Source organism: Veronia pacifica (assembly GCF_001707825.1).
In the GTDB taxonomy this organism is placed as follows: domain Bacteria; phylum Pseudomonadota; class Gammaproteobacteria; order Enterobacterales; family Vibrionaceae; genus Veronia; species Veronia pacifica.
Genome location: NZ_LYBM01000017.1, coordinates 1 through 96,503, shown reverse-complemented (window position 1 = coordinate 96,503; position 96,503 = coordinate 1). Strand labels below are relative to the sequence as shown.

Annotated in this window: 98 protein-coding genes; 37 read left to right on the top strand and 61 right to left on the bottom strand. The window is 47.0% G+C overall.

The window, feature by feature from the left end; genetic code table 11:
• Together rpmB and radC are read right to left on the bottom strand one after the other, a co-directional pair.
• Positions 1 to 170: 50S ribosomal protein L28 (gene rpmB, locus A8L45_RS23820; protein WP_083228303.1), on the bottom strand; the 170-nt coding region annotated here is incomplete at its 3' end.
• A 187-nt stretch (positions 171 to 357) separates the two neighbouring features.
• Positions 358 to 1,032 carry a RadC family protein gene (radC, locus tag A8L45_RS11000; protein WP_068902167.1) on the bottom strand — a complete coding sequence of 225 codons (675 nt, stop codon included), beginning with the start codon at positions 1,030 to 1,032 and terminating at the stop codon, positions 358 to 360.
• 286 nt (positions 1,033 to 1,318) lie between these two features.
• On the opposite strand from radC, the gene coaBC reads away from it, so the two are divergent.
• The 3 genes from coaBC to slmA all read left to right on the top strand — a co-directional run bounded on the left by coaBC (position 1,319) and on the right by slmA (position 3,789).
• Positions 1,319 to 2,545 carry a bifunctional phosphopantothenoylcysteine decarboxylase/phosphopantothenate--cysteine ligase CoaBC gene (gene coaBC / locus A8L45_RS10995; protein ID WP_068902164.1) on the top strand — a complete coding sequence of 409 codons (1,227 nt, stop codon included), beginning with the start codon at positions 1,319 to 1,321 and terminating at the stop codon, positions 2,543 to 2,545.
• Complete coding sequence (gene dut, locus A8L45_RS10990) at positions 2,545 to 3,000, top strand: dUTP diphosphatase (RefSeq protein WP_083228301.1); 456 nt, start codon at positions 2,545 to 2,547, stop codon at positions 2,998 to 3,000. Before coaBC ends, dut begins: the two co-directional genes overlap by 1 nt.
• 198 nt (positions 3,001 to 3,198) lie before the next feature.
• Positions 3,199 to 3,789 (top strand): nucleoid occlusion factor SlmA, encoded by a 591-nt coding sequence (gene slmA, locus A8L45_RS10985; RefSeq protein ID WP_068902160.1) that lies wholly within the window; start codon positions 3,199 to 3,201, stop codon positions 3,787 to 3,789.
• Positions 3,790 to 3,859: 70 nt separating this feature from the next.
• On the opposite strand, the gene pyrE is transcribed toward slmA, so the two are convergent.
• Positions 3,860 to 4,504 (bottom strand): orotate phosphoribosyltransferase, encoded by a 645-nt coding sequence (gene pyrE / locus A8L45_RS10980; protein WP_068902158.1) that lies wholly within the window; start codon positions 4,502 to 4,504, stop codon positions 3,860 to 3,862.
• A 105-nt stretch (positions 4,505 to 4,609) separates the two neighbouring features.
• Positions 4,610 to 5,326 (bottom strand): ribonuclease PH, encoded by a 717-nt coding sequence (gene rph / locus A8L45_RS10975; protein WP_068902156.1) that lies wholly within the window; start codon positions 5,324 to 5,326, stop codon positions 4,610 to 4,612.
• Positions 5,327 to 5,610: 284 nt separating this feature from the next.
• On the opposite strand from rph, the gene A8L45_RS10970 reads away from it, so the two are divergent.
• Together A8L45_RS10970 and A8L45_RS10965 are read left to right on the top strand one after the other, a co-directional pair.
• Positions 5,611 to 6,474, top strand: coding sequence for a YicC/YloC family endoribonuclease (locus A8L45_RS10970; RefSeq protein WP_068902154.1), 864 nt, complete (start codon positions 5,611 to 5,613; stop codon positions 6,472 to 6,474).
• A gap of 196 nt (positions 6,475 to 6,670) precedes the next feature.
• A complete protein-coding gene (locus A8L45_RS10965; protein ID WP_068902152.1) occupies positions 6,671 to 7,648 on the top strand; it encodes a tyrosine-type recombinase/integrase in 978 nt (325 codons plus the stop codon).
• Positions 7,649 to 7,723: 75 nt separating this feature from the next.
• Here the strand turns inward: A8L45_RS10965 and A8L45_RS10960 are convergent, their stop codons facing one another.
• From A8L45_RS10960 to A8L45_RS10925, 8 genes are all read right to left on the bottom strand, one after another.
• Positions 7,724 to 8,119, bottom strand: coding sequence for a hypothetical protein (locus tag A8L45_RS10960; RefSeq protein WP_068902150.1), 396 nt, complete (start codon positions 8,117 to 8,119; stop codon positions 7,724 to 7,726).
• 99 nt (positions 8,120 to 8,218) lie between these two features.
• Entirely contained in the window at positions 8,219 to 8,524 is a 306-nt protein-coding gene (locus A8L45_RS10955; RefSeq protein WP_068902148.1) for a hypothetical protein, read from the bottom strand.
• Between the two features lie 878 nt (positions 8,525 to 9,402).
• Positions 9,403 to 9,792, bottom strand: a complete 390-nt coding sequence (locus tag A8L45_RS10950) for a hypothetical protein (protein ID WP_068902193.1) — start codon at positions 9,790 to 9,792, stop codon at positions 9,403 to 9,405.
• A 124-nt stretch (positions 9,793 to 9,916) separates the two neighbouring features.
• Positions 9,917 to 10,255: a zinc ribbon domain-containing protein gene (locus tag A8L45_RS10945; RefSeq protein ID WP_083228299.1), complete on the bottom strand. Its 339-nt coding sequence runs from the start codon at positions 10,253 to 10,255 to the stop codon at positions 9,917 to 9,919.
• An 84-nt stretch (positions 10,256 to 10,339) separates the two neighbouring features.
• Positions 10,340 to 10,795: a hypothetical protein gene (locus A8L45_RS10940; protein ID WP_068902146.1), complete on the bottom strand. Its 456-nt coding sequence runs from the start codon at positions 10,793 to 10,795 to the stop codon at positions 10,340 to 10,342.
• A gap of 41 nt (positions 10,796 to 10,836) precedes the next feature.
• Positions 10,837 to 11,367: a GNAT family N-acetyltransferase gene (locus A8L45_RS10935; RefSeq protein WP_068902144.1), complete on the bottom strand. Its 531-nt coding sequence runs from the start codon at positions 11,365 to 11,367 to the stop codon at positions 10,837 to 10,839.
• A gap of 397 nt (positions 11,368 to 11,764) precedes the next feature.
• Complete coding sequence (gene pyrF / locus A8L45_RS10930) at positions 11,765 to 12,580, bottom strand: orotidine-5'-phosphate decarboxylase (protein ID WP_068902141.1); 816 nt, start codon at positions 12,578 to 12,580, stop codon at positions 11,765 to 11,767.
• 132 nt (positions 12,581 to 12,712) lie between these two features.
• Positions 12,713 to 13,183 carry a P-loop nucleotide/nucleoside kinase family protein gene (locus tag A8L45_RS10925; RefSeq protein WP_068902138.1) on the bottom strand — a complete coding sequence of 157 codons (471 nt, stop codon included), beginning with the start codon at positions 13,181 to 13,183 and terminating at the stop codon, positions 12,713 to 12,715.
• Positions 13,184 to 13,642: 459 nt separating this feature from the next.
• Here A8L45_RS10925 and A8L45_RS10920 point away from each other — a divergent pair, with 459 nt between their 5' ends.
• Entirely contained in the window at positions 13,643 to 14,095 is a 453-nt protein-coding gene (locus tag A8L45_RS10920) for a hypothetical protein (protein WP_068902136.1), read from the top strand.
• Positions 14,096 to 14,295: 200 nt separating this feature from the next.
• Here A8L45_RS10920 and A8L45_RS10915 read toward each other — a convergent pair whose 3' ends face one another.
• Positions 14,296 to 14,736 carry a hypothetical protein gene (locus A8L45_RS10915; RefSeq protein ID WP_175401972.1) on the bottom strand — a complete coding sequence of 147 codons (441 nt, stop codon included), beginning with the start codon at positions 14,734 to 14,736 and terminating at the stop codon, positions 14,296 to 14,298.
• A gap of 293 nt (positions 14,737 to 15,029) precedes the next feature.
• On the opposite strand from A8L45_RS10915, the gene A8L45_RS10910 reads away from it, so the two are divergent.
• Positions 15,030 to 16,253, top strand: coding sequence for a flagellin N-terminal helical domain-containing protein (locus A8L45_RS10910; protein WP_068902133.1), 1,224 nt, complete (start codon positions 15,030 to 15,032; stop codon positions 16,251 to 16,253).
• A 380-nt stretch (positions 16,254 to 16,633) separates the two neighbouring features.
• On the opposite strand, the gene A8L45_RS10905 is transcribed toward A8L45_RS10910, so the two are convergent.
• On the bottom strand, positions 16,634 to 17,977 hold the full coding sequence (locus tag A8L45_RS10905; RefSeq protein ID WP_068902130.1) for a ligand-binding sensor domain-containing protein: 1,344 nt from the start codon (positions 17,975 to 17,977) through the stop codon (positions 16,634 to 16,636).
• A 519-nt stretch (positions 17,978 to 18,496) separates the two neighbouring features.
• Here A8L45_RS10905 and A8L45_RS10900 point away from each other — a divergent pair.
• The 3 genes from A8L45_RS10900 (at position 18,497) to A8L45_RS23815 (ending at position 21,483) form a co-directional block, all read left to right on the top strand.
• The gene (locus tag A8L45_RS10900; protein ID WP_068902128.1) at positions 18,497 to 20,266 is read left to right on the top strand and encodes a hypothetical protein; all 1,770 of its coding nucleotides are present in this window, start codon (positions 18,497 to 18,499) and stop codon (positions 20,264 to 20,266) included.
• Positions 20,267 to 20,837: 571 nt separating this feature from the next.
• Positions 20,838 to 21,275 (top strand): hypothetical protein, encoded by a 438-nt coding sequence (locus A8L45_RS10895; RefSeq protein WP_068902126.1) that lies wholly within the window; start codon positions 20,838 to 20,840, stop codon positions 21,273 to 21,275.
• Positions 21,276 to 21,297: 22 nt separating this feature from the next.
• On the top strand, positions 21,298 to 21,483 hold the full coding sequence (locus A8L45_RS23815) for a DUF1289 domain-containing protein (RefSeq protein WP_083228302.1): 186 nt from the start codon (positions 21,298 to 21,300) through the stop codon (positions 21,481 to 21,483).
• A gap of 190 nt (positions 21,484 to 21,673) precedes the next feature.
• On the opposite strand, the gene A8L45_RS10890 is transcribed toward A8L45_RS23815, so the two are convergent.
• Both A8L45_RS10890 and A8L45_RS10885 read right to left on the bottom strand, forming a co-directional pair.
• Positions 21,674 to 22,135: a GNAT family N-acetyltransferase gene (locus tag A8L45_RS10890; protein WP_068902124.1), complete on the bottom strand. Its 462-nt coding sequence runs from the start codon at positions 22,133 to 22,135 to the stop codon at positions 21,674 to 21,676.
• Positions 22,136 to 22,554: 419 nt separating this feature from the next.
• Positions 22,555 to 23,967 (bottom strand): alpha/beta fold hydrolase, encoded by a 1,413-nt coding sequence (locus tag A8L45_RS10885; protein ID WP_068902122.1) that lies wholly within the window; start codon positions 23,965 to 23,967, stop codon positions 22,555 to 22,557.
• A gap of 542 nt (positions 23,968 to 24,509) precedes the next feature.
• On the opposite strand from A8L45_RS10885, the gene cspE reads away from it, so the two are divergent.
• Positions 24,510 to 24,722: a transcription antiterminator/RNA stability regulator CspE gene (cspE, locus tag A8L45_RS10880; protein WP_068902120.1), complete on the top strand. Its 213-nt coding sequence runs from the start codon at positions 24,510 to 24,512 to the stop codon at positions 24,720 to 24,722.
• A gap of 104 nt (positions 24,723 to 24,826) precedes the next feature.
• Here the strand turns inward: cspE and A8L45_RS10875 are convergent, their stop codons facing one another.
• Positions 24,827 to 25,318, bottom strand: a complete 492-nt coding sequence (locus tag A8L45_RS10875) for a hypothetical protein (protein WP_068902118.1) — start codon at positions 25,316 to 25,318, stop codon at positions 24,827 to 24,829.
• 301 nt (positions 25,319 to 25,619) lie between these two features.
• Here A8L45_RS10875 and A8L45_RS10870 point away from each other — a divergent pair, with 301 nt between their 5' ends.
• Positions 25,620 to 27,248 carry a patatin-like phospholipase family protein gene (locus A8L45_RS10870; RefSeq protein WP_068902116.1) on the top strand — a complete coding sequence of 543 codons (1,629 nt, stop codon included), beginning with the start codon at positions 25,620 to 25,622 and terminating at the stop codon, positions 27,246 to 27,248.
• Between the two features lie 55 nt (positions 27,249 to 27,303).
• On the opposite strand, the gene A8L45_RS10865 is transcribed toward A8L45_RS10870, so the two are convergent.
• A complete protein-coding gene (locus A8L45_RS10865) occupies positions 27,304 to 27,615 on the bottom strand; it encodes a putative quinol monooxygenase (protein WP_245680701.1) in 312 nt (103 codons plus the stop codon).
• 95 nt (positions 27,616 to 27,710) lie between these two features.
• Between A8L45_RS10865 and A8L45_RS10860 the strand changes: the two genes are divergently transcribed.
• Positions 27,711 to 28,121: a VOC family protein gene (locus tag A8L45_RS10860; RefSeq protein ID WP_068902112.1), complete on the top strand. Its 411-nt coding sequence runs from the start codon at positions 27,711 to 27,713 to the stop codon at positions 28,119 to 28,121.
• A gap of 40 nt (positions 28,122 to 28,161) precedes the next feature.
• Here the strand turns inward: A8L45_RS10860 and A8L45_RS10855 are convergent, their stop codons facing one another.
• From A8L45_RS10855 to A8L45_RS24585, 4 genes are all read right to left on the bottom strand, one after another.
• Complete coding sequence (locus A8L45_RS10855; RefSeq protein ID WP_068902110.1) at positions 28,162 to 29,055, bottom strand: hypothetical protein; 894 nt, start codon at positions 29,053 to 29,055, stop codon at positions 28,162 to 28,164.
• Positions 29,055 to 29,924: an ABC transporter ATP-binding protein gene (locus A8L45_RS10850; RefSeq protein WP_068902190.1), complete on the bottom strand. Its 870-nt coding sequence runs from the start codon at positions 29,922 to 29,924 to the stop codon at positions 29,055 to 29,057. Before A8L45_RS10850 ends, A8L45_RS10855 begins: the two co-directional genes overlap by 1 nt.
• On the bottom strand, positions 29,924 to 30,292 hold the full coding sequence (locus A8L45_RS10845) for a GntR family transcriptional regulator (RefSeq protein WP_068902108.1): 369 nt from the start codon (positions 30,290 to 30,292) through the stop codon (positions 29,924 to 29,926). Before A8L45_RS10845 ends, A8L45_RS10850 begins: the two co-directional genes overlap by 1 nt.
• 89 nt (positions 30,293 to 30,381) lie before the next feature.
• Positions 30,382 to 30,531, bottom strand: a complete 150-nt coding sequence (locus tag A8L45_RS24585; RefSeq protein WP_175401971.1) for a hypothetical protein — start codon at positions 30,529 to 30,531, stop codon at positions 30,382 to 30,384.
• 384 nt (positions 30,532 to 30,915) lie between these two features.
• On the opposite strand from A8L45_RS24585, the gene gmk reads away from it, so the two are divergent.
• The 5 genes from gmk (at position 30,916) to recG (ending at position 36,929) form a co-directional block, all read left to right on the top strand.
• Positions 30,916 to 31,539, top strand: a complete 624-nt coding sequence (gene gmk / locus A8L45_RS10840; RefSeq protein WP_068902187.1) for a guanylate kinase — start codon at positions 30,916 to 30,918, stop codon at positions 31,537 to 31,539.
• 57 nt (positions 31,540 to 31,596) lie between these two features.
• The gene (gene rpoZ / locus A8L45_RS10835; RefSeq protein ID WP_068902106.1) at positions 31,597 to 31,872 is read left to right on the top strand and encodes a DNA-directed RNA polymerase subunit omega; all 276 of its coding nucleotides are present in this window, start codon (positions 31,597 to 31,599) and stop codon (positions 31,870 to 31,872) included.
• 54 nt (positions 31,873 to 31,926) lie between these two features.
• Entirely contained in the window at positions 31,927 to 34,032 is a 2,106-nt protein-coding gene (gene spoT, locus A8L45_RS10830; RefSeq protein ID WP_068902104.1) for a bifunctional GTP diphosphokinase/guanosine-3',5'-bis pyrophosphate 3'-pyrophosphohydrolase, read from the top strand.
• Between the two features lie 97 nt (positions 34,033 to 34,129).
• A complete protein-coding gene (gene trmH / locus A8L45_RS10825; protein WP_068902102.1) occupies positions 34,130 to 34,822 on the top strand; it encodes a tRNA (guanosine(18)-2'-O)-methyltransferase TrmH in 693 nt (230 codons plus the stop codon).
• A 25-nt stretch (positions 34,823 to 34,847) separates the two neighbouring features.
• Complete coding sequence (gene recG, locus A8L45_RS10820; RefSeq protein ID WP_068902100.1) at positions 34,848 to 36,929, top strand: ATP-dependent DNA helicase RecG; 2,082 nt, start codon at positions 34,848 to 34,850, stop codon at positions 36,927 to 36,929.
• A 32-nt stretch (positions 36,930 to 36,961) separates the two neighbouring features.
• On the opposite strand, the gene A8L45_RS10815 is transcribed toward recG, so the two are convergent.
• From A8L45_RS10815 to ompR, 3 genes are all read right to left on the bottom strand, one after another.
• Positions 36,962 to 37,339 carry a GntR family transcriptional regulator gene (locus A8L45_RS10815; protein ID WP_068902099.1) on the bottom strand — a complete coding sequence of 126 codons (378 nt, stop codon included), beginning with the start codon at positions 37,337 to 37,339 and terminating at the stop codon, positions 36,962 to 36,964.
• 146 nt (positions 37,340 to 37,485) lie between these two features.
• Positions 37,486 to 38,811, bottom strand: coding sequence for a two-component system sensor histidine kinase EnvZ (gene envZ / locus A8L45_RS10810; protein WP_068902097.1), 1,326 nt, complete (start codon positions 38,809 to 38,811; stop codon positions 37,486 to 37,488).
• Entirely contained in the window at positions 38,811 to 39,527 is a 717-nt protein-coding gene (gene ompR / locus A8L45_RS10805; protein ID WP_068902095.1) for an osmolarity response regulator transcription factor OmpR, read from the bottom strand. Before ompR ends, envZ begins: the two co-directional genes overlap by 1 nt.
• Before the next feature lie 150 nt (positions 39,528 to 39,677).
• Between ompR and A8L45_RS25505 the strand changes: the two genes are divergently transcribed.
• From A8L45_RS25505 to A8L45_RS10795, 3 genes are all read left to right on the top strand, one after another.
• Positions 39,678 to 39,803 (top strand): hypothetical protein, encoded by a 126-nt coding sequence (locus A8L45_RS25505; protein ID WP_281181511.1) that lies wholly within the window; start codon positions 39,678 to 39,680, stop codon positions 39,801 to 39,803.
• Positions 39,804 to 39,864: 61 nt separating this feature from the next.
• Positions 39,865 to 40,350 (top strand): transcription elongation factor GreB, encoded by a 486-nt coding sequence (gene greB, locus A8L45_RS10800; RefSeq protein ID WP_068902094.1) that lies wholly within the window; start codon positions 39,865 to 39,867, stop codon positions 40,348 to 40,350.
• Between the two features lie 44 nt (positions 40,351 to 40,394).
• Positions 40,395 to 42,746 (top strand): Tex family protein, encoded by a 2,352-nt coding sequence (locus A8L45_RS10795; RefSeq protein ID WP_068902092.1) that lies wholly within the window; start codon positions 40,395 to 40,397, stop codon positions 42,744 to 42,746.
• Positions 42,747 to 42,797: 51 nt separating this feature from the next.
• On the opposite strand, the gene A8L45_RS10790 is transcribed toward A8L45_RS10795, so the two are convergent.
• The 3 genes from A8L45_RS10790 to bioH form a co-directional block, all read right to left on the bottom strand.
• Complete coding sequence (locus A8L45_RS10790; RefSeq protein WP_068902090.1) at positions 42,798 to 43,262, bottom strand: hypothetical protein; 465 nt, start codon at positions 43,260 to 43,262, stop codon at positions 42,798 to 42,800.
• Between the two features lie 64 nt (positions 43,263 to 43,326).
• On the bottom strand, positions 43,327 to 43,656 hold the full coding sequence (locus tag A8L45_RS10785) for a hypothetical protein (protein ID WP_068902088.1): 330 nt from the start codon (positions 43,654 to 43,656) through the stop codon (positions 43,327 to 43,329).
• A 98-nt stretch (positions 43,657 to 43,754) separates the two neighbouring features.
• The gene (gene bioH / locus A8L45_RS10780) at positions 43,755 to 44,537 is read right to left on the bottom strand and encodes a pimeloyl-ACP methyl ester esterase BioH (protein ID WP_068902086.1); all 783 of its coding nucleotides are present in this window, start codon (positions 44,535 to 44,537) and stop codon (positions 43,755 to 43,757) included.
• A 53-nt stretch (positions 44,538 to 44,590) separates the two neighbouring features.
• Here bioH and A8L45_RS23810 point away from each other — a divergent pair, with 53 nt between their 5' ends.
• Together A8L45_RS23810 and nfuA are read left to right on the top strand one after the other, a co-directional pair.
• On the top strand, positions 44,591 to 45,280 hold the full coding sequence (locus tag A8L45_RS23810) for a ComF family protein (RefSeq protein WP_083228298.1): 690 nt from the start codon (positions 44,591 to 44,593) through the stop codon (positions 45,278 to 45,280).
• A 106-nt stretch (positions 45,281 to 45,386) separates the two neighbouring features.
• A complete protein-coding gene (gene nfuA, locus A8L45_RS10775) occupies positions 45,387 to 45,971 on the top strand; it encodes a Fe-S biogenesis protein NfuA (RefSeq protein ID WP_068902084.1) in 585 nt (194 codons plus the stop codon).
• A gap of 118 nt (positions 45,972 to 46,089) precedes the next feature.
• Here nfuA and A8L45_RS10770 read toward each other — a convergent pair whose 3' ends face one another.
• From A8L45_RS10770 to A8L45_RS10725, 10 genes are all read right to left on the bottom strand, one after another.
• On the bottom strand, positions 46,090 to 46,788 hold the full coding sequence (locus A8L45_RS10770) for an ABC transporter ATP-binding protein (protein ID WP_068902185.1): 699 nt from the start codon (positions 46,786 to 46,788) through the stop codon (positions 46,090 to 46,092).
• 31 nt (positions 46,789 to 46,819) lie between these two features.
• Complete coding sequence (locus tag A8L45_RS10765) at positions 46,820 to 48,103, bottom strand: ABC transporter permease (RefSeq protein ID WP_068902082.1); 1,284 nt, start codon at positions 48,101 to 48,103, stop codon at positions 46,820 to 46,822.
• The gene (locus tag A8L45_RS10760; protein WP_068902080.1) at positions 48,103 to 49,314 is read right to left on the bottom strand and encodes an ABC transporter permease; all 1,212 of its coding nucleotides are present in this window, start codon (positions 49,312 to 49,314) and stop codon (positions 48,103 to 48,105) included. The genes A8L45_RS10765 and A8L45_RS10760 overlap by 1 nt, the downstream gene beginning before the upstream one ends.
• The gene (locus tag A8L45_RS10755) at positions 49,314 to 50,576 is read right to left on the bottom strand and encodes a TolC family protein (RefSeq protein WP_068902078.1); all 1,263 of its coding nucleotides are present in this window, start codon (positions 50,574 to 50,576) and stop codon (positions 49,314 to 49,316) included. The genes A8L45_RS10760 and A8L45_RS10755 overlap by 1 nt, the downstream gene beginning before the upstream one ends.
• Complete coding sequence (locus A8L45_RS10750) at positions 50,569 to 51,690, bottom strand: efflux RND transporter periplasmic adaptor subunit (RefSeq protein WP_068902076.1); 1,122 nt, start codon at positions 51,688 to 51,690, stop codon at positions 50,569 to 50,571. Before A8L45_RS10750 ends, A8L45_RS10755 begins: the two co-directional genes overlap by 8 nt.
• Positions 51,691 to 51,825: 135 nt before the next feature.
• Complete coding sequence (dinF, locus tag A8L45_RS10745) at positions 51,826 to 53,163, bottom strand: MATE family efflux transporter DinF (protein ID WP_068902075.1); 1,338 nt, start codon at positions 53,161 to 53,163, stop codon at positions 51,826 to 51,828.
• 144 nt (positions 53,164 to 53,307) lie between these two features.
• Positions 53,308 to 54,234, bottom strand: coding sequence for a heme o synthase (cyoE, locus tag A8L45_RS10740; protein ID WP_068902073.1), 927 nt, complete (start codon positions 54,232 to 54,234; stop codon positions 53,308 to 53,310).
• The gene (locus A8L45_RS10735) at positions 54,227 to 55,291 is read right to left on the bottom strand and encodes a COX15/CtaA family protein (RefSeq protein ID WP_068902071.1); all 1,065 of its coding nucleotides are present in this window, start codon (positions 55,289 to 55,291) and stop codon (positions 54,227 to 54,229) included. Before A8L45_RS10735 ends, cyoE begins: the two co-directional genes overlap by 8 nt.
• A 2-nt stretch (positions 55,292 to 55,293) precedes the next feature.
• Entirely contained in the window at positions 55,294 to 55,842 is a 549-nt protein-coding gene (locus tag A8L45_RS10730; RefSeq protein ID WP_068902069.1) for a hypothetical protein, read from the bottom strand.
• Positions 55,839 to 56,612, bottom strand: coding sequence for an SURF1 family protein (locus A8L45_RS10725; RefSeq protein WP_068902182.1), 774 nt, complete (start codon positions 56,610 to 56,612; stop codon positions 55,839 to 55,841). Before A8L45_RS10725 ends, A8L45_RS10730 begins: the two co-directional genes overlap by 4 nt.
• On the opposite strand from A8L45_RS10725, the gene A8L45_RS23805 reads away from it, so the two are divergent.
• Positions 56,602 to 56,808 (top strand): DUF2909 domain-containing protein, encoded by a 207-nt coding sequence (locus A8L45_RS23805; protein ID WP_083228295.1) that lies wholly within the window; start codon positions 56,602 to 56,604, stop codon positions 56,806 to 56,808. The genes A8L45_RS10725 and A8L45_RS23805 overlap by 11 nt on opposite strands.
• Positions 56,809 to 56,826: 18 nt before the next feature.
• On the opposite strand, the gene A8L45_RS10720 is transcribed toward A8L45_RS23805, so the two are convergent.
• The 5 genes from A8L45_RS10720 to lexA all read right to left on the bottom strand — a co-directional run bounded on the left by A8L45_RS10720 (position 56,827) and on the right by lexA (position 62,114).
• Positions 56,827 to 57,723: a cytochrome c oxidase subunit 3 gene (locus A8L45_RS10720; RefSeq protein ID WP_068902067.1), complete on the bottom strand. Its 897-nt coding sequence runs from the start codon at positions 57,721 to 57,723 to the stop codon at positions 56,827 to 56,829.
• Between the two features lie 16 nt (positions 57,724 to 57,739).
• Complete coding sequence (locus A8L45_RS10715; protein WP_068902066.1) at positions 57,740 to 58,288, bottom strand: cytochrome c oxidase assembly protein; 549 nt, start codon at positions 58,286 to 58,288, stop codon at positions 57,740 to 57,742.
• A 12-nt stretch (positions 58,289 to 58,300) separates the two neighbouring features.
• A complete protein-coding gene (gene ctaD / locus A8L45_RS10710) occupies positions 58,301 to 59,893 on the bottom strand; it encodes a cytochrome c oxidase subunit I (RefSeq protein ID WP_068902064.1) in 1,593 nt (530 codons plus the stop codon).
• A gap of 12 nt (positions 59,894 to 59,905) precedes the next feature.
• Positions 59,906 to 61,021, bottom strand: coding sequence for a cytochrome c oxidase subunit II (coxB, locus tag A8L45_RS10705; protein ID WP_068902180.1), 1,116 nt, complete (start codon positions 61,019 to 61,021; stop codon positions 59,906 to 59,908).
• A 469-nt stretch (positions 61,022 to 61,490) separates the two neighbouring features.
• Positions 61,491 to 62,114, bottom strand: a complete 624-nt coding sequence (gene lexA / locus A8L45_RS10700; protein WP_068902063.1) for a transcriptional repressor LexA — start codon at positions 62,112 to 62,114, stop codon at positions 61,491 to 61,493.
• 256 nt (positions 62,115 to 62,370) lie between these two features.
• On the opposite strand from lexA, the gene plsB reads away from it, so the two are divergent.
• A complete protein-coding gene (gene plsB, locus A8L45_RS10695) occupies positions 62,371 to 64,806 on the top strand; it encodes a glycerol-3-phosphate 1-O-acyltransferase PlsB (RefSeq protein WP_068902062.1) in 2,436 nt (811 codons plus the stop codon).
• 42 nt (positions 64,807 to 64,848) lie between these two features.
• Here the strand turns inward: plsB and ubiA are convergent, their stop codons facing one another.
• Positions 64,849 to 65,709: a 4-hydroxybenzoate octaprenyltransferase gene (ubiA, locus tag A8L45_RS10690; RefSeq protein ID WP_068902061.1), complete on the bottom strand. Its 861-nt coding sequence runs from the start codon at positions 65,707 to 65,709 to the stop codon at positions 64,849 to 64,851.
• Positions 65,696 to 66,250 (bottom strand): chorismate--pyruvate lyase family protein, encoded by a 555-nt coding sequence (locus tag A8L45_RS10685; RefSeq protein ID WP_068902060.1) that lies wholly within the window; start codon positions 66,248 to 66,250, stop codon positions 65,696 to 65,698. Before A8L45_RS10685 ends, ubiA begins: the two co-directional genes overlap by 14 nt.
• Positions 66,251 to 66,395: 145 nt before the next feature.
• On the opposite strand from A8L45_RS10685, the gene A8L45_RS10680 reads away from it, so the two are divergent.
• Entirely contained in the window at positions 66,396 to 66,812 is a 417-nt protein-coding gene (locus A8L45_RS10680) for a flagellar basal body-associated FliL family protein (RefSeq protein ID WP_245680700.1), read from the top strand.
• Between the two features lie 104 nt (positions 66,813 to 66,916).
• A complete protein-coding gene (locus tag A8L45_RS10675) occupies positions 66,917 to 67,570 on the top strand; it encodes a hypothetical protein (RefSeq protein ID WP_068902058.1) in 654 nt (217 codons plus the stop codon).
• A gap of 55 nt (positions 67,571 to 67,625) precedes the next feature.
• Here the strand turns inward: A8L45_RS10675 and glpG are convergent, their stop codons facing one another.
• The 6 genes from glpG to ftsY all read right to left on the bottom strand — a co-directional run bounded on the left by glpG (position 67,626) and on the right by ftsY (position 73,254).
• The gene (glpG, locus tag A8L45_RS10670; protein ID WP_068902057.1) at positions 67,626 to 68,450 is read right to left on the bottom strand and encodes a rhomboid family intramembrane serine protease GlpG; all 825 of its coding nucleotides are present in this window, start codon (positions 68,448 to 68,450) and stop codon (positions 67,626 to 67,628) included.
• Positions 68,451 to 68,464: 14 nt separating this feature from the next.
• Positions 68,465 to 68,794, bottom strand: a complete 330-nt coding sequence (glpE, locus tag A8L45_RS10665) for a thiosulfate sulfurtransferase GlpE (protein ID WP_068902055.1) — start codon at positions 68,792 to 68,794, stop codon at positions 68,465 to 68,467.
• A 319-nt stretch (positions 68,795 to 69,113) separates the two neighbouring features.
• Positions 69,114 to 69,974 carry an RNA polymerase sigma factor RpoH gene (gene rpoH, locus A8L45_RS10660; protein WP_068902053.1) on the bottom strand — a complete coding sequence of 287 codons (861 nt, stop codon included), beginning with the start codon at positions 69,972 to 69,974 and terminating at the stop codon, positions 69,114 to 69,116.
• Between the two features lie 130 nt (positions 69,975 to 70,104).
• Positions 70,105 to 71,016, bottom strand: coding sequence for a permease-like cell division protein FtsX (ftsX, locus tag A8L45_RS10655; protein ID WP_068902051.1), 912 nt, complete (start codon positions 71,014 to 71,016; stop codon positions 70,105 to 70,107).
• Positions 71,009 to 71,665, bottom strand: coding sequence for a cell division ATP-binding protein FtsE (ftsE, locus tag A8L45_RS10650; RefSeq protein WP_068902049.1), 657 nt, complete (start codon positions 71,663 to 71,665; stop codon positions 71,009 to 71,011). Before ftsE ends, ftsX begins: the two co-directional genes overlap by 8 nt.
• Positions 71,666 to 71,670: 5 nt before the next feature.
• On the bottom strand, positions 71,671 to 73,254 hold the full coding sequence (gene ftsY, locus A8L45_RS10645; RefSeq protein WP_068902047.1) for a signal recognition particle-docking protein FtsY: 1,584 nt from the start codon (positions 73,252 to 73,254) through the stop codon (positions 71,671 to 71,673).
• Positions 73,255 to 73,487: 233 nt separating this feature from the next.
• On the opposite strand from ftsY, the gene rsmD reads away from it, so the two are divergent.
• The 3 genes from rsmD to A8L45_RS10630 all read left to right on the top strand — a co-directional run bounded on the left by rsmD (position 73,488) and on the right by A8L45_RS10630 (position 75,124).
• Positions 73,488 to 74,120 carry a 16S rRNA (guanine(966)-N(2))-methyltransferase RsmD gene (rsmD, locus tag A8L45_RS10640; RefSeq protein ID WP_068902045.1) on the top strand — a complete coding sequence of 211 codons (633 nt, stop codon included), beginning with the start codon at positions 73,488 to 73,490 and terminating at the stop codon, positions 74,118 to 74,120.
• A complete protein-coding gene (locus A8L45_RS10635; RefSeq protein ID WP_068902044.1) occupies positions 74,121 to 74,387 on the top strand; it encodes a DUF1145 domain-containing protein in 267 nt (88 codons plus the stop codon).
• Between the two features lie 143 nt (positions 74,388 to 74,530).
• Positions 74,531 to 75,124: a YhgN family NAAT transporter gene (locus A8L45_RS10630; protein WP_068902042.1), complete on the top strand. Its 594-nt coding sequence runs from the start codon at positions 74,531 to 74,533 to the stop codon at positions 75,122 to 75,124.
• A 45-nt stretch (positions 75,125 to 75,169) separates the two neighbouring features.
• On the opposite strand, the gene A8L45_RS10625 is transcribed toward A8L45_RS10630, so the two are convergent.
• From A8L45_RS10625 to A8L45_RS10615, 3 genes are all read right to left on the bottom strand, one after another.
• The gene (locus tag A8L45_RS10625; protein ID WP_068902040.1) at positions 75,170 to 75,475 is read right to left on the bottom strand and encodes a putative signal transducing protein; all 306 of its coding nucleotides are present in this window, start codon (positions 75,473 to 75,475) and stop codon (positions 75,170 to 75,172) included.
• A 19-nt stretch (positions 75,476 to 75,494) separates the two neighbouring features.
• Positions 75,495 to 76,118 (bottom strand): lysoplasmalogenase, encoded by a 624-nt coding sequence (locus A8L45_RS10620; RefSeq protein ID WP_068902037.1) that lies wholly within the window; start codon positions 76,116 to 76,118, stop codon positions 75,495 to 75,497.
• An 813-nt stretch (positions 76,119 to 76,931) separates the two neighbouring features.
• Positions 76,932 to 77,294 (bottom strand): DUF4145 domain-containing protein, encoded by a 363-nt coding sequence (locus tag A8L45_RS10615; RefSeq protein ID WP_068902174.1) that lies wholly within the window; start codon positions 77,292 to 77,294, stop codon positions 76,932 to 76,934.
• A 185-nt stretch (positions 77,295 to 77,479) separates the two neighbouring features.
• On the opposite strand from A8L45_RS10615, the gene A8L45_RS10610 reads away from it, so the two are divergent.
• Positions 77,480 to 77,815, top strand: coding sequence for a DUF2500 domain-containing protein (locus tag A8L45_RS10610; protein WP_068902035.1), 336 nt, complete (start codon positions 77,480 to 77,482; stop codon positions 77,813 to 77,815).
• Here the strand turns inward: A8L45_RS10610 and A8L45_RS10605 are convergent.
• Positions 77,812 to 78,825 (bottom strand): acyltransferase, encoded by a 1,014-nt coding sequence (locus tag A8L45_RS10605; RefSeq protein WP_068902033.1) that lies wholly within the window; start codon positions 78,823 to 78,825, stop codon positions 77,812 to 77,814. The genes A8L45_RS10610 and A8L45_RS10605 overlap by 4 nt on opposite strands.
• Positions 78,826 to 79,046: 221 nt before the next feature.
• Here A8L45_RS10605 and A8L45_RS10600 point away from each other — a divergent pair, with 221 nt between their 5' ends.
• The 3 genes from A8L45_RS10600 to A8L45_RS10590 all read left to right on the top strand — a co-directional run bounded on the left by A8L45_RS10600 (position 79,047) and on the right by A8L45_RS10590 (position 82,750).
• The gene (locus tag A8L45_RS10600) at positions 79,047 to 80,648 is read left to right on the top strand and encodes an AbgT family transporter (protein ID WP_068902031.1); all 1,602 of its coding nucleotides are present in this window, start codon (positions 79,047 to 79,049) and stop codon (positions 80,646 to 80,648) included.
• A gap of 145 nt (positions 80,649 to 80,793) precedes the next feature.
• Positions 80,794 to 81,840, top strand: a complete 1,047-nt coding sequence (locus A8L45_RS10595) for an alpha/beta fold hydrolase (RefSeq protein WP_245680702.1) — start codon at positions 80,794 to 80,796, stop codon at positions 81,838 to 81,840.
• A 112-nt stretch (positions 81,841 to 81,952) separates the two neighbouring features.
• Positions 81,953 to 82,750, top strand: coding sequence for a Cof-type HAD-IIB family hydrolase (locus tag A8L45_RS10590; protein ID WP_068902029.1), 798 nt, complete (start codon positions 81,953 to 81,955; stop codon positions 82,748 to 82,750).
• 115 nt (positions 82,751 to 82,865) lie between these two features.
• Here A8L45_RS10590 and A8L45_RS10585 read toward each other — a convergent pair whose 3' ends face one another.
• Positions 82,866 to 83,339 (bottom strand): EVE domain-containing protein, encoded by a 474-nt coding sequence (locus A8L45_RS10585; protein ID WP_068902027.1) that lies wholly within the window; start codon positions 83,337 to 83,339, stop codon positions 82,866 to 82,868.
• A 128-nt stretch (positions 83,340 to 83,467) separates the two neighbouring features.
• Between A8L45_RS10585 and A8L45_RS10580 the strand changes: the two genes are divergently transcribed.
• The 3 genes from A8L45_RS10580 (at position 83,468) to A8L45_RS10570 (ending at position 86,634) form a co-directional block, all read left to right on the top strand.
• The gene (locus tag A8L45_RS10580) at positions 83,468 to 84,508 is read left to right on the top strand and encodes a hypothetical protein (RefSeq protein WP_068902025.1); all 1,041 of its coding nucleotides are present in this window, start codon (positions 83,468 to 83,470) and stop codon (positions 84,506 to 84,508) included.
• 58 nt (positions 84,509 to 84,566) lie between these two features.
• Positions 84,567 to 85,124: a tRNA-uridine aminocarboxypropyltransferase gene (locus tag A8L45_RS10575; RefSeq protein WP_139122357.1), complete on the top strand. Its 558-nt coding sequence runs from the start codon at positions 84,567 to 84,569 to the stop codon at positions 85,122 to 85,124.
• Between the two features lie 73 nt (positions 85,125 to 85,197).
• On the top strand, positions 85,198 to 86,634 hold the full coding sequence (locus A8L45_RS10570; protein ID WP_068902021.1) for an aldehyde dehydrogenase family protein: 1,437 nt from the start codon (positions 85,198 to 85,200) through the stop codon (positions 86,632 to 86,634).
• A gap of 31 nt (positions 86,635 to 86,665) precedes the next feature.
• On the opposite strand, the gene A8L45_RS10565 is transcribed toward A8L45_RS10570, so the two are convergent.
• From A8L45_RS10565 to A8L45_RS24580, 5 genes are all read right to left on the bottom strand, one after another.
• Entirely contained in the window at positions 86,666 to 88,165 is a 1,500-nt protein-coding gene (locus tag A8L45_RS10565; RefSeq protein WP_083228293.1) for a GGDEF domain-containing protein, read from the bottom strand.
• A 21-nt stretch (positions 88,166 to 88,186) separates the two neighbouring features.
• Positions 88,187 to 88,717, bottom strand: coding sequence for a hypothetical protein (locus tag A8L45_RS10560; RefSeq protein ID WP_068902019.1), 531 nt, complete (start codon positions 88,715 to 88,717; stop codon positions 88,187 to 88,189).
• A gap of 229 nt (positions 88,718 to 88,946) precedes the next feature.
• Entirely contained in the window at positions 88,947 to 89,768 is an 822-nt protein-coding gene (locus tag A8L45_RS10555; RefSeq protein ID WP_068902017.1) for an arylamine N-acetyltransferase family protein, read from the bottom strand.
• Positions 89,769 to 90,258: 490 nt separating this feature from the next.
• Entirely contained in the window at positions 90,259 to 95,631 is a 5,373-nt protein-coding gene (locus tag A8L45_RS10550) for an NACHT domain-containing protein (RefSeq protein WP_068902014.1), read from the bottom strand.
• A 424-nt stretch (positions 95,632 to 96,055) separates the two neighbouring features.
• A partial coding sequence (locus A8L45_RS24580) for a hypothetical protein (protein WP_175401970.1) occupies positions 96,056 to 96,503 on the bottom strand: 448 nt, incomplete at its 5' end.

The window sequence follows — 96,503 nt, the reverse complement described above, 5'->3', positions numbered from 1 at the left end:
CGCATGCCTTTAGGGGTCAGGCGCAGTTTTACGAAGCGGTTTTCGCTTTCTACCCAGAAACGATGAGTTTGCAGGTTTGGCAGAAAACGACGCTTGGTGGCATTTCTCGCGTGTGAACGGTTGTTACCCGTTACAGGACGCTTGCCAGTTACTTGGCATACTCGTGACATGAATGTCTCTCCAAATCGTTTCAGCTCGATATCAACCTTGTCCAGTAGTCCTGCAAAATCAAGGTCAGGCTCAAGTCAAGGCTATCAAAGGTGGCGCATTATACTAACTGAGAATGCGTTGCTCAAGTCCCGAGCAGATCCTTTTGTCGTTTTTTAAGCGTTTTTTCGTTTTATTAGTAAAAAACTCTTATATCCACCCTCTTTCAGCGAATGATACTACGCATCCATCGCCAATGACCATGTGATCGAGCAATCTTATGTCGACCAAACTCAGGGCATCACCAATTCTATCGGTGATCACTCTGTCGGCATGACTGGGTTCAGCCACACCCGAGGGATGATTATGGGCCAGGATCACCGCATTCGCATGTAATTCCAGTGCCCTGCGTACCACTTCCCTGGGATAAACATTCGCTGCATTAATGGTGCCTTCAAACATGACCTCATCTTTAATAGGACGGTTCTGATTATCAAGAAAGAGCACCAGAAAGGCTTCCCGCACCCTGTCTCTCAATTTCGCCCTTAAAAAACGGGCGGTATGAGTTGGACTGGTAAGCGCATCTTCTTTTGCCATTATTTCTTCCAAATGGCGACGACTCAGCTCCAGCACCGCCTGCAACTGTGCATATTTTGCACTGCCCAGTCCCTTTCGCTTACTGAATGCCTGTAAATCGGCATTCATCAGTCCACGCAGTGAGCCGAAATCCTCCAGTAGATAGGCAGCAAGCTCAATAGCATTCATGCCTTTAATGCCAGTGCGAAGAAAAATGGCTAACAGCTCAGCATCAGATAAAGATTCAGAACCTTTCGCGAGCAGTTTCTCTCTGGGTCGGCAATCCGCGGGTAAATCCTTGAGTGACATAAGTAAGCCAGGGTGATCATTTCATCGCAATAGGATTCATCGCTTTTTCGAAGCAATCAACCAACATCCTTTTGCCTGCGAGTGGTTTACCGGAGGCAGCTATTGAGAAGCACCATGTTTACAGCCATGCTATTTCGCTTTCACACAGAGAGGGACAATAGTCATCCTTCTATCCCGATAAGAAATTAGCAATATGAGACAGTAAGCAGTTCTGAATCGGCGCAGATCGTCATTTGTCGATTTGTGGTATCTTTCCACTTAACTGATATCTCAATGAAAGCAGAGTATGACAACAACGTTAGCGCCCACACTTGCAGGAAAACGCATTGTGTTGGGAATGGGCGGCGGTATCGCAGCCTATAAATGTGCAGATCTGACCCGCCGCCTAACTGAGCGTGGCGCAGAAGTTCGGGTAGTAATGACCCATGCCGCGAAAGAGTTTATCACTCCACTGACCATGCAGGCTGTGTCTGGCAACCCTGTTTCAGATAGCTTACTGGATCCTGCAGCAGAAGCATCTATGGGCCATATCGAGCTAGCGAAATGGGCGGACTTGGTGCTGATTGCACCTGCCACTGCTGACCTCATTGCACGAATTGCCCACGGCATGGGCAACGACCTGCTGACTACTGTCTGCCTTGCAACGTCTTCTCCTGTCGCCATTGCACCTGCGATGAATCAACAAATGTATCGCGCCGTCGCCACACAGGAAAATCTCGATACACTGATTCGTCGCCGTCACCCAATCTGGGGCCCTGCCAGTGGCTCTCAGGCCTGTGGGGATGTTGGCCCGGGGCGGATGCTGGAGCCGATGGAACTGGTTGAGGCTGTCGAAAACCACTTTGCTCCCGGCGAGCTAGCAGGGTTATCACTGTTAATCACTGCAGGTCCCACACGCGAAGCCATTGATCCAGTGCGTTATCTAACTAATCACAGCTCAGGTAAAATGGGCTATGCTATTGCCGAAGCTGCCGCCCGTCGTGGTGCGAGTGTCACGCTCATTAGTGGTCCGGTCAGCCTTGCCACACCGTCTGGTGTCAACCGTATTGATGTCGACAGCGCCCAGCAAATGTTTGACGCAGTACAAGATAAAGCGAAAGACAACCATATTTTCGTTGCCTGTGCAGCAGTCGCTGATTTTCGCCCTGATTCGGTTTGTGATCAGAAAATGAAAAAGCAGGACGGTAAGGACGACATGCAGATTGCCTTGGTAAAGAATCCCGATATTGTTGCCTCGGTTGCCAACATGAAATCCAAGCGCCCTTTTACGGTTGGCTTTGCAGCTGAGACCCAGGATGTGGAACAATACGCCCGCCGAAAACTGGCGAAAAAGAACCTTGATCTGATTTGTGCCAACGATGTGTCCGTCAACGGACAGGGCTTTAACAGCGACCAGAATGCACTACACCTTTTCTGGCCTGACGGTGACAAGGCTATCCCGCTGGCAAGTAAGCGCCAGATTGGCGATCAGCTTGTCAGTGAAATCCATACGCTCTACTGCGGAAAGAAATAATGAAGAAAATTGACCTGAAAATTCTCGATCCACGTGTTGGTAATGAATTCCCACTTCCTGCTTATGCTACAGAAGGATCTGCCGGTCTGGATTTACGTGCTTGCCTGGATGAAGCTCTGACCGTAGAGCCGGGTCAGACACATCTGGTCCCAACAGGCCTTGCCATTCATATTGCTGATCCGTCACTCGCTGCGACTATCCTGCCGCGTTCAGGCCTTGGCCATAAACACGGCATCGTATTGGGTAACCTTGTTGGTCTTATTGATTCAGACTACCAAGGCCAGCTGATGGTATCAGTGTGGAACCGTGGTCACGACACCTTTGTTATTGAGCCGGGCGAACGCATCGCGCAGTTGGTTTTCGTTCCTGTGGTTCAGGCAGCATTCAACATTGTTGAGGACTTTGACGCCTCTGACCGTGGTGAAGGCGGTTTTGGGCATTCAGGGACCAAATAAGCAAGCACTTGCATACCAAGTTCAAAAAACGCCACAATCTGCTGGCGTTTTTTTGTGGGCGAATCGCGTTTTCCTTGTTCAGGCTGGCAGTTAACAGCCTGACTTGGCGCATTATCCTTTTAATACAGCGGCCGGATGGCTAAGATAGCCAATCCAAAGCCGACAACTTAATCAGAAACGCAAAGGAACCATCTATTCATGGCCGGTCAAAAGAAGCATAACCGCCGCGAAGAAATCCTTCAGGCACTGGCACAGATGCTGGAGTCTAATCAGGGAAGTCAGCGCATCACCACTGCAAAACTGGCCGCTCAGGTCGGCGTCTCAGAAGCTGCGTTGTACCGACATTTCCCAAGCAAAGCACGGATGTTTGAAGGTCTGATTGAATTCATTGAAGAGTCACTGATCTCACGAATCAACCGCATCCTTGCCGATGAAAAAGACACGCTGGTCCGCCTGCGCCTTATTCTCCAGCTTTTACTGGTATTCGGTGAACGTAACCCGGGTTTAACTCGCATTATGACGGGCCACGCCCTGATGTTTGAACAGGACAGACTACAAGGCCGGATTAATCAGCTGTTCGAGAAAATCGAGAGTCAGCTGCGTCAGGTACTTAAAGAACGTCGGATCCGTGAAGGTAAAGGGTTTCCCATCGACGAATCTGTATTGGCCGCACAGCTTTTGGGTCAGGTAGAAGGCAATCTCAACCGCTATGTTCGATCCAGTTTTAAATATGCCCCAACAGCAGACTTCGACCATTACTGGCAGATGCTGGATGCACAAATCGCCTAACAGACAAGAATCATTAAAAAAGCGGCCTAAGTGCCGCTTTTTATTAAATTACATTTATATAAATCGACAATTAGATACCGTATTCAGCACGGTAGGCCTTTACCGCATCTAAATGCACGGCACTGTCTCCACCTTGCTCTTCAAGGTAGGTCACTACATCACCAAGGCTGACAATCGAAACGACGCTACACCCAAAATCGCGCTCCACTTCCTGAATCGCTGACAACTCTCCCTTGCCGCGCTCCTGACGATCAATGGCCACCAGCACACCAGCCAGATCAGCGCCGTTAGCTTGAATAATCTCCATTGACTCACGGATTGCCGTCCCAGCGGTGATCACATCGTCCACCAACATAATACGACCGTCGAGTGCGCTACCTACCAGATTACCGCCCTCGCCATGGTTTTTGGCTTCTTTCCGGTTAAAGCAGTAAGGCGTATCAACATTATGGTGATCAGCCAGTGCGACGGCGGTTGTCGTTGCGATAGGAATACCTTTGTATGCAGGGCCAAACAACACATCAAACTCAATGTCTGCGTCAACCAGTGCTTCAGCATAAAAACGGCCAAGACGGGCAAGATCACGGCCCGTGTTGAATAAACCGGCATTGAAAAAATAAGGGCTCTTACGTCCTGATTTCAGGGTGAACTCACCGAATCTCAACACACCTTTCTCCAATGCAAATTCGATGAACTGACGCTGATAAGCTTTCATTTTCTCTCCTGTCGATATCGCGGCGTTTGCCGATGTTTCCTGTCAGGCAATTGCCTGTGGGTAAAAAATTGTTAAAAAAAAGCGGCTCATTGAGAGCCGCTTCAATCAATCTGCTAACGATGCCTTCTGAGCAACAACAATATCGTCAATGCCCTGTTTTGCCAGAGCCAGCATCGCGGTCAATTCTTCCTGAGTGAAGGGTTCGCCTTCTGCCGTTCCCTGCACCTCAATCATGCGACCATCTTCCAGCATCACCACGTTCATGTCGGTTTCTGCTGCTGAATCTTCCAGATATTCAAGGTCGCATACAGGCGTACCTTCAAAAATACCCACAGATACAGCGGCTACATGGCCTTTCATCGGATTCTTGTCCAATTTGCCGTCTGCCACCATGGTGTTGAGAGCGTCAGCCAACGCGACACTGGCACCTGTAATGGATGCAGTACGTGTGCCGCCATCCGCTTGAATCACATCGCAATCAACCGTGATGGTATGATCACCAAGTGCCGTCAAATCAATCGCTGCACGCAAGCTTCGGGCGATCAGACGCTGAATTTCCATGGTGCGGCCACCTTGCTTACCGCTTGCCGCTTCACGACGATTGCGGGTATGGGTCGCACGAGGCAGCATACCGTATTCAGCAGTTACCCAGCCTTGGCCCTTACCTTTGAGAAAACGTGGAACGCCCTCTTCAACGGTCGCGGTACAGATTACTTTCGTATTGCCAAATTCAACCAACACCGAGCCTTCGGCATGGGCTGTAAAATGTCGGGTAAAGGTTACCGGACGAATCTGGCCAACTTCTCTTCCGCTTGGACGCATGGGTACTCACCTGTCTATGCTGCTAAATTTCGTTAACCGGCGATTATACCCAAGTCCTATCAAGATGCGAGTTTCATTGATAATTAATTCTCTGACAAAACAAACACCAAGCGTACACACAATATAATGAGTCCCATACCCTATTCTTCCTTTCCTCGCACGAAGAACACACTGGAAACGTCAGGGAGAATGAAATTTATTTCCCCCCGAAATAGCGCGTTTACTGACGAGGTCACAGCAACCACGTATACTCACAGCTAATTCCAGTGACAGAGCTTATATTTATGATCCACAGTATGACAGCCTATGCCCGTCGCGAAATTAAAGGCACCTGGGGCACCGCCGTTTGGGAAATTCGTTCGGTAAATCAACGTTATCTTGAAACTTATATCAGAATGCCAGAGCAATTCCGGGGACTCGAGCCCATTATTCGTGAGCGTTTCCGTAAACGTCTGGCTCGCGGTAAGGTGGAATGCAATCTGAGATTTGAAGCTAATCCTGCGTCGCAAACCGAGCTGAAAATCAACGAAGATCTGGCGAAACAAGTCATTCATGCCGCTAAGTGGATCAAAGATCTTTCCGGTGAAGGCAATATTGGTCCGTTTCAGGTACTGCAATGGCCGGGCGTAATGGAAGCTCCCGAGCAGGATATGGATCAGATCAACAAAGCATTACTTGAAGGTTTCGATAGCACGGTTGACGATTTTATCGCTGCACGCGCCAGTGAAGGCGATAACATGAAAGCCCTTATTGAGCAGCGTCTAGATGCCATCACTGCTGAAACCGAAAAAGTGCGCGAAAAAATGCCAGAGATCCTCAAGTGGCAACGTGAACGCTTAATCGGCAAGCTGGAAGAAGCCAAGATTGAGCTTGATCCAAGCCGTATCGAGCAAGAAATTATCATGCTGGCACAAAAATCAGATGTAGCTGAAGAGTTAGATCGTCTTGGCTCGCATGTATCAGAAACGCATAAGATCCTTAAAAAGGGCGGTGCCTGTGGCCGACGTCTGGACTTTATGATGCAAGAATTTAACCGCGAGTCGAATACACTGGCCTCCAAGTCCATCAGCACCGATATCACTGCATCCGGCGTTGAACTCAAAGTGTTAATTGAGCAAATGCGCGAGCAGATCCAGAATATTGAGTAACATTTTTAACCCGTTTTCTTTCATTGGGTTACGTCAAGTTGAGATGACTTAAAACAGGCAGTTACAGATAAATCGTGTTTGTAACTGTCCTCATCTGTTTTTCCAAGTTTTCTCGAAATGGTGACCAAATTGGTGACCAAATGGTGACCAAAATGGTGACCAAGGCGTGACCAAACTGGTGACCAAGGAGAAAACGATGGGGAAACTAAACGTCAAAACAATCCAATCACTTGTTAAGGGCGACAACAAAAAACATAGTGATGGAGGCGGACTTTACCTTTGGGTCCGAAATCCCTACAAGACCACATGGCGATTTCGCTATAGCATCGGCAATAAGCGTCGAGAAATGACGCTAGGCTGTTATCCAGAACTCAGCCTTGCAGCAGCCAGAACGCAGGCACAAGCCATGCGCGATAAACTGGTTGAAGATGAAGACCCCATCGTTACCCGCAAACAGAAAAAACGCATTACGATCCGCTCTGTTGATGATTTGTTTGATGATTGGTATCGGAACGATTTACTTAATCACCTCAAACATCCAGAAATCCCCTTTCGCATTTATACCAAGGAGATCAAACCTGACCTTGGTGGTTATCGACTTAACTCCGTTGCTCCCAGCCAAATAAGAGATATCCTTTCTGCCATTCGCTACAGTGGCCGCCCCTCTATTTCTAACGATGCCCTTCTTATTCTTAAACGGCTTTTTAACCATGGCATCAAACTGGGTGTAGTGAATACCAACCCGGCTCTCGCATTTTCAGCCAAAGATGCAGGTGGCGTGGAGCGAGCCAGAGACAGGGCTTTGAGTATTGATGAGCTGAAGTTTGTCTTCGATGTGTTCAGACAACACCAAATAAGCTTTAGCCGGGAGAACTATTTAGCCTGCTGCCTGTTTCTCTCGCTGGGGATCAGAAAGTCAGAACTACTTGGCGCCAAATGGAATGAATTCGACCTAGAGAACAAGCTGTGGTCTCTACCCGCAGACAGGACCAAAACCTCAGTGGGTATTGATATTCCCCTTACCTATCAGGTCATGGAAATGCTGGATGAACTCCGGCTTCGGGCCAGAGACTCTCAATATCTTTTCCCCGCGAGGCGCTCCAGTAAGTACCCCCATGTAAGTCCTGATACCGTTAACCGAGCGATTGCCAAACTCTTTGGCAAAGAACCCTGACCTGCACCCCAGAAAACGATTAAGCTTTAAAAACCGAACATAAATCAGGTTAAGTGTCGCACTTCAAACTTGAAGCTAGGTGTTTCTACTTGCACGCCACTTATTAGCCCAGGAAATAATTGAAGAGACTAGCCAAACAACAAGAAAATAAATGGCTGCAAAGATAGCTCCAATAAAAGGAGCAAATGTTCTACCTGTGTCTGCTGTTACCCGAGACATAGCTTTTTCTTGTTCCGGCGTAACTTCACTATCCGAAAAAAAACCATCCCCGTCGAGATCGAATGCTGCGAGGTCAGAGTTAAGCTTGTGTTCAATATACGCGACGCTTACCAATATGAATACATACAATAAAACAGCTGATATCCCTGACATTGATACATTCTTTAACTTACTAGATAGAAGCTTCTGATTTGCAGCCCATACCATTACTGGAATAACTAGCAACACGGCAATGGTTGTGGATAGAGTCATAATGCCTCAGTTGTTCGTGACATATAACGCCTGCCAGCACAGGCAAAAAATAGCGGAGCGGTTTTTTGTCCTGTGACTGCATTTGTTAGCACTCGAGAGTTAAATTATTGACCAAGGGTTATAGCCCATAGATTCAATTGCTGGAGCAATGACATCAGCCAAAAACTCTTTCTCCTCTGTATCAAAGTCACTCCAAGGTAGTAGATCTACAAGTTCCTGAACCTTTGTTAATTTTGAGGGCTTGTCTAGTTCTGTGTTTTCGTCGATTTCTTTCAAATTTTTAAGAAAGGTAACTGTGACCACCTCCAGATGTTTGATTACATGTGCTGGAGACGGCATCAGTCCACGTTCTTCCCAAAGAGATAATGCATAGTTATCTTTTCGAATTAGTTCTTCAATTTTCATGTTACTTCCTTTGGCGAACCAACTGATGCCTAGCAATGATATTAAGATAAATTTCATCAAGTTTTTCATGGGCAACCTACAGGCCAGTAAACCCCAGAATCACTAAAGATAGTCGTGACTGAGATTCATGGAAATCGACCTTCACAAGTACTGCGCACCGTCTCTAAGAAATATGCCTTCCCCAGAGATTTCGGCAATTCAGCCCTCTGGTACACCCAAAAACCCCATGTGTACCAATAATTCAGTCCATTTCCACCATCAAGGTGTACCATGATAAAAATCAGTAATTTAGCTATGATTTAGCCCTAATCTTGGCGCCACGACCTCCCTTGGTACACCCCTAACTCATTGAAAAAACTCATGGTACACCTGCTACACATAGGTGTACCAAGGTGTAGCATCGTAACCTGTTGAATTTAAAGGTTGGTACACGTGGTACACATGGTACACCTCAAAAACATCGTATAGGACTAGGATTCAGGAAGAAGGAAAATAGAGGGGGGATGAAACGTCCCCCCTGTAGGATGACGTGACGGGTAGTAGCACCATAGATGCTGGCAAAGATTTGGGCAAAAATGAGTTAGCTAGGGTAACTACCAGATAGCAGAAAAGTTATTAAAGCAACGATACCAATAATAAATACGGATGAAATATAGGTTATTACCTTTGGGTAATAATACGACACAACAAGAACAATAAATGAAATTGTGGCTATACCTGTAGCGCCAACAAACCTATTTCCATACGAATCATCCACCGCATACCTTATGGCCGATTGCCCCCACAAAATTAAGGCGATGAAGTATAAAACCTGCTGAATTCTGACTAGATACATCATGATTTATAACGCGATAGCGCGTCCTTACTTGAACGCCTTGTTAAATGGCATAGCCGCCAAGCCTAGTGATAGTAAATGCAACATATTCACCAATAACCTTGGAGTCATGGGTATGTATAACCTCTTCCTCGATGAGCACCCCGCAGTCTATCTTGACAGGATTTATTGATATAACTTCACCAAATGCTCTGTATTTCCAGCCTCTAATTTGCTCAAGACATTTTTTCTTTTCTGGATTCCCTTGAAATATAGATTCCCAAGACTCACCTTCGTCAATCATGTTTAAGAATTCAAACTCAAAGGCTTCACCAACTTTGGGCGAGCTTTCAACATCAAGGGTTAATTCATCCATAACACAGTATTTACATCCATCTATTTCAATGGATGCCTCAAGGTATGTGCCTTCTGTAGAAACTAGCTTTGCTATCATGTGTCCCATTTAACGCTCAAATAATAAGCGTCTACCAGACCAAACTGATTGAAACACCTGAATCTCAGAGTTTCTGTTAAGAATTGCGCCACTAGTAAATGGCCCTCATTCACTAGTAGTAGCTTTACCCTGTGAGTAAATCGAAGAGCTTTTGACCTTTACCAAGTTGACGATTGTAGAATTCGGTATGTCCACACTCGCTGCATGAGAGGAAGTAAAACCTGTTTTTGTTGTAATTAAAGAATGTACTCCAAAATCCACCACTAGCTCTTAGCTCACCAATTTCGTACGATTCTGAATTACACTTTACACAAGAAAACTGGTAAGAGGTTTTGGAGCCCAGTACATGATTCGCCATCTGCTTATTTGCTAAATCTTTACCTGGTGAACCACAACGACTACATCTTTCATTGTGAGGTTCGTTTAAGTTTCCGCAACCTATACATTCCCAATTTTCACTCATTGCTCTTTCCTTTTGTATAACGCGCGCATATGCGGCTAGCTTGTATAGCAGTAGAAGGCCTGCCAGTCCGAAAACATGCGCTTGTTAAGTTAAATTTTTCTTATTTTGGTACATGCCAATACCAAGCCTTAGGCAATCATCAAGATTGTCGGGTGCTGAACCACAGTAAACTGATTGCACAAGCATACTTATTGTATGTAAGCCCTTAAAATTAAACTCGAAACCATGACCATTCCATGCAGTGCCAATTTGACGGACTTTAACAATTTCATGGCCTTCAAATTGTTGGAATGGGGGATATGTTGATATGGCATAACCATCTTCGTTGGTAAGTTTTGGCACTTCAATCAAATTGCGAATACCTAAATATTCGCCGCCGCTCTCACCATGTAAACAAAAATTACCTTTGCTTGTTTTAAGGTAAACGACGTTGAATTCGTCTTGTACAGTATTAATCAGCACTTGCTCAAGAAGCGCTCCTTCTAGATCGCCTAAAAGTTTGCATGCATCTTCAATGTATCGCTCGTAGTTTTTATCCATGTTAATCCAGCGCCTGTAGGGGGCGCTTTTGGATGGCCTTGTTATAAGCCCGACTTCATATACACGGCTGTATTACCCAACTCTCCGCTGGGGAGTCGCCTCTCATTGACCAACATGGCCTCCAATTTGTAACCCACTCTTTCCGCAACGGCTCGACTACTTTTATTGCCTTCAGCAGCACGAATTTCAATTCTCTTAGCGTTTAACTCCATGAAAGCATACTTCTCTAAAGCCTTTACTGCCTCAGCCATATAACCTTTACCGACGCTAGAACTTCGCAACCAATACCCAATTTCAAAAAATGGTACCGATTTATCCCGAATGATAAGACCAATTGCTCCTATAAACCGATTTGAAGCCTTTTCTACGATTGAATATCGTAACTCTTCCTCAAAATTCTCGAAGTTCAAAATGGCGGTTTGTGTATTTCTAACAGAGTCTTGCTGAGTCAAAGCATAAGGAACCCACAGAAGAAAAACTGACAATTCAGCTTTGCTTTCAATGATTGCTTCCAGCATATCAGGTTGGAGTTCCATCGAAGGTGGAAGAAGTCTTAGCCTCTCTGTTTCCATTCGTTGTATTTACCTTTTAGGCTTATAACGCCTGCCAGCACAGGCAAAAATAGTGGAGCGGCTTTTTGCCCTGTGGCTGCATTTGTTAGCCCTTGCTCCATGTCTTTTGCGGCTTGCCGCCAGCGCCTTTTAAAAAGGCTACCGCATTTCGCTTTGCCACAAACCGTGTTTTAGCCACCAAGAGACAACAACCTGATTTTGAATTCAAATGTGTGATTGGAATTTCAGACACGTAACTCAAACAAAGATTGTTCGCGTGATTCGACACAAACCTGCGGCTATGAAAAGAGGAGTTTGGTGGCTAAACCTTGGGACTCAAAATCTAAAATTAATGGGGGATAACGTCAAGCTAAGCGGCGCAGCTTTGCTGCGTCCATGCTTGAGAGCCTTGTTATACCTATTTTCGATGTGAGTTGATTTGTGAGCGTAGTTTTAAAACCACTTCTCTAGCTTTGCGGTCAAAATCATCTTCGCTGCTCGCATAAATCACACCTCTAGATGAGCTAATAATTAAGCCTGTCCCATTTGTAGTTTTACCTGCTTTTACTAGGGCCTCGATATCACCACCTTGCGCACCAACTCCAGGTACTAAAAATGGCATATCACCCACTAAAGAACGAACTTTTGCCATCTGAGATGGCCACGTAGCTCCAACCACAAGCAAGCAATTGTTGTTGTAGTTCCATTTATCACTAATTAGGGTAGCAACCTTTTGATACAAAGGAACTCCATCGACAACCAAATCTTGGATGTCACTAGCCCCAGAATTTGATGTTCGGCAAAGTAAAACTGTCCCCTTGTCCTGATATGACAAAAAGGGTTCCGCTGAGTCATATCCCATGTAAGGATTGATAGTTACCGCATCAACTTTAAAGCGTTCGAAAGCTTCTACTGCATATTTTTTTGCCGTACTACCAATGTCACCACGTTTTGAATCCAAAATTATAGGAATAGAGGGGTATTCACTTTGAATGTATTGAATTGTTTTCGTCAACTGGTTTTCCGCTGACTCAGCGGAAAAGTAAGCAATTTGAGGTTTGTATGCGCAAACTAAATCATGTGTAGCATCGATTATTCTTTTATTAAACTGAAAAATTGCGTCAGGAACATCACGAATACTCTTAGGAAAACGTTCCAGATCTGGGTCTAGTCCAATACAAACTAATGAATCATTCTCTTCCCAGATGCTATTTAACTTTTCAATAAAACTCACTCAATTCTCCTTTTGATTTAGTGCTTGTTTTGATGGGTGCGATTTAGGCATAACGCCTGCCAGCACAGGCAAAAAATTGCGGAGCGGTTTTTTGTCCTGTGGCTGCATTTGTTAGTTACCTCGGCAATTCTCTCACCTAACGCGGAAAACACTTTCGTTTGGCGTTGGAGGCTCAAACCAAGACCAGAACATATCTAACATTGCGGGTGTCATTTTATATGACTTGCCATTTGGATCTGAATTTCGCGCAAACGCTCTTTCCTTACATGTATTGAAAGACACATCTAGATAATGAACCTCACTCTCGACACCCGCTTTTGAGGCCCAATCACTAAAAGTATCTCGATCAGATTTGGACCAAAAACCAAAGTCAAAAATAACCGGAACGCCAAGCGAAGTAAGTTGTAGCGCAGAATCTTTGAATAACTCTTGAAGAGTAGCCAAACGACTGTCGAAGACTTCACGCTCCATATGTTCACCATATAAAGGGATCATCCACTCATCTATGGAGAAACGAAAGGCTCCGTGTCTATCAGCAAGTACTTTGGAGTAGGTAGTTTTCCCTGAGCCTATAAAGCCACACACGAAGTAAACTTTAGCCATAATTCCTTTCAAGCTTAATGGGCATCAACGTGTTCAATATAAACCGAGCCTGCAGAGCATTAAATCAGTTGTCATCGAGACTGCGTACCTGCCCCAGAAATCACTTACCTGCCCTGCCATTTAGGTAGGTCAGCTCTCTGGTACACCCAAAACATCCATGTTTACCAAGATTTCAGCCCATTTTCGCCATTAAGGTGTACCATGATAAATATCAGTAACTTACGTCATGAATTGTACCTATCCTGACTTCAAGACCTCTCTTGGTACACTCCTAACTCATTGAAAATCCTCATGGTACACCTGCTACACAGAGGTGTACCAGAGGGCTGAACTACCGAAATGGGAGAGCAGGCTTATTTCTTCGAGACGGTGTGAATTACATAATACGGCCAATTTGATTGCGAACTCTTCAGAACTATATTGGTGCTTTACAATTTATTGGTTAGCCATGCATTTTCGATGGATTATTTACAACTTATAGGAACGAGACTAAAAAGCGATTTCTTAATCGACTTGTTTGAAACTTATGATGTGGATGTCACCTATGAATATGATCGACTGCATGAGAGTGAAGACGATTCCTATACCGCATTCATCCCAGAGCTTGGATTAGAGTTTTCATTTGACTCTGAACAGCGATTGGTAACGTTATTTATGACACTTTCACAAGCTGATGGATATAACCCCTTCGAGGGTATTGATCCGAGAACTGCTCCATTTGGAACTGCAGCAGAGGCTCTGGTTTGGGCAAATGATAAATCGCTTGATGCAAGTGTCATAGAAGCCAGTAGTCACCCAATATTTGGTGAAACTCCTGAAAGTATTCGTATTGAACTAGAGACTTTGTATATTCACTACTCATTTGAAAAAGGGACTATTTCAAAGGTCACTTTGGGTAGCAAGAATTCGTAACAAAGGTTATGACGTCATAGTTGGTTCAAGTGCTAATGGCTCATAAAAACTGATGGTTTATCGGCAGATGAAAGTAAGAGCTAGTTTTGGAGAATAGGTCGCTTAATCCCTAAACACGTCACAAACGGTTGCGATTACTCTTACGTAAACAACAATACATCTTCGCTTAGAAGCTTCTTCAAGAATTTTGTGTTAACTCTTTACTGGTGCCATATTGAACGGAGCCACTCCGCGATTGCGACATTCTGCTCGAAAAGAGAATAGCGCGTACCACCACCATAGTCAGGCATATCAATCATATCTGTTGTTATCCACCGCAGAGGACTGGCGTCGGTTCGTTGATGATAGTGGAATACCTTCCTGACAACCTCTTTACTCGGTTCAATTTTGTACGCATGCCAAAAATTTTCCCATTCACCTTTTGCTGGCTTTTTAAATGGATACTGACAGGCTCTGCCCCAACGGCCATCAGAACCGATTTGTGCATTATTTTTGGGTCCATTAGGCGCGACGGGACGCACTTGTAACCACACCACCATGTTCTGAGCGATCCAATCATCAATGATGTTGTTGTCTTCGAACGGATCAAGAATCAGTTTTCCGTTGTTTACGTCCTCACGAATACCGCTGACATCTGGCACACTGGTAATAATACCGTATAGTATTTTAATTAGATTAGCCTATTGCTAATAGAACTCCATCTTATTAACCAAGAACAACGGATTTACTCAATCTAATTAAAATAAATAAACCATCATATTTTTATCAAAAATAAATTATTCAATCACTTGCGATTAATTATTCCTATATATAGATACCTATACTATATATAAAAGTAAAGAAAATCTCTACGCTGTCGATTACCAGTACAACACCAGTAAAAATTAAAAAGTCTTCTATTCGAAAAAATATTGGCTTATTTTTAGGTGATTGAATGTCTGGCATAATATTTAACAGCTTTCAACAATCCGTTTTCAGTAACCAAATTAAGGTACAACAAAACTTGGTTGCTGAATCATCCACTAAAATTGCATCCGGCCAACGGATACATTCTGCGGGTGACGATGCCGCTGGCCTGCAGCTCTCTAATAGACTCAACTCCCAGGCCTCCGGCATGGACGTCAGTTTTAGAAATATCAATGAAGGGCTCTCAATACTTGAAGTAGCAGACGCCGCTATCGAAGAATCCACATCCATATTTCAACGTGTCAGGGAGCTCGCTGTAAGAGCATCTAACGGCTCTCTGGGCCAGAGCGAACGTGATTCGATTCAAGTGGAAATAACAGCACTTAAAGATGAGTTAGACCGGATATCTGAAACAACATCATTCGGCGGTGAAAAGCTTCTCAATGGCTCATTTGGGAGCAAAACACTTCAAGTGGGCACTGACGCAGGCGAAGGACTGTCGATAACAATGCCAGACCTGACGCTGGATAAAATGACAATCAACTCTAATCCTGAGCTGTTCAAGAACTCTAACGGCTATTTCAGTATTAGAGACGCCGCTGCAGCAGAGGGAGATTATCTTACATGGGAAGTGGAAAGAGGCCCCCTTACTGATAATTGGATTGCATTGAACATTCCAAGCGACACCGCGACATACGGCAGTGATTATGGAAATTGGGATGCATCCTACGATGGAGGGAATACATGGGGCGCAACAAAGTACTATGGGAACTATCTCATTCCCTCCGAAGGCGGTGGTGATTCATTCTTGGTCCGGGTCTACGCTTATGACAACAGCACTTACGAGGGTAATGAATCATTTGCCCTAAGCATTCAGACAAATGGCGGCGAACTTAGGGCTCAAGGCCATATTATTGATGATGCTGATTATTACATGAAAGATTTCAACGTAAATACTATCGGCGATGCACAAAATACCATTAATGCGGCTGACGGAGCGATACGTCATTTAGATGAAGAACGTTCTAAAATCGCAGCGATCCAGAATAAACTGGACCACAGTTTACATAACCTTGCTGAGAATCAAATAAATATCGAAACAGCAAAAAGTAAAATTATCAATACAGACTTGGCAAAAGAAACAACAAAATATGCTAAACATTCCATATTACAGAATGCTTCATCAGCTATTTTGTCTCAGGCTAAAAACTTACCTACTAATCGTCTTCAAATTATGGCACAACTTAGCTGACAATTTTCACTGATCATAATTAAGAAAATGGATACGATAATTGAGAAACCAACATTTTGGTTTAGATTAAGAAACACATTAAATCTTAAATAAAAAATGCTTCTTTAAGTTTTTCATTGCAAGCGCCCCAATAATACTAATAACTTTTTTAGCCGTGAATAAAAACTTATCCTTCCTCTAGGAAATTTTATTTTTAATATATCTTGAAACACCTAATGGATGAGGTTTTCTATTATTTTTCAACGCTTAAAATACTTGTAAAAAGTTAATCATTGATAGTGGACCATACCCACCATTTTAAAAGAGCTGACGCAGGTTCGAATCGAAATAGTAGCAATAAGGCAGGAACACCCTGCCTTATTCAGTCAATTTACAATTTATCAGTAGAGCTCGTAAATGCCTTTACCTATCGCAGCGAACACACGACCCTCAGCATCGGTAACCATTCTTTCCACCACAATCACTTGCTTACACATTACTGAGTTTGGATCAAACTCGCATGCATCCGTACTAATGGTTAACATCGCCGAGTTCGTGTTATCACTCACCTGCCATTGCGATAAGTTTTGAGACTTGGCAACCCCGAAATCATGGGAGCCGATTAGTACGCCATTGCGGTAAGCAACAGAGACGAGGTTATGGTCAAGGACATCAGAATTGGCGGGTGTAAAGTGATTCCAGACTTGAGTGCCGGGATTGTACTTTACCAAGCCATTAATATTTCCAGCCATAAGAATGTCGCCCGATGGCGTTTGGCTAAAGTCCATAAAGCCACCAGCTGGTAAACCACTATTTTGCTCAGTGAAGGCTTGCCACTGTCCATTGTCTTTGACCGCAACACCTCCCTTAGCCATAGAGCCAATCCAAAGCCTGCCTTGTTGGTCAACAAACTGAGTCTTGATGTCTGACTCGCTGTCTAAACCTGTATCAGTGACTTTTGAATACTTTTCACCATGTTTTACATAGAGGCCATTGGAAGTACCAATGTATAGAGCATCGTCTTTCGGCTGCAGGCTGAAAACCGCTGAGCATTCGTCATCGGTTGTTGTTTTACATGCCAGATCACTTTCAAGAACAGTGAGGCTTTGATCGACCAAAGAGTAACTGGTGAGCAGGTTTCCACCCATCCATTGGCTTTTACGACCAGCCAAGAAAAGCGAATTACCATGGACTTTCATATCATAAATAGGCTTTGGCAGCTGGTTTGGGTCAATGTTAAGTGTTGATATCTGGCCATCACGAGTATCAACTTTATGGACTTCCACAAGGCGCATATAGTCACCCGTAGCCACATACAACTGACCATTTGAAACGGAAATGTCAGAGACTTTGTTATCAAATTGCTTGATTAAACGAATGCCCTTGGTGAACTCACCATGTCGTGTTTCAGATTGTCCGTTGCGAGATATCGTCAGACTATAGTGGTATGTGCCATGGTCCAAAAGTGTGCCCACGGACTCTCTTCCGATATTAAGTGTGTATTCAGATGTTGGTTCGGCACTGGCGTATTGAAAAATCGAATTGTCGTCTTTGTCATAGACATCAAGTTCAATATCGACGCTTTTACTGAAGTTAAACTCAAGCTGGTCGGTTTTGCTGCTAGTTAAACTGTTGAGCTTAAACTGAGGTTTGGTGGTGAATGCAGCAACAGTCACAGCAGGCTCCGGCACCTCTATCTCTGTTTTTTCTCCATTTTTATCAAAATTACAAGCAGTTAATGCCATCAATACACATATAGATAGACTTATATTTTTCACTTTCGCTCTTTCTTGTATCAATAAACTTTTCGAGCATGATAATGATAACGGTTATCAATATCAATTTGGAGAATAGATAAAATTTAAGAGATTTATGGTTCATTTAATGGACAGCAGCACTAACATTCTGATTTAAAGAGGTATCGTGCAAAAAACCGGATTAAAGATGAACCTGACTACTCGCGTTGGCTCGCGATGAAAACTGTTCTGCAAGCATCATCCGCTAACCCTTTCGTTACCGAAGGGGAATCCTTATCAACCGCCTATTACATCGAGAAGTACCGATACTTCGAAAGAATAGAAATACAGAGGTGGGAAAGTAATCACAACTCACTGATAATCATTTGGTTACATTGTTAACCATGAAAACTAACAATTTAATATATTATTGAAGACTAGCATCGCAGACATTATAAATATTATATTGCATTAAATATTAGACATATAGAATGACGGGGGAATATACATACAAGGACTGTTTTTACTATGAAAAAGACGTTATCTACACTTCTCACGCTTTCTGCATCACTGATCAGTGTTGGCGTTCATGCCTCTCCTCACAACCAAAATGCAAGTCTCTTAGCACCAATGGCATTGCATTCATCAGACTTTTCAGTGACGGTGGCAGATACAGATATTCACGATATTTCTCGTTACTACTTTAACGGATATGATCTTGATGATGTTGATATTGTTCTTCGTTCATCGGCTGGGATCTCACTGGTCAATCACTCACCGAGATACCTGAACCGACCGCTAATACAGGTCAACGACAAGATCATTAGAGTTAACAATGTCGTTGCTCCGTTTACCCGTCTTGATCTTGATGTCTCCGGTGTTACCCAAGACCCTATCTCTAACGCGCATTTCGTAGAAGAGCAGCCTTTCTTCAAAGCAAACGTCCGCGAATATGTCGACATCAAGCCACATAAAGATAAGTTTGCGATGCCAACTGCACATAACGTCTATCAATACGAAAAAGAGATGCGCGGTCTAAAGCAGGTGTTCAATAACTACACTTATAATTACGAATTTGTCGATTTTATTGAGCAGTACATGTCTCGTTTTTCTCTTTACAGCCGTCAATACCACGAGGAAGAGTGGTGTGAGGCCCACAACACCAGACACAAGCGTGCTCTAGCCCTGTCTCCGTCTGATGACTATATCTCATATATCGCACGTGATAACGCCAGCAATACGGTAAAACACATCAGCATGCTCGCCAATAAACCTTTAGCGAAATACACCATGCTCACAAGAGCCGCAAATGGCCTCGCGACGACCAATAATGGCTGGCTGAGTGTTCGTGATTTCAGGCTATTCAGAGAAGGGGCAACGAGTCCTAAAACCACGTATATGCATGAAAAAATGCACAACCATGGCTTTGGCCATAAAGGTGGCATGACCTATGGCTATCCTGCGAAAACCGGTGAGTTTGTTAACCAGTACTGGGATAACTTTTATGTTGATGGCATTGTTGAACAAACGACACCAACTCTGGCAGTAATGCACAACACCAAGGATCTGGGTAATGAAGTTGAAGTCGTATTGCAGCTTCTGGATAAAGAGGGCACCGAGGCATCCAGCCGGAGTATTGATAAGTTTATGCTGCTTACCACAGACAGCATGACACTGAACCGGGCCACCTTTAATGATATCGACGGCCAAACTGTTGAGCTGCAGGCAAGCCGTGTTGTTGCAGACGGCAACACCTATGTCTTCGACAACATCCCTGCCCTGCACGCTCAGACGCTGGAGAAGGTCAATACTCAGCCAAATGCTGCCAGCACGGTGAGCCTATTCTTTGACAAACCGAGCAGCGCCATTTCATCGAAAGAAAAAGCGCCGACCTCCTTGGTGTTTATCGGTGGTAGCAGTGAAGACTTCTATCAACAGTCAAACCTAATACTGAATTACTCCAATGCCCTGGGATACCGCCACGACAATGATCAGTTTGTTTACTCTTTCAAAGAGTACACACTGGATGAGAATAATACGTTTGTTGAACAGAACGCACTGTTCACGCCGCAGCAAGCTGAAAATATTTGTCAGGAAAAAGGCATGACGCTGGGGATGCTGCAACCGTTCAAAAGCTCAGCGATGATTTCCTTTCAAAATAAGTTTTTGAAGTACGGTTCTCAGGTTGGCCTTTCCCATGAAACGGGTGAACCTGTCGCGGTCAATATACCGACAAGCTACAAAAAGAACCTGGTAAAGGTGGTGGACAAGGGCTCACTGATCGTCTGTCAGGGCTAGTGACACGTATTGCTAACGCAGTGATAACCCATCACCATGTAACAGAGAGAGGCGGTAAAACCGCCTCTATATTCACCTTTAGGAGCTTTTGACCACCCATAACCCCAAAGGTCAAATCGATCAACGAAACCTGATAATCCCCATTATTTTCTGTATGTTAACTATCACACGTACATCTCTGATAGCTTTTGACCACCAGCAACCCAAAAGGTCGATAAGGTGTTCATAGGGAGCGGGCAGACCATCCCTGAATTGAATCATATGGTTCCTTTTGAAAGGGATTATCTTTCTCCGCATCCCTTTGAAACGTATCACCCTTGAAACAAAACACCAGAAAAAGACATTGAGTCTATTTTAACGTGCTGATTTAACACTAAAGTATCAATCATTTTCCGCATTGTTTTTATAAATGGCTTAGCATTGCCAAGGACGGAATCAGGCGTTTAATGTGAGAGTGATAAAGACATCGCTGCCCTATTTATCAGATGAAGTTGCGGTTTCACTCAAACGTATTTGCACGTTGACTCGTCTAAACCATCTGATTTTCTAATGATCCAAGCGAGCAGGGTTTATGAAAGATATAAAAGCAATTTTCCGCAATCTCGAAAAAATGCTGACACAGGCGAGTTGGTTTGAAGATGGCTGGGAGATCTATAATCGTGGTCCTTATCTGCAACTCTACAAGGAAAACTGGCACAACCAGAATCAAGGTGGCATTCACTTTGAGACCTATATCGAAGCACCTCAGATAAAGCAGAAAGCCTTTCCGGTATGCATGCACGCAGAAGAAGACTGCCCTGAACAGTCAGCGTTTATTGAGGCGTTTTTAGCATACGAGAGACGTCGCATAGAGAGTTGGAAAGGTTATAAGATCTCTGGCAAAGGCTACGATATTTGCCAACGCTCAATGCCACTTAACACCAAGGGCCTTGAACAGAGAATCTTTGAGGAGTTAAACAGGCTCAGACAACTTGAACACAGTGTCGATAAGGTGTTATCTGAGCTGTAAAAGAAAAAAGCGAGGAATGCCAGTGAAAAAGCAAAAGAGCCCCTGTGTTGATTTGTGCGATTTCTCTGGCCCTAAGGGCTGGTGTCATGGCTGTGGCCGCACCCGTCAGGAATGCCAGAAATGGAAGTCAATGAAGCCATATGCAAAACTCAACTTGCAAAAAGAGCTGGGCAGAAGGCTGTCGCAAATAAACACTCAGTCGCGGTAAAAGGACGCAAACACAGCCACAAAACAAGTCGCTGTCAGTACCAGTAATAATTTTCTGTACTGAGCTTAAATAGCTTTTGACCACCAGTAACCCAAAAGGTCGATAAGGTGTCAGCCAGTATCACTTCTCTTCACGAAATAGCTCGGTAAGCATGCTCGCCGGGAGCACCATTAGCTGTCTGACAGGCACTTTATCGCTCTATGCTCAGCTCCATATAAATACTCAATGGATCGTGAACATAGCTGCCAAACTCTCGTCTTTTTTTAAAGCCCAGACTTTCATACAAATAGATAGCTTCCATTTGCTTGATGCCCGTCTCCAGCCTTATAAAAGGAAGGACTTCTTGTCTGGCATAGTGTATCAGCGCGCTGACTATCGACCTTGATATCCCCTGTCCCCGACACTCCGGCTTGACGTAAATTCGCTTCAATTCGCCATAGACACCATCATTGTTTTTACGTACTAATGCTCCACACCCCAGCACATCATTATCTTTCTTGATACCAATAAAATGGACATCTTTGCCCTTTAATTCTTCAATCGATAATAGCTGGTTACTCTCGGCGGGATAAAGCGAATGCATTAACGCATCGATATCCTCAATCAATGCCAGCACATCCTCTGATTCTGGGTCTAACTCAATAATTTGCATACAATAACTGCCCCCTGCTCGGTAGAGATAAAAATAATGAGAACACTATAGGTACAGAAGAAGAGCTGGGATATCGGGTATTGAGACGGTTGAGTCGTGGGTCGAAGAATCATCTATTGCTCCCCCTAAAAAGCATCTGACCACCTGTAACCCAAAAGGTCAAAACGCTGAAGCTGATAAAACAAACACATGAATCTATTGATAAATATTTTTTTGCGCAGCTAAATGAGCTTTTGACCACCCATAACTCAAAAGCTCAACACACTGTATCTTTTAGGTAGCTAACACAGGTGCTAACGTCCTGTATTAACAGACAGATTTTACGTAAAAAAGGGCCAACCCAGTGGATCGGCCCTAATTTATGAACAGCGAAATAGCCGCTTGGTGCTATGTCGAGATAATTAATTTATCCGTCATGCTCAACGAAGCAAAAATTCGATCGCTGCTTTGTCCAACTCTGGATTAGGGTTGAAAGAAAAAATCAGACCATGCTCCACTTTTTGATCAATTTCGTGGAATACTGCGCTATCACCAAAGATGCTTCGCATTGCCTGACTCCAGTAAAAAGGCGTCTCCGGGTCATTCTTCGCTCCTACGACCATCACATTGTCAGCGTTAAGCTTTGAGCCCAAATCCGCAGGGATAACAACCGGATCCGTGATTGCTGACCATCCGTGACACATATTGGCCTCGTGATTGAACACATATGAGCCGAAGATACCCGATTTATTCCTGAACTGTTTTTCTGTCATCGGTTTACCAGAATGCTCATCGGTACAGGTAACAGCGCGACGAACAGCATTGTAATGTTTCTTCCATTCCTCAAGCTCTTCGTGTTTCCTTTCAATCAAGGATTCAGTAACAACAACAAAGGCAGCACCCAGATCCTGATCAAGGAGGCTAAACAAGGGTTGCTTAACCGCTTCCCATGTTTCATCAATGTCTACAGAACGTACTGCACCCAGAAGACTATAGAAGTGGTGAGGTCGTATTCTTTCGCCGTCGGTTGTCACAAACCATTCAATATGGTCAAAATCTGCAATCAATGCCTTCAGTTTCTGCATGTCTGCATTCACGTTGCGCCCAGCTTCAGCCAGACGAAAACGCATTACCTGCTCAAACGCCTCTAAACTTGAGAAATAAAGATCGTCAGCCTGTGTTTTTTCAGGATGCATTGCCGAATCAAGGATCAATTTCTCTACATGCTCAGGGTACATATCGGCATAAACAGTACCAATACGGGTGCCGTACGAGTAACCAATGAAACTTATTTTGTCCTCACCCAATACCTGTCTCAGCGCATCCATATCTTTGGCGGCGGTGTTAGTCCCCATATAGGGGGCCAGTGACTCAAAGGTCGACAGACATCCCTGCTCTGAATATGCGCACTCTCCGAATGCTTCTGCAAAAGCACTGCCTCCCGTTCCTCTTGGATCTAAACCGATGATGTCAAAATGTTCATTGAGCTCGTCATATCCAATCTCCGGTCTTCTTTCATGACTTTCTTTCAGATCCTGGACCATGACCGCGGCTTCAGAAGAAGCAGGCATACCCGGACCACCGAAGTTCATCAGCAGTGCACCAGACCGTTCGTTTGGATTTTTTACCGGGCTTACACTATAGAAAAGATCAACAACGTCAGGCACAACAGGGTCGATGTGGTCATAGTCCGCCGGCACCGTAAGATTGAAACATTGAGCGTTTTCAAACTCTTCCATATCAGGGCAGTCTACTGGGGTGGAATAGGGCCTAAACGTCGATGCGACACCGACCTGACTTGCAAGCATGAGACCTAAAAAGATGGGGGAAAGTGCGAAGGCCGACTTTTTCATGGGTATTCCTTAATTATTATTTTGACTTCTTGAACAATAAAAACAGGCCGTTGTGGAGATAGAGAACGCAGGCTGAGGTTTCATCATTTTGATGGCGCTGCAAGGTATCAATGCCTTCAATAAAGATCAATGTGAGATATTCTCTTTGTGAGACTAATGTGATTACTCTCTCTGTTTCTCCATAGAGAATTAAGCGGGTGGGAGGATACAAACCAATACTGGAGTGCTTTCAAAAAAAGGTAAGCAAGAGAGAAAAGGCGCGGATAACCAAAAGAATAAAAGAAGCGTTATATGTTTCTGCCACTAAGCCCCGTAAATCCCAGAAGTAACACAAAAGACTGGCACGATGCCTGATATTCTTTTACTGCTCTGTCGTTCAGAGAATTATTAAATGCCACATGAATTTTGAGCTAAACCTTTTGCTGCACCCAGTTGTTGTGTACCTCAATGTTTCCCCCTCTTTTCAACGTTACATTTCGATAATTCAATTGATTAGCATCTCGCCTTTCGGCGCACTTATGTATTTGAAAAAGGGACAACATATGTCTAATGCAACAACCGGTATAGTGAAATGGTTCAATGAAGATAAAGGCTTTGGTTTCATCACACAGGACAATGGAGGTTCAGATGTTTTCGTTCATTTCCGTGCCATTGTCTCTGAAGGGTTCAAAACCCTGAGTGAAGGGCAAAAAGTGTCATTCTCTGTCGAGAGTGGCCAGAAAGGTCTGCAAGCATCAAATGTGATGGCTATTTAACCGGCCCATACCGATGAAAACGAAAGCCAGCGTCGCTGGCTTTTTTTATTTAAATCAGAATGTAACCATCTAAACCTCAGAAGACTATTTTTGTCATCCAGTGTCTATTGAGCCTCCGAGATCGTCACTACCGCTTTGCCGTAATTATTTATCCAGGCAAGCGGAAATACGACGTCATTAATTTTAAAGTAGAGTTTTTTGCCAACAAAATTCGGCCTCTGGCTTGTATCCAGTGCTTCAAACTGCACTCTGGCAAGACATTCCGAGTTATTATTGTCGGGACACACCATGACAGAGCCCAACCGTATTGTTTTATTGATCGCCAGAAAACGCGAAAAGAACTCCTGAATATCATGTGCCCAAGAACGCGTCCAACCATCAACCGTATTTGGCCAGAAAAAATCACGCCAATTCTGTTCGTCAATCGGATTTACATGAATTCGATAGCGGCGGTTGCTGTCTAAAGTGGTACTTGCTATGACATATTGTTGAGAGCCGTCAAATTCAAACTTGTCCAACACGACGTCAGCATTTGCTGATGTGCATAAAACTGCCAAACCGATTAATATCGAGCGATAAAAAGACAATATATTCATGAATGTTCTCTCCTCCCAGGCGTTATTTTTTACTGAAGAGCTGACGGAAATGTCATGCTCGCGACTAATACCCAGTAACCCTAGAAAGAAAACCCATCAGACAGTGCGCTGTATTTGCGAAAACCCATCAATCTATTGATACGCATAATGTCTCATATTAACTAATTATAATTTCATCAATTACATGCGATAAATACTCAAGTCATTCTTTGCCCAATTTTCATCAATTCGTTTTCTTTCTGACGCATAAATACTGTACAGATAACAAGACACTTTTAACTTGTTGCCCAAGGAACGAAAAATGACTATCGAGATAAATGGAAAGAAAAGAAAGGTTTGTCTGGTATTACAAGGTGGCGGTGCACTCGGCGCATACCAAATTGGCGTCTACAAAGCATTAGAAGAAGAAATAAAAAAAAATAAAGACTTTGACGATATTGATTGGTTTGCGGGTATCTCAATCGGTGCGATTAACGCCACGCTTCTCGCAGCAAACGAGCAATCTGAACGCCTAAATACACTCGAAAACTTCTGGGACCGTATTTCTTATCCAATGACGGATCCAACAGAAGGCTTTTCTGTTCAGGAAAACAATTCATGGATGAACTGGGGGCAGAGTGTCAATGCCAGCTCTGTGAATAAAGAAACAGAGAGTTTTCTCAGTGCCGTGGAATCGTTTTGGCAATGTAATCCTTTTATGAAGCAATTTGTTGAAGCAACGATAAAAAGCTCGCCCATTTACAGCCAAACCGTCTTGCCTACCCCCTTCGCATTCAATGACAATTTCAGTAATTTAGGTTATCTCTTCAACTGGATGAATGTCAGCACGTCACTACTCTTAGGACAGCCTGATTTCTTCACTCCCCGCCTGCCATGGGTCGTAGGGCCGTTGACATCTGCGCCGGGGACAGACGCCGCAACGAGCTTTTACGATACAACGCCACTGAAACATACCTTGAAAGACATGTGTACCTTTGAACTACTTAACGATAAAGCTGAGGGTAATAGTTCACCTCGACTGACTGTTGGCGCAACGCGCGTGACCGACGGTGAACTGGTGTTTTTCGACAGTGAAAACAAAGACTACGACATGGGACCCGAGCATGCTGTTGCCAGCGGCTCACTGCCACCAGCCTTCCCTGCAACAAAAATTGAAGAAGACTATTACTGGGATGGTGGCGTCGTCTCCAATACACCGCTCAATGGTATTTTAGATCTTGCCGGACAAGACGAAGAGTTATTGATCTTTATGGTGGATTTGTGGAATCCAAATGGCGAGCGACCAAGCAACCTGTCTGATGTTGCATGGCGACAAAAAGAAATACAGTACGCCAGCCGTGCAGCAGCACAAATTGATTCTGTCGTTGCAAAGCATAACCTCAAACACTTGCAAGCTGCTGTTGCAGACAGCAACGACCCATCTGAGTATGCCAAGGTACATGGCAGAAATATTGATATCGTCCACATTACATTTAATCCGTTCTCAGACCACACCTGGCTCAGTGACACTGAGTTTTCACGACGCTCAATCAGAAGAAGAAGCGAAGCAGGCTACGAAGATATGAAGCTGGCGCTCGCCGCATCACCGTGGACCCAAGAGGCGAACAAGTACGAACCTGTTCGCCTCTTTACCCGAAAAAATAAAGAATCGTGGGAATGTAAGAGCCAAGAAAGTGTCGTGTTATCTAACTCTGCTATCTCTGACAAGCCTGTTTGGCAGCCGGAGACAACCGCCGAGAAAACCGTAAAAACACCAGCCACAAAGACAGCCAGTACGCCAAAAGCATCGGGCACCAGAAAAACTGCTGCCGCATCAAGAAAACCTGCAGCAGATAAACCGAAAGCCGCCTCTACGGCAAAACCTGCACCGAAAGCCACATCGACCACCGCACGTCGAACGACAGCGAAAAAGTCGACCAAAGCAAACTAATGGCAACAAAAAAACCGCCTGCAATTGGGCGGTTTTCTTATTGATCACATTTGTATCAGGCGCTGTTAAGCGCTACAACGTCAGCCCGTAAAACCGACTGTTCAACCACCAGCCCAATGATCTGCTCACGACTTTTTAAATAGTGAGGTGTTAGCTTGTGGTCTGCCAGTGCCTGCTCATCGCGATATACTTCATACAGGTAAAAACAGTTTTCTTCTTCTCTCGCCTCTATCACATCAAACGTCAGACACCCTTCCTCATCACGCACCGAGGCAGCGGCATTCTCGCGCATTGCCTCTAAGTACGTTTCTCTGCCTTCTGGAGCAATGTTGTTTTTCACTATGATGCAATACATTCCCTTATTCACGGCCAGTTCCTCATTTCCGTTACACACATAAATATCCACAATGATTATATTGTATACAATATATAATATTTTATGTTCACAAATATGAGGTAACTATGAGCAATCCGGTGACATTACTCGGTCTCAGGCATCTGGCGCTCAAAGTGCATAATCTGGAAGAATGTGAGGCGTTTTACACTGACGTTCTGGGGATGACGCTACTGAGGAGAGCCAATGACAATCTGGTGTATCTGACATGTGGTAACGATAATCTCTCGCTGAGCCGAGCCCGAAACCAAACTGACAACAAGGGGTCAGCACTCGATCATTTTGGCTTTATCGTGCAATCGGTATCAGAGCTGGAAGCCTTATATCATTATCTCGCAGAACAGGGCGCTCCCTTGATGGATCAAATACATCAACATACAGATGGCGCATGGTCATTTCATTGCAAAGATCCGGCAGGTAACGTGATTCAACCGATTTACCACCCCGATGTCGGTGAACAGGTGTTAATGAAAGAATGAAAAAAGGAGGCGAATGCCTCCCATCTGGTATGTTCTGAACTTAGGTTCGAGCTTTACGATAAAAGACTTCAACATCTACCGTTCTGTTGAAATGTAGACTGATCAGGAAGGCAACAGCCCCCATCAGGAAGTAGAAGATTATATCCATCACATTGATATTACTGATGAAGGCATCACTCTCGGAGAAGCTTATTGTGAACGGTAAAAATATTGCCGTCACAAGGCTTTGCATAAAGCTACCAACCAGTTCTACGTTCAGGAATTTGACAAAAATCAGCTCAAGAATTGCCACTTTTATCAGTAAGAAAATAAAAGGGTGCCGGAATACTTGAGACAGCGCCATCATAATGGCAGCCAGCGGCAGAAGCATGACACCAGACAGCATCATTTTCAGCCAGAAAGCTGGAACACTGAATAGTAAGCCGGTGATACTGAGAGCGTTGCCCCCCCAGAAACCCGTTGGTAACTCGACAAACAACCCAACCAGCCAGACACTGACGTTAGCTATCAGTACCAACAGTGAGCAAACAACCGGGATAACCATCAAACCGAAGGCGAATTTCACCAGATGATCCTTGAGCGAGCTAATTGGCATACTGGACCAAAACACGGCACTGCCGTCGTCCTTTGGCTTGCGATAGGTCAAACTGAAAAAATAAATAGAAAGCAGAGCTGAAAACATAGCGACAAAAGGATCAATGACTAACGTCAAACACTGATCCAGCGGTCTTTCTTCATTATCAATGACGCATAGCTGAAAATCGTCGCCTGCCCGATTATCTAATATCGTAGAGATCATGATATCTGCAGTACCGAGTTTAAATATCAGGTAACCGCTCAGTACAGTGGCCAATATCGAAAAAAACAGCGCAATGTTGATCACTATTTTCTTTTCCAGCCACTCTTTTTTCAGCATTTGAACGATGGTTTGCATCAGGCATCCTCCCCCTGCAATGCAAGAAAGACATTGGCCAACTGAACGGGCTTCTTCTCTCCCAGCTCCTTGACCGCATCAATATGTTTGGCATCCAACATCCACTCACAGGTGCCCAGTCCTTTACGGCTGAATATGGGGGCGAGAGGAGCAATTTTATCACCGGCACTCTGGCTGGCTTCCAGCATAAAGTAACGAGAGGACATATCTTCCATGGAGCCGTAAAATACGGGTTTGCCCTGCTTCAGGATGAGGACGTCTGTCAGCAAGTGTTCAATTTCAGCCACTTCATGACTGGCGATGATCAATGTTCGCCCACCCTCCTCAAACCATTCGATCAAATGGCGATAAAAGATATCGCGATACATAAGATCCAGACCCAGTGTTGGCTCATCAAGGATCAACACTTTAGTATCTGTTGCCACGACGATGGCCAGATGCAATTGCACCTTCATGCCTTTCGACAGGGTTTTAATTTTTTTATCTTCCCTTACGTCGGTGCGCTGGAGAATTTCGCGGGCTTTGTCGATATTAAAACTTGGATGCACGCCATTCACATAGGCCAATAAATCAGCCACTTTCATCCAACCGGGCAGTACATTGACATCAGAAATATAAGACAGCGATCTCATCACCGCCTCCCGTTCAGTCAATGGATCCATACCGTTTATGCGTATGGTTCCGCTTGCCTGGTGATTTCCGAGCATGGCTTTTATCAGGGTCGATTTGCCCGCACCATTGTGCCCAAGAAGTCCCAATACCTGACCGGGATGCAAGGTGAAGCTGACATCAGACAGTGCTTCCCCGGTATTTTTACGCCAACCACCGTAATGTTTGGAGACGTTCTTCACCTCAACAAGTGGTCCCATCATTGTTTCTCCATGCAAGCTCTGAGTATGGAAACGAACTCATCCAACGACATGTCTGTCTGAGTTAACACCGCAGCAATCGCTGGTATTTGTTGTTCGATGAATTGTCGTTGCTGCTCTTCACGCAGCGCACCAACAGCACCCTTTGCAACGAACATACCCTGACCACGCTTTTTCTCTATCAATCCTTCGTCCACCATAAGCTGATATCCTTTCATCACCGTTAAATGGTTGATTTTCATGTCTGCAGCCACCACCCTCACCGATGGAAGAGCTTCTCCTTCCTGCCATACACCCTGCAATATTTGTTGCCTGATAGTATCTGCCAGTTGGCGGTAAATAGGCTGGTTTTCATTCCACTCCGACATAAGTATGCCCTTTCTTCACTAACGAATTTCTGTGTCGCACCCCACTGTTTTACTCACATAGCCCACACCACATTGCCAGAGCACAAAGGTTAATCTGACTTCATTAACTGAATGTCGATGTTGATAATTTTCAGAATGCTAATACGCAACGAAAAACGAATTGAAGAGAGCGCACGCTCTGCGCATTTCAAGACCACGTCGCGATTTACCTTCTCATTTACCTCAATGGGTGAAGCCATAACATCTCCTCTGAGCCGTTTTAATGTGCTGCTATGGTGCAAAACAGTGTATTTGTTGCTGGTTACCACACTCTCACAAATCAGTGCTTTGAGATGTGGTGATATATATGCGTATAACACTATATCAATGGAACACACCTGACGACGTATACCGCGATAAATTGCGAGTTTTATCGTTATTCACATGAAATTGATAATTAACACTTTTTCTTATAGTTCGTCTGAAATCAGAGCAGAAAAATGAAATTAGCGTGACCGACGAACAGTAATCGGACAGGATCTCAGCATAGACAGCAAAAACCGTTATCCTGTATAAAGGAGAATTCAAATTTTTTGGTGTTCGTGCTACTCTGCGCGCCCTTTAACCTCACAGTGATTGAAACCATGAGCCAAGGTACGCTTTATATCGTTTCTGCACCAAGCGGTGCGGGTAAGTCGAGTCTTATTAATGCTCTGCTGAAAGATAACCCACGATATGACATGAAAGTGTCAGTCTCTCACACCACCCGCAGTATGCGTCCCGGGGAAGAAGACGGCGTCCATTATCACTTTGTTACTGTCGATGAGTTTAAAGCGCTGATTGAGCAGAACGCATTTCTTGAGCACGCAGAAGTATTCGGTAACTTTTACGGCACCTCTCGCCTGTGGATTGAAGAAATGCTGGCAAAAGGCATCGATATTTTTCTCGATATCGACTGGCAGGGTGCACAGCAAATCAGAAAAATGATGCCTGAGGCAAAAAGCATCTTTATTCTTCCGCCGAGTCGCGAAGAACTGGAACGCCGCCTCAACGCCCGAGGTCAGGATTCTGAAGAGGTGATCGCCAAACGAATGGACGAAGCACGCTCAGAGATCTCACATTACAATGAGTATGATTATTTGATTGTTAACGACGATTTTGACGTCGCGTTGATAGATCTTAAAGCTATAATCCGCGCAGAGCGGATGGGAGAAGAAAAGCAAGCTGCCAAATATCACGATATGCTTGATAGATTACTGGCACAATAACCCTTGCTTTTGTATAATTTTCGGTCATTTTGATTTATTTACTTACTGGAGTTCTTCATGGCACGCGTAACCGTTCAAGACGCCGTTGAAAAAATTGGCAACCGTTTCGATCTCGTACTGGTCGCCGCTCGACGCGCACGTCAAATGCAAACAGGTGGTAAAGACGCACTGGTTCAGGAAGAAAACGATAAGCCAACCGTTATCGCTCTTCGTGAAATCGAAGAAAGCCTGATCACCAAAGAAGTGCTAGACGCACGTGAGCGTCAGGAGCAGCAAGAGCAGGAAGCAGCAGAGATGGCTGCCGTTAGCACCATTTCCGGTCAACTTCGCTAAGTATTGAGCAACTGTTATCAGTTGCTCTGTCTGTAACTATAGGAAGCAGGCCATTTGTTTCTTTTTGATAGCCTGAAAGAAGTCGCAGCTCAGTACCTGCCGGATGATCAGCTCGAAGCGCTCCGGCAGGCTTATCTGGTCGCTCGCGATGCCCATGAAGGGCAAAGTCGCAACTCTGGCGAGCCTTACATCATCCACCCCATTGCGGTTGCCCGTATCCTCGGGGAAATGCGGCTCGATCACGAAACACTGATGGCAGCTCTGCTGCACGATGTGATTGAAGATACCGAGATCACCAAAGAAGATCTTCAACAACGTTTCGGTGATACCGTGGCCGATCTGGTCGATGGTGTATCCAAGCTGGACAAGCTTAAATTCCGCGATCGCGAAGAAGCCCAAGCGGAAAACTTCCGCAAGATGATCATGGCCATGGCCAAAGATATCCGGGTGATCCTGATCAAGCTGGCTGACCGCACACACAACATGCGGACGCTTGCCCCTTTAAGGCCGGAAAAAAAACGCCGGATTGCCAGAGAAACGCTGGAGATCTTCTCTCCGCTGGCTCACCGACTGGGTATCCACAACATCAAAACCGAGCTGGAAGAACTCGGCTTTGAAGCCGTTTATCCGCTCCGTCATCGCGTTCTGCGAGAAGTCTCCACGCATGCGCTGGGTAATCGCAAAGCGATGATTGACAAGATTCACAGTGAAATTGAGGGCCGCCTGAAAGAAGGTGGCGTCAATGCACGGGTGTTTGGTCGTCAGAAAAACCTCTTTTCTATCTACAACAAGATGAAGAGCAAGGAATACAGATTCCATACCATCATGGACCTGTGTGCGTTCCGAGTCGTTGTTGACGATTTGGATACCTGTTATCGGGTTCTCGGTCAGGTACATAACCTTTATAAACCTCGTCCGGGCAGAGTAAAAGATTACATTGCCGTTCCTAAAGCCAATGGTTATCAGTCACTGCATACCTCACTGATTGGTCCTCATGGTGTAGCCGTCGAAATTCAGATCCGTACTGAAGATATGGATCAGATGGCTGATAAAGGGGTCGCGGCTCACTGGGCATACAAAGATAAACCTGATAGCAATGTTGGCACCACAGCACAGATTCGCGCCCAGCAGTGGATGCAAAATTTGTTGGAGTTACAACAAAGCGCAGGGAGCTCTTTTGAGTTTATCGAAAACGTAAAATCTGACTTTTTCCCTGACGAACTATTTGTTTTCACCCCTAAAGGGCGAATTGTCGAATTGCCCGTTGGCGCAACTGCTGTCGATTTTGCCTACGCCGTTCATACCGATGTTGGTAATGCCTGTGTCGGAGCACGAGTGGATCGCCAGTCTTATCCGCTCAGCCAGCCACTGACTAATGGTCAGACCGTAGAGATCATTACCTCTCCCGGTGCGCGACCTAATGCCGCATGGCTCAACTACGTGGTGACCGCAAGGGCAAGAGCCAAGATCCGTCAGGTGCTGAAAACCATGCGCCGTGAAGAATCTATCTTGCTGGGACGTCGTCTGTTGAACCACGCGCTCGGTGAGCATGTTGGTATCGCTGACGTTGACGAAGGGAACCTGAAACATGTGCTCTCAGACCTCAAGTTAGAGAGCCTCGATGATATGCTGGCAGGTATCGGACTCGGTGAGTTGATGAGTGTTGTCGTGGCTAAACGACTACTCGGTGATGCTGATACCCTGTATGAGCATGACAGCCATATGCCAATTCGTGGTGCTGACGGTATTCTTCTGACCTATGCCAACTGTTGTCTTCCGATACCGGGAGATCCTGTGGTTGCTCACCTGAGCCCGGGCAAAGGGTTGGTTCTTCACCGGGAAGAGTGCTCAAACATCCGTGGCTACCGACAAGAGCCGGACAAGTATATGCCAGTTCAGTGGGGCGAGGACTTCAATCAGGAGTTCACCACAGCACTGCGTATCGATATGCAGAATCATCAGGGGGCACTGGCCGATCTGACCAATATCATCGCTTCCACCGGGTCAAATATCCAAAAACTGACCACGGAAGAGAAAGATGGCCGCCTGTATACGATTCATGTCAAACTGACGACACGCGACAGGATTCACCTGGCCAACATCATGCGCCGGATCCGAGTCATGAAAAACGTGGTCAAAGTCAGCAGACAAAAAAACTGATTCTGACAACAACGAAATCGCCCGCCATCCGCGGGCGTTTTTTTAACTGCGCCATAATCAAAGAACATTCAGAACACCAGAGCAAGAGAAACCCAGCATGACACCAGAACGTTTTGAACGGATCCATGAAGTGCTTGCCACACGCCAGCCCGATCTGACCGTTTGTATGGAAGAAGTCCATAAACCGAATAACATCTCAGCCATTATCCGTACCGCAGATGCCGTTGGTATTCACCAAATTCATGCTGTCTGGCCTGAGAACAGTAAAATGCGCATGCTGGGTGGAACATCAGCCGGAGCCCGCAACTGGGTCGATGTCGTCACTCATGACAATACACAGCAAGCGTTTGCTGCCATGAAAGACCAAGGGATGCAGATTCTGGTGACCAACCTGTCTGAAAGAGCCGTCGATTTTCGTGAAATTGACTACACCAAGCCAACGGCGGTGGTGTTGGGACAAGAAAAATATGGCATTAGTCAGCAAGCACTTGATATGGCAGATAAAGATATCATCATCCCCATGGTGGGTATGGTACAGTCACTCAATGTCTCTGTTGCCAGTGCACTGATCCTCTACGAAGCACAGCGTCAGCGCCAGAATGCAGGCATGTATGATCGCGCCAGAACACTGCTTGCTGATGAGGAAGTCAGTCGCATTCTTTTCGAACGGGGTCATCCAGTGCTGGCCAAAGTCGCCCGACGTAAAGGCCTTCCTTATCCTGAAATTGACCAGCAGGGACAGGTTATTGCAGACGAACAATGGTGGGCAGCCATGCAGGCTGCGCGCTAAATAACATAGGAGAAAATGAACAGCTATGCGTTCCTCAATGTTAGATGCCGTACCTCTGAGTTCCCTCAAAGGTGTCGGTGCAAAAATGGCCGAAAAAATAGAAAAAATTGGCCTGTTTACCGTTCAGGACCTGCTGTTCCACCTTCCCTACCGCTATGAGGACAGAACCCGAGTCTGGCCCATCGCCAGCCTGATGCCCGGTCAACACGGCACCATAGAGGGTGAAATCGTCAGCAACGACACAGTATTTGGTCGCCGAAAAATGCTGACGGTGAAAGTCACTGACGGTAATGGCTCACTGACTCTGCGTTTTTTCAACTTCAATGCTGCGATGAAAAACAGCCTCGAAAGCGGTAAACGGGTTAAGGCATTTGGCGAAATCAAACGCGGTAAAGCAGGACTGGAGATCATTCATCCCGAGTATTCGGTGTTTTCAGAGCAGACGGATATCAAAGTAGAAGAAACCCTGACGCCGGTCTACCACACCACCGAAGGCCTGAGACAAATCACACTGCGAAATCTGACTGATCAGGCACTGGCTCTTCTTGATGATGCTGCGGTGAAAGAGCTACTGCCACCGGGTTTGCTTGATACCCCGATGACGTTGAGCGATGCGTTAAAAACTCTACACCGCCCGACCCCGGACATTTCCATCGAGGCACTGGAAAACGGCGACCATCCTGCCCAGAGCCGACTGATCATGGAAGAACTGCTGGCTCACAATCTATCGATGCTGGCAGTTCGCACCAAACTGCAACAGGACCCGACGTATACCCTGCCACCTTCCGTCACCTTGAAGGAAAAACTGCTGGCAGCCTTGCCATTCACCCCAACAGGTGCCCAGCAACGAGTTGTCGCAGACATCGAAAGGGATATGTCACAGGACAAACCTATGATGCGTCTGGTACAGGGTGATGTTGGGTCGGGGAAAACCCTCGTCGCTGCCCTTGCTGCCTTGCAGGCTATTGAACAGGGCTATCAGGTTGCCATGATGGCCCCGACTGAGCTGCTGGCGGAGCAACACGCGGTTAACTTTGCTGGCTGGCTTGAACCTTTAGGGATCAAAGTGGGCTGGCTTGCCGGTAAACTGACAGGCAAGGCCCGCGAGAGAGAACTGGCAGATATTGCCAGTGGCGATGCCAAAATGGTCGTCGGCACCCACGCCCTGTTTCAGAAACAGGTCGAGTTCCACCAACTGGCACTGGTTATCATTGATGAACAGCACAGGTTCGGTGTCCACCAGCGCCTTGAACTGCGTGAAAAAGGGCTGAAAGCGGGCATTCACCCTCATCAACTGATCATGACAGCCACGCCAATACCGCGCACATTGGCAATGACAGCGTACGCTGACCTCGATACCTCTGTTATCGACGAGTTACCGCCGGGCAGAACCCCTATTCAGACCGTTGCCGTGCCAGATACCCGACGAGCAGATATTGTCAATCGTGTCCGGGCTGCCTGCCTTGAAGAAGGTCGTCAGGCATACTGGGTTTGTACCTTGATTGATGAATCAGAAGTACTGGAAGCGCAGGCAGCAGCAGATACCGCTGACGACTTATCGCGGGCGTTACCGGACCTGAATATTGGTCTGGTTCATGGCCGGATGAAAGCGGCTGAAAAACAGGATGTCATGAAGGCGTTCAAAGATGGTGACCTGCACCTTTTGGTCGCCACTACGGTGATAGAAGTCGGGGTAGACGTACCGAATTCAAGCCTGATGATCATCGAAAACCCGGAGCGACTGGGCCTTGCTCAGCTTCACCAGTTAAGAGGCAGGGTCGGCCGGGGTTCCGTTGCCAGTCATTGTGTGTTGCTCTATCACGCCCCGCTGTCCAAAACAGCGACTAAACGTCTTGGCGTGTTACGGGAAAGCAGTGATGGTTTTGTAATTGCACAACGGGATTTGGAGATACGTGGTCCCGGTGAATTGCTCGGTACCAAACAGACCGGGATGGTGGATTTTAAAATTGCCGATTTGGTTCGCGACCAGCGCCTGATACCGGATGTGCAGCGATTGGCTCACCAACTACATCATGACTATCCAGACAACGCTAAAGCTATTATTGCACGCTGGCTGGGTAATAAAGACAAATACACGAATGCCTGAGGTTACAACAAAAGAGGGGGGCCTTTGGTGGTTTAGTCCTCGTCGCCCCAGTTCTGCATCACCAGCATCATCAGTTCTGAGCGACTGTATCCCACTTCGCGAGCATCAAGGATCAGTGCGCGAAGCGGGTTTTCAATCAGGCTGAACCTGTCCTGCATCTTTTCCTTCAGTCCTGAAGCGGCCACGACCATACCGACTCCGCGCTGGCGCTCAAGCCAGCCTTCCTGCTCAAGTTGCTGGTAACAGCGGGAGATCGTCATTGGGTTTATCTTGAGCTCAGCCGCGAGTTTGCGCACCGAGATCAGCTTTTGCCCCGGACGCAGATGCCCCCCAACAATCAGTCGCCTAACCTGTTCAATCAGCTGGCGAAATTTAGGGGTCGGATCATTCTGGTCGAGCTCGATTTTCATGGTCAGCGATTCTCCGCTGTACTGTCGTATTATTACAGTAATAGCAGATGAATCACTTTTAAGACGAGTGTATTGTTAATATTTGAAATCGATCTGGTTAGAAACGAGACAGATACCAGCAACAAAAAAAGGCAGTGAAATATTCACTACACCTCCCTCACAGGTAACTTTATTTCGGCCCTGAGACCGCCGTCAGTACCCGGCAATAATTGCAGATCACCGCCGTGTTGAGTGACGATACGCTTCACAATCGCAAGTCCAAGCCCGGTTCCCTCACTACCGCGTGCTGTGTCACCGCGGGTAAACGGTTCAAGTAATATTGGAACCTGCTCCGGCGCAATACCCGGACCATTGTCTTCAACAGCCACGATAAATGCCCGATTATCTGCCGATAGCGCACTGGATATACAGATTTCGCCATCACCATAACGAATTGCATTCATTACCAGATTACTCACGGCCCGGCGCACTGACACTTCATTGGCGACCATATCAATCTGAATATCTTCCAGTTGGGTCTCTATGTGAGTGCCTGCACTTCGGTTAGCTTCCACCAAGCCAAGAATCATCTTATTGACTGAAAATGGCATCATATCCTGTTCCTGCATGGAACGGAGGTAATCCATGAACTGGTTAATGATCTCGTTACACTCTTCAGTATCCTTATTAATACTGTCAGCGAGATAGCTGTTGTCTGGCGACATCATTTCTGTGGCAAGTCTAATTCGGGTCAGTGGGGTGCGAATGTCATGGCTGACGCCTGCCATCAGTAAAGCTCTGTCTTCTTCGAGTTTGCGAATTCCTTCACTCATCCGATTAAACGAGCGGGTAACAGCACGAATATCTGACGAGCCTGTTTCCCTGATGGGTACCGGGTGCCCGCCCTTACCCACTTCAATAGCTGCTTTTTCAAGTGCCGCAAGTGGTCGGTTGTTGAGCTTGATAAATAGCCACCCACCGCCCATCACCGCCAGTGCAATCAACATGCTGAAGTAGAACAGAGGCAAAAAGTCTTCAACCTGCAGCTCAGTCAGCGGGATACGCATGTAATAGCCTTTGAAAGCGTCGCTTCTTAGCCACATGACATAGCTTTCACTGCCCAGACGGATCCTGACCTCTGTCCACACACCCAGTTGCTCTGTCATATTATCACTGAGTAAATCGATCGATGTGGCAGAAGCAAAATCACGCCGGACTCTGGCATCACTGCCGTCGTAAAGTGTTACGCCAAGCTTTTCCAGTAATCTGACTCTGAGTTTTTCATTGAGCTTGTAGACCTTGCCATCCACTTCTTCCTCGTCCTCATCGAGCATAAAGCGGATTTCATAAGCCAGAATTTTATTAAACTGCTGGATACTCGGCATCAGCGCGTAATTCATTACGGTGACATAAGAGAAGATTTGGCTGGCAATCAACAGGCCAGCCAGAACAACAAAAGTGCGGGTAAGATGGCTACGCGGTGCGAAGCGCATCATGCTTCGCCGTCAGGAATGAAGACATAACCCAGTCCCCATACCGTCTGAATGTAGCGCGGTTTACTCGGATCAATCTCAACCATCCGGCGCAGACGGGAAACCTGTACATCAATCGCGCGCTCCATCGCAGAGTACTCACGACCACGTGCCATATTCATCAACTTATCACGCGATAAAGGCTCACGGGCATGGGTCACCAGTGCTTTCAGCACAGCGAATTCGCCTGATGTCAAAGTCAGTAACTCATCGCCTTTGTACATTTCACGAGTGCCGAGGTTGAGCTTAAACTCGCCAAACGTCACCACGGTATCCTCTGCACTCGGCGCACCGGGCAGCTCTTTAGTTTGACGTCGAAGTACCGCCCGCAGACGAGCAAGCAGCTCACGCGGGTTAAATGGCTTGGGCAGATAATCATCAGCACCCATTTCAAGGCCAATAATTCGGTCAATCTCATCGCCTTTCGCCGTAAGCATTAGGATTGGCATTGTGTTATTCGCCTGACGGAGACGACGGCAAATAGACAGGCCATCCTCGCCCGGTAGCATGAGATCTAACACCATAAGGTGAAACCCTTCGCGAGCCAGCATTCTGTCCATCTGTTCAGCATTGGCAACACTTCTGACCTGAAAGCCCTGCTCAGATAAATACCTATCCAGCAGTGCGCGCAAACGCATGTCGTCATCGACCACCAAGATCTTATATGTCTCTTGCATCACTCACCTACTTAAACTGACAAATGAAAAACTCCACTACCCGAGCAGTGTACACCTTCTCTCTACTAGGCAATAGAAACACTCGATACAGCCAGCAGAATTTGTGTTACCAATTATTACCTGCCACATAGGTATTGTGACTGGCACCTCATGATGTCAAATGTGAGCCATGTTGCCATTCCTTCATGGATTTGTGTGGTTGGCAGAACGCTAGACTTCTCTATGGTGAATAAAGGCGTTATAAAGACATCCGGACAACGGCTGCCAGCCCAGTGAACACTGTCAAGAACTGAGGGCAGACAGGCAACAGGAAAACGGCCAGCCACAAAGGAATACAATGAAAAAAACCGATCTGGTGACCCGTGAGGGTTACAACAAACTCAAGCAGGAGCTCGACTTTCTTTGGAAAGAGAGACGCCCTGAGATCACCAAGATTGTCTCCTGGGCAGCCAGCCTGGGCGACCGCTCGGAGAACGCAGACTATAAGTACAACAAACAATTACTGCGTGAGATAGATCGCCGGGTGCGGTACCTGAGAAAGCGACTTGAAATCCTGAGGGTGATTGATTACCACCCCCAGCAGGACGGAAAAGTCTTTTTTGGTGCCTGGGTCGAGGTAGAAAACGAGCAGGGTGAGACCAAATCTTTCCGTATCGTTGGGCCGGATGAAATCTATGGCGAAAAGCAGTATATCTCTATCGACAGCCCCATGGCCCGCGCGCTGATTAAAAAGGAAGTGGATGAGGAAGCCGTCGTCCAGACGCCTGAGGGCCCCAAAACCTGGTATGTAAACGCTATCCGCTACCAGCAAGATACCGAATAACTCTCTTCCGGCGCTTGCCGGAATGATTCTTCGCAAGGACTATCATGACGCAATTGATTAACCGACAAATCGCCAGTGAACTTAACGTCAGTGAGAAACAAATCACTGCTGCTGTGACACTGCTGGATGACGGTAATACCGTTCCCTTTATTGCCCGCTACCGAAAAGAGGTGACTCAGGGACTCGACGATACTCAGCTTCGTAATCTCGAATCCCGGCTTGGTTACCTGAGAGAGCTTGAAGATCGCCGTCAGGTCATTCTCAACGCTATTGATGAGCAGGGAAAACTGGACGATTCACTGAAAAAATCTATTTTAACGGCCGACAGCAAGACCAGTCTTGAAGACCTGTATTTACCCTACAAACCCAAGCGCCGGACAAAGGGACAAATCGCTATTGAGGCGGGTTTAGAGCCATTAGCCGATAGATTATGGAATGAGCCGGACAAGGATCCGGATACTGAGGCGTCTGGCTTCGTCCACGGGGAAAAAGGCGTTGCCGATAGCAAAGCAGCACTTGATGGAGCGCGTGCTATTTTGATGGAGCGTTTTGCAGAAGATGCCACCCTTTTAGCGAAAATACGCCGCCATTTGCAGCAAAATGCCGAATTTTCTTCTCGTGTGGTGGAAGGCAAAGAACAGGAGGGTGCTAAGTTCAAAGATTACTTTGAACACGATGAAGCACTGACCCGGGTGCCCTCGCACCGTGCACTGGCAATGTTCCGTGGCCGAAACGAAGGGATACTGCAACTGAACCTCAATGCTGATCCCGGTCAGGACACCAAATCAACAGGCTCATACTGTGAAACCATTATTGCAGACCACTATGACATCAACCTCGGAAGCAAGCCCGCCGATCGCTGGCGCAAACAGGTGATCAGTTTTGCATGGCGGATAAAGATCTCCATGCACATGGAAACCGAGATGATGGGCGGCCTGCGCGACATGGCAGAAACTGGCGCGATTCAGGTGTTTGCCGATAACCTGAAAGATCTGCTGATGGCCGCGCCAGCAGGTCCTCGCTGTACGCTGGGCATTGATCCCGGCCTTCGTACTGGTTGTAAAGTGGCCGTTATCGACAGCACGGGCAAACTGCTGGATACCGCGACAATTTACCCGACACCGCCACAAAACCGAATTGCAGAGTCTGCGAAAGTCGTGATGGCGCTGATCAAAAAACATCAGGTCGACCTGATTGCCATCGGTAACGGTACTGCGTCCCGTGAAACTGATGCCTTTGTAAACGGCATGCTCAAAGACGCCGGACTAAAGATTCAAAGCGTGATGGTCAGTGAAGCAGGCGCTTCAGTATATTCTGCCAGTGAACTGGCAGCTGCTGAATTTCCGGGTCTGGATGTTTCACTGCGCGGCGCGGTGTCGATTGCACGCCGGCTGCAAGATCCGTTGGCAGAACTGGTGAAAATTGACCCTAAATCTATTGGTGTGGGTCAGTATCAGCATGATGTCAGCCAAAGCCAGCTTGCCAAACGTCTGGATGCCGTGGTCGAAGACTGTGTTAACGCAGTAGGTGTGGACGTCAACAGCGCTTCTCCAGCCCTGTTAAACCGGGTTGCCGGTCTGAGTACCACCATTGCGCAGAATATCGTTGCTTTCCGCGACGAAAATGGCCGTTTTGATGACAGAAAAACGCTGCTCAAAGTGCCTCGCCTCGGCCCAAAAGCATATGAGCAATGTGCGGGATTCCTGAGAGTCATGAAAGGAAAGAACCCTCTGGACAGCTCAGCAGTTCACCCAGAGGCTTATCCTGTGGTGAAACGTATCGCCAAACAAACCGGAAAGGCCGTCGATGCCATGATAGGCAATCATGACTTTCTGCGCAGCGTCAAAGCATCCGACTATGTCGATGACACTTTTGGTCTGCCTACCGTAAACGACATCTTATCTGAGCTGACGAAACCCGGACGCGACCCAAGACCGGAGTTCAAAACGGCTACTTTTGCCGAGGGTGTCAATGAGGTGAAAGACTTGATACCGGGTATGGTTCTGGAAGGCGTGATCACCAATGTCACTAATTTTGGTGCCTTTGTTGATGTTGGTGTTCATCAGGACGGTCTGGTCCACATCTCTGCGCTGTCAGATAAATTTGTGTCTGACCCACGTGAAGTGGTTAAAGCGGGCGATGTGGTAAAAGTGAAAGTGATGGAGGTCGACCTCGGCCGTAAGCGAATCGCTTTGTCAATGCGCCTGAACGACCAACCAGGAGAGACCAATAAGCCATCTCGTCGCGATGAGGCAGGTAAACGCCCTCAACAACACTCGTCTGGTCACAAATCAGATGGTCGTGGTGAACGTCGCAACAAGGGCAATAACTCCAGCACCGGAAGTGCAATGGGCGGGGCTTTTGCCGACGCCTTTGCGAAGGCAAAACGAAAATAATCGCTGTTACCAGCCGATATCAATTAAAAACAGCGCCAAATGGCGCTGTTTTTATATCACAATCAGGATCTCGGACGGTCGGTTGGGTACTGCTGTCTGTTGATAGCGAACTGCAACTACGGCACGGGTGCGCTCAAATTTTTCCATTTCCTTGAGCTGCTCGGTCAATGGCTCTGGCAAGCTAAACCGCATGGTGTAACCGTGACTAGACGTGAAAGCATCGCCAGACACTAAATTGCCGCTCAGCAAATATTCAGCAAAAGGGAATGCATGGCTGTAAGGGTTTTCATTCTCGGTATCCGGCAGGCCGTAGTCCTGATGTTCAGCAGGATCCCAAGCGGGTTTTTTACGCTGCTTCTCTGCCAAATTGGCTGGCTTTTCAGCCATAGATTCGGTGAGCTGGCGGGTTGGAATGATTTTTTCACGCAGCAAGTTGTCCCGCGCCACCTGTTCTGTAGGCGGGTTAACTGACGGGACGACAGCGGGAATGCTGACGTTTGCCGGTGAAATGTTCATGCCAATGCTGTCTCCTCAACATTGGCCAAAGGCGTAGCGCCGTCTCAGTAGTGGTTGTCTCTCTCTAAATGAGAATCGACAACACCGCTCCTATTGTTCCCAGCGCGGACAATGCCTGCCCTGCAGAATATGCCGAGTCATCATTGCTTTTCACTTCATCAGGATGGTCCATCCCTAGTGCGCCATAAGCAAATGACTCAACAGAACCAGCATCTTTATCCTTGCCCTTGGCATCTGCTGTCGCTTTCGCTCCATTGCCTTGCTCTACGCCAGCGACTTTTTGCTCTGGCGTTAACGGGGGCTTCTCTGATTGCTGAGCCTTATTGTGTTCACAACAAGTATGTTTCACTGGTTGTTGATAAACCGGAGAATATCCACCGTTGCTAATATTCATTATGGTCGCTCCTTTTCCCTTAGCAAGTAACCTGCTAGTTTTATCGGCGCATGTGGGGCAAAATTTAGCCACCCTGTCTGACAGATTTCACATTTCTGTTAGTTACTGGGCAAAAATTGTCCGCCAAATGCTCTCAGCGACTCGGCAAAGGCTTCCGGCTCCGAAATGAACGGAGCATGCGAGGCAGCAGCAAAAACGACTTTTTCCGATTCAGGGGCAAGCAGATCAACACTGTCTGCGACCCTGACAGGAACTAACCCGTCAAGCCGGCCATAGATTCGAAGCATAGGCTGGGTTAACGACGACAGCTGCTCCCTCAAATCTACCTCAGCCAGTGCGGTCAACCCTTCCTCAAGGGCCGCTTTATCCGGTGAAGGACGCGATAAAACGGCATCTTTTAGCCACCGGGTATCCTGTCTGGCTGTTGGGCTTCCCATTGCCTGCAATGCCATGAAGCGTTCAATAGTGGCATTGAAGTCTGTATCCAGTTGCGTTGCAAATGCGTCCAGTACTTCTGGATTAATGCCACGCCAACCTTTGGTCGCTGCAAATCGTGGGCTACTGGCGACAGTCACCAAACCACTTACTTTTTCCGGCGCCATCAATGCAGCTTTTGTTGCAACGAGTCCGCCAAGCGACCAACCAAGCCAAATTGCCTTGTCTGGAGAATGTTTAAGCAAAAGGTGCGCCATTTCTTCAATGGTATGAGCCGACAACGCATGACTGTGGCCGTATCCTGGCAAATCCAGCGTATGTACTCGAAAGCGGTCAGTCAGGAGCGGGATCACTTGTTGCCATACCGCGGCATTCATACCCCAACCATGAATGAGAATCAGATCTAAGCCTTCTCCCTGTGTCTGCCAATGGAGCTTGTTGTTCATTGCCACTTCCTGTTTATTAATTATCAACTCATGCCTGAATACTTATCAGACTTATGATCACTGCTATCCTACGCAACTTGCCATCACGTTGTCAGCTCTGCCACCAGCGGCTGAATGACGTTTTGGGACCATGGTGTGAAGTTTGCCGTAACAGCTTTCCGGACAGCGCAAGATGCAAACAGTGTGGATTAAAACTGGTCACTGATTTGAGCCAATGTGGAGAATGTCTTAACCGCCCCCCGGACTGGGACCAGTTGTATTGCGCGGCCGATTATGATTTTCCCATTGATGATCTGCTTCATAAGTTCAAGTATCGCGGGCAATTTTGGCTTGCCAATCCCTTATCTACCCTACTTGCTGACAAGGTCGCCTCACCTGCCCCACTGTTACTCCCGGTTCCAATGCACTGGCTGCGTAGGTGTCGCAGAGGATATAACCAAAGTGCAGTGTTAACGCATTATCTGGCGATAAAACTGGATACAAACTGGCGACACGATGTGCTTAAAAGAGTAAGAGCGACACCTGCTCAACGTGGATTGAAGCGGTCTCAGCGCCTGTCAAATCTATCGTCAGCGTTCGCCGTTAATACTAATATTGCGTTACCCTCGCACGTAGCATTAGTGGATGATGTGGTGACAACAGGCAGTACGGTGAATACGCTAAGCAGGCTGTTGAAGCAATATGGGGTTAAGCGCGTTGATGTCTATTGCTTGTGCAGAACCGCAAAAAACCGGGATTTATAAACCGAGTTCAGCGACAAGGTTAAAACCTTTCAGCTTATGGGGTGATACCAGACGAAAACAGGAGTAAACTGGTCGAAGGATAGGCAAAAAAATCAGGTAAATTGCAGTGTCGAATATTACTATATCAGAGAATGCGCAGAGCCATTTCGTAAAGTTGCTTGAGCAGCAACCGGACGGCACCAACATCCGTGTATTCGTTGTTAACCCGGGTACACAAAACGCGGAATGTGGCGTGTCATACTGCCCTCAAGACGCTATTGAGGCCAGCGATACCAAACTCGAGTTCACTGGCTTTCTTGCCTACGTTGATGAGCTGAGCCTGCCGTTTCTGGAAGACGCTGAGATTGACTTTGTCACTGACAAAATGGGCTCTCAGCTGACCCTGAAGGCACCCAACGCTAAAATGCGCAAGGTCTCAGGTGATGCTCCGCTGATGGAGCGCGTTGAATATATGATTCAAACGCAAATCAACCCTCAGTTGGCAGGTCATGGCGGTCATATCAGCCTGGTCGAGATCACGGATGAGGGTGCAGCGGTTATCCAGTTTGGTGGTGGCTGTAACGGTTGTTCTATGGTTGATGTGACGCTGAAGGACGGCATCGAAAAACAGCTGCTGGCAGAATTCAGTGATGAGCTGACGGCAGTACGTGACGTGACAGAACACGCACACGGCGATCACTCTTACTACTGATCCCATCGCGCTGAATTGCGCTCAAAAATCGCATAGCGTCCAATATTGTCAGGGCAATGTCTTTGACAAAGAAAATAAAAAGCCCCTTTAGGGGCTTTTTTGTGCCTGAACACCGCCATTACGACTGTGGTCTGCGGTCAGCGATAATTTTTCCGTCTTTAATGGTTATCACCCGCCGAGTCCGTTCGGCCAGCGCGTTATCATGGGTCACCATGATCAGAGTCTTGCCTTCCTGATGCAGATCGTTAAACAAGGCTTCAATTTCTGCGCCAGATTTGGAATCCAATGCGCCCGTCGGCTCATCAGCAAAAATGATCTGCGGCCTGTTGACCAACGCACGAGCAATGGCAACACGTTGCTTCTGGCCGCCAGACAGTTGGTTTGGCTTGTGATGAATCCGCTCACCAAGCCCAACTTTTGTCAGCATCTCCGCCGCCCTTGTCCGACGCTCGCGGGCACTGACACCACTGTAAACCAAAGGAAGAGCAACATTGTCCAGTGCAGATGCGTATTCCAGCAGGTTGAAACTTTGAAAAACGAAACCTATTTTCCTGCTTCGTAATCCGGCCAACTGATCCGGCGACAAGCTCGCCACGTCTTCACCATCCAACCAATAATCTCCACCCGTGGGTTTATCGAGGCAACCCAGTACATTCATCAGGGTCGACTTCCCCGAGCCTGAGGGGCCGAGGATCGCAAGATACTCACCTTTGTTGATCGTTAAGTCCACCCCATCAAGCGCACGTACTTCTGTTTCTCCGCCCGCATAGAATTTCTGGATATCAGTTAACTTCACTAAGGGATTATCCAGCGACATATTGGCCTCTTGTTTGATTGTTTTGGAAGACTCACTCACTTTGCAATGCCTCGAGTGGAGTCACACTGGCAGCCCGGTTTGCGGGGAACCATGCGGCGGCAACACCAATTAGGGCCAGAGTGATGATAACGATAAATACCACTAAAAAAGACAATTCGGGCACAGGTTGACCCAGCGCGTCGAACATCGGGTTGCCACTCAGATCGATGGCGGAAATACCAGTCACCAGCGCATAGGACACCAAGATTCCTACGCCACCTCCCAGCGACATGGTCATCAATGACTGAACCAAGTAATGCGCTCTGATTGCACCCGGTGTTGCGCCAACGGCCATCCTTACCCCAATATCCCGGGTAGAGCGCTTGACCGTCGCATACATGACGTTGGCAATGCCAACACCAGCCACGGCGAGGGTGACGAAACCAATAATACCGAGAAATGACTGAAGCCCGACCAGAAAGGACTGCATCTCTTTTTGCTCACTAAGCCTGTCTGTCACGTCGATTGCTGAGAGATCGTCAATGCTGGCACCATGTTTTCTGGCCAAGGTTGTCCGAATAGTGGCGGTAAGCTGAGTTCGTGAAATGCCCTTTTGAGGCAGGACATTAATGGTATCAATACTGACATTGGGATAATAACGCTGCCAAGTCCCGTAGGGTACGAAGCTGGCATAGTTCACTGCGCCACTTTCAATGTCGGCACTGGTCTTTTTCATCACCCCGATGACAGTAAACACCTCTTCACCCAATTTCACCGTTTTACCGACTGGGTTAGAACGAAGTGTCGCCTCGCCAAAAATATCATCGCTGTCGCTTTGCGCATCAAACAACTCGGCCGCAGTGGAATAACCCAACACAATGACCTTTCTGGCATCTTTCCTGTCGTAAGGGTTAAACCAGCGACCACCGGGCATTAATTGCAAATGTGTCATATCAAGATAAGACTGAGTCACTGCCAATGGCTTCTTCCAGGAAACATTGTCTCCTACTGTGGGCCTTTCGGGCCAGCTCGCCGAGGGTATTGCCATGTCCACCCCCGGTAACGCCGTCATTAGAGGAAGATCATCAGCTTTTAAGCGTAGCGCTTTGCCAGCATGGAAAGCCCCGAACGTTTTCGATGCCACACCACCGTTTACTAAAATTAAATTGCCGCTGCCACTTTGAGTCATTTTGATCACGCCATGACGAAGCCCCTCGCCGACCGATAACATGACGGCAATGCACATTGTCGCCCAGGCAACAGCCAGAACCGTAAGACTGAGCCGAAGCTTTTCAGCGACCATTTCCTGAAAAATTTGTCTGATTGGCAACATAATTACCCCCGGGTAGTCAGCGCGATCACTGGCGTAAGACGTGCTGCGCGCCTTGCCGGAAAATAGGAGGCCAACAACGCAAGTACCGAAGTTGCTATTAGCGCGATCAGTATGGCGTTAACAGTGATAACTGGTTGCCCCATCCACTCTGGCAATGAACTGAGCGTCATGATGCGAACCACAACGGCTGCAACGGATAAGCCTGCAAACATCCCTAGGATAACAAGCGCCGTTCCCTCAATAATAAATTGCGTCATGATAGTATGCTGTCTGGCACCAACGGCGAGTCTGACACCGATTTCGCGCGTTCTCTCTGTCACCGAAAGGAACATGATATTGGCAACCCCGAGCGCACCCACCGCCAGTGTCATCACACCGCTGGTTGCCAGAAAAATCTCAATCCCACGAAGAATAGAATTGATCATTGTTGCTGCACCACTTAAGTCCGGCAGCGTGAGTGCGCTGCGATCGCTCGGGTCAAAGTGCAACTCGCGGGCAAAAAATTGCTGAAGCATGTTACGTAACTGCGAACCATTCACTCCTTCCGCTGGTTTAACAAGCAGCCAGTCAGGCTTAGATATCCAAAAATCTTTGAATAGGGTCTGAGGTATCATGACTCGCTGCTCATCACCGAAAGATAATCCCTTTGAACCTTCTGACATCAGACCCACCACAGTCAACGGATAACCGTTCACCCTGATAGTATCACCGAGCGATATCCCTCCTGCTTTCGCAGCATTTTTCCCCACCACAGCGACCGGATTGTGATTTTTCATGTCCGAGGGGGAAATGCCTCTTGAACCTTTTTGCAGCGTTAACAAAATCAGGTCTGCATAATCAGCATCAATACCGGCAACCTCAGATGCGAACGTCACGCCGGCACTGTTTGTCACTTGAGCACCCTTTCCATACACAGCCGAAACAGCTGACGTGAAGCCTGATTCCTTTAACTTCGGCAGAAGGCCATTAGGTATTGTTAACTTCCGACCTTGCGGTATGCCCTGCCATGATTTACTCGTCTGAGAGGGTATAGTTATCTGGATGTCATTAGATAAAGCGGCTAACGAGGCACTTGATTGACGGTAGAAGCCCTCTCCAATCGCCATCAATATGATCACAGACAGCATCCCCCACGCGATGGCAATTACTGCCAACGCGCTTTTCACCTTATGTGCGGTTACCGTCTGCCAGGTTTGCTGCAAAATGGCGATCATCAGTCAAACGCCTTTGCTATCAGGGCAACGGCGTCTTCATTCAGTCCGCCCGATGTGTAGAGTAATTCAACCCGGTTTTGCCAGACACTGTACCTTTGTTTTTCAAGATCCGTTCTAGTGGAGAAAAGTTTATCTTGCTCCTCAATCAGGTCAGAAAGGGTCAACAGGCCTGAGTCATAGAGGCGCTTTTTACTCTCCAGCAGAGTCATTTGCTGATTGACCCGCAGCTCTTCAATTGCCAGTTTTTCTTCACTGTTTTTCAGCTGGGAAAATTGCTGTCTAATCGACGAGGTTAATCTTTGTTCCTCTTTTCTTACCTGCTGTTTAGCATCCAACTCATCTAACGAGGCTGCTTCAACACCACTTTTGATTTGCCCGTTAAGATCAAAGGGGAGATTGAGGCTCAGTGATGCCGTTGCTTCACCGTCCCTGTTAACATCAGAAATAGCATAACCTATACTGGCGGTTACTTTAGGTTGGTAACCTTCCTTCGCTCGCTGTCTGTCGAGTGCTTTTGCTGCGACCTGTTGTCTGGCGAGCTTGAGTGCGTATCCGCTCTCAGTAGCCATACCCAGCCAATCATCTAGGTTGTGACCAAGGGCAGCGGGAACATCGACCGCTTTGGGATTGAGTTCATCAATGTCTTTTGGCATCACCTGCGTTAATGCCGCAAGTACAATTTTTTTTTGCTCAAGATTACTGCTGGCATCAAGCACCCTCGAACTATCATTCAACGTATTGAGCCTTGCATCGTCCACATCGACGGATTTATTTCTTCCAGCCTGATAAGCGCGGCTGACTATTTGTTCGAGAGACTGAGCATCTTCAAATTCCACCGTTGCCAATCTGTGTTCTGATTGCGCGAGTGCGAGTTCGAAATAAGCATTCAGTAGTCGTTTACCGAGTAAAGATAATGCATTGTCTCTGTTAATCTTTGCCCGCTCGCTGTCTGCTTTAGCCTGCTCGACCCCGGTATACAACTGGCTGTCCCAGAGAGACTGACTAAGCGATACGTTGGCATACTGAGAATTTTGATTCTCGCTCCAGTCCCCTCTCACGTTTAGATCTGCTGAAGGCATCAACTGTTGTTTACTGGCCTTTACCGATAGTTCTCCTTTCTGCGCCACAATTCCCGCACTGGCTAATTCTGGATCATTTTTCTTTGCCTCTTTCCATGCCTGCTCAATCGAGTATGCGTCAGCATTAAAAGACAGGCTGAGAAGGAAAAAGCCACACACAGTAGCGAGATTCGTGTTACTCATGGTCAACTCCCGCCTGGCTGGCGTCAATAACAGTATCACCTTGTCCAACCCCCTCCAGCACCTGCGCGTTGATGCCATCAGACAGCCCAAGTTTTACTGTCTTGAGATGAAAACCCTTTTCGGAGTCGTCAGGCACCATGACGTTGGCAGTATCGCCATCAAATTTGAGTACCCGCTCTGGTAGGGTCAGTACATCAGCAACTTTCTTCAGCGTGATATGCGCAGTGGCAGAGAAGCCTGAACGGACCGTCACCTCAGGAGGAATAACCAACTGGCCAACCTCAACCTGAAACCCGTTATCGAAGGCATCGGAAGCGACGGCATTAAGCTTTTCAGATTGAATGGCAACCTCTTCCAATACCCCTTTAATAACGACATCCGGGTACGGGGCCAGAGTCACTGATACTGGCATACCCACCGTCAGCTTGGCCGCATCGTGTTCACTGACACTGCCTTTGAATGCAATGTTACTCATGTTGGCCAGCGACATCATTTTAGTCGCGGCCTGATTTGAACTTGTTGAAATGATAGGGTCACCCACATCCACCTGACGGTTGAGAACTGTGCCATCAATAGGGGCGGTGATTGTTGATGTCAGCTTGTTACTGCCAATGGATGCCTCACCACTTTTAATCAGCTCAAGTGTCTGACGGCGCTGCTCAACAACCGCTTTAGCAGATTTCACTGCAGCCTTGGCGCTGACATATTCACCATAGTTTTCAGGAATGATTTTTTGCTTGATTAGGCTTTTGTAGTTGTTCAGCTTTTGCTGTGCGGATTCAAGCTCAGCTTCACTTCTAAGTACTTCAGAAGAGGCACTGGTCAGATCCTGTGGCGTAGGGTTAGGTCTGACTTTGACTAAAGGTTGGCCTTTTTTTATCTTCTCGCCTACTTTGGCATATATTTCACCGACGATCCCATCAATCTGAGACTTTATCTCTATCGCATGCACCGGGACAATTTTGCCCACTGCCAGCGCCTGATTTTCAATCGTACCTGTGTTGACCTTAATAGTAGGGAGTGGCGGAGGCGCAGGTTTCATTCCTAAAAATGTATAACCGCCTGCTGCCACAACGATCACCAAAACGGAAGAAATGAACCAACGCTTATTCATGAGGAATGCCTTTGCTTGCTGTACTAACTGACTAATACCCCATTGGACATGCGATCAAAGTCAAAAGTTCACAATGCAAAAGATTATTATGTGCACAAAAGTGAAGGTTCCACAGCTAAATCTAGGGTGTTTACCTCAGGAGGGTAAAAAGTCACCTTTTCGCCATTGATACAGCATGACTGTCGCAAGCAAACCACCACGCAATGTCATGAATGCCAGCATCGCAGCCCAGAGAGCATGGTTGCCGACACCACTCAACATCCACCAGATAAAGAAGAAGCCAGTCATTGCCACTATCATGGTGTTCCGCATATCACGGCCTCGGGTGGCACCAATAAAAATACCATCAAGCAGAAAACACCACATAGAAAATAAAGGCATCACAACGAGCCAAGGCAGAAAAATGGCAGCTTCGTGGCGTACTGCTTCGATATCCGAAATCATGCCAACAATCGAGGTGCCAAAAGCGCCAAATACTATTGTCAGCAGGACAGCACTGATACCTCCCCAGAATGTCGTCACCGATAAAGTGGCGCGTAACTGGTCTCTGTTTTTAGCGCCAATCGCTTTGCCCACCATAGACTCCATTGCGTAGGCAAAGCCATCCATCGCATACGAAATCAGCATTAAAAAGCTCATTAACACCGCATTGGCAGCGATAGTCTTATCCCCAAGGGTTGCGCCCTGAAATGTCATAAAGCTGAACGTCAGCTGTAAACAGAGACTGCGTAAAAAGATATCCCGGTTAAGTCGTACGAATTTTCCAATACCGGGTCTCAGGGCTGAAAACTTACGCGCGATAGCGGGTAGATGAAGTTGCCCTGAACGACGAGCGACAAACCAGAGTCCTAGTATCATGCCGACATAATCGGCAACAACACTTGCTGCCGCCGCCCCCTGCACCTTCCAGCCAAATCCAACTACGAAAAGTAAATCGAGTCCGATATTGAACAGGTTAACAACAATCGACAGCACCATAGGATGGCGGGCATTTTGTGTGCCAAGCAACCAACCCATTATCACCATATTGGTCAGTGCAGCCGGGGCACTCCAGATCCTGATTGAAAAGTACTCGCTGGCGTAATGTTTAACTTCGTTGCTGGCTTCGCTCAGACCAAGAACCACATGTTCAATCAATGGATGCAGTAACAAAAGACAGGCAGCAGCCAATAGCGACATACTGATGCCCTGACCCAACACACGCTTTATAGCGAGTTTGTCCTCTGCACCATATGACTGGGCCGTCAATCCGGTCGTGGACATACGAAGAAAGCCGAGCAGGAAAAAGAGCACGTTGATCATGGTACTGCCCATCGCAACCCCGCCTAAATACCATGCGTGCTCGAGGTGTCCTATAACTGCCGTATCAACAAGACCGAGCAGAGGCACTGTGATGTTTGATAGCACCATAGGAAAAGCAAGAGCAAACACATTCCGGTGAACCCGGGTATCTTTTAGAGCGGAGAGTGACATGGCAATTCAAAACATGAATAAGAACAGGGCGGGAAGTGTATCACCACACAACAGAGTGACGATATCGATAATCAGCACACATAAAACACAAAAGAAGGAAACTTGTACCCAGACACTGAAAGTATCTGGGTAAGTTATAATTCGTTACAGGCCAATAGCATACCAAGCATGATCGCCAAGAAGCACAACAAACAGCCCCATAATATGCCAAATTGAAAATTTGAATGTTTGCCAGGCCAGCCCTTTTTCATCAGAAAATTTTAGCCGCCACGCATAAGCGACAAAACCAAGATTCAAGGCAAGACTACCAATGAGGTAGAGATAACCGCTCATTCCCGATAACCAAGGCAACAAGCCAACAACAACTTGCAGCATAGTGTAGAGAAGCACCATGGTTTTAGTAAAATTGATTCCATGGGTCACAGGCAGCATAGGCACATCTGCTTTGGCATAATCATTTCTTCGGTGAATCGCCAACGCCCAGAAATGAGGCGGGGTCCAGGTGAAAACCAACATCACCAGGAGTAGAGCATGAGCATGTACTTCACCCGTTACTGCAACCCAACCCAGAAGTGGGGGCATAGCGCCGGCAAGACCGCCTATCACAATGTTCTGAGGCGTCGCATGCTTCAGCCACACTGTGTATACCAACGCATAACCAATCAAGCTGGCGAAGGTCAGCCAGGCAACCAGCGCATTGAGCGTGTACAACAAGACAAAACCAACAACCATCAACACGGTGCCAAAAGTCAGGGCATTTGCATTAGATACCCTCCCCTTGGCCATAGGACGTTTAAAGGTTCGTTGCATCTTACGGTCTATGCGCTTATCTAAAACATGATTGAAGACCGCTGCCGCTGAAGATTGCATCCCAATGCCTAACAGACCGATGATCACCGCGGTTGCCGGAGGCAAGCTTGGCACCGCCATGCACATCCCTACCAAGGCTGTTAATAACAACATGGCAACCACTTTCGGTTTGGTCATCTCAAGGTAATCCCGCCAGCCAGCGAGACCGATATCGTTAACCGTGCTCGTGATTGACTCTTGAGAGGGTGTTGCCTTATCCATGACTTATCCTCCGCGCATCCCTGCTTTTTGCAACGACTGATATTGGCTCAGTCCGATAAAATAATCGCATGTTGACATGAACCACGGCCAGTAAAAGGGCCAAGCCACACAGATTGTGCGCTACAGCAACAGGTAGTGGCAGCAAGGCCACTACATTGGTCACACCCAACGCTATCTGGAGACCAAGAAGTCCCAAAAGGGTAAGGCTGGCATTCCTACCCAGCACCCGATAAACCGCCAGTGCGAGCAAAGACAGCAGAATAGTCACCACCATGGCACCCAGTCTGTGCGTCGCGTGTATGGTCACTCTCTGATCAAAATTAAGCACACCGTACTGATAGGTTTGATGTTCCGGGACGATGGGGTTGAATGCAGAGGTATCGTATTTGCTGTACCAATCCACCTCGCAAACAGGCAATTGGGTACAAACTGTGGCCGCATAATTTGCCGAGGTCCAGCCGCCAAGAATAATCTGTACAACGGTCGCCAACAGTGCGGCAATCGCCAGTGCTTTTAGGCGACTGTCAATTTTTGTAGTGGGAGAGACAGGGTGATGAATGAGTTGATTCGGCGAGGGCGCACTACGATACTGCCGCCTTGCCAGTATAGCCAGCAAGGTCACGGTGCAAAACCCGCCCATGAGATGGCCCATTACGACAACAGGCATTAAATTCATGGTAACCGTCCACATGCCAAGCACAGCCTGAAACACCACAACAGCAAGTAAAATAGCCGGTATTGTTTTAGGTCTGTTTTTTTGCCGCCAAGACAGAAAGGCAATTCCGGCAATCATTAGACCTAGCCCACCCGCAATATAGCGGTGAATCATTTCATTCCACGCTTTTTCAACTTCTACTGGCGTTCCCGGATAGGCTTGTTCTGCAGATATGATTTGTTCCTGCGTCTGAGGAACCGTCAGAAAACCGTAGCATCCCGGCCAGTCAGGACAACCCAGTCCTGCTTCCGTCAGACGGGTGTACGCCCCCATGCCAACCACCAGCAGAGACCAGAAAAGAGTAATGTAAATAAATATGCGGTACGCTCTATCTCTATCCATGGCTAACCTACCTTTGACAATTTCATCAGTTTCCGTAAATCAGACAACAGCCCTTTTCCCTGCGCGATACGTGACTCGTTATCTGCAGGGATTGGATAGGCTAGGATCACGTTGTTAAGTGGGTCAGCGAGATAGAAGACATCGCCTTGGTGGTTGATAGGTAGCGCGCTGAGTTGAGCAAACACATCTTCATCAATTTGCTGTATCTGCAAGTCAGGATTACCTTTGAGCGGCAGGGACACATCATTAGACTGAGTCAGTACTATGCCTGTGAATCGATCGCGATTTGGACCGACGGCAATAGGAATCTGACCCAATTGGAACAGCGCATATTTGCAGGATTCTGTGCACTCCGAGGGCATGGGATAGACCACACGCCAGTCCCCTTTTTTATCAAGCCAGTCAGCTTCGATAATATCCTTGTCAGCAAAAAGCAGACCGTGATTGGTCGCGCCACCTTGATAAAGCCCCAATTCCAATACCAGTTTTGCAGCCGCGATGGGTAGAATGAATACCGCCGCGACAATCAGTAATGCTTGTTTTCCTTTCATTCTTCACGACTCCTTCGCCACCATATCACTGTCCCTATAACCACTACCGCAGCAAGACCGAACCACTGCAACGCGTAGGCATAATGTTTTTCCGGTTTCATTACCACGGGTTGCCAAACATGAACGGCTCCTGTTGAGGGTAAGATGTTGTCACCTGAACCAATGCCACTAACGGCGTCTGCTCTGATGATCCATGGCATGACGGAAATACCCGTCTGATTTTCAAATCTTGGGAGGTCAATACGCTGAACCCGCTTAGGCCAGCCTGTCATATTCTCTGTTTCAGATAACGTAACCATTGGTGAGGGAATGTCAGCAATACCTGTGACCTTATAGGTTCCTGAAAACGCTTGAATTGCCGGAAGTTCGCTTCTGTATTTGGGGGCAGGTAACCAGCCAAGTTCAAGAAGGACAGTGCTCGCCCCGACCGTCATCGGAGCAAACCAACGATAACCCGCAATACCCTTATGGGTTTGATTGTCGAGCAACAGACTCTGGCCCGTCTCTATGGTGCCGTTGAACTCAACGCGAATACCTTTGACCTTCTCACCCATCAAGCGTGGCGATGTAACCACAGTTTGTTCACGCTGAGCCATTACCTGAATAAGCTCTGCTTTTTCTGCGCCACGTCCTAGCTGCCAGAATCCGAGCTTGACCAACACCACGGTAAAGGCGACAGTGAATACCAGAAATCCGAAACGTCTCAGTTTACGTACTGACTCAGAGTCGTTGTTCTTATTACTGCCTGCTGGAGGCGTTATGCTGCTCAAAGGAATACTCGTCTGCCTGCTCGTTTTTATCATTTTTAACCTGTTCAGGGCGCTTCCAGTTCTTATCAAAGGTCAGTCGGACGTACCTATGTCCCGATACTTGGGACGTCGTGTTTTGTTCTCCGTCTTGGTGTTTGTCATCCTCTTGATAGCGCTAGCGACTGGAGCTATCGAGCCAAACTCACGCCCTTACTGAGCGAAATAACGGTCTTTGTCACAATATGTAGACGAAGACAAAGAGGCATAACCACACCACATCAACGAAGTGCCAGTACCATGCTCCCGCCTGAAAGGCGAAATGGCTGTTCGACGTCATATGCCCCTTCAATATGCGTAACCACACAAAGAACAAGATCACTGAGCCTAGGGTGACGTGTAATCCGTGGAAGCCCGTCAGTAAGAAGAACGTATTGCCATAAACCCCGGAATCGAGTTTTAGATTCAGATCCCTGTAAGCGTGGATATACTCTTCAACCTGAAAGTACAGGAAGACAAATCCCAAAATGATGGTGGCAAGCAAAAACCATGTGAGTTGCTTACGCTTGTCTTGCTCCAGACCAACGTGCGCGAAGTGAATAGTCACGGAAGAAGTGAGTAGCAGAAGTGTGTTAATCAGAGGTAGACCCATTGCTGGCATTGCCTGAGTCTCGGTACCTCCGGGCGTTTTGAGCAGAGGCCACTGTGCAACGAAGTCAGGCCACAAAACTGCCGCCGTCATTGCATTATTGCTGGCACCACCCAGCCATGGCACGGCGATCATTCTGGCGTAAAACAGTGCGCCGAAAAATGCCGCGAAGAACATGACCTCGGAGAAAATAAACCAGCTCATGCCTTGTCGAAATGACCGGTCCATTTGGCTGGAATAAAGTCCGCCCATCGACTCGTTAATGACATCTCGAAACCAACCCACCAGCATGATCAGAATAAGGCCGGTTCCCGCCAACAACATCCAAGGACCATTACCCCCAAACAAATCAGCCACTGTCGCACCAGCTCCCATCGCAATGAGAAATAACGCAACCGCACCGACTATCGGCCATGCACTCTGCTCTGGCACATAGTAGCGTTCATATTCTGTCGCCATGTCTGAATTCGATTCAGTCGTAGCCATAGTAACCTCGTAGCGATTATTGTGTGGCTGGCTCGGGTTTGGCCTCAAATAAGGTGTAAGCCAGCGTCATTGTATTAATGTCATCCGGAATACTCGGGTCGACATAGAAGACCAAAGGCAACTCGGCGCGCGCTCCTGCCGCCAGAGGCTGCCTGTTAAAACAAAAGCATTCGATCTTGTTGAGATACTGCGCCGCAAGCCCCGGACTCACTGAAGGCACGGCCTGACCGACCGCTTTCCATAGAGACAAGTTTTCGGCGCTGTAAGAGATTGTTTTCGTCTCACCCGGATGCACAGTGATGCGCTTTATCTCTGGTTTAAACGTCCAGTTAAGTCCCGGACGGATGTAAGCAATAAATTCCACTGTGACGGTGCGGGAGAAGTCCACCTGATTAATTTCTTCAGCGGCCTCACCACTGGTTTTACCGTTAATGCCTGTGATGTCACAAAAGACGTCGTACAGAGGCACTAAAGCGAAGGCGAATCCAAACATCAGCAACGCCATAAACGCTAGCTTTACCGCTGAACGATTATTGGTTTTTTCGTTGGTTTGGTCTGAATCCATATCGCCTCCGGCTTAATCAATTCTCGGTGGTGTGGAGAAAGTATGGTAAGGCGCAGGAGAAGGTACTTCCCACTCGAGGCCTTCTGCGCCATCCCATGGTTTGGCTGGCGCTTTCTCACCACCGCGGATGCACTTAACAATCAACGCCAAGAAAATCAGCTGGGACAAACCAAAGGCAAACCCCCCAATGCTGACAATCGCATTGATATCAGCAAACTGGAGCGCATAATCTGGAATTCGGCGCGGCATACCAGCCAATCCAAGGAAGTGCATTGGGAAGAAGAGGACATTGACGGATATCAGAGAACACCAGAAGTGCCAAGAAGCCAGCTTGGTGTCATACATGTGCCCTGTCCATTTCGGTAGCCAATAATAGGCTGCTGCCATGATTGAGAAGATAGCCCCACTCACCAACACATAATGGAAGTGAGCGACAACGAAATAGGTGTCATGGTATTGGAAATCAACAGGAGTGATTGCAAGCATCAATCCCGAGAAGCCGCCGATAGTGAACAAGACAATAAATGCCAGAGCAAACAGCATTGGCGTCTCAAAGGTCATCGACCCCCGCCACATGGTAGCTACCCAGTTAAACACCTTGACCCCCGTCGGTACCGAGATCAGCATGGTGCAGAACATGAAGAAGAGCTCAGCAAAAACCGGCATCCCTGTAGTGAACATATGGTGAGCCCATACAATGAAGCTCAAGCCAGCAATCGAGGCGGTGGCGTAAACCATTGAGGCATAACCAAACAATTTCTTGCGTGAAAAAGCAGGGACGATGGCAGAAATGATGCCAAAGCTTGGCAAAATCATGATGTACACTTCGGGGTGGCCAAAGAACCAGAAGATATGCTGGAACATAACGGGATCACCGCCACCGGCGGCATCAAAGAACGACGTTGCGAAATATTTATCCGTCAGAACCATGGTCACTGCCCCGGCAAGAACAGGCATCACAGCAATTAACAGGAAAGCGGTGATGAACCATGTCCAGACAAACAGTGGCATTTTCATATAGGTCATGCCGGGCGCACGCAAATTCATTATGGTAACAATCACATTGATGGCTCCCATAATCGAACTGATACCCATTATGTGAACTGCGAACACAAACAAGGCCGTACTGTCAGGGGAATAGGTCGTCGACAAAGGTGCGTAGAAAGTCCAGCCGAAGTTTGGACCGCCACCTTCCATAAACAGCGACATCAACAAGATCGCGAATGCAAAGGGTAGGATCCAGAAGCTCCAGTTATTCATCCTTGGTAAAGCCATGTCTGGCGCGCCAATCATCATGGGCACCATCCAGTTAGCCAAACCGGTAAATGCTGGCATAACAGCACCGAAGACCATAATAAGACCGTGCACTGTCGTCATCTGGTTGAAAAAGTTCGGTTCGACCAGTTGTAAGCCCGGCTGGAATAATTCGGCACGTATCACCATGGCCATCGCGCCGCCAGTTAAAAACATAGCGAAACTGAACAGCAAGTACATGGTACCTATATCTTTATGATTGGTAGTCAGTACCCACCGCATGATCCCGGAAGGTTTATGGTCGTGATCATGGTGGTCTGCGCCAACCTGATCAGGGGTCATATCCGTCATCTGACGCTCTCCTTAAAGCTCTTTGCCGTTTAGCACCGCATTTATCTGCGCCGCCTGGACAGACTCGCCAGTATTGTTACCCCACGCATTGCGCTGATAAGTCACCACCGCTGCCAATTCTTTAAGGGTAAGTTGTTTACCAAACGCCTGCATTGCCGTTCCTTGTCTGCCGTTCACAATAGTGTCGACATGCTCAAGCACCCTGCTTGGATTCACCGCAATATCCGCTTTAGCAATGGCAGGGAAAACACCCGCAAGTCCTTCGCCGTTTGGCATGTGACACGCAGCACAACGGGCGAGATACACTTCCTCGCCTACTGACATCAAGTCATCCATGGGCATTTTCATGTCCAGCAACTTTTGCTCTTCTTGCTTGGCGGCAAGCTGTGTTGCTGCTGTTTTCTGTACCCATTGCTCAAACTCATCTACAGGTTTTGCGATCACAACCACTGGCATGAAGCCGTGGTCTTTACCACACAGCTCAGTGCACTGCCCGCGATAAATCCCTGGCTTATCAATTTTAGTCCACGCTTCATTAATAAAGCCGGGGTTGGCATCTTTCTTCACTGCAAAGTCTGGCACCCACCAAGAGTGGATGACGTCTTCTGACGTGATCAAAAAACGCACTTTTTTGCCGATGGGCAGTACTAGCGGTCTGTCGACTTCGAGAAGATACGTTTCCCGTTTGGGTTTTTCATTTGCGATCTGCGCTGGAGAGGAGGCGAGTAAAGAGTAATATTCAACGTCATGATCGAAATATTTATAGTGCCACTTCCATTGCGAGCCAGTGACCTGAACGGTGATGTCAGGGTCACTGGCATCTTCCATAGCAAGCAGCACTTTGGTCGCAGGAACGGCCATACCAACGAGGATAAGAAAAGGAACGACAGTCCATGCCACCTCTACCTTGGTGCTCTCGTGAAATGAGGCAGCAACAGCACCTTTTGATTTTCGATGGTGAATGATGGACCAAAACATAACGCCAAAAACAAGGACACCAATGATGATACATATATACAGTATCGTCATGTGAAGCCCATACACCTGCTCACTAATCTCAGTGACACCACGGGTTAAATTCAGGGACTGCCCTGACTCTGCCCATACTGAAAATGCAGGCACAAACATGGAAAACACGAACAGTAGACGGGTAATCACTCGATCCCTCCTAAGTTTCACAAAGGTTCCAGAGACGCCTGAGTTATAAAATGGCAATTATAGTTAATGCGTCGTTAAGAGATTGTTACCTAATAAACCTAGAAAAGGAAAGGGCATAGGACAAAAAACAAGCAATTTATTGCCCTGAAACTTGAACGGATACACGAAATTTCGACATGAGGACAGGTGTTGCAATACTTGAATCAAGAACCCGCCTAGAAATAGCAGTTAGCAAGATACTATTTTGAAAAATATAATTTTTTATTTGATAGGGAAAGGATCACTTATTTTCACTGCGACCGTGTGTCGCAATTGTTGTTCGTATCTATTACCGCAGTGGGTACGACAAAGCCTGTAAAAAGTAAAATATACGAGACAGCTTGGTTTTTTGTCGCCAAGCCGCCATAAAACACGAAAATGTTACTTATTTGTGATTTTTTCACATCCAGTCAGTGTTACGGATAACACCTACTGCGATCCCCTCAATTGATAAACTTTCCTGAGTTAAATCAACCACAATTGGGGAGAAGTCTTCATTTTCAGCATGCAGGAGCACTTCAGTTCCGTTCTTTTCGAGCCTTTTGACGGTCACATCATCTTCGACTCTGGCAACAACGACCTGTCCATTTCTCACGTCCTGTGTACGGTGAACAGCCAACAAATCTCCATCAATGATACCGATATCCTTCATACTCATCCCGTTAACACGCAGAAGAAAATCTGCAGAAGGTTTGAATAGAGAAGGGTCCACATTGTAGTGAGTCTCTACATGTTCCTGAGCCAGGATAGGCTCGCCAGCTGCAACACGGCCAATCAATGGCAGACCTTGTTCGTCATTGGCGGGTTCGGTATTGACCAGCAGTCGAATACCTCGTGATGCGCCGGGTACGATTTCAAGCACACCCTTTCTGGCTAGCGCTTTCAAATGTTCTTCAGCAGCATTGGCAGATCGGAAACCCAGCTCACGAGCAATTTCAGCCCGCGTTGGTGGCATACCTGTTTCATCAATCTTAGCTTTGATTAAATCAAAAACTTCTTGTTGTCTCGTTGTTAACGGCTTCATGGCTTGACCTGTCTTTTTATACAGTTAACTGTGAGTATATCCAGTGTTTTAACCATTGAAAAGCCAATCAGTTATTATTTAGCCATTTGTGTGCACCGAAACGGGAGATGCCTCCCGCCATCTTTGTAATATGAAAAAGCTAAGAACTTCTCAGTTCAATCACTAAAAGATCACGATTTACGGCGATCAACCAGCAGTTCACAGGGGTATTTTCTGCTATGCTTGCCGCGCACTAAACGTATGAGGCCGCAATTCCATGTCTGCTTGGCAATCCATTTATCATAAGCTATTGAATTTACCTGTTTCTACGCTGGTTAAAACAATCAGTATTCCTTCGGACCCAGTTAATGAGCTTGATCTGGACCTTTCCAGACCTGTTGTTTACGTGCTCCCTTTCCACTCGCACACTGACTTACTTACGCTTAGAGCCAGTTGCTTAAAACATCAGTTGCCAGATCCTCTGGAACCGCTGCAGATCAATGGCAAATCATTTAGCCGATATGTATTCATTTCTGAAGGGAACCGTCTGCTCAATCGAAAAGACGAAATACCCGAAAAATCACTGGATTTATTTGGCGAATTGTTGGAGCTGCACAAGCAGGACAGTGAATTAGATATCCAGTTGGTCCCCGCTTCAGTGGTATGGGATCGCTCGCCGGGTAATGAAACCAGAACCCATGGTCCATCGTTGAAGCCTATGAATGGCCCGCAGAAAGCCTGGGCCATTATCACCCTTGGCCGCGACGGCATGGTTCGTTTTAGCCGCGCTGTCTCACTTCGTCTGATGGCAGACCAACATGGCACTGATGCCAGTATCGCGCAAAAGCTCGCAAGGGTGGCTAAGATTCATTTCTCTCGCCAGAAACGCGCAGCCTCCGGGCCTAAACTCCCTGATAGACAGGCATTGTTTGCCAGATTGCTCAACTCAAAAGCCATTGAAAAAGTGGTCGCAGAGGAGGCGAAAAGCCGCAACGTTCCGAGTGATAAAGTGCGAAAAGAAGCGATTGATATGCTTGAAGAGATCGCGGCTAACTTCTCACCCAAGCTGATCCGGCTGCTCGATCGCGTGCTGACCTACATCTGGAACAAAATCTATCAAGGTATTGAAATCAATAATGCTGAGCGAGTAAGACAACTGGCACAGGACGGTCATGAGATTGTTTATGTGCCCTGCCATCGCTCACATATGGATTACCTTCTGCTTTCATATGTTCTCTATAAAGAAGGGTTAGTGCCACCACACATTGCTGCCGGGGTAAACCTTAACTTCTTCCCTGCTGGCACTATTTTCCGTCGCAGCGGCGCATTCTTTATCCGTCGGTCTTTTAAGGGTAACCGACTCTACTCGACCGTGTTCCGTGAATATCTGGCTGAGCTGTTTGCTCGTGGCTATTCTGTCGAATACTTTTCAGAAGGTGGCCGTTCACGGACTGGACGCCTGCTGGCGGCAAAGACAGGCATGGTTGCGATGACACTGCAAGCTATGCTCAGAGGATTGAAACGCCCTGTTACGCTGGTTCCTGTTTACATCGGTTACGAGCACGTCATGGAAGTGGCTACTTACTCCAAAGAGCTGCAAGGTAAACGTAAAGAAAAAGAGAGTCTTGGGCAGGTATTAGGGATTTGGCGCAAGCTGCGCAATTTTGGTAAAGGCTACGTCAACTTCGGTGAGCCCATCTCTATCAACCAGCACCTGAATGAAAATGTGCCTAACTGGCATGAGTCCATCAATCCGGTAGAGCCTCAACGCCCAGAGTGGCTGATCCCCACAGTCAACCAGCTGGCAGATAAAATGATGACGGGCATTAACAGTGCGGCGGCGACCAACGCGCTAACGCTATGCGCAACCGCTCTATTGGCGTCCAGACAACGTGCATTGAGCCGTGATGCTTTGGAAGCTCAAATTGGCTTATACCTTGACCTCCTCCGCCATGCGCCCTACTCGACGTCGAGGACTGTCCCTGATGAGTCAGCCTCTGAGATGGTTGAGCATGCGCTGTCACTGGATAAGTTTCTTGTTGAGCGAGATTCACTGGGTGACATCATCTCTCTGAACAGACAGCAATCCACACTGATGACCTACTATCGCAACAATATTATCCATCTTTTTGCGATACCTTCACTCATCGCCCAGCAGCTGGTATGTAAAGACACACTAACTTATAGTGAGCTTTGCCATACAGTCCGGACCCTCTATCCCTTCTTCAAAGCCGAACTGTACATGCGTAATGCCGACCACTATCTCGATGATTACGTCGACAATATCCTCTTTATAATGACAGACACTGCGCTTATTCAGCGAGATGGGGATACGCTCTCGATAAACCCGGCCAAACTCAATCAGCTTCAACTACTCGGTCGAACAGTGGCGGAAACGCTTCAGCGATATGCAATCACGCTGACCCTATTGAGTCACCATCAACCGGGTAAAGCAGAGCTGGAAAAACAAAGCCTGATGATGGCACAACGTTTATCACGTCTGCATGGCATCAATGCACCTGAATTTTTCGACAAAGGGGTATTCAGTATCTTAGTGACAACGCTGAGAAAGCAAGGCTATGCCGACGACAATTGCTGTTCGACACAGGAAGAGAAACTGGCAGAATTAATGAAGATTGTCACGTCTCTCATCTCGCCCGATGTGAAACTGACCATACAGGCGATTCTTAATCAGCCGATCGAAAAGCAATAAACCTCAATAAAAAAACGAGCCGCCGTTTTTATATGTAACTCTTTAGTGAAGAAGCAGACTGGCCGCGATACCGAGAAACACCAACATCCCAACATAATTGTTGTTGAGAAATGCCTGGAAGCACACATCACGCCCGCGAGTCCGGATAATCACTTGTTGGTAAACCAGCAGAGCCGAGGCAGCACACAAACCGAGGTAGTAGGGAATTGTCAGCTGTGCCAGCAGACCCACTACCACCATCAAAGCAATGAACAAGAGCTGGAGAATTCCCACAATGAGGCGGTCGAAACGGCCGAATAAAATCGCCGACGACTTGACGCCAATTTTCACATCATCATCTCTGTCAACCATGGCGTACAGGGTGTCATACGCCACTGTCCACGCGATATTTGCAACGAACAACAGCCAGGCTACGAGGGGCAATTCTCCCGCCTGGGCAGCGTAGGCCATGGGAATCGCCCAGCCGAATGCCATACCCAACACCAGTTGTGGCATATGGGTGTAACGCTTCATGAAGGGATAGATGAACGCCAACAGCAACCCAACAACAGATAAACTGACCGTGAACCAGTCCAGTGTCATCACCAAGGCGAATGATATCAGCACCAAAACCAAAAAGAGCGCAATAGCCTCTTTAGACGATACCAGCCCAGAAGGGAGCGGACGTAGCTTGGTCCGTTTCACATGACCATCCACTTTGCGATCAGCGAAATCATTGATCACACAACCCGCAGCGCGCATTGAAACGACACCCGCAATGAAAACCAACAAGATATGGGGATCAGGAAGACCATTGGCAGCCACAAACAACGCCCATAAGGTCGGCCACATTAAAAGCAGCGTACCGATTGGCCTGTCCATTCGGGTTAGCTGCCAGAATGCTCTGACTTTAGTGGCTTCCATTCGCAACGTCCTCAGTAAAGTACACAGGGGAGTGAGGAAGGAAGACCTCACACACCAGCATAGGTTTTTCATTTAACCAGAGTCGAGACCGTCTTGCATGAAGCCTTCCGTCTGCCACATCCAGTGTTGTCACTTCAAGTGCGTCTCGCCGCGCAGTTTCATGAGTGAAAACACGCTGCCCTAACGGAACGGCACCGAGTTCCGCAATGTCTTCTTCCTGATCAGTCAGGGTAGACAGTGGCATTAGCGTACGGGCGCAAATCCATGGGATACCATCCCCAATCAACACCACGTCCCTTACTAAACAGTCTTCATCATTCAGAAGATGCTTTTCCGTCTCGGTGAGGGTATCTGCCGGGTATTTTTCCAATGAAATGACACGGACCTCGAGCTCACGGCAGAAGTGTTTTAGCCTTTCTGTCATCGAACCGGGTTCAAGCAGCCATGCTCCCTTTGACGTTCCTTCCAATCCCTGCCAATCTGGGCAATCCCATTGCGCCGTTCGCAGCGCTGATAAATATAATGACTTGAATTCTGTCATGTTATCCTGATATCAAATGACAAAAACGACATACAAGTGGCCGAGATGGTCAATAATTACCTCTATATTAATGCTGTATTGTACACCGCTGAGGTTCATTCAGTGAAACCCAAACAGGAATCAGACTAACTTCTGAGCTATGACTATGATGAAAAAACTTCGCCACCTGTCTCTCATACTTCTTCTTCTCCCATCACTCCCTTTTTCAGCTCTTGCTGAAGAGGGAGCCTCTGCGGCACCTTCTTTTGTTTACTACACAATGCAACCAGAGATCACTACTAACTATATAACGTCAGGCGCCAAGGTTGGGTTCATCAATGTTAAGGTGCAATTAATGCTGGAAGACCCAACACTCGAGGCTACTGTTGCTTATCATCAAGGACTTTTGCGGGACGCACTCATAAATATCATCAGTAAAGAACCGGAAACTAACATTAAATCCATGGCAGGCCGCGAAGCACTGCGTGAAAAGTGTTTAACACAATTAAATGCCCTTCTCGAAGCCGAAACCAAGCAAATCATCATCAAAGATCTGTTATTTACTAAATACCTTTATCAATAGTGACCCAAGGTACAGGTGCTCTGGTTGGAACCTTTTTCATTTTAAATACACACATGTTCATAGATGTCATTGAAGGTGTATTTGAAAAATAGAAGGAAAACGTTATGTCAATAAATAAGGGATTTGACGGCATCCCTAATATGAACTTTCAGGGGATGCCTCCGCAGCACTTATACGCAAGACCTCTTGCACCTGAGCCAATGGTTACGGGCATATCTGATGATGTTAATACTGACGATGAAGGACAAACCCAACATGCGGCAGTGCTGGATAAAGATATCGGTGAACTGCAGATGAATGGTCACTCTGCCAGAAATTTGCATCGATTAGGCCTCAAGCCAGTCTCTTTAGACGGTGATAAAAAAGTCGAAGAAAATGCGCTGGAAGAGGAGAAAGCTCAAGATAAGCTTGAGAACCAAACTGCTATTGATGAGCTGGAAAAGCTGCTGGTAAAACAGGAAAAAAATAACGAAACCATCTCAATGGCGCATCTGATCATTAACCTTGTTATTGCGCTAGTGAAGAGCGATCCGAAACAGGCCGAGCAGGTATTAGCAAGTTTGAGCGGTATGCTGAAAAGCGGAGGGGTTCGCGTACAGGTTCCCGTGATTGATGTGATAGATAGCGGCGCACTAAAATCAACGAAATTTGAACTGATGTTGAAGAAGATGGTGATTGACCCTGATGTTACACCTCAGCTGGTCAACGAGCTCAAAGGCGCTGAAGCAGGAGAGAACGTAAAGGAGCAAGGTAAATAACACCAGCACAGCCACTGCTCAAAGGTGCGCAAGTCATTTATGCGCACCTTGCCTGTTACTTGCGTGATGCCAACCATCCCATTACGCAACCTGAGGCCAGCCCTGCCAAATGAGCAATATTGGCAATTTTCATTCCCATTGGCTCATAGAAACCAATGACCAACCAAACAAGCATGAATCCGATGTGGGCTTTCTCGATAGACACCCCTTTATGTGGCGCAAAATAACCCATCATCCATACATAACCCAAGAGGGCATAAACAACGCCGGAGAGGCCGCCAAAGTTTGGTCCCTCAGCCAGATACTGCGCCAATCCTGAAAAAGCAGCCGACACGAAAAATATCTGTAGTAGTGACCATTTGCCGAGCCTCTGCTCAATTCGACCGCCAAGAACCCACCACCAGACAAGGTTGAACACCAGGTGCAGGGTCGAAAAATGAATGATTCCATGGCTGAACCAGCGCCATACCTGCCAAGATTCACTGACATCTGCAGGAAAGTGTAATATTGAAAAAACAGGACCAATAAATCCCAGCCAGCTAACACTGAATACAGCAATGCAAATCACCATAACAGATAGAGTGATCAATCCTGCCTGCTCTTTCACGAGGGAAAGTATGCCTGGTGCACTGTAGTTAAAACTCGCAGTTCGACTCTCGGCTACCTTCCATGAAGACTCAAGATATTTGTCTCGATTTGGGTTCTCCAGAAACTGTTGGAACTCAGCCTCAGCAAGGCTCTTATGCTGATCTTCCACCAGCCAGATAGCCAGTTGCCCCTCACCTTCAGGGCTAAGCTTAAGCTCTACCCCGAGGGTGTCCATGTAGTCGACAAACGCCTGCGCCATTCTGTGATTGCTGATAGCGCCCAATCTAAACATTTTATAAACGCCTTTTACTCCGAAGGTTGGACAGGTAACGAGGCACGATGCCACGCTTCAAAGCCACCATCTACACTATATACTTCCTCAAAGCCCTGATTGATCAAGTACTGGGCTGCGCCCTGACTGCTTATGCCGTGATAACACATCACCAGTACAGGCTGTTCAAAATCAACTTCCTGCATGAGGGTGACCACGGTGTCATTTGTTAGGTGGAATGCTCCCTCTGCATGAGATAACTGGAATGACTGAGGATCCCGGATATCGACCATAACGCCGGGTTGATCCTGTTTATTCATCATCGTCCACGCATCTGAAACTGAGATATGCGCAAAATTTTCCATAGGTTATTCCACTCCAAACCGGAAGTTTTAAAAAAACATGGCACCGCGACACAGGAGGCGAGTACCGATTAGCACTTATTCTACATGACTTTTTTCTATGACAGCAGAGAGTCACACTCCCGGATAGAGCAAACTTTGTCCAGCTGTGGAAAATCCTGTGAATTGCGTTGATAAGGGTTGATCACCCATTTGGATCCACTAGATGTAGTATCGATCCTTTAATAAGCTGTGTATAACTTTATGAGGATAAGATTGTAACCCTTCATCCAGCACAAAAAAACCGGCCTCAGCCGGTTCTTTTTCAGTTTAAGAGATAACCTTAAATGTCATCACCTACCGCGACTTTAAGCTTTTTCATCGCGTTCTTTTCGAGCTGTCGAATACGTTCAGCGGACACTTGATAATGCTCGGCAAGTTCCTGCAAGGTCGGCTTATTGTCGTCCAGCCATCGTGAACGGACAATGTGCTGGCTGCGGTCATCAAGTGTTGAAATAGCCTGCGCAAGACGTCTGTTCGCATGGTCTTCCCAGTTTTGGGCTTCAATGTTATCCGCCAGATCAGACGACTTGTCTTCGAGGAAGAAAACAGGTGCAGCAGGTCCACCATCACGATCATCGTCGTCTGGAGTGGCATCGAAGCCTGCGTCTTGTGCAGCGAGCCTGGACTCCATTTCACGCACCTCTGCAGCATCAACACCAAGCTGCTCAGCAACCATGTTGACCTCTTCCGCGTTGAACCATCCAAGGCGTTTTTTCGCTTTTCTAAGGTTAAAGAACAACTTACGTTGCGCCTTGGTAGTTGCTACTTTCACGATGCGCCAGTTGCGTAACACATACTCGTGAATTTCCGCCTTGATCCAATGAACAGCAAAAGAGACAAGCCTGACACCCACTTCAGGGTTGAAGCGTTTTACCGCTTTCATCAAGCCAATATTACCTTCCTGAATTAAGTCAGAGACAGGCAACCCATAACCGGAATAGCCTCGTGCTATATGAACAACAAACCTAAGATGCGACAGGATCAGGCTTTTCGCCGATTCCAAATCACCCTCGTAATGCAGACGCTCAGCTAACCGACGCTCTTCTTCCGCTGACAGCATTGCATAGCTGTTAACGTTTTGCAGGTAGCTGTCATAGCTATCCTGGGAGATCGGAGCCAGTGCGTACATTTCTGTTGTCATCGTCACCTCGTCTATTGTTGATCCTTCGGATCGGGGAAAACGTCCACTGTGATCCGATATGATGTACTTTAAACGCACAAAACTCAAGCATTGCTCTCTAAAACAATCTTTAGTCAGGTACAGTTGATCATTAGACTGGGTTCAACTTTTTAAGATGTTTCGCTGTCGCCAGCCTTGCTGCCAACAACCCAGTAAATGATGCTAAGAGCAGTAAGATAATCAGTTCATCGGCACGAAGGCCTGATAACATAAACTGACTGTCATACAGTGCTGCTAGTGATGATACGGCCCTGTCCAGAAATAAGGTCACCAGCAGAGTAATAAACCACGCCAATATCGCACCCGATAAACCCAGCCACGCCCCCTGATACAGGTATGGGCGCAGTATAAAGCTGTCTGTCGCTCCAACCAGCTTCATTACTTGAATTTCTTCTTTATGGCTGAGTACGGTCAGTCGCAGTGTATTACCTATAATAAGGAATACCCCAATCAACATCAGCAAAGAAAAAGTAACGGTCAGCGCGAGAATAACTTGTTCGAGAGCTTGTAGGCGTTGCAACCAGTCACGATCAAGCCGCACCTCTTCTATCTGGCTCTTCAACCCTATCGTCGTCGCCAACATTGAGACATCATTGGGCGTGGCCGTTTCAATCGCTGTCACCAATATGACCGCCGGTAACGGGTTTTCTTCCAGCAGACTGATAGACTGCTCGAAACCCGAATGCGCTCTGAGCTGCTCAAGTCCAAGATCTGGGCTGATATATTCAGCCGAAGCGATATCCTTTACCTTAGTGAGGGCCTTGGCAAGATTAGTTCCCTCTTTTTGCGAAACATTTTCCGCTAAATACACAGTTATCTGTGTCGGGCTCTGCCATTGTCCTTTTACCTCTAACAAGTTCTTACTCAGTAAAAACAGTGTTGTGGGCAGGCTTAACGCAACCGCGAGTACTAAAATAGTCAGCAAATGGTTGGCCGGGCGAGCAACAATTTCCTTGAATGCCTGCCCACCTTGTTCGATGTGGATTCGTAAAAAGTTAGCCATTCAACCTACCCTGCACCAGATCAAGACGACGAATATCCGGGTAGCTATCAAGTAAGGAGGTATCATGGGTTGCCATCAACACTGTCACACCAATACGGTTAAATTGACGAAATAACGACATAATCTGTTGCGACAACTCTGCATCAAGATTACCTGTTGGCTCATCAGCAATCAGCACCAGCGGGCGGTTGACAACTGCACGGGCGATACCGACACGCTGTTGTTCACCTCCCGACAGCTGAATAGGCAGACACATTGCTTTATCAAGCAGGCCAACCTTATCTAATGCCGCAGATACCCGCTTTTTCACATCGTTATCATCAGCGAGGTTGATTCGCAGTGGTAACGCCACATTGTCGAAAACAGTGCGATCCATCAGCAATTTATGATCCTGAAAAATAACCCCTATCCTGCGGCGCAGGAAGGGGACATCTTTGTGAGGAAGACGGGAAATATCATGTCCGTTAAACTGTATGACGCCGTCACTGGGACGCTCCATCGCGCAGAGTAGCTTCAACAGTGTGCTTTTACCGGCACCGGAGTGACCGGTCAAAAAGGCCATTTCACCTTTTTCGAGCTGGAAACTGACCTTCTGTAGAGCCTGCCTTCCCCCTTGGTAGGCCTTACTGACCTGCTGAAACCGAATCAAGCTGCTTATTCCTCCCTGCTGAACAGCGCCTCAATAAATTCTTCTGCTGCGAATTCTCTCAAATCGTCAATACCTTCACCGACACCAATATAACGAAGCGGGATCTTAAACTGATCGGCGACGGCAAAAATAACACCGCCTTTCGCCGTTCCGTCCAGTTTGGTCAGGCTAATACCGGTGAGTGGTGCAATATCGTTAAATAAACGTGCCTGACTGATGGCATTCTGTCCAGTCCCTGCATCGATTGTCAGCATGATTTCATGCGGAGCATTCGGGTCAAGTTTCTTCATGACACGAACAATCTTACGCAACTCTTCCATCAGGTTAGCTTTGTTTTGGAGGCGGCCCGCTGTATCTGCAATCACTACATCAACATTTCGCGCTTTTGCGGCTTCAATTGAGTCATAGATCACTGAAGCACTGTCGGCGCCCGTATGCTGTGCGACAACGGGAACATTATTTCGCTCACCCCATACCTGCAGCTGCTCAACGGCTGCAGCGCGGAACGTATCACCAGCAGCAAGCATCACAGACTTGCCCTGTTGCTGAAACTGCTTGGCAAGTTTTCCGATGGTCGTGGTTTTACCCACACCGTTAACGCCCACCATAAGGATCACAAAGGGACCATTTTGGGCTGTCGTGGTATCCAATGGCTGTTCTACCTCAGAGAGAATATCAGCCATCTCTTGCTTCAGCAGACCATACAGTGCTTCACCATCTTTAAGTTCTTTGCGGCTGGCTTTGTCTGTCAGACTGTCAATGATCTTGGTCGTCGTATCCATACCAACATCAGCGATCAGTAGCTGCTCTTCCAACTCCTCAAAAAGCTCATCATCGATTTTCTTACCACTGAATAGACCAAAGAAACCCGCACCAATATTCACTTTGGTTTTCTGTAGTCCGCGTTTTAGACGAGCAAAGAAACCTTCACGTTTGGGTTTTTCTTTTTCTGCGGTTTCAGCCTGTGCTTGTTGGCGAAGTGCCTCATCAGCAGCTTGAGCCTCTTCTTCTGCACGAGCCTGAGCTTCTGCTTCAATTCGTGCTTCTTCTTCAGCAATAGCCTTGGCTTCCGCCTCTGCCTTTAAGCGTGCTTCTTCTTCGGCGCGAGCCTTGGCTTCAGCCTCTGCCTTTAAGCGTGCTTCTTCTTCGGCGCGGGCCTTGGCTTCAGCCTCTGCCTTTAAGCGCGCCTCTTCCTCTGCACGCGCTTTGGCTTCAGCCTCTGCTTTTAAACGTGCTTCTTCTTCGGCGCGAGCCTTGGCTTCCGCCTCTGCCTTTAAGCGTGCTTCTTCTTCGGCACGCGCTTTGGCTTCAGCCTCTGCCTTTAAACGTGCCTCTTCTTCTGCACGAGCCTGAGCTTCCGCTTCTGATTTACGACGCGCTTCTTCTTGTTCACGAAGAGTTGCAGCTTCGGCTTCAAGCCTTGCCTGCTCTTCAGCCAACGCGGCAGCTTTTTGCTGTGCTACCTCTTCTGCCATATTATCTTGTTCTACCGCAGTGTCCTGTTCGACAGACTGGGTTTCTTCTTGCTGTTCTTTTTTGCGGCCAAAGCCCAGCCAGGACATAAATCCGCGTTTCTTTTTTTCTGCCATTGGCAAATCCTAAAGCTTGATTGATACAATCAGCGCTAATTACATTAACTGTTCAAATGATGCGCGTGCGGCAACACCGCCGCTGTGCAGATACTCAGTGTTTACCCGCCGTTACATTTACCGGATAGTAATCTCAGCCGGGCCATGCAAAATGCAGGCTCTGAGGTATGGAAAAACACCATGAGGATACCTGAACGGCATATACTATCACCTTCTTTGCGGTCGAAAAATCTATGACGAGACGTAGTTCAAAAAACATTAACCCCAATCGCCCGGCAACACACAAAGGGCGGGGACGCCAAAACACTGGCACGCCCGGTTTTGTCAGGATCATTGGCGGACGTTGGCGTGGACGTAAATTGCCTGTCACCAATGTTGAAGGGCTTCGACCAACCACTGACAGAGTAAAGGAAACGGTGTTTAACTGGCTGATGTCTGATATTTATCAGGCTCGCTGTATGGATGTTTTTGCGGGTAGTGGCAGCCTTGGGCTTGAAGCCTTGTCCCGACAGGCGGGTTTTGTCACTCTGGTTGAAAAAGATCCTGTTGCAGCCCGGCAGCTCACTCAGAACCTGCAAACATTGGCTGCAAAAGACGTAAACGTCGTAAATCAGGACGCTCTTGCTGTTTTGAAGCAACAGGGGGAACCGCAAGATATTGTTTTTGTCGATCCACCGTTTCGTAAGGATTTACTGCAAGAGGTATTCTCAAGCCTTGAGCAAAACGGTTGGCTGACAGTCGGTAGCCTTATTTATGTCGAATGTGAAAAAGAGCTGGCTGAATTGCCCACTCCGACTTCATGGTCAATGTTCAAAGAAAAAACAGCGGGTCAGGTGACATTCAGGCTGTATGTAAAAGAGGGATAAATGAAAGCGTTAATTCTGGTGGCAAAAGCGTCCATCTCCTTTGTTTGGTTGGTATTGTTCGCCAACATCTTCTACCCCTTCCCGGGCAATGCTGCAATCACACTTTATATCCTTACCGGATTTCTATTTATGATGCACGGTATTCAGATGTTGATATTTATTGGCGCGTTTGGCGACAAGATAGCGGCCACTCGCTGGGAAAAGTGGTCGATTCTTATCTTTGGCATTTTTGCCATGCTGGATATCCGCCGAAAATACATGAGCTGAGAATCAGTTACTGATATACCCAAGCAGCAGAAAAGCCTGCTTTTCAGCTATGTCATTTTTTATGGCAATTTCAAATTGTATCCCTCTGCAAAATCACGTTGAATGGAGGTTTTGTTTGCACACCGCCTAGAGGGATACAACACATGGATATGGTTTCAGCTGCAGTAATGCTGTTTCTTATCATGGATCCGATGGGGAACCTCCCCATCTTCTCGTCCATCCTCCGCCATATAGAAAAGAAACGACGCCGAAAAGTATTGATTCGGGAGCTACTTATCGCTCTTGTCGTCATGTTGCTGTTTCTCTATGCCGGACAAGGGATCCTAAATTTCCTGTCACTGCAACGCGAGGCCATCTCCATTTCTGGCTCCATCATCCTTTTTCTGATCTCGCTAAAAATGATTTTTCCCTCACAGGATAAGACAACCAGCCTTGCAGCAGGTGAAGAGCCGTTGATCGTTCCACTGGCGATACCCATGCTGGCAGGCCCTTCAGTGCTCGCCACTTTGATTCTGATTGCTCATCAGTCACCAGACATGATGATCGACTGGACATTGGCACTTTTGATGGCCTGGGGGGCTTCTTCTTTCATCCTTATGTTTGGTGAGTTGTTCGAGAAGCTGGTTGGTGACAGAGGGCTGGCGGCGATTGAACGTTTGATGGGGATGTTACTTCTGATGATTTCAGTTCAAATGTTCCTCAATGGTCTCGTAAGTTACTTTGATCATATTAGATAACTCGCGACTTGGTCCTTCCACTGAAGGTGAGCATTCGCTCACCTTCTATCGCTCGGTTGAACATTGCCAACATAACTCAAAGCTGCCCGCGTTCTCCTCGCCGCATTGCTTGCATATCCAGCTACTGAGATGCTGATTCTCATAATCTGCCAATGCTTCTCTTGCTCTGACTTCATTATTGGCCTGCACCCATAGTGTCACGGCAACAACATCGGCTGGCAGCTCGCCAGCAGCTGAAGACAGTGATTCTCCTTTCAAGGTAGCCTTGATACCTATCGCCTCTAACATCCCTTTGAGGCTATGTGCCTCAAGCGAGTTCGCTGCTTTGTATATTTCAAGCCACTTGTTCATCACATTCTCCCTTTCCTTGTCATCCCAAAGCAGAGGCGGTGATCAAAGCCTGTGACAAAAAGTAACTTCCCATGATCAGCATAGTGGCTGACTTGAAAGGCCCTTTAAATTTATCAACAGCAAGCACAGCGTCTGAAAACATAAATAGCAGCGCTCCGCAAAAAGCAAAACCGGAGAGTTGTCCTGGATGAGCTAACCAAACCTGACCTGCTGCCCACGTCATCTGGGATATCATCAAAATATAAATGGCGACAGGAAGGACAAACCTGCCAAGGTTAGGAAGGAGAAGTAAAAATAAGATCACACCGAAAGCTGCCAACATGAAAGGCAACCATAAAACAACATTGCCATCATTCGCTTGCCAGAAAGCACCGCTATAGCAAAGATGAGCAAGAAAAAAACTCGACAGACCGCTGACAAAGCGCTCCTTGGGTAACATCAGTAATACGTCACCAGCGAGTGAAAAAACGAGGCCCACAATGATGAAGTCGCGATATGTGCCGGGTTCACCCGCGACTAGGGCAATCGCAATGAGGCACAGAATTGTCAGTGGCTTGAAAAGGTAGTATTGCCATCTCGGTCCTCTGTATGCGGCGTTGATGTGCATCAGGCCGGAACAGCAAACAGCTAACCAACTTAACATCCATTTCTCCCTAAACATGATAGCCAGCATGGCTCTGACAGCCAGAACCCAAATACCTTTAACCACACATCATACAATAGTGTTAACGACAACTGGATACCCTGTCATCAATTCTGTTGATGGGCAGACACAGTTGGATATAACGCCACCAGCACAGTCAACACGTCATAACTGATAGCAAGAGCGGATAAAAAATGCAGAAAACGTTTTGAAAACTATTAACAAATAAAATATAAGTCTTTCAATATCAATTAATTAAAATGATAGATGTTAAAGTTAAACGACCTTATTAATGAATCATTCATTGCTGATAAAAAGTGGCATCGTCCTTCTTTCTACAAAAAAGTAGTCAGTTGAAAACGCATTCACCTGACCAAATACTAGACATGACGTGTTTATAAAACCAGACAAAACAACTAATTAGTTAATTTAGAAACAAAATATCAACCTACACTAACCAATAAAAAATATATTTAATCTTATAAAAATAATAATAAATAAAATCAACAATTTAAAATAAAAAAACTAATGATTAACTTTTACAAAAACACAGAAAAACACCCATAAAATCGGTAAAAAAAACTATTTAATATATTATTTTGGATGTTTAGAAAAAATATTACATTGAACATTGATTTATTGTAGGTTATCATTAGAGGATAATTGGTTAAGAGGAGTTGGCGACAATGAGTGCAGGACAAAAACAAGGTCTAATGATAATCGCGGTTGTCGTCAGCCTGATGACACTGCCAATCCTTTACTAAGGAAATAAACAGTCAGTGTAAAAGTAAAAAAGCACCATAAGGTGCTTTTTTAATGCTCGATAAATAGTCCCCAGTACAAGACGTAAAAAGCCATTGCCATCGCAGTGAATAAAAAGATCAAGCCAAACGTCAGCCACCAGATACGCTTCCCAGCGCGAGGAACCAGTTTTGTTTCCAGTTGACGACAGGTTTTCTCATATCCCTTTATATCATCAATCTCATAACCATCTTGATGAACCGCTTTATTTCTGACTGTCGCAACGAATCTCAGCTGACCAATTGCATCATGAGGTAAACGTTGCTCACAGCTGGTGACCAGTTGATGAAGCCCCTTTCCCTCTGCGTGGTAATGCTCCCTCAACAGGCGCTCTAATCGTCGGCTGTAACGAACAACACGTCCAATTTTATCCATTACCATCCCCCTGTCGCCTTGTACTATTCAACATTTGGTCCTCAACTTATCCCACTTTGTGATGACTTCAACTTGGGATAAGTGGGATAGATCACGAAAAATCCTTATCGCTTTTTCTCGTCAGGTCATAGGTGCCGTACACTGGTGTGTGAAACTAAAATACCAAACATTAAAAAGAGTCTGCTATGCCTGTTATTTTGATCATTATTATCACGGCGCTGATTGCAGTATCAGCAACCTACTTTTTCATGACCTATAAAAAACATACTCTGGGAGAAGGTGCAACCTCGCAGACCATCGATATCCGTATTCTTGATAAGCAGACCGTCACCCGTTCCAACGCAGCAGCGCACGAGGAACAGGATGAATACTGGATTTATGTTGAACCAATGGAAGGCGGTCCAAAACGTGAGTTTCAGATTGGTGTGCACTACTACCATGCTATTTCACCGGGTGATTGCGGTACCCTGACCTACAAAGGCAACCAGTTTATGCACTTTGCCAAACTGCAGCGCTTTTAAGGAACCAGCCAGGAAACTGAGCGATAACGGGCCATCAAACGTGACAAATAAAAAGAAAGTAGAAAGACCAGGGCACTGATAGCAGGAATTGCCAGCCAGCTTTGAGCTGGTGTGGCATCTATCCAATGTAAGGGCACCAGAAGTAAAGGGTGGATGAGATAAATACCCAAACTATGTCTGCTAATGTTCCTGATGGTTAAACAGTGGTATTCGTCAATCCACGCATACAGCTGAAAAGCAACACTGAACATCATGGCTGCGATGAATACGGTATTGAGTGTTTGGTAAGAGAGCCAGAGTTGTGGCAGATAAAGACCCGCATCAAAGCTTGCTGCCACCACCATGTAACTCGTGATAGCCATAGACACAAGGCCCAAAGGCAAAGACCAAGCCCGGACAGCGGGATACCGAATAAGGCTATATCCAAGAACAAGATACCCGCTGTAATAAGCCAGATTGGTAAACAACCCCAACTCAAAACCGAAAAGTCTGAGCAGGCACAGTGCCCCCCAACACAGATTGACAGCCAACAGCGCGGTGCCGTCAGCCGCCTGAACCCATGGCCGAAGAAACGGTATTACGACATACAGCGGAATAAAGTAGTAAAAGAAATCAAGATGGTAATAGGTTGCCGACTTCGGCAGAGACAGCACAGTCTGCCAAAATACCCCGATATCGAAACGCCAGCCACTGAAAGCGGAAAAAAGCGCATAAACGAGTGACCAACTCAGGAAAGGCACCACGACTTTCATCACACGCTTACGGCAATATAATAATGGGTCAAATGGCGTCTGATCAGATAGCAGTAACGCACCAGTGATCATGATAAAAGCAGGGACACCCCACCTATTCAGGCAGTTTAGAACGACTGCAGCCAGCCAGTCATTGTCAGATATCTCACCCAATAACTCTCGATACGGCCAGAGAACATGAACCAAAACCACTGAAAATGCGGCCATTACTCTTAATAAGTCCAGTGCACCTAAACGCACTTCCTTGTTTACTTCCATTCCTGCCCTTTTTTGGTGAATTTACTCGCAAAGCAATAAAGTCAAACATCCGCATCGAGAAAAAGAAAAAAACACCAGTTTAATAACCAAAATCGTTCATTTATTCAAAAAAAATAACATAACAAAACAATTTACTTTGCATTTCATTTAATTTGCAGACTAACATCCCCGCCCTCTTACTTGAAAACTATCGAATAACGCGAAATACGAAGGAGACCTTCATGCAAACTTCGGTACCACACCATTCATCCGCACCACCGGGCAAAAAGACACCTTTCACCCGCTTTCTCGATACTGTCGAGTGGCTGGGCAACCTGTTACCTCACCCTGTGACACTTTTTGCCATCCTGTGTGTCGCCATTTTTGTTGCATCAGGTATCGCCGGGTATTTTGGTCTTTCTGTTATGGATCCAAGACCTGAGGGCGCACCGGGCCGTGCTGTCGATGGCATCATTGCTGTCAAAAGCCTGATGAACGCCGAAGGTTTACAATTGATTGTGACCTCAATGGTGAAGAATTTCACTGGCTTTGCACCACTAGGTACTGTGCTGGTTGCCATGATGGGTGTCGCGGTTGCTGAATACTCCGGTCTACTGTCTACCGTCATGCGTTCATTAGTGATGAGTGCCTCACCGCGCTTGGTCACCATGACCATTGTCTTCGCGTCTATTGTATCGAACACGGCGTCAGAGCTTGGCTATGTCGTTCTGATCCCACTGGCTGCAATGATTTTCCACTCACTGGGCAGACACCCATTGGCAGGTCTTGCCGCAGCGTTTGCAGGTGTGTCGGGCGGTTACTCGGCCAACCTTCTACTGGGTACCGTTGACCCACTGTTGTCAGGTATTACTCAGTCAGCCGCACAAATGATTGACCCAAGCTATCAGGTAGGCCCTGAAGCTAACTGGTTCTTCATGGCGGCCTCCACCTTTGTTGTCACTATCCTTGGTACACTGGTCACCGAAAAAATCGTTGAGCCTAAGTTGGGTAAATATGACAGCAGTATGGCCTCTGACGACTTTGAGCCTGAAAAAGCGCAAGCGGTAACAGACCTTGAGCGCCGGGGAATGAGAAATGCTGGCTTGGCGGCACTGGCTGTATCTGCTTTGCTGGCGCTGACTATCGTTCCTGAGTGGGGCGTGCTTCGTCACCCAGTGACAGGTGAAGTGGCTGGCTCTCCCTTCCTGAAGGGTATCGTCGCCATGATTCTGGTCTTCTTTGCTGTGCCGGGTTTCGTGTATGGCCGTACTGTCGGTACCATGAAAACTGACCGCGATGTGATTGATGCGATGGCAAAGTCGATCAGCACACTGGGCATGTACATCGTGCTGGTTTTCTTCGCAGCGCAGTTTGTTGCTCTGTTCAAATGGACCAACTTTGGTCAGGTGATCGCTGTCGGTGGTGCAGATGCACTGCAAGCCATTGGCTTAACTGGCCCCGCGCTGTTCTTTGGCTTTATCCTTATCTGCGGCATCATCAACCTGACGTTGGGCTCAGCCTCTGCGCAATGGGCAGTCACCGCACCGATTTTTGTCCCTATGTTGATGCTGGTTGGCTACGCACCTGAAACCATTCAGGCCGCCTACCGTATCGGCGACTCAGTCACCAACCTGATCACCCCAATGATGAGTTACTTTGGTCTGATCCTGGCTGTCGCCACCAAGTATAAAAAAGATTTGGGTATCGGCACCTTGATTGCCACCATGTTGCCATACAGTCTGGTGTTCCTGGTGGGATGGAGTCTGTTCTTCTTCATTTGGGTATTTGGTCTGGGACTGCCTGTAGGGCCGGGTTCAGCAACCTATTACCCTATGACACCTTAATTGCCATCACTCACTTCACCACACGCAGCCATTTCCTGGCTGCGTGTTCTGTTTTTACACCTTATTCCTCGCTTTATTCTGTCATTTAATCACCGGACACCCTAAAATTGCCGGCAATTTTTCAGCAAGTATATCTGTGCATGATATGCTTTTTGTTAGGGTCAATATCGGGATCACCATGACAACGCCTTCACTTCCTCGCTTTACCTCAGAAGCGGACTTCCTGAACACCATGGCATCCTCCATCGATACCTTTTGGCATCGCAGGGATCACGGTTTTTTTATCGGTAAAGACGGGCTGCGGATTCACTGGTGTGCCATGACGAAACCCGCTCATGAAAAAGCGATCATCGTACTTAATGGACGAATTGAGAGTACCGCCAAGTACCGCGAATTACTCTTTGACCTATACCAACAAGGCTATGATGTTTACAGCCTAGACCACAGGGGCCAGGGCCACAGTGATCGCTTATTGTTGACTCCTGACGCAGGCCATGTCGTTCAGTTCGACGATTACATTGATGATGTAGATACCTTTATCAACCTTATCGTCTCGGCCAAAGTACATCAAAGCCGCTTTATTCTGGGCCACTCCATGGGCGGTGCCATTGCTACCCTCTATGCAGCCCGGAGACCAAAGCAGATTGATGCCATCGCACTCAGTGCCCCAATGTTTGGTATCCAGATCCCAGCTCCTATGTGCTGGATAGCTCACCCCGCAGCGTGGTTACACAGTAAGTTTCATCATCCAGCAACCTTTGCTATTGGTCAGGTGCCCTATACCAACAAATCGTTCACTGATAATCTTCTGACCCATTCTGAAGTGCGTTATCACTGGTTCCGCGAACTGTACGATATGGATGAAAGCCTTCAGGTGGGCGGCCCCACGTCGCGATGGGTCTGGCAATCACTGGATGCATGCCGACGCTGCCAGCCCGCGGCAGAAGAAGTCACCCAGCCCCTGCTTATATTGCAGGCCATGTCTGATGCTATTGTCTCTCATGAGGCTATCACTCGCTTCGTGACCCGACGCCGCAATGCCGGATTTCAGGTTGAGTTACTCCCAATGGCAGGTTCGCGTCATGAAATCTTGTTTGAGGTCGATCCGATTAGACAGCATGCGCTGTCTGCGATATTAGATTTTTTTGAGGCCAACAGCAGGTCTGTTGACAAAAAGAGGGAAATTTCCTGACGTCAATTTTACCCTTTTCATTTAGATACAATGTCATAAACTGGCAACCCAGACATTGCACTGCAGGCTACGCATTGTGAAGGGCCTGTGGCTAAGCAGATAAGAGGTATGCATGTATAAAATCGTCGCATCAGATCTTGATGGCACCCTGTTGACCCCAGACCATCAAATTGCCCCCTTCACCCGGGATACCCTTCAGCGTCTGCATCAGCAAGGGGAACACTTTGTGTTTGCTACCGGACGCCACCACGTTGATGTCGCCGGGATCCGTGAAAAAGTCGGTATTCCGGCATATATGATCACCTCCAACGGTGCGCGGGTTCACGATGCTGACGATAATCTGGTCTTCAGCCGTAACGTTGAACCTGATCTGGTCGCTGAGATCATCAAAATGGTCAAGGATGATGAGACGCTGGCTTGCCACATGTATCGAGATGAGGACTGGCTGCTTAGCAAGGTTGATGAAGAACTCGAGAAATTCCATACTGAGTCGGGGTTCAGCTTTGATTATTTCGATCTCAACCAGCCACCAGTCGACAATATCGCCAAGCTCTTTTTTATCCGCCACGACCATGAGTATCTGGCCCGCTATGAGACGATGCTCAACGACACCTTTGGCGATCGAATCAGCGTCGCGTTTTCTACTCCGTTCTGCCTTGAAGTCATGGGCGCTGGCGTTTCCAAGGGGATGGCGCTGGAAGCTGTAGCAAAAATGAAAGGGTTTGCGCTGTCAGACTGTATTGCCTTCGGAGACGGAATGAACGATGTGGAAATGCTCAGCGCCGCTGCTAAAGGGCTGGTGATGGCTACCGCCCAAGACAGGGTAAAAGCCACACTGCCAAACAATGAGGTAATTGGCAGCAACGCCGAGGAAGCCGTTGCTCACTACCTCGAAAAACACATGCTCTGATACAAACCTTCTCGCAGGCAATGCATTGCTTGCCCCCCCTGAGTCGGAATAGTCAGCGAAGAGACAAAGAAGCAGCCCAGCAGAGGCTGCTTCTATTATTTATGCCAAAGACAAATCAATAGCCTCTGATCGGCTCCCGACCAGCCATAGCGAGAATCGTATCCCACTCGTTCTCACTCACAGGCATAATACTCAGACGACTGCCCCGCTTGACCAAAGGCATACCAGAAAGCTCAGGTCGGGCTTTTATTTTTGCCAGAGGCACCAAAGGTAAGTGCTCCCGATAAGCAACATCCACCATGATCCATCGTGGATTATCCGGGTCACTTTTCGGATCAAAGTAATGACTTTCAGGGTTAAACTGGAAATAGTCTGGATAAGCTTCTTTCACAACTTCACCTATACCAGCCACCCCTACCTGCTTACACGAGGAGTGATAAATCATTACCAAATCCCCGTTTTTCATCTCATCACGCATCATGTTGCGTGCCTGATAATTTCGTACACCTTCCCAGCAAGAGACGCCTTGTGTCTTGAGAGTGTCGATTGAGAACGTATCTGGTTCAGTTTTCATTAGCCAATACGCCATGATTTCCTCATTTTCGTGTAGACTGCTATACCCAGATAACATGAAGATGCTTCTGTAGGTTACCTGAGTATCTGTTTTTTCTGTTGTAACTCGGATCAGGCCGAAAAAGAAGGGGATTTTCTTTGAGTATGCATAAACCACTCTCATTTTTTTGCGTTATGTTCGCGTCGGCCCTATCCGCAGGATGCAGCAGCACTGACCTAAACCCGTTCTCCTCTGATCCGGTTGAACTTGGCTCCACGACCGCCAATCTGCCACCAAGCAACCCATTAAACGTGGCACCATATGTGTTGCGAGGGCAAGTCAGACAGTTGGGCGACAACATCGTATTGATTCCTTGTGCCAGTAAGACCCCGGTTAAACTCGCAATACCCGATGCGCTTCGACAACGTGTTATCGACTTTCCTACTGATGAAAAATATACAGAGTTGTCAGGGTTCATGACTCATGGAGAGGCCAGCCCCGCTGTACCGTCTCGCTTCGCTTTCGCTGTTTCCGGCTTGAATCTCATCACTGGCACTGCCTCAGAGTGTAAAAATACTAACCCGCGTCTTGTTGCCGGGGGACATCAGCCATACTGGTATTCGCGCGTCTCAGACGGAACAGTGGTACTGCGTCATGCTGACTCTTTTGATCGCAAAGAAAAAATAGAGATTTCTGCCCTCGCAGATGACAAGCAGTTTTTCAAAACACAGGACTTCAGCCTGTCAGTTGATGCTGGCATCTGTCAGGATGGGATCAGTGACAAGGTATTTGGCTGGACGGCTACGCTGATCCTGGATGGCGAAGAATATCAAGGCTGTGCAACGCAACCAAACAGCGAACCTGACTCTGAATGGGTAGGACGGTATAAAGCGGTCATCGAAGAAAGCGGTGATACGCTCACAACAGAGATGACGCTGCTACCAGACCACAGTGTTGTCACTCGCTATGTAAGAAAATATCAACCGGAAACCTCCGAGAAAGGCATCTGGCAGGTCACAGCCAATGGTAAGGTCGAGGTTATCGTCCCCTATAGCGACGACACGCCTTTCGACAGTAAACGCACGTTTCGCCGCGGCAACGACAAACTGGTTGCTGACAAAGAAGAACTCAACGGTCAGGTGCTCTCTCTGGGTAGTGGCGGCCTGAATATGGTGCGGGTAACGACGAGCCCGATGACCCTATGAGTAACACAATAGAAAAACCGGAGCCGTGCACGGGCTGCGGCTTTCACTACAACTGTTTATGCGACGTCTCCCAAAGTTAGACAGCCATATGTGTATTGATTTATTGATGCACGAGACGGAGTCAGACAAGCGAACCAATACCGGAAAACTTCTGTTGGCGTCTTTCCCCTATTGTCGGCAACACGTCTGGCAACGTACCTCGCCACCTGATGAACTTGTCGCCCGTATTGCCGATCCGGACATTGATAGTTGGCTGTTGTTTCCCGGAGATCACTCAATACCTGCCAGCCAATGCCAACAAGCCCATAAGGCAGAGGTTCCTCAGCATTTTATTATTATTGATGCGACCTGGCAGCAAGCGCGCAAGATGCTGCGAAAAAGCCCTTGGCTCAGTGCTGTGAATACCCTTCATATCCAGCCGGACAGTCCATCTCGCTATGCACTCCGTCGCAACCAAAAAGATGGTCACCTATGCACCTGTGAGGTTGGGATTAGCCTGCTTGAGGAGATGGGCGACAACCAAAATGCTAGGGTTCTCTCCCAGTATTTTCTGAAATTTATTGAAACTTTTGAAGCAGATAGACAACACAAGTCTCTCTCTTCGATACAAGTGTGATGCCTAGCTATTGCTGACTGAAAAATAAGGCCATATTGTATAAGGGCGTGCTTTTTCAACAGGGGGTCCCACGATGACAGTTGTCTCTTTGGCCACACGCATTCCAGTGGCACAGCAATTGAAAGTGCTGGAACACAATTTTTCCGTACTGCAAAGTGCATTTAATAATGACCCGAACCGCTCGTTAGCACTCAGACTGGGCGACCTCAAACGTCTCCATAAAGCGATTCTTTCGTACCGGCAACATCTCGTCAGCGCCCTTTCGCAGGATTACGGTTATCGCTCCAGCTATGAAACGATGCTGGCTGATATTTTACCCAGTATCAGAGCGATAAAACATGCAAGACGCCATCTGAAGCACTGGATGAAGCCAGATAAAGAGCCGACACAATTTCCCGTGTTTGGTCGGGTGGAAGTGCATCATCAACCGCTTGGCGTGATTGGTATTATGGTGCCTTGGAACTTCCCGATATCACTGAGTCTTGTGCCTTTGGTGACTGCACTGGCAGCAGGTAACCGGGTCATGATTAAAGCCAGTGAGCAAACCCCGCGAACCAATGAGGTGCTAAAAAACCTTCTGAGTGAGGCTTTCCCTGATGACCAGGTCTTTCTGGTGGAGGGCGACTTGTCTATGGCCAGTGCATTTTGCGAACTGCCATTTTCTCATTTGCAGTTCACAGGCACGGGCGAAGTCGGCAAACAAGTGCTTCGCGCAGCATCCCTCTCACTCACGCCCGTATCACTGGAATTCGGTGGGAAATCACCTGTCGTCATCACCCCGGATATGCCACCGCAAAAAGCCACAGAAACACTGCTGTTCGGTAAGAGCCTTAATAGTGGTCAGGTTTGTGTTGCGCCTGATATTTGCTACGTCCACGAATCCGCACTTGAGGGCCTGATAGATGCGCTGGCATGGGGGTGGAAAAACGCCTACCCACAGGGCATTTCCAGCCGCGACTGGACCTCCATCAACAGTGACGAGAACTATCAACGTCTTATCACACAGATAAGTGATGCGAAAGCAAAAGGGGCGAGAGTTATCCCGCTTGGCGATCCTCCGTTGAACGACAGACAAAAACGCATGACGCTTCACTTAGTGATCAACCCACCATCAACAGCAATGCTGATGCAGGAGGAAGTGTTTGGCCCTATCTTACCTGTCTATACCTATGAAGCCGTCGAGACGGTTTTTGAAAAACTGTCGGCACAAACACTCAGAGTCTTGTATCTGATGAGTAACAACGAGCCAATGATCCGCTCTATGTTAGCCTCCACCCAGTCAAAAGCAGTTGTTGTGAATAATACGCTGGTTCAATCCGCTATAAGTGACGCCCTTTTTGGCGGCAGAGGAGCATCTGGGATCGCAAGTTATCATGGTAAGCAGGGTTTCATGACCCTGAGCTGTCAACGCACCGTTTTCCGGCAAGGCAGGTTTAACCCCGGAAAACTGATGCAGCCTCCGTTCAGAAGGTGGTGGCAGCGATTAATTCTCAGTTGGCTCTTGCGTTAACCGTATGACATGTTTCATATGAAACATAGCGTTAGTCTTTATCCTGCTCGCAAGGTGGCTGACAATGAGGGACGTCAAATACGGTGTTTGATGGGGTATTGGTCTCACTAAACTGACACAGTCTAAGCCGGTTTCGACCGGCTATTTTGGCTTCATACAATAACGCATCCGCCTGCTCAAAGGCCTGCTCATAACTCAGTTCAATGTCCGGATGAGCAAAAATAGCACCGACAGACATGGTCACTGTGCCCATATCCCGGGCATGGGGTAAATTTTTACTCTCAACCTGCTTGCGCAGATTTTCTGCCAACCGATAAAGTTCGTCGCTGTGCTGGCAGGCCGAAAGCACCACAAATTCCTCACCACCAATGCGGAAGGCTCTGTCTTTGTCACTGATCACTGTAGTGATCGCTTGGGCAACAACCCGAAGCACATCATCCCCCCGGCGATGACCAAAGCTGTCGTTATAGCGTTTAAAGTTGTCGATATCACAGACAACAAGGCCGATACCGTTTCCCAAATACCTTTCCCGATCAAAAAGAGCCTGTGCATCGTTTTCGTAACTTCTGCGTCCTCCCAGACCGGTCAGTACATCAGTGTCAGATCGCCGTCGTAATTCGGTAAGTTGCACCCTCGCCTTATCGGCCAACATTTTGAGCATTCTGGCCAGAGCACCAATCTCATCCTGACGTTTCAACTCTGGCATAGCGGAGAAATCCATTTTCTCCAAATCATGACTCATGTAGCTGGCAAGACGGCGGATAGGGGCGACAACCCTCACCGTCACAGCCCAGATAATTAACAGTGACGCGCTCAAAGCCAACAGAGCCTCAATCACAATGTCACGGGCAATTTCGTTTCGAAGTAAGTACAAACCGCTGATATCAAATACCGCCCAGAGACTGCCGCCGTTCTCATTGGTCAATGCAATCTTGATATGTAATGTTTCAGTCTCAGGTTGAAGGAGATACTTTTGCGGTGGTAAATCAGGCTCTGACCAAGGTAACGGGTTGCATTGACTCAACCGCAGGCTACTCTCCAGTACCCTGAGGTCTTCACTGGCCTTATTAAACAAATACTGGAGCTTTACTCTTTTTCGGTCTTTGGCCTCAACCAGCGAACGACTAAGGCCATCTCTGACTTCCCGGGCAGTTACCAAGTCATCCTCGGTAACATCTGTTCGCCACATGGTACGTATTTCACGCCAATAACGAACGCCAACAGGTAAATCGCTGTAATCCGACATGCCGCGAATATCGAGGAAGACAAGGTCCTTAATGCCTCTGAAATATTTCTGTCTTGCAGGCATGGTGAGCTGGGAATAGTTTCGTCCGGCAACGGCCAGAGAAATATCGTGAACGGTGGGTGTCAGGGTATGGCGGGCAATATCGACAACACTCGCAACCCGTGTGTTCCATTCACTGTTGTAACGGGCAGCACTCATTCCAATGATAATGATCATGACTAACAGCAAATGAGAAACAAACATCATTTGGTTAATCGATAAACCACGTGTGGAGAGCTCTTTCATTTCTGGTTGACCTAACACCTCTTAGGGAGACGCATAGGTTTCAAGCACCAAATTTGTACAGGTACCATTTCGGCATATCTCCTGATACGTCGTGTGGCATTTATCACAAAAATCAGGGTCGAGTGTCGGATGAATGCCACTGATATCCTCCCCTTTTCGGTTGTACGAGCCGTACACAGGCATACCCGCCAAATGCTCCGTCACCCATATAAACCCCGGGATCTCCGAAACAGCAACGGCAGTCGGCCCATCACTATAAGGGCCATGTTTTTTATACGCTTCCAGTTTTTCCGGGTTAACCCGTATCGTTAACGGCGAACCCTGTCCGTCGTTGATCCAAGAGTAAGCCTCAACCGCTTCCTGAGTGAAGAGAGAGGCATCAGGCGGCAGGACGGTGTCTGCGGGTAACGTCTGCGACTCTTTAACGACTGGCCACGATTCCCAACCTTCGGGATAACTGGCAATTGATTCAGCATGAGAGCTCTGGTTTAAAAAGGGAGGCAACAGCAGAAAACAGAGAGGAGAAAACCAACTGCAGCGGCCTAACATCATGCTGGATCAACCTTAATAACATTTTTATCAAAAATAGAGTGATATCAAATATTCTTTTTTCTACAAATGAAAGGGACCAGCGGATAAATTTGGCAACACATCACTATTTAACGCAAATCAAAACGCAAAAAAGCCAATAGTCACTGCGATGACAGGGGGACCGTTAGCCCTGAGTAATCGGTTTATGGAGAGGTATCAACGACGTCTCACAGGCTTGATTGGGCAAGGTTCATGGCTTTGCTTTATCACGTTGTGAACCCTCATCAAACCAGCTATTTACAGAGAATTCATCGGGTAGCACCACACCAAAGTGACTATCGAGAAGTACCTTGTATTCCTTTGCCGACTTAACGACTAAATCCGACTTTTCGCCCTGTGCCGTTGTGATGAGTCTACGTCCAGATAGTGTGATCCGCCCTTCCATCGTTGCGATAGAGCATGTGGTCTTTTGCGTGAATGACGACTGCGGTGAGGTCTGATGATAGATTGCGGTTTTTGCGAAATCTTCCAGTTTTCGTGGCGTCAGCGTGAACTGGTACTGAGGCTGCCACAAGCTGTCGTTGCCTTGTCTGAGCAGGTACAGATAGTCATTTTGCTCTTCAACCTTATAACTGATGTCGCCTTCCTTACTTATGGAGCCATCAAGTGGCACTGGCATTAAAAAGGAGTCTCCAAACCCGACGTCGGCAAGAAAGTCTTGCCCATTGATCCCGACCCGCAACATCAGATGATCAAATTCTTGCCCGTAACCTTTCGGGCCATAAACGCGCGCTGATAGCAGTTCAACTTTAAAACCGAGAGAAAGCAGTAATAAATAGAAACCACCATTCAGCTCATAACAAAACCCACCTCGCTGCTCATGAAGCAGCTTATAAAGGATCGCGGTCACTGAGAGCTCAATTGTTCGGCCAAACGTAATGTCGAGATTTTCAAAAGGCAGGTGACGCAGGTGAGCAAGGTGAAGTTGTGTAAGTAACGCTTTTGGGTCATCGGAGAGATTTTGGAGCCCCAAGCGGTTCAGATATTGTGCTTTTTGTTTATCCGTTAACATCGTTGACTTCCCGGTGGATAGTATTAACAGACAATACTAAAACCTCAACATAAGTTGAGGTCAAACTGAGCGACGCATCCCCTCACATTTGTATTCATACGGCAAAACACTGAGAGCCTATTTTTATGATGGGTATCGTATTCAGCAACAGATTGTATCAGCGAGCCTACAATACAGTCACCAGATCGGTACGCTCGCTGAATCTTTACCATTAGGTCGTTTGAGTCTGTCGACGCGCCGTTGCTACATGTTTATAGAAGCTAACGAACATCCTTATCGTCTATGGACCAACTTTGGAATTAATGGACAAACTTTATTGTTCCAAAACACCTAGTGTGTAGCGACAATAAAGCTTGCCCGCAAGGTCTATTTTAGACAATAAAGTTTGCCCATAAGAGCTTATGAATACGAGACGCCTTTCTGATTACCACTGCTCACTACTTTGCTTTTCATTCACTACATAAACAGTTATCACATCAAAGCCGATAAATTAATTCGTTAAACGAACAGAACGAAAAGCCTCTCCAAGCTGCAATGCTGCACTTCTTCGATCGCCCATATCAACCAAAATATCTAGGATATGGAGAAATTTTCGGGCTAATGATAGCTCCATTGGTGCCTCTCGGTGGGCTAGGTGCTGAACCATTCCTGCAATTCGCGCTGGAATAAAGGTTCCATGCCATCCGATGAGGCTCGTTGGATCTCCACTGAGGGTCTCGACTATCTGATCTGCGAAGGCTTCGGCCGGGTAACACTCTTTTGACCTCTCACAGAGCGTTAAGAAGGGACTAATTATTGGAGCAGCCCAACCTCCCACTTTTATGAAGCGATCAACAATTGGCATAATACGCTCGATTTCAGACCAGTCTCCATTTACGTATCGAGCGGCTCCGCTTGCGTGTTCAACAGAGATAAACATAAAAATATCAATGAGTTTAGGCTTGTGAAGGCCAAAGAATTCACCACTCCTGTAGTCACCGCGTTTGAAACTTTTATCTTGGAGAAATCGTTCCAGACAAAGTTCTATAACATCAACTGCGTCCTCAGGAACGAGGTTTACATCATACAGATACCGACAGATGTAAGTTTCAGCGAACGGCGCTAAAAACTCCCAACACTCCTCATCCTCCAGCTGCAAAATAGGTTCAAGAAAACAAGACCGAAGTTCACTAAGACTAATAAAACCAGCCACTGCTCCGAGTACTGAGCACAAGCTACGTGTGAATTCATAGTTATCATTATCTAAACGATGCTGTTCACCTCGTTTTACCCAAGGTGGAGACTTTTTCTGAACAGTCCATTGGAGAAGTCCCGACAGAAAGTTGAGTAGCAATGTTCTGCCGGGGCTGTTCAATAGAACGTCAAAAGGAATACGATTGAGAGCGTCTGCAGCAAATTCTGAATACCAGAAAACATCAGGTTCAATCCATTCTTCTGACTTGTCCAACATATCAACGGAGTCATAATCAACATACCTTTGATATCGTCTGGCACATTTTTCTGCTTCAACTTTTACCCAAGCTGGAGGAGGCAATGGTAGATCGCCCCATTCACCGTCAAGGCTTTGAAGCGCCAGAGTGACTTGCTCTCTCGCTTCACTTGGTGAATAAAATGCCTCCCTATAACTACGATTTTCAGCATGTGGCCTAGGTGGAATATGACAAAGAGAGAACACCAGTTTGAGCGCAGCCCATGTCAGACTTGGCTTTGTCGTGTAAAGCTTGCAAGCTTCTTCGAGCGCAACTAGCGAAACGGCTGGATCTGGGTATGCGATTAAGCCAAGTAATCTACCTTCTGCACTACGACAGGCTGTATCATTGAGGAGGTCAGCAGCAATCCCTCGTGCTACGTAAATGATCGGATGCAAGGGAGCTTTGGAGCGATGTGGCCACATCTTGGGCACTTCTGGTAATTCAATTGCTCGCATTAAGACTGCTCTGGCCCACTCAAAGTCTTCCGAAGAGGCACCATCTCGAATGCAAAGTCGAAGAGCAGCTATTGCAGAAACCGCAGCTCGGTGCTTATCTGCGGCTAGCCAGTCCTCATCTTGCCCTTTCAAGCACTCAAACAAATCTTGAGTTTCAGCTTCCTTAGCACGGGTGACGGCTTCCTCTACAGTAAACTGATCACCTATTTCACCTTCATCGAAATACTTGCATGCCCATGCCCATAAATTCAACAGTATCAGAAATTTGGTCGCCTTTTCTCTACGGTGGACATTTTGCGGTTCAGCAGCAGAAGGACTGATATGAGCTATTACAATCTTATCTGTATCCTCTCTAGTAGAGCACGTTTGATAGTTTTTCCGATCTGCTAGCTCCATATATTCTGCAGCTTGTTTTGATAGATATTCATGAGCTTCCGGTAAGTCCCTATCTTCTTCGTATTGAAAGGGCAACTGATTTTGAAAACCAAGAATAGCGAGGCGCGCATTTTCACTAATTTGTCCTTCAGCAAAAATAAAATGCGGCACTAGCCTACTCAACTCACTTCGACGAACAGATCTACCATTGGCTTCCTGAATAGCTTCAACATCAGGCTTGTCATTTGGGTTCGTGAAACCAATCAAATCTGATGATGGCGGTAAATCTTGCTTCATTCGATTACGGTCTGCTGCCAACAAACGCTGTGAAGTAATGAGCGGTAACGTTGTTTCGGATACTGTCTCAGTATAATTCGCAAGCATTGAAGCGATGCCTAAAATTGCGATACTCTCGTTCCCCTCAACAATTTGCTTGATCATTCCATCAACGGGTCGACCATGTTCAAGTTGAGCGAAACACCACTTCTCAAGCGCCATGTATCCGCAACCGATAACCTTTGGTGCGCACATTGAGCGAAACCAAAGGTATTCTTTGTCAGTCCCCCAGAACTTCTGGTTCCCCCAAGGAAATGTTAGTTCAAGTGGTATTGGTGTATCACCAGGACCCCGCGAGTAACGGTGTAACTGTCTCCACGATTCCATCGCATGATTACAAAGTTTCTTTAATAGTTGCAGTGCCTCATTGGGTGATGATTGAAATAATGAATTAAATGGCTCTCGAAGAGGTGAAGGAGGACCGAATGTTCGGTAATCATCTTGAATGGAGAGGAGCTCCCAATCGTGATAACTGAATTGTCTAATATCACTTAAAATATAACTGTGCGAAAGAAAAGCCTCCTCAGAACGTGTGCGCTCTTCCTTAGGTTTCGCAAGAACAGCCTTTCGCCTCTCAGACCTATCCTCTCGCTCTTGCTGTTCACGTGCAACACGATCGTCCGGAAGCTCTTCACATAAATACGTTAGCGAAAGCTCAACGACTAAATGAGGTAACGATTGTGCAAGGACGGGCGAACAGGAAATGATATCCCTGAACTCACTTTCTCGGATGCATTTTGAATCAATCAGCCGCCGAATGTAGTCTTCTGCAAAGTTTGGCTCGGCGTTCGAAGCTTTCAGTAATAGTTGGCTCAGAGACTTTCTAAAATCACCAAGATTAGGCACCTCTTTCCAGAATTCAGAGTTAGCATCAGGTCCATCCGCAGCATTGATTTCTTCTATAGCAATAAGCCAGATTGAACATTGTCGTAGAAGAGCACGAGATATGGTGTTTGAGGTTCTTGATAATGCATTTTGCCAAACTTCAAAAACAGCTACGATCTCTGGATAAAGCCTTTGTGGAATTGTAGAAATATTACGAAGGATAAAACCGATAAATCGATGCCACTCGGCATAGTCGGAAGGCCAACCGAGTAAGTCCGCAAAGCGTTGTCGCTCCTCCAAAGGAAGCTCGCGGGCAAGTATTAGCATATTGGGCGCAGTCTTCTCCGCCTGAAACCAAACAAGAGCCTTCTGGAGTAGCCGGAAGTCGTTAGCAAAAACAACTGCAGTAAACTGTTCCTCTTCAGCTTCGAATCTAGCAGTTCCGAAAGGCCCGAGTAGCCATGCTCGCAACCATTGCGACCGAAGGTTGGGATCTTCTGCCTGAGCTAAATAATTGTGCCATTCATCTCTCTGTATGTATTCCCACTGGGAAAAAAGCTGAACGGTGCGAGCTACTACTGGCGGTTCTCCACAGGCCCGAATCTCATCTACCCACTGAGATCCACTATCAACTAGCACTTGCAAAAAGGCCCATTCAAAAAAAATGTCATGAGCAAACTGAACAGAAATTCCCTCGCGTACGCTTTGGAGAATTCCGTCCGATTTAAGGTTCTCAATATGTGCCACGGAAGTTAGTACGCGAAGTCTAATAGGCTGATTAAGCGTTCGAGTACGGGCTGTTGCCAAGTTGAGGAGTGTCTGCTGACGTTCAATGACATTTTGACCTATTTCGTTGTATCCACCCCGTCGCCACCAATGCTCGACCAAGTCTATTTCTGATTGCGGAGCAAACGCTGGAGCGCTTGGTTCGGCTACGTACCCTTGGCTCAATACTTTTGCAAAAAAGGGGCGCCTAACAATTTTTCTCACCTGAGGATCTCCAAAAAGAAGTGACCTCATATGGGGGTTGGCACTTGCTAGCTCTTCAGCCTCTTTATCGTTCAGCTGTTCAAGTCCAAGTGTCTCGACTTTCAGAGTATTGAGAAACTCGCCCAACCAATTACGCAACAATTCAATACCAGTATCCCGAAGAGAGACAACAATTCGCCAGTCATCAAGCCATGGGGAAGCGACGATTACTCGAAAAAGGTCAAGTATGATGCCCTGATGTTGTTTATCGACACGGTCAATCGCATCGACAAAGAGAATTGACGTGCCTGTGGCACCTATTTCAACTAGAAGTGACTCAAGATTGACTACTTTGAGCCCTTGAGAGGTCGCGTAACTGTTCCAGCTTGTACCTTCAAGCTGTTCCGCTTTTAGAAATAGGACTGGGCCATCAGTCAACGCTCGTTGCACTGCTCGCTTGACCATTACTGATTTACCGCTACCCGGTAAACCGCAGATCTGAACAACGCGAGATGAGGAGAGCTTATTGCTTAGCGTCTCAAGAATTTCTGGCCTTTCAAGTCTCTCACCTCCAATGTCATCTTGAATGTAACTTGAGTAGCTTCTCGCCAGTTCAGACAACCGCTCAAGATCTTGGTGAAAAGAAGGGGCTCCTCTTAGGCGAACAATAGGTGAGATCAAACGCACAAGTCGAGCTCGGTTAACTTCCCCCGCTTTGCCTGCAGATTCTCGCGCCACTTGAACTAGTTTTGACCAAACGAGAGGAGCTTTTTCAGCATCATCAGGCACAATACTATCTTTAATGTGATTGATGGCGATCGGACGGTCAGCCGCCCCCTCACTAAGAAAGTCGAACTTGATAAGTACAAAATGTGCAAGAAACTGATGCACTTCTTCGTTGGTGCAACCACTTCCTTTAGCTTGTTCAAGAAGAGTAGCGATGTCAGACCTAACTTCAGTGATATCTTTGCTGGCATTCCTCTTGAAGCGAGCCTCAAAGTGATCGGTAGTAACACTCTCTCTGGCCCAATCACATAGAGTCTTTAGGGACCGTTCCTTTTTTGGGCTAATCGTACCAGTAGCTGCACCATAGCGATCTACATTGATACGGAAATCAGGTTTTCTGAGAGTGAACCAACTATCGCGAATGATGTCGCAAAAATCCTTATTTGTTTTCGCTTTACTAATAATAAGTGACCGTTTCACTTGAAGACTAAGCCGAGCGATATTTTTTTCAGCGTCTTCAAAATCAACAATAATGTCATCGAGCGGTTCACCGAAATCGCGTTGTTGAGCCGAAATTTGTGTTACGATCCGCCCTTCGATGCCAGGGGCATATGCCTCAGCGAGTAATGCAGACAAATAAAATGCAGCTACATTACCCTCATAAGTGAAGCCATCACCGCCCGCAAGTTCTGGAGATTGAGCCATATTGTCCTTTTCTTGTTTATTGTTTTAAGTAAACGCTGTTCGCTTGCTTCACTACTAAAATCGCCGACAACTACGATTCAAATAAGCGAATCTCAATCCAAAAAATACTGGTTTAGCCGCAAAACCAACTACATGACGGGACAAGCACATACTTCGTGGAGAACAAAACTGAAAAATGTGAGTGATAGGTATTCTCAAGACAAATATGCAACTACGAATCTTTCGAATACTCAAACACGAGCACAAACTGGGAGAGTTATTTTTCATAATGAAAAATATACCTTAAAACACTAATGTAATGTGACATTTGTCAATTTAAGCAAAAACACTCACGAACTTTGGAGATACTTAGAAGTGTGGCAGTCAACGTATCGCAGAACTTATCAAAACCTAGCGCGCAATAGTCTAAGGATTCGATGACTTTTCATATGGGCAGAACTTGTTTTCTAGCCAGAGTAGATCCACTTCGGCCAGAAGCTCTTACTATGTATTGCTCATTCGCACCAGACGCGATGGCAGAAGCCGCAATAACATCTCTGATAGCATGCAGCGTCAACCCTTCCTTCGGTATCCATTTTATCTGCTTAAATGGCTCTCTAACCATCCGATTTAAATCTCCAGCGTCAAGGATAGCTTGACCAGACTTGGACATTAAAATTGGATCAGTTAAACGAAGGGTGCCCATAGCTCTTTTATTTACATATCTCAGGATTTCTTCGTCAAAATGTCTCGGTAATACTGTGATTCTGGGGGTACTGTTGAACCTCTGCTGCTTCAGTCGTAACCCTAACAATCCAGATATAGGCTCTCGCTCAATACTTTCAAATGTCAAACCGCCATCATCACGCGATATTAATTCAGTGTGCGTGACC

Coding starts and splice junctions, on each gene's coding strand:
- radC (WP_068902167.1), bottom strand. CDS start 1,032: ATGTCACTCAAGGATTTACCCGCGGATTGCCGACCCAGAGAGAAACTG.
- coaBC (WP_068902164.1), top strand. CDS start 1,319: ATGACAACAACGTTAGCGCCCACACTTGCAGGAAAACGCATTGTGTTG.
- dut (WP_083228301.1), top strand. CDS start 2,545: ATGAAGAAAATTGACCTGAAAATTCTCGATCCACGTGTTGGTAATGAA.
- slmA (WP_068902160.1), top strand. CDS start 3,199: ATGGCCGGTCAAAAGAAGCATAACCGCCGCGAAGAAATCCTTCAGGCA.
- pyrE (WP_068902158.1), bottom strand. CDS start 4,504: ATGAAAGCTTATCAGCGTCAGTTCATCGAATTTGCATTGGAGAAAGGT.
- rph (WP_068902156.1), bottom strand. CDS start 5,326: ATGCGTCCAAGCGGAAGAGAAGTTGGCCAGATTCGTCCGGTAACCTTT.
- A8L45_RS10970 (WP_068902154.1), top strand. CDS start 5,611: ATGATCCACAGTATGACAGCCTATGCCCGTCGCGAAATTAAAGGCACC.
- A8L45_RS10965 (WP_068902152.1), top strand. CDS start 6,671: ATGGGGAAACTAAACGTCAAAACAATCCAATCACTTGTTAAGGGCGAC.
- A8L45_RS10960 (WP_068902150.1), bottom strand. CDS start 8,119: ATGACTCTATCCACAACCATTGCCGTGTTGCTAGTTATTCCAGTAATG.
- A8L45_RS10955 (WP_068902148.1), bottom strand. CDS start 8,524: ATGAAAATTGAAGAACTAATTCGAAAAGATAACTATGCATTATCTCTT.
- A8L45_RS10950 (WP_068902193.1), bottom strand. CDS start 9,792: ATGATAGCAAAGCTAGTTTCTACAGAAGGCACATACCTTGAGGCATCC.
- A8L45_RS10945 (WP_083228299.1), bottom strand. CDS start 10,255: ATGAGTGAAAATTGGGAATGTATAGGTTGCGGAAACTTAAACGAACCT.
- A8L45_RS10940 (WP_068902146.1), bottom strand. CDS start 10,795: ATGGATAAAAACTACGAGCGATACATTGAAGATGCATGCAAACTTTTA.
- A8L45_RS10935 (WP_068902144.1), bottom strand. CDS start 11,367: ATGGAAACAGAGAGGCTAAGACTTCTTCCACCTTCGATGGAACTCCAA.
- A8L45_RS10925 (WP_068902138.1), bottom strand. CDS start 13,183: ATGGCTAAAGTTTACTTCGTGTGTGGCTTTATAGGCTCAGGGAAAACT.
- A8L45_RS10920 (WP_068902136.1), top strand. CDS start 13,643: ATGGATTATTTACAACTTATAGGAACGAGACTAAAAAGCGATTTCTTA.
- A8L45_RS10910 (WP_068902133.1), top strand. CDS start 15,030: ATGTCTGGCATAATATTTAACAGCTTTCAACAATCCGTTTTCAGTAAC.
- A8L45_RS10905 (WP_068902130.1), bottom strand. CDS start 17,977: ATGGCATTAACTGCTTGTAATTTTGATAAAAATGGAGAAAAAACAGAG.
- A8L45_RS10900 (WP_068902128.1), top strand. CDS start 18,497: ATGAAAAAGACGTTATCTACACTTCTCACGCTTTCTGCATCACTGATC.
- A8L45_RS10895 (WP_068902126.1), top strand. CDS start 20,838: ATGAAAGATATAAAAGCAATTTTCCGCAATCTCGAAAAAATGCTGACA.
- A8L45_RS10890 (WP_068902124.1), bottom strand. CDS start 22,135: ATGCAAATTATTGAGTTAGACCCAGAATCAGAGGATGTGCTGGCATTG.
- A8L45_RS10885 (WP_068902122.1), bottom strand. CDS start 23,967: ATGAAAAAGTCGGCCTTCGCACTTTCCCCCATCTTTTTAGGTCTCATG.
- cspE (WP_068902120.1), top strand. CDS start 24,510: ATGTCTAATGCAACAACCGGTATAGTGAAATGGTTCAATGAAGATAAA.
- A8L45_RS10875 (WP_068902118.1), bottom strand. CDS start 25,318: ATGAATATATTGTCTTTTTATCGCTCGATATTAATCGGTTTGGCAGTT.
- A8L45_RS10870 (WP_068902116.1), top strand. CDS start 25,620: ATGACTATCGAGATAAATGGAAAGAAAAGAAAGGTTTGTCTGGTATTA.
- A8L45_RS10860 (WP_068902112.1), top strand. CDS start 27,711: ATGAGCAATCCGGTGACATTACTCGGTCTCAGGCATCTGGCGCTCAAA.
- A8L45_RS10855 (WP_068902110.1), bottom strand. CDS start 29,055: ATGCAAACCATCGTTCAAATGCTGAAAAAAGAGTGGCTGGAAAAGAAA.
- A8L45_RS10850 (WP_068902190.1), bottom strand. CDS start 29,924: ATGGGACCACTTGTTGAGGTGAAGAACGTCTCCAAACATTACGGTGGT.
- A8L45_RS10845 (WP_068902108.1), bottom strand. CDS start 30,292: ATGTCGGAGTGGAATGAAAACCAGCCTATTTACCGCCAACTGGCAGAT.
- A8L45_RS24585 (WP_175401971.1), bottom strand. CDS start 30,531: ATGGCTTCACCCATTGAGGTAAATGAGAAGGTAAATCGCGACGTGGTC.
- gmk (WP_068902187.1), top strand. CDS start 30,916: ATGAGCCAAGGTACGCTTTATATCGTTTCTGCACCAAGCGGTGCGGGT.
- rpoZ (WP_068902106.1), top strand. CDS start 31,597: ATGGCACGCGTAACCGTTCAAGACGCCGTTGAAAAAATTGGCAACCGT.
- trmH (WP_068902102.1), top strand. CDS start 34,130: ATGACACCAGAACGTTTTGAACGGATCCATGAAGTGCTTGCCACACGC.
- recG (WP_068902100.1), top strand. CDS start 34,848: ATGCGTTCCTCAATGTTAGATGCCGTACCTCTGAGTTCCCTCAAAGGT.
- A8L45_RS10815 (WP_068902099.1), bottom strand. CDS start 37,339: ATGAAAATCGAGCTCGACCAGAATGATCCGACCCCTAAATTTCGCCAG.
- envZ (WP_068902097.1), bottom strand. CDS start 38,811: ATGCGCTTCGCACCGCGTAGCCATCTTACCCGCACTTTTGTTGTTCTG.
- ompR (WP_068902095.1), bottom strand. CDS start 39,527: ATGCAAGAGACATATAAGATCTTGGTGGTCGATGACGACATGCGTTTG.
- A8L45_RS25505 (WP_281181511.1), top strand. CDS start 39,678: ATGATGTCAAATGTGAGCCATGTTGCCATTCCTTCATGGATTTGTGTG.
- greB (WP_068902094.1), top strand. CDS start 39,865: ATGAAAAAAACCGATCTGGTGACCCGTGAGGGTTACAACAAACTCAAG.
- A8L45_RS10795 (WP_068902092.1), top strand. CDS start 40,395: ATGACGCAATTGATTAACCGACAAATCGCCAGTGAACTTAACGTCAGT.
- A8L45_RS10790 (WP_068902090.1), bottom strand. CDS start 43,262: ATGAACATTTCACCGGCAAACGTCAGCATTCCCGCTGTCGTCCCGTCA.
- A8L45_RS10785 (WP_068902088.1), bottom strand. CDS start 43,656: ATGAATATTAGCAACGGTGGATATTCTCCGGTTTATCAACAACCAGTG.
- bioH (WP_068902086.1), bottom strand. CDS start 44,537: ATGAACAACAAGCTCCATTGGCAGACACAGGGAGAAGGCTTAGATCTG.
- A8L45_RS23810 (WP_083228298.1), top strand. CDS start 44,591: ATGATCACTGCTATCCTACGCAACTTGCCATCACGTTGTCAGCTCTGC.
- A8L45_RS10770 (WP_068902185.1), bottom strand. CDS start 46,788: ATGTCGCTGGATAATCCCTTAGTGAAGTTAACTGATATCCAGAAATTC.
- A8L45_RS10760 (WP_068902080.1), bottom strand. CDS start 49,314: ATGATCGCCATTTTGCAGCAAACCTGGCAGACGGTAACCGCACATAAG.
- A8L45_RS10755 (WP_068902078.1), bottom strand. CDS start 50,576: ATGAGTAACACGAATCTCGCTACTGTGTGTGGCTTTTTCCTTCTCAGC.
- A8L45_RS10750 (WP_068902076.1), bottom strand. CDS start 51,690: ATGAATAAGCGTTGGTTCATTTCTTCCGTTTTGGTGATCGTTGTGGCA.
- dinF (WP_068902075.1), bottom strand. CDS start 53,163: ATGTCACTCTCCGCTCTAAAAGATACCCGGGTTCACCGGAATGTGTTT.
- cyoE (WP_068902073.1), bottom strand. CDS start 54,234: ATGGATAAGGCAACACCCTCTCAAGAGTCAATCACGAGCACGGTTAAC.
- A8L45_RS10735 (WP_068902071.1), bottom strand. CDS start 55,291: ATGGATAGAGATAGAGCGTACCGCATATTTATTTACATTACTCTTTTC.
- A8L45_RS10730 (WP_068902069.1), bottom strand. CDS start 55,842: ATGAAAGGAAAACAAGCATTACTGATTGTCGCGGCGGTATTCATTCTA.
- A8L45_RS23805 (WP_083228295.1), top strand. CDS start 56,602: ATGCTGCTCAAAGGAATACTCGTCTGCCTGCTCGTTTTTATCATTTTT.
- A8L45_RS10720 (WP_068902067.1), bottom strand. CDS start 57,723: ATGGCTACGACTGAATCGAATTCAGACATGGCGACAGAATATGAACGC.
- A8L45_RS10715 (WP_068902066.1), bottom strand. CDS start 58,288: ATGGATTCAGACCAAACCAACGAAAAAACCAATAATCGTTCAGCGGTA.
- ctaD (WP_068902064.1), bottom strand. CDS start 59,893: ATGACGGATATGACCCCTGATCAGGTTGGCGCAGACCACCATGATCAC.
- coxB (WP_068902180.1), bottom strand. CDS start 61,021: ATGTTTGTGCCTGCATTTTCAGTATGGGCAGAGTCAGGGCAGTCCCTG.
- lexA (WP_068902063.1), bottom strand. CDS start 62,114: ATGAAGCCGTTAACAACGAGACAACAAGAAGTTTTTGATTTAATCAAA.
- plsB (WP_068902062.1), top strand. CDS start 62,371: ATGTCTGCTTGGCAATCCATTTATCATAAGCTATTGAATTTACCTGTT.
- ubiA (WP_068902061.1), bottom strand. CDS start 65,709: ATGGAAGCCACTAAAGTCAGAGCATTCTGGCAGCTAACCCGAATGGAC.
- A8L45_RS10685 (WP_068902060.1), bottom strand. CDS start 66,250: ATGACAGAATTCAAGTCATTATATTTATCAGCGCTGCGAACGGCGCAA.
- A8L45_RS10680 (WP_245680700.1), top strand. CDS start 66,396: ATGATGAAAAAACTTCGCCACCTGTCTCTCATACTTCTTCTTCTCCCA.
- A8L45_RS10675 (WP_068902058.1), top strand. CDS start 66,917: ATGTCAATAAATAAGGGATTTGACGGCATCCCTAATATGAACTTTCAG.
- glpG (WP_068902057.1), bottom strand. CDS start 68,450: ATGTTTAGATTGGGCGCTATCAGCAATCACAGAATGGCGCAGGCGTTT.
- glpE (WP_068902055.1), bottom strand. CDS start 68,794: ATGGAAAATTTTGCGCATATCTCAGTTTCAGATGCGTGGACGATGATG.
- rpoH (WP_068902053.1), bottom strand. CDS start 69,974: ATGACAACAGAAATGTACGCACTGGCTCCGATCTCCCAGGATAGCTAT.
- ftsX (WP_068902051.1), bottom strand. CDS start 71,016: ATGGCTAACTTTTTACGAATCCACATCGAACAAGGTGGGCAGGCATTC.
- ftsY (WP_068902047.1), bottom strand. CDS start 73,254: ATGGCAGAAAAAAAGAAACGCGGATTTATGTCCTGGCTGGGCTTTGGC.
- rsmD (WP_068902045.1), top strand. CDS start 73,488: ATGACGAGACGTAGTTCAAAAAACATTAACCCCAATCGCCCGGCAACA.
- A8L45_RS10635 (WP_068902044.1), top strand. CDS start 74,121: ATGAAAGCGTTAATTCTGGTGGCAAAAGCGTCCATCTCCTTTGTTTGG.
- A8L45_RS10630 (WP_068902042.1), top strand. CDS start 74,531: ATGGATATGGTTTCAGCTGCAGTAATGCTGTTTCTTATCATGGATCCG.
- A8L45_RS10625 (WP_068902040.1), bottom strand. CDS start 75,475: ATGAACAAGTGGCTTGAAATATACAAAGCAGCGAACTCGCTTGAGGCA.
- A8L45_RS10620 (WP_068902037.1), bottom strand. CDS start 76,118: ATGTTAAGTTGGTTAGCTGTTTGCTGTTCCGGCCTGATGCACATCAAC.
- A8L45_RS10615 (WP_068902174.1), bottom strand. CDS start 77,294: ATGGATAAAATTGGACGTGTTGTTCGTTACAGCCGACGATTAGAGCGC.
- A8L45_RS10610 (WP_068902035.1), top strand. CDS start 77,480: ATGCCTGTTATTTTGATCATTATTATCACGGCGCTGATTGCAGTATCA.
- A8L45_RS10605 (WP_068902033.1), bottom strand. CDS start 78,825: ATGGAAGTAAACAAGGAAGTGCGTTTAGGTGCACTGGACTTATTAAGA.
- A8L45_RS10600 (WP_068902031.1), top strand. CDS start 79,047: ATGCAAACTTCGGTACCACACCATTCATCCGCACCACCGGGCAAAAAG.
- A8L45_RS10595 (WP_245680702.1), top strand. CDS start 80,794: ATGCTTTTTGTTAGGGTCAATATCGGGATCACCATGACAACGCCTTCA.
- A8L45_RS10590 (WP_068902029.1), top strand. CDS start 81,953: ATGTATAAAATCGTCGCATCAGATCTTGATGGCACCCTGTTGACCCCA.
- A8L45_RS10585 (WP_068902027.1), bottom strand. CDS start 83,339: ATGGCGTATTGGCTAATGAAAACTGAACCAGATACGTTCTCAATCGAC.
- A8L45_RS10580 (WP_068902025.1), top strand. CDS start 83,468: ATGCATAAACCACTCTCATTTTTTTGCGTTATGTTCGCGTCGGCCCTA.
- A8L45_RS10575 (WP_139122357.1), top strand. CDS start 84,567: ATGCGACGTCTCCCAAAGTTAGACAGCCATATGTGTATTGATTTATTG.
- A8L45_RS10570 (WP_068902021.1), top strand. CDS start 85,198: ATGACAGTTGTCTCTTTGGCCACACGCATTCCAGTGGCACAGCAATTG.
- A8L45_RS10565 (WP_083228293.1), bottom strand. CDS start 88,165: ATGAAAGAGCTCTCCACACGTGGTTTATCGATTAACCAAATGATGTTT.
- A8L45_RS10560 (WP_068902019.1), bottom strand. CDS start 88,717: ATGATGTTAGGCCGCTGCAGTTGGTTTTCTCCTCTCTGTTTTCTGCTG.
- A8L45_RS10555 (WP_068902017.1), bottom strand. CDS start 89,768: ATGTTAACGGATAAACAAAAAGCACAATATCTGAACCGCTTGGGGCTC.
- A8L45_RS10550 (WP_068902014.1), bottom strand. CDS start 95,631: ATGGCTCAATCTCCAGAACTTGCGGGCGGTGATGGCTTCACTTATGAG.